Origin of the sequence: Pseudomonas sp. p21, assembly GCF_001642705.1 — a bacterium.
Taxonomy (GTDB): domain Bacteria; phylum Pseudomonadota; class Gammaproteobacteria; order Pseudomonadales; family Pseudomonadaceae; genus Aquipseudomonas.
The window spans coordinates 115344-226745 of the sequence record NZ_LWBV01000005.1 but is presented as its reverse complement, the minus strand read 5'-3'; the positions used below and the strand labels follow the sequence as shown (position 1 = coordinate 226745).

Annotated in this window: 106 protein-coding genes and 1 pseudogene (1 of these 107 cut by a window edge); 62 read left to right on the top strand and 45 right to left on the bottom strand. The window is 63.8% G+C overall.

Annotated elements, in window-relative coordinates; genetic code table 11:
• A protein-coding gene (gene tssM, locus A4C63_RS16605) for a type VI secretion system membrane subunit TssM (protein WP_063913628.1) crosses the window boundary here: on the top strand, nt 1-818 show its end. The gene continues 2809 nt to the left of window position 1, outside the view; only the last 818 of its 3627 coding nucleotides appear in the window; its start codon lies beyond the left edge, outside the window; the stop codon is at nt 816-818.
• A 3-nt stretch (nt 819-821) separates the two neighbouring features.
• Here tssM and A4C63_RS16600 read toward each other — a convergent pair whose 3' ends face one another.
• The 4 genes from A4C63_RS16600 to A4C63_RS16585 are packed head-to-tail and all read right to left on the bottom strand — an operon-like array spanning nt 822 to nt 5387.
• Nucleotides 822-2501: an FAD-dependent oxidoreductase gene (locus tag A4C63_RS16600; protein ID WP_063913627.1), complete on the bottom strand. Its 1680-nt coding sequence runs from the start codon at nt 2499-2501 to the stop codon at nt 822-824.
• Between the two features lie 33 nt (nt 2502-2534).
• Nucleotides 2535-2855 (bottom strand): NIPSNAP family protein, encoded by a 321-nt coding sequence (locus tag A4C63_RS16595; protein WP_063913626.1) that lies wholly within the window; start codon nt 2853-2855, stop codon nt 2535-2537.
• On the bottom strand, nt 2840-4573 hold the full coding sequence (locus A4C63_RS16590) for an FAD-dependent oxidoreductase (protein ID WP_063913625.1): 1734 nt from the start codon (nt 4571-4573) through the stop codon (nt 2840-2842). The genes A4C63_RS16595 and A4C63_RS16590 overlap by 16 nt, the downstream gene beginning before the upstream one ends.
• 4 nt (nt 4574-4577) lie before the next feature.
• On the bottom strand, nt 4578-5387 hold the full coding sequence (locus tag A4C63_RS16585) for a shikimate dehydrogenase (RefSeq protein WP_082888351.1): 810 nt from the start codon (nt 5385-5387) through the stop codon (nt 4578-4580).
• Nucleotides 5388-5541: 154 nt separating this feature from the next.
• Between A4C63_RS16585 and A4C63_RS16580 the strand changes: the two genes are divergently transcribed.
• The gene (locus A4C63_RS16580) at nt 5542-6312 is read left to right on the top strand and encodes an IclR family transcriptional regulator (protein ID WP_063913623.1); all 771 of its coding nucleotides are present in this window, start codon (nt 5542-5544) and stop codon (nt 6310-6312) included.
• A 174-nt stretch (nt 6313-6486) separates the two neighbouring features.
• On the opposite strand, the gene A4C63_RS16575 is transcribed toward A4C63_RS16580, so the two are convergent.
• From A4C63_RS16575 to A4C63_RS16545, 7 genes are read right to left on the bottom strand one after another with little or no spacing between them, the layout of a single operon-like run.
• A complete protein-coding gene (locus tag A4C63_RS16575; RefSeq protein WP_063913622.1) occupies nt 6487-7530 on the bottom strand; it encodes a polyamine ABC transporter substrate-binding protein in 1044 nt (347 codons plus the stop codon).
• Nucleotides 7527-8660: an FAD-binding oxidoreductase gene (locus A4C63_RS16570; RefSeq protein ID WP_063913621.1), complete on the bottom strand. Its 1134-nt coding sequence runs from the start codon at nt 8658-8660 to the stop codon at nt 7527-7529. The genes A4C63_RS16575 and A4C63_RS16570 overlap by 4 nt, the downstream gene beginning before the upstream one ends.
• Nucleotides 8657-10015 (bottom strand): NAD(P)/FAD-dependent oxidoreductase, encoded by a 1359-nt coding sequence (locus tag A4C63_RS16565; RefSeq protein ID WP_063913620.1) that lies wholly within the window; start codon nt 10013-10015, stop codon nt 8657-8659. The genes A4C63_RS16570 and A4C63_RS16565 overlap by 4 nt, the downstream gene beginning before the upstream one ends.
• The gene (locus tag A4C63_RS16560; RefSeq protein ID WP_063913619.1) at nt 10012-10302 is read right to left on the bottom strand and encodes a (2Fe-2S)-binding protein; all 291 of its coding nucleotides are present in this window, start codon (nt 10300-10302) and stop codon (nt 10012-10014) included. The genes A4C63_RS16565 and A4C63_RS16560 overlap by 4 nt, the downstream gene beginning before the upstream one ends.
• Before the next feature lie 14 nt (nt 10303-10316).
• Complete coding sequence (locus A4C63_RS16555; RefSeq protein WP_025339622.1) at nt 10317-11111, bottom strand: ABC transporter permease; 795 nt, start codon at nt 11109-11111, stop codon at nt 10317-10319.
• A gap of 4 nt (nt 11112-11115) precedes the next feature.
• On the bottom strand, nt 11116-11985 hold the full coding sequence (locus A4C63_RS16550; protein WP_063913618.1) for an ABC transporter permease: 870 nt from the start codon (nt 11983-11985) through the stop codon (nt 11116-11118).
• Nucleotides 11982-13001 carry an ABC transporter ATP-binding protein gene (locus tag A4C63_RS16545; protein ID WP_063913617.1) on the bottom strand — a complete coding sequence of 340 codons (1020 nt, stop codon included), beginning with the start codon at nt 12999-13001 and terminating at the stop codon, nt 11982-11984. Before A4C63_RS16545 ends, A4C63_RS16550 begins: the two co-directional genes overlap by 4 nt.
• Before the next feature lie 247 nt (nt 13002-13248).
• Between A4C63_RS16545 and A4C63_RS16540 the strand changes: the two genes are divergently transcribed.
• Nucleotides 13249-14076 (top strand): IclR family transcriptional regulator, encoded by an 828-nt coding sequence (locus A4C63_RS16540; RefSeq protein ID WP_063913616.1) that lies wholly within the window; start codon nt 13249-13251, stop codon nt 14074-14076.
• Between the two features lie 153 nt (nt 14077-14229).
• Here A4C63_RS16540 and A4C63_RS16535 read toward each other — a convergent pair whose 3' ends face one another.
• The gene (locus tag A4C63_RS16535) at nt 14230-16083 is read right to left on the bottom strand and encodes an ABC transporter ATP-binding protein (RefSeq protein ID WP_063913615.1); all 1854 of its coding nucleotides are present in this window, start codon (nt 16081-16083) and stop codon (nt 14230-14232) included.
• A 346-nt stretch (nt 16084-16429) separates the two neighbouring features.
• Between A4C63_RS16535 and A4C63_RS16530 the strand changes: the two genes are divergently transcribed.
• From A4C63_RS16530 to dapA, 10 genes are all read left to right on the top strand, one after another.
• Nucleotides 16430-17920 (top strand): BcsE family c-di-GMP-binding protein, encoded by a 1491-nt coding sequence (locus A4C63_RS16530; RefSeq protein ID WP_063913614.1) that lies wholly within the window; start codon nt 16430-16432, stop codon nt 17918-17920.
• A complete protein-coding gene (gene bcsF / locus A4C63_RS16525) occupies nt 17917-18102 on the top strand; it encodes a cellulose biosynthesis protein BcsF (protein ID WP_063913613.1) in 186 nt (61 codons plus the stop codon). Before A4C63_RS16530 ends, bcsF begins: the two co-directional genes overlap by 4 nt.
• Nucleotides 18095-19714 (top strand): cellulose biosynthesis protein BcsG, encoded by a 1620-nt coding sequence (gene bcsG, locus A4C63_RS16520; RefSeq protein WP_063913612.1) that lies wholly within the window; start codon nt 18095-18097, stop codon nt 19712-19714. Before bcsF ends, bcsG begins: the two co-directional genes overlap by 8 nt.
• A complete protein-coding gene (gene bcsR / locus A4C63_RS16515; RefSeq protein WP_063913611.1) occupies nt 19711-19929 on the top strand; it encodes a cellulose biosynthesis protein BcsR in 219 nt (72 codons plus the stop codon). Before bcsG ends, bcsR begins: the two co-directional genes overlap by 4 nt.
• Nucleotides 19926-20633: a cellulose biosynthesis protein BcsQ gene (bcsQ, locus tag A4C63_RS16510; protein WP_063913610.1), complete on the top strand. Its 708-nt coding sequence runs from the start codon at nt 19926-19928 to the stop codon at nt 20631-20633. Before bcsR ends, bcsQ begins: the two co-directional genes overlap by 4 nt.
• Entirely contained in the window at nt 20630-23239 is a 2610-nt protein-coding gene (gene bcsA, locus A4C63_RS16505; RefSeq protein WP_063913609.1) for a UDP-forming cellulose synthase catalytic subunit, read from the top strand. Before bcsQ ends, bcsA begins: the two co-directional genes overlap by 4 nt.
• On the top strand, nt 23239-25518 hold the full coding sequence (gene bcsB, locus A4C63_RS16500) for a cellulose biosynthesis cyclic di-GMP-binding regulatory protein BcsB (RefSeq protein ID WP_063913608.1): 2280 nt from the start codon (nt 23239-23241) through the stop codon (nt 25516-25518). The genes bcsA and bcsB overlap by 1 nt, the downstream gene beginning before the upstream one ends.
• The gene (gene bcsZ / locus A4C63_RS16495) at nt 25518-26633 is read left to right on the top strand and encodes a cellulose synthase complex periplasmic endoglucanase BcsZ (RefSeq protein WP_063913607.1); all 1116 of its coding nucleotides are present in this window, start codon (nt 25518-25520) and stop codon (nt 26631-26633) included. Before bcsB ends, bcsZ begins: the two co-directional genes overlap by 1 nt.
• Complete coding sequence (gene bcsC, locus A4C63_RS16490; protein ID WP_063913606.1) at nt 26621-30139, top strand: cellulose synthase complex outer membrane protein BcsC; 3519 nt, start codon at nt 26621-26623, stop codon at nt 30137-30139. The genes bcsZ and bcsC overlap by 13 nt, the downstream gene beginning before the upstream one ends.
• 416 nt (nt 30140-30555) lie before the next feature.
• Nucleotides 30556-31422: a 4-hydroxy-tetrahydrodipicolinate synthase gene (gene dapA / locus A4C63_RS16485; RefSeq protein ID WP_063913605.1), complete on the top strand. Its 867-nt coding sequence runs from the start codon at nt 30556-30558 to the stop codon at nt 31420-31422.
• Here the strand turns inward: dapA and A4C63_RS16480 are convergent.
• Together A4C63_RS16480 and A4C63_RS16475 are read right to left on the bottom strand one after the other, a co-directional pair.
• Complete coding sequence (locus tag A4C63_RS16480; protein WP_063913604.1) at nt 31408-31884, bottom strand: GNAT family N-acetyltransferase; 477 nt, start codon at nt 31882-31884, stop codon at nt 31408-31410. The genes dapA and A4C63_RS16480 overlap by 15 nt on opposite strands.
• A gap of 157 nt (nt 31885-32041) precedes the next feature.
• On the bottom strand, nt 32042-33730 hold the full coding sequence (locus A4C63_RS16475) for an NAD(P)H dependent flavin oxidoreductase family protein (RefSeq protein WP_156510888.1): 1689 nt from the start codon (nt 33728-33730) through the stop codon (nt 32042-32044).
• 78 nt (nt 33731-33808) lie between these two features.
• Between A4C63_RS16475 and A4C63_RS16470 the strand changes: the two genes are divergently transcribed.
• The 3 genes from A4C63_RS16470 to A4C63_RS16455 all read left to right on the top strand — a co-directional run bounded on the left by A4C63_RS16470 (nt 33809) and on the right by A4C63_RS16455 (nt 37650).
• Nucleotides 33809-35308 carry a PLP-dependent aminotransferase family protein gene (locus tag A4C63_RS16470; protein WP_063913602.1) on the top strand — a complete coding sequence of 500 codons (1500 nt, stop codon included), beginning with the start codon at nt 33809-33811 and terminating at the stop codon, nt 35306-35308.
• Between the two features lie 642 nt (nt 35309-35950).
• Nucleotides 35951-36856: a LysR substrate-binding domain-containing protein gene (locus A4C63_RS16460; RefSeq protein WP_063913600.1), complete on the top strand. Its 906-nt coding sequence runs from the start codon at nt 35951-35953 to the stop codon at nt 36854-36856.
• A gap of 89 nt (nt 36857-36945) precedes the next feature.
• Entirely contained in the window at nt 36946-37650 is a 705-nt protein-coding gene (locus A4C63_RS16455) for an SDR family oxidoreductase (RefSeq protein ID WP_063913599.1), read from the top strand.
• A gap of 6 nt (nt 37651-37656) precedes the next feature.
• On the opposite strand, the gene A4C63_RS16450 is transcribed toward A4C63_RS16455, so the two are convergent.
• Nucleotides 37657-38055 carry a tetratricopeptide repeat protein gene (locus tag A4C63_RS16450; protein WP_063913598.1) on the bottom strand — a complete coding sequence of 133 codons (399 nt, stop codon included), beginning with the start codon at nt 38053-38055 and terminating at the stop codon, nt 37657-37659.
• A 255-nt stretch (nt 38056-38310) separates the two neighbouring features.
• Between A4C63_RS16450 and A4C63_RS16445 the strand changes: the two genes are divergently transcribed.
• Entirely contained in the window at nt 38311-39936 is a 1626-nt protein-coding gene (locus tag A4C63_RS16445) for a methyl-accepting chemotaxis protein (RefSeq protein ID WP_063913597.1), read from the top strand.
• 218 nt (nt 39937-40154) lie between these two features.
• On the opposite strand, the gene A4C63_RS25805 is transcribed toward A4C63_RS16445, so the two are convergent.
• The 5 genes from A4C63_RS25805 to A4C63_RS16420 all read right to left on the bottom strand — a co-directional run bounded on the left by A4C63_RS25805 (nt 40155) and on the right by A4C63_RS16420 (nt 46260).
• Entirely contained in the window at nt 40155-40517 is a 363-nt protein-coding gene (locus A4C63_RS25805; protein ID WP_082888349.1) for a hypothetical protein, read from the bottom strand.
• Nucleotides 40518-40622: 105 nt separating this feature from the next.
• The gene (locus A4C63_RS16435) at nt 40623-42464 is read right to left on the bottom strand and encodes a potassium transporter Kup (RefSeq protein WP_063913781.1); all 1842 of its coding nucleotides are present in this window, start codon (nt 42462-42464) and stop codon (nt 40623-40625) included.
• Between the two features lie 182 nt (nt 42465-42646).
• The gene (locus A4C63_RS16430; RefSeq protein ID WP_063913595.1) at nt 42647-43873 is read right to left on the bottom strand and encodes an MFS transporter; all 1227 of its coding nucleotides are present in this window, start codon (nt 43871-43873) and stop codon (nt 42647-42649) included.
• 317 nt (nt 43874-44190) lie between these two features.
• Nucleotides 44191-45066 (bottom strand): universal stress protein, encoded by an 876-nt coding sequence (locus tag A4C63_RS16425; RefSeq protein ID WP_063913594.1) that lies wholly within the window; start codon nt 45064-45066, stop codon nt 44191-44193.
• 252 nt (nt 45067-45318) lie between these two features.
• The gene (locus A4C63_RS16420) at nt 45319-46260 is read right to left on the bottom strand and encodes a LysR family transcriptional regulator (RefSeq protein WP_063913593.1); all 942 of its coding nucleotides are present in this window, start codon (nt 46258-46260) and stop codon (nt 45319-45321) included.
• A 143-nt stretch (nt 46261-46403) separates the two neighbouring features.
• Between A4C63_RS16420 and A4C63_RS16415 the strand changes: the two genes are divergently transcribed.
• Together A4C63_RS16415 and A4C63_RS16410 are read left to right on the top strand one after the other, a co-directional pair.
• On the top strand, nt 46404-47546 hold the full coding sequence (locus A4C63_RS16415) for an iron-containing alcohol dehydrogenase (protein ID WP_063913592.1): 1143 nt from the start codon (nt 46404-46406) through the stop codon (nt 47544-47546).
• A gap of 45 nt (nt 47547-47591) precedes the next feature.
• A complete protein-coding gene (locus A4C63_RS16410) occupies nt 47592-48935 on the top strand; it encodes an MFS transporter (protein WP_063913591.1) in 1344 nt (447 codons plus the stop codon).
• 133 nt (nt 48936-49068) lie between these two features.
• Here the strand turns inward: A4C63_RS16410 and A4C63_RS16405 are convergent, their stop codons facing one another.
• The gene (locus A4C63_RS16405) at nt 49069-49896 is read right to left on the bottom strand and encodes a helix-turn-helix domain-containing protein (RefSeq protein ID WP_063913590.1); all 828 of its coding nucleotides are present in this window, start codon (nt 49894-49896) and stop codon (nt 49069-49071) included.
• Between the two features lie 107 nt (nt 49897-50003).
• On the opposite strand from A4C63_RS16405, the gene A4C63_RS26365 reads away from it, so the two are divergent.
• From A4C63_RS26365 to A4C63_RS16395, 3 genes are all read left to right on the top strand, one after another.
• Nucleotides 50004-50141: a hypothetical protein gene (locus tag A4C63_RS26365; RefSeq protein WP_172827533.1), complete on the top strand. Its 138-nt coding sequence runs from the start codon at nt 50004-50006 to the stop codon at nt 50139-50141.
• Nucleotides 50138-50575: an MAPEG family protein gene (locus tag A4C63_RS16400; protein ID WP_063913589.1), complete on the top strand. Its 438-nt coding sequence runs from the start codon at nt 50138-50140 to the stop codon at nt 50573-50575. The genes A4C63_RS26365 and A4C63_RS16400 overlap by 4 nt, the downstream gene beginning before the upstream one ends.
• Nucleotides 50576-50670: 95 nt before the next feature.
• Entirely contained in the window at nt 50671-50904 is a 234-nt protein-coding gene (locus A4C63_RS16395) for a hypothetical protein (RefSeq protein ID WP_063913588.1), read from the top strand.
• 481 nt (nt 50905-51385) lie between these two features.
• Here A4C63_RS16395 and A4C63_RS16390 read toward each other — a convergent pair whose 3' ends face one another.
• Nucleotides 51386-51763: a hypothetical protein gene (locus A4C63_RS16390; protein WP_063913587.1), complete on the bottom strand. Its 378-nt coding sequence runs from the start codon at nt 51761-51763 to the stop codon at nt 51386-51388.
• Between the two features lie 269 nt (nt 51764-52032).
• On the opposite strand from A4C63_RS16390, the gene pstS reads away from it, so the two are divergent.
• From pstS to A4C63_RS16335, 11 genes are all read left to right on the top strand, one after another.
• Entirely contained in the window at nt 52033-53064 is a 1032-nt protein-coding gene (gene pstS / locus A4C63_RS16385) for a phosphate ABC transporter substrate-binding protein PstS (protein ID WP_063913586.1), read from the top strand.
• A gap of 72 nt (nt 53065-53136) precedes the next feature.
• Complete coding sequence (pstC, locus tag A4C63_RS16380; protein ID WP_063913585.1) at nt 53137-54102, top strand: phosphate ABC transporter permease subunit PstC; 966 nt, start codon at nt 53137-53139, stop codon at nt 54100-54102.
• Entirely contained in the window at nt 54102-54995 is an 894-nt protein-coding gene (pstA, locus tag A4C63_RS16375) for a phosphate ABC transporter permease PstA (protein ID WP_024086822.1), read from the top strand. The genes pstC and pstA overlap by 1 nt, the downstream gene beginning before the upstream one ends.
• A 75-nt stretch (nt 54996-55070) precedes the next feature.
• A complete protein-coding gene (gene pstB / locus A4C63_RS16370) occupies nt 55071-55832 on the top strand; it encodes a phosphate ABC transporter ATP-binding protein PstB (protein WP_031324478.1) in 762 nt (253 codons plus the stop codon).
• Between the two features lie 94 nt (nt 55833-55926).
• Nucleotides 55927-56625, top strand: coding sequence for a hypothetical protein (locus A4C63_RS16365; protein WP_063913584.1), 699 nt, complete (start codon nt 55927-55929; stop codon nt 56623-56625).
• Entirely contained in the window at nt 56625-57224 is a 600-nt protein-coding gene (locus A4C63_RS16360) for a hypothetical protein (RefSeq protein ID WP_063913583.1), read from the top strand. The genes A4C63_RS16365 and A4C63_RS16360 overlap by 1 nt, the downstream gene beginning before the upstream one ends.
• Nucleotides 57225-57385: 161 nt before the next feature.
• Nucleotides 57386-57940, top strand: coding sequence for a helix-turn-helix domain-containing protein (locus tag A4C63_RS16355; RefSeq protein WP_063913582.1), 555 nt, complete (start codon nt 57386-57388; stop codon nt 57938-57940).
• 27 nt (nt 57941-57967) lie between these two features.
• A complete protein-coding gene (locus tag A4C63_RS16350) occupies nt 57968-59314 on the top strand; it encodes a glutamine synthetase family protein (protein WP_063913581.1) in 1347 nt (448 codons plus the stop codon).
• A gap of 78 nt (nt 59315-59392) precedes the next feature.
• Nucleotides 59393-60166 (top strand): gamma-glutamyl-gamma-aminobutyrate hydrolase family protein, encoded by a 774-nt coding sequence (locus A4C63_RS16345; protein WP_063913580.1) that lies wholly within the window; start codon nt 59393-59395, stop codon nt 60164-60166.
• A 70-nt stretch (nt 60167-60236) separates the two neighbouring features.
• Nucleotides 60237-61595, top strand: a complete 1359-nt coding sequence (locus A4C63_RS16340; protein ID WP_063913579.1) for an aspartate aminotransferase family protein — start codon at nt 60237-60239, stop codon at nt 61593-61595.
• 247 nt (nt 61596-61842) lie between these two features.
• A complete protein-coding gene (locus tag A4C63_RS16335) occupies nt 61843-62397 on the top strand; it encodes a helix-turn-helix domain-containing protein (protein WP_063913578.1) in 555 nt (184 codons plus the stop codon).
• A gap of 31 nt (nt 62398-62428) precedes the next feature.
• On the opposite strand, the gene A4C63_RS16330 is transcribed toward A4C63_RS16335, so the two are convergent.
• Entirely contained in the window at nt 62429-63199 is a 771-nt protein-coding gene (locus A4C63_RS16330; RefSeq protein ID WP_063913577.1) for an SDR family NAD(P)-dependent oxidoreductase, read from the bottom strand.
• 159 nt (nt 63200-63358) lie between these two features.
• On the opposite strand from A4C63_RS16330, the gene A4C63_RS16325 reads away from it, so the two are divergent.
• The 3 genes from A4C63_RS16325 to A4C63_RS25800 are packed head-to-tail and all read left to right on the top strand — an operon-like array spanning nt 63359 to nt 65614.
• Nucleotides 63359-63880 carry a chalcone isomerase family protein gene (locus A4C63_RS16325; protein ID WP_063913780.1) on the top strand — a complete coding sequence of 174 codons (522 nt, stop codon included), beginning with the start codon at nt 63359-63361 and terminating at the stop codon, nt 63878-63880.
• A gap of 28 nt (nt 63881-63908) precedes the next feature.
• Entirely contained in the window at nt 63909-65435 is a 1527-nt protein-coding gene (locus A4C63_RS16320) for a cryptochrome/photolyase family protein (protein ID WP_063913576.1), read from the top strand.
• Entirely contained in the window at nt 65432-65614 is a 183-nt protein-coding gene (locus A4C63_RS25800) for a DUF2256 domain-containing protein (RefSeq protein WP_082888348.1), read from the top strand. Before A4C63_RS16320 ends, A4C63_RS25800 begins: the two co-directional genes overlap by 4 nt.
• Here the strand turns inward: A4C63_RS25800 and A4C63_RS16315 are convergent.
• The 7 genes from A4C63_RS16315 to A4C63_RS16285 all read right to left on the bottom strand — a co-directional run bounded on the left by A4C63_RS16315 (nt 65552) and on the right by A4C63_RS16285 (nt 71057).
• A complete protein-coding gene (locus A4C63_RS16315) occupies nt 65552-66040 on the bottom strand; it encodes a DUF2878 domain-containing protein (protein ID WP_063913575.1) in 489 nt (162 codons plus the stop codon). The genes A4C63_RS25800 and A4C63_RS16315 overlap by 63 nt on opposite strands.
• Nucleotides 66040-67302, bottom strand: a complete 1263-nt coding sequence (locus tag A4C63_RS16310; RefSeq protein WP_063913574.1) for a cyclopropane-fatty-acyl-phospholipid synthase family protein — start codon at nt 67300-67302, stop codon at nt 66040-66042. Before A4C63_RS16310 ends, A4C63_RS16315 begins: the two co-directional genes overlap by 1 nt.
• On the bottom strand, nt 67277-68086 hold the full coding sequence (locus A4C63_RS16305; RefSeq protein WP_063913573.1) for a DUF1365 domain-containing protein: 810 nt from the start codon (nt 68084-68086) through the stop codon (nt 67277-67279). Before A4C63_RS16305 ends, A4C63_RS16310 begins: the two co-directional genes overlap by 26 nt.
• Nucleotides 68083-69330 carry an NAD(P)/FAD-dependent oxidoreductase gene (locus A4C63_RS16300; RefSeq protein WP_063913572.1) on the bottom strand — a complete coding sequence of 416 codons (1248 nt, stop codon included), beginning with the start codon at nt 69328-69330 and terminating at the stop codon, nt 68083-68085. Before A4C63_RS16300 ends, A4C63_RS16305 begins: the two co-directional genes overlap by 4 nt.
• Before the next feature lie 6 nt (nt 69331-69336).
• Complete coding sequence (locus tag A4C63_RS16295) at nt 69337-70089, bottom strand: SDR family oxidoreductase (RefSeq protein ID WP_063913571.1); 753 nt, start codon at nt 70087-70089, stop codon at nt 69337-69339.
• A complete protein-coding gene (locus tag A4C63_RS16290; RefSeq protein WP_063913570.1) occupies nt 70086-70508 on the bottom strand; it encodes a nuclear transport factor 2 family protein in 423 nt (140 codons plus the stop codon). The genes A4C63_RS16295 and A4C63_RS16290 overlap by 4 nt, the downstream gene beginning before the upstream one ends.
• Nucleotides 70509-70610: 102 nt before the next feature.
• Nucleotides 70611-71057, bottom strand: a complete 447-nt coding sequence (locus A4C63_RS16285) for a PAS domain S-box protein (RefSeq protein WP_063913569.1) — start codon at nt 71055-71057, stop codon at nt 70611-70613.
• 154 nt (nt 71058-71211) lie between these two features.
• Between A4C63_RS16285 and A4C63_RS16280 the strand changes: the two genes are divergently transcribed.
• From A4C63_RS16280 to A4C63_RS16265, 4 genes are all read left to right on the top strand, one after another.
• On the top strand, nt 71212-72099 hold the full coding sequence (locus A4C63_RS16280; RefSeq protein WP_063913568.1) for a MerR family transcriptional regulator: 888 nt from the start codon (nt 71212-71214) through the stop codon (nt 72097-72099).
• Nucleotides 72100-72395: 296 nt separating this feature from the next.
• On the top strand, nt 72396-73580 hold the full coding sequence (locus tag A4C63_RS16275) for a porin (RefSeq protein ID WP_063913567.1): 1185 nt from the start codon (nt 72396-72398) through the stop codon (nt 73578-73580).
• A gap of 258 nt (nt 73581-73838) precedes the next feature.
• A complete protein-coding gene (nosP, locus tag A4C63_RS16270; RefSeq protein ID WP_063913566.1) occupies nt 73839-75002 on the top strand; it encodes a nitric oxide-sensing protein NosP in 1164 nt (387 codons plus the stop codon).
• Nucleotides 74971-76869 (top strand): NahK/ErcS family hybrid sensor histidine kinase/response regulator, encoded by a 1899-nt coding sequence (locus A4C63_RS16265; RefSeq protein ID WP_063913565.1) that lies wholly within the window; start codon nt 74971-74973, stop codon nt 76867-76869. Before nosP ends, A4C63_RS16265 begins: the two co-directional genes overlap by 32 nt.
• Before the next feature lie 106 nt (nt 76870-76975).
• On the opposite strand, the gene A4C63_RS16260 is transcribed toward A4C63_RS16265, so the two are convergent.
• The 6 genes from A4C63_RS16260 to A4C63_RS16235 form a co-directional block, all read right to left on the bottom strand.
• Nucleotides 76976-77641: a response regulator transcription factor gene (locus A4C63_RS16260; protein WP_063913564.1), complete on the bottom strand. Its 666-nt coding sequence runs from the start codon at nt 77639-77641 to the stop codon at nt 76976-76978.
• 58 nt (nt 77642-77699) lie between these two features.
• The gene (locus tag A4C63_RS16255; protein ID WP_063913563.1) at nt 77700-78260 is read right to left on the bottom strand and encodes a PQQ-dependent catabolism-associated CXXCW motif protein; all 561 of its coding nucleotides are present in this window, start codon (nt 78258-78260) and stop codon (nt 77700-77702) included.
• Nucleotides 78261-78407: 147 nt separating this feature from the next.
• Entirely contained in the window at nt 78408-79199 is a 792-nt protein-coding gene (locus A4C63_RS16250; RefSeq protein ID WP_013972167.1) for an ABC transporter permease, read from the bottom strand.
• The gene (locus A4C63_RS16245) at nt 79196-79936 is read right to left on the bottom strand and encodes an ABC transporter ATP-binding protein (protein ID WP_063913562.1); all 741 of its coding nucleotides are present in this window, start codon (nt 79934-79936) and stop codon (nt 79196-79198) included. Before A4C63_RS16245 ends, A4C63_RS16250 begins: the two co-directional genes overlap by 4 nt.
• Entirely contained in the window at nt 79933-80922 is a 990-nt protein-coding gene (locus A4C63_RS16240; protein ID WP_063913561.1) for a YVTN family beta-propeller repeat protein, read from the bottom strand. Before A4C63_RS16240 ends, A4C63_RS16245 begins: the two co-directional genes overlap by 4 nt.
• Nucleotides 80923-80953: 31 nt before the next feature.
• The gene (locus A4C63_RS16235) at nt 80954-82147 is read right to left on the bottom strand and encodes an ABC transporter substrate-binding protein (RefSeq protein WP_063913560.1); all 1194 of its coding nucleotides are present in this window, start codon (nt 82145-82147) and stop codon (nt 80954-80956) included.
• 153 nt (nt 82148-82300) lie between these two features.
• Between A4C63_RS16235 and A4C63_RS16230 the strand changes: the two genes are divergently transcribed.
• Nucleotides 82301-83575 (top strand): histidine kinase, encoded by a 1275-nt coding sequence (locus A4C63_RS16230; protein ID WP_063913559.1) that lies wholly within the window; start codon nt 82301-82303, stop codon nt 83573-83575.
• A complete protein-coding gene (locus A4C63_RS16225) occupies nt 83575-84213 on the top strand; it encodes a response regulator transcription factor (RefSeq protein WP_063913558.1) in 639 nt (212 codons plus the stop codon). Before A4C63_RS16230 ends, A4C63_RS16225 begins: the two co-directional genes overlap by 1 nt.
• 144 nt (nt 84214-84357) lie before the next feature.
• Here A4C63_RS16225 and A4C63_RS16220 read toward each other — a convergent pair whose 3' ends face one another.
• On the bottom strand, nt 84358-85017 hold the full coding sequence (locus A4C63_RS16220; protein WP_063913557.1) for a pentapeptide repeat-containing protein: 660 nt from the start codon (nt 85015-85017) through the stop codon (nt 84358-84360).
• Nucleotides 85018-85084: 67 nt separating this feature from the next.
• Entirely contained in the window at nt 85085-86980 is a 1896-nt protein-coding gene (gene exaA / locus A4C63_RS16215; protein WP_063913556.1) for a quinoprotein ethanol dehydrogenase, read from the bottom strand.
• Between the two features lie 254 nt (nt 86981-87234).
• On the opposite strand from exaA, the gene pedF reads away from it, so the two are divergent.
• From pedF to A4C63_RS16170, 10 genes are all read left to right on the top strand, one after another.
• A complete protein-coding gene (pedF, locus tag A4C63_RS16210; protein WP_063913555.1) occupies nt 87235-87696 on the top strand; it encodes a cytochrome c-550 PedF in 462 nt (153 codons plus the stop codon).
• A gap of 5 nt (nt 87697-87701) precedes the next feature.
• Nucleotides 87702-88577 carry an ABC transporter substrate-binding protein gene (locus A4C63_RS16205; RefSeq protein WP_063913554.1) on the top strand — a complete coding sequence of 292 codons (876 nt, stop codon included), beginning with the start codon at nt 87702-87704 and terminating at the stop codon, nt 88575-88577.
• Between the two features lie 162 nt (nt 88578-88739).
• The gene (locus tag A4C63_RS16200; RefSeq protein WP_063913553.1) at nt 88740-89507 is read left to right on the top strand and encodes a quinoprotein dehydrogenase-associated SoxYZ-like carrier; all 768 of its coding nucleotides are present in this window, start codon (nt 88740-88742) and stop codon (nt 89505-89507) included.
• Between the two features lie 40 nt (nt 89508-89547).
• Nucleotides 89548-90471, top strand: coding sequence for a quinoprotein relay system zinc metallohydrolase 1 (locus A4C63_RS16195; protein ID WP_063913552.1), 924 nt, complete (start codon nt 89548-89550; stop codon nt 90469-90471).
• Nucleotides 90472-90855: 384 nt separating this feature from the next.
• Entirely contained in the window at nt 90856-92640 is a 1785-nt protein-coding gene (gene pedH, locus A4C63_RS16190; protein WP_063913551.1) for a PQQ-dependent alcohol dehydrogenase PedH, read from the top strand.
• A gap of 162 nt (nt 92641-92802) precedes the next feature.
• Nucleotides 92803-94323 (top strand): aldehyde dehydrogenase family protein, encoded by a 1521-nt coding sequence (locus tag A4C63_RS16185; RefSeq protein WP_063913550.1) that lies wholly within the window; start codon nt 92803-92805, stop codon nt 94321-94323.
• A 251-nt stretch (nt 94324-94574) separates the two neighbouring features.
• Nucleotides 94575-94646, top strand: coding sequence for a pyrroloquinoline quinone precursor peptide PqqA (pqqA, locus tag A4C63_RS25790; RefSeq protein ID WP_003253598.1), 72 nt, complete (start codon nt 94575-94577; stop codon nt 94644-94646).
• 52 nt (nt 94647-94698) lie between these two features.
• Nucleotides 94699-94971 (top strand): pyrroloquinoline quinone biosynthesis peptide chaperone PqqD, encoded by a 273-nt coding sequence (gene pqqD, locus A4C63_RS16180; protein ID WP_063913549.1) that lies wholly within the window; start codon nt 94699-94701, stop codon nt 94969-94971.
• A gap of 89 nt (nt 94972-95060) precedes the next feature.
• Nucleotides 95061-96224 (top strand): alcohol dehydrogenase-like regulatory protein ErcA, encoded by a 1164-nt coding sequence (gene ercA, locus A4C63_RS16175; RefSeq protein ID WP_063913548.1) that lies wholly within the window; start codon nt 95061-95063, stop codon nt 96222-96224.
• On the top strand, nt 96208-97941 hold the full coding sequence (locus A4C63_RS16170) for a NahK/ErcS family hybrid sensor histidine kinase/response regulator (RefSeq protein ID WP_063913547.1): 1734 nt from the start codon (nt 96208-96210) through the stop codon (nt 97939-97941). The genes ercA and A4C63_RS16170 overlap by 17 nt, the downstream gene beginning before the upstream one ends.
• 173 nt (nt 97942-98114) lie before the next feature.
• On the opposite strand, the gene A4C63_RS16165 is transcribed toward A4C63_RS16170, so the two are convergent.
• Nucleotides 98115-99767, bottom strand: coding sequence for a SulP family inorganic anion transporter (locus A4C63_RS16165; protein WP_063913546.1), 1653 nt, complete (start codon nt 99765-99767; stop codon nt 98115-98117).
• A gap of 277 nt (nt 99768-100044) precedes the next feature.
• On the opposite strand from A4C63_RS16165, the gene A4C63_RS16160 reads away from it, so the two are divergent.
• From A4C63_RS16160 to A4C63_RS16145, 4 genes are all read left to right on the top strand, one after another.
• The gene (locus A4C63_RS16160) at nt 100045-102198 is read left to right on the top strand and encodes an FUSC family protein (RefSeq protein WP_063913545.1); all 2154 of its coding nucleotides are present in this window, start codon (nt 100045-100047) and stop codon (nt 102196-102198) included.
• Nucleotides 102188-102394: a DUF1656 domain-containing protein gene (locus A4C63_RS16155; RefSeq protein ID WP_063913544.1), complete on the top strand. Its 207-nt coding sequence runs from the start codon at nt 102188-102190 to the stop codon at nt 102392-102394. Before A4C63_RS16160 ends, A4C63_RS16155 begins: the two co-directional genes overlap by 11 nt.
• A gap of 11 nt (nt 102395-102405) precedes the next feature.
• On the top strand, nt 102406-103344 hold the full coding sequence (locus tag A4C63_RS16150; protein WP_063913779.1) for an HlyD family secretion protein: 939 nt from the start codon (nt 102406-102408) through the stop codon (nt 103342-103344).
• 220 nt (nt 103345-103564) lie between these two features.
• Nucleotides 103565-103972, top strand: a complete 408-nt coding sequence (locus A4C63_RS16145; protein WP_063913543.1) for an OsmC family protein — start codon at nt 103565-103567, stop codon at nt 103970-103972.
• 55 nt (nt 103973-104027) lie between these two features.
• Here the strand turns inward: A4C63_RS16145 and A4C63_RS16140 are convergent, their stop codons facing one another.
• The gene (locus A4C63_RS16140; RefSeq protein ID WP_063913542.1) at nt 104028-104816 is read right to left on the bottom strand and encodes a formate/nitrite transporter family protein; all 789 of its coding nucleotides are present in this window, start codon (nt 104814-104816) and stop codon (nt 104028-104030) included.
• Nucleotides 104817-105707: 891 nt separating this feature from the next.
• Between A4C63_RS16140 and A4C63_RS16135 the strand changes: the two genes are divergently transcribed.
• From A4C63_RS16135 to A4C63_RS26935, 4 genes are all read left to right on the top strand, one after another.
• On the top strand, nt 105708-106322 hold the full coding sequence (locus A4C63_RS16135) for a hypothetical protein (protein WP_063913541.1): 615 nt from the start codon (nt 105708-105710) through the stop codon (nt 106320-106322).
• Between the two features lie 409 nt (nt 106323-106731).
• The gene (locus A4C63_RS16130) at nt 106732-106974 is read left to right on the top strand and encodes a hypothetical protein (protein ID WP_003257678.1); all 243 of its coding nucleotides are present in this window, start codon (nt 106732-106734) and stop codon (nt 106972-106974) included.
• Nucleotides 106971-107765 (top strand): exodeoxyribonuclease III, encoded by a 795-nt coding sequence (xth, locus tag A4C63_RS16125; RefSeq protein WP_063913540.1) that lies wholly within the window; start codon nt 106971-106973, stop codon nt 107763-107765. The genes A4C63_RS16130 and xth overlap by 4 nt, the downstream gene beginning before the upstream one ends.
• A gap of 80 nt (nt 107766-107845) precedes the next feature.
• Nucleotides 107846-107977, top strand: a complete 132-nt coding sequence (locus A4C63_RS26935; protein WP_305825985.1) for a PSPA7_2676 family Cys-rich small protein — start codon at nt 107846-107848, stop codon at nt 107975-107977.
• Between the two features lie 121 nt (nt 107978-108098).
• Here A4C63_RS26935 and A4C63_RS26360 read toward each other — a convergent pair whose 3' ends face one another.
• From A4C63_RS26360 to A4C63_RS16105, 5 genes and pseudogenes are all read right to left on the bottom strand, one after another.
• The gene (locus A4C63_RS26360; protein WP_156510885.1) at nt 108099-108242 is read right to left on the bottom strand and encodes a hypothetical protein; all 144 of its coding nucleotides are present in this window, start codon (nt 108240-108242) and stop codon (nt 108099-108101) included.
• A 45-nt stretch (nt 108243-108287) separates the two neighbouring features.
• Nucleotides 108288-108533 carry a hypothetical protein gene (locus A4C63_RS16120; RefSeq protein WP_063913539.1) on the bottom strand — a complete coding sequence of 82 codons (246 nt, stop codon included), beginning with the start codon at nt 108531-108533 and terminating at the stop codon, nt 108288-108290.
• The gene (locus tag A4C63_RS16115) at nt 108533-108997 is read right to left on the bottom strand and encodes a hemerythrin domain-containing protein (protein WP_063913538.1); all 465 of its coding nucleotides are present in this window, start codon (nt 108995-108997) and stop codon (nt 108533-108535) included. Before A4C63_RS16115 ends, A4C63_RS16120 begins: the two co-directional genes overlap by 1 nt.
• Nucleotides 108998-109145: 148 nt before the next feature.
• Nucleotides 109146-109343: pseudogene (locus A4C63_RS26810) on the bottom strand (YetF domain-containing protein); the annotation flags it as partial.
• An 80-nt stretch (nt 109344-109423) separates the two neighbouring features.
• The gene (locus A4C63_RS16105) at nt 109424-109927 is read right to left on the bottom strand and encodes a CinA family protein (RefSeq protein WP_063913536.1); all 504 of its coding nucleotides are present in this window, start codon (nt 109925-109927) and stop codon (nt 109424-109426) included.
• A 318-nt stretch (nt 109928-110245) separates the two neighbouring features.
• Here A4C63_RS16105 and A4C63_RS16100 point away from each other — a divergent pair, with 318 nt between their 5' ends.
• Nucleotides 110246-110707, top strand: a complete 462-nt coding sequence (locus tag A4C63_RS16100) for a DUF2238 domain-containing protein (protein WP_371106087.1) — start codon at nt 110246-110248, stop codon at nt 110705-110707.
• A 147-nt stretch (nt 110708-110854) separates the two neighbouring features.
• A complete protein-coding gene (locus A4C63_RS16095; protein WP_063913535.1) occupies nt 110855-111340 on the top strand; it encodes a glycine zipper domain-containing protein in 486 nt (161 codons plus the stop codon).
• Nucleotides 111341-111402 lie beyond the last annotated feature (62 nt).

Sequence of the window (111402 nt, the reverse complement as noted above, 5' to 3'; positions counted from 1 at the left end):
TGCCGGAACCCGTCAACCACCAAGTCCGAAAGGTGGCGGATCAGACTGTGCGAGTGCTGAACGTTGAAGCACTGCGCGAGTTGGAGCGCCGCTGGGATGCCGAAATTTACAGTTTCTTCCAGCAGCGCCTGGCAGGGCGCTACCCCTTTGTGGTGAGGGCGCCCGATGCCTCGCTGGATGACTTTGAGGCATTCTTCGGACCAAAGGGGCGTCTGCAACAGTTCAATGATCAGTACCTGAAGATATTCCTGAAGGAAAACCTCGAAGCCCTGCAGTCCGGTCAGCACGGGCAGTCGCTGATTCGCGACGATGTGATCGAGCAGTTGGAGCTGGCTGAACGCATCCGCGAAACCTTCTTCGACCAGCGCGGCAACCTGAGCGTGCAGTTCAGTATTGAGCCGTTGGGGCTGAGTGCGAATCAACGCACCAGCTTGCTGGATCTGGATGGCCAGTTGATTTCCTACACTCATGGCCCAAGCCAGATCGCCGGTATCGTCTGGCCCAATACCCAAGGGCAGCAAGTGCGCAGCAACCTTACCTTGCTCAGGCAGAACGGCAATAGCAGCAGCCTGGAGTACCGCGGCCCTTGGTCGATGTTCCGCCTGCTCAGCCGTGGCTCGCTCAATGGGAGGACGGCAACCAGTGTGGATTTGAGCTTCAGAGCGGGTGACGGGGTGATGCGCTACCGGTTGAATGCCGAGAAAGCTTTTAACCCGATTACCCAGGAGCCTTTCAAGGGCTTCCGATTACCACGAGGTTTGTTGCAACAGCCACCCAAGGTGGCGCAGGGGAGGCAGTCGGATGAGCCGCTGTTATGAAGATCAGGGCCGGTACAAACTCAACGCTCTACCAGCCAGGTAACCGAACGTCATCCCCGGCCCCAAGGTAATACCGCCACTCGGGTAATACCCGCCCATCACGCTATGCATGTCGTTGCCCACCGCATACAGCCCAGGAATCGGCTGCATTGCATGGTCCAGCACGCGGGCGGCACTGTCTGTTGCCAGGCCGGCAAAGGTACCCAGGCTGCCCGGCAACAGTTTCACTGCGTGATACGGCCCGTTCAGCAGTGGCCGCAGTGACGGATTGGGTACCTGCAACGGCTCACCCTGGGCCCGGTTGTAGGCCGATACGCCACGCTGGAAAAGCGGGTCTTCACCCCGGGCTGCATGGCGGTTGAAGCCGTCCACCGTGCGCTGCAACTGCTCGGCATCGATCCCGCAGTGCTGCGCCAGTTGCGCGAGCGTGCGACCGCTGTGCAGGTAACCGCAGCGTTGATAGTGGCGGGTGGGGAAAGGAAAGGGCTTGGCCCAGCCGATACCATAGCGACGTTGCGCGGTGTGGTCGCAGATCAGCCAGGCTTCCGGCGCTTCCCCCTGCGGCGTGGCGGCGAACAGCGCGTTCATGAAGTCGTGGTAGCAATCGGCCTCGTTGACGAAGCGCCGGCCATCGCGGCGCACGGCGATGAAGCCGGGCTTGGCGCGGTCGATCAAGTGCGGGAAATGGCCGAAACTGCCATCGCTGCGCGGTACCCGTGACACAGGCGCCCAGGCACCCGCATGGGCCGTAGTCGCCTGGACCAGGCCACCAACCTGTTCGCCCAGGCGCAAGCCGTCACCGCTGTTTTCCCTGGGTGCTGCGGAGTAATGCTGGGTACCGTCCGGCGCATGGGGCATCACTTGCGCGATGCGCTGGCGATCATGCGCAAAGCCACCGCAGGCCAGCACCACACCGCGGCGGGCGTGGATCACCTGGCCGTCGGCAAACTGCGCGCCAGTGACCCGGCCTTCGCCCAGCAGGCGGCTGGCCGGCTTGTCGGTCAACAGCGTCACGCCAAGGTCCAGGGCGCTGCGCAGCAGGCGTGCCACCAGCGCGTTGCCATTGACCAGTTGCAGCCCGCGCCGGTGCAGCAGCAGGTCGCGGGCATGACGCAGCAGGCGCTTGCCCACATGCAGCGCCGCCTTGGGCGAGCGCGTGGCGTTGAAGAAGGCGGCCATGTCGGCGCCGCCAGCAATGCCCATGCCGGCCAGGCTGACGATGTCCAGCGGTGGGCGCAGCTTGTGCAGCCAGGGCCCGAGCAGGCGCCCGTCATATGGCAGTGCGCACAGCGAACGGCCACCGCGTGCGCTGCCGTCGCCTTCGCGCATGTCGGGCATGCGGCTGCCGGACTGGAACTGGACGACAGTGTGCTGCTGAAAGAACGCTACCATCTCCGGGCCGTGACGCAGGAAGGCGAGCTGGCGCGGGTCCAGATCGGTGACCTGGGTTTGCGCGCGCAGGTAGCGCTCCGGGGCATCGTCGCGCTCGACGATGCCTTCGGCGATGGCCAACGGGTTGCGCGGTATCCACAGCCAGCCCCCCGACCAGGCGCTGGTGCCGCCCAGCTGGCTGGCTTTTTCCGCGACGATCACCTGCAGGCCGTGATGTGCGGCAGTAACGGCGGCAGCCAGGCCAGAGGCGCCGGCGCCGATGACGAGTACGTCACATTCGAGGGGTTGCATGGTGGGGTTCCGCTCAGGTGTTGGAGTAAGGTTTTACTGCAGCGGTGAAAAACCGGTGGGCCGCAGCAGTCGCGACTGCAAGCGCAGCACCGCGCCCAGCTCGCGGTTACGCCGTGAGAACTCTGCCCAACGCGGGTCCGCTGCCATGGCTGTGCGGCGTGCCATACGCTCGTCGAGGCTGGCATAGCCCCAGATATGCACCACTTGGTTGACCTCGCCGAACTCGCTGGTGAAAAAGCCGACCAGGTTACCCAGGTGCTCGCTTTGCACCTCCAGCGCGTGGCTTTGATACAGGCTCAGCCAGTCGGCCATTTTCAGTGGGTCGAGGGTGTAGGTTCTCAGTTCGTAGTACATGCTGGGGTCTCCATGTGGGTGGTCGGCGCCTGCAGGCGCGCGGCGATGTGGTTGGCAGCGAGCCAGCCGAAGGTGAGGGCAGGGCCCAGGGTGATACCAGGGCCGGGGTAGGTGCCTTTCATCAGTGAGTTCATGTCGTTGCCGACTGCATACAGCCCGGTAATGGGGTGACCGTTGCGGTTCAGCACATTGGCATCGGCATTGGTTACCAGCCCGCAAGCCGAGCCGAGGTCGCCGGTGTGGAGGCGGATGGCGTAGAACGGTCCGCGGGTCAGCGGCGCCAGGCAGGGGTTGGGCATGTGTTGCGGGTCGCCCATGTAGCGGTTGTAGCTGTTGCCGCCTTTGCTGAACGCGCGGTCGATGCCGTTACGGGCGTCGGTGTTGAACTGTTCCAGGGTCTGCATGAACACCTGTGGGTCCACGCCGATGGCCTGGGCCAGGGCCTGCGCGGTTGCGGCGCGGTGCAGGTAGCCAGCGTCGATCAATGCCTGGTTGTTCACCGGCTTTGGCCGCGCCAGGCCCAGGCCGTAGCGGTTCATTGCCTCGGCATCGCAGACCAGCCAGCAGCTGGCAATGCCGTTGGCGAACATGGTCTGCACGAAGTGGTGATAGGAGTCGGACTCGTTGACGAAGCGTCGCCCGTCCGGGTTCACCGCGATCACGCCCGGTTTGGCACGGTCGGTGACCAGGTGCGGGAAGCGCTCACGCTCGCCACTGGCATGGCGCAGTTCGGAAACCGGCGCCCAGAAAAAGTTGGCCGCCAGGCCCTCACCCTGGGCTGCGGCCACGGCTTGGCCAAGGCGCAGGGCAGCACCGTCATTGGTGGGCGGTGACATGCTCAGGTGCGGCGCTGGCTGGGCGGGCCGGTAGCTGTCGGCGAGTGCGCCTGCAGCGAACCCGCCCATGGCACACACCACACCGCCACGAGCCAGCACCCGTTCACGGCGCCCTTCGCGTTGCACCACCACGCCGGCGACCACGCCGCGTTCGACGATCAGCTCCACGGCTTCGCTGCGCAACCACAGCTGCGTGCCATGGGCGAAGGCGCTGCTGGCCAGGCGGGCGATCAAGGCGTTGCCGGTGGTAAGCCGCGTACCGCGCGGGTGGTGCAAGCGGTCCCGCGCGTAACGCGCCATCAGCTTGAGGCAATGCCACAGCGACCTGGGCGAGCGGCGAATACTGAGAAAATGCTGGATATCCACGCGGTTGACCATCATGCCGCCGAACAGCAACATGCCGGGCGGCGGCATCTTCAGGTTCTTGAAGTGCGTGCCGAGTTGCTTGCCGTCGTACTCGACCATCTCCAGCGCCCGGCCAAACTGAGTGGCGCCAGGTGCGTCCGGGTAGTAGTCCGGCGAGTGTGGGCGCAGGGCGTAGCGCAGTTCGGTGTTCTGCTCCAGCCAGCGCAGCGCCTGGTGACCATGCTCGATGAAGGCGTCGACCAGGGCGGGGTCGTAGCCGTCGCCAATGACCTGCTTGAGGTAGGTGCGGATGGCCTCGGGGGAGTCCACCGCACCTGCAGCGCGGGCTTGATCGGTACCATAGAGCCACACCGCCCCGCCGGAAATCGCCGAGGTGCCGCCAAAGTGCTCGGCCTTTTCCACCACCAGCACTTTCAACCCACGGCGGGCGGCCGTGGCGGCCGCGGCAAAGCCTCCGGCGCCGCTACCCAGCACGACCAGGTCAAAACTGTGTTGCGCGTGTTCAAGCGTCGGCATGGCTTCAGATCTCCAGCGGCGTGACGCCCATGAAGGCGCCCAGGTGGCCGAGTTGGGCGAAGGCCATTTCCGGGCCGGTCTGGACCGCGCAGCCAACCTGGCGTGCCCGGTTAAGCAGCGGAGTGATCTCGGGCGAGGTGACCACGTCGGCGACCAGGGTTTCGGCTTGCAAGGTGGCGAGCAGTGCGGCAGGCAGCGGCAGCTCCGCGCTGCCGCCCATGCCGACCGGGGAGGCGTTGACCAGCAGATCGAAGCCTTCCAGCCCGTCGACCCGGGTGGCGATTTCGACCGTGGGGAAGGCATTGCCGAGCAGTTCGCACACAGCGCCCATGCGCGCTGTGCTGGGGTCGCTGAGGGTGATGCTGGCGATGCCGGCCTCGCCCAGCGCATAGGCGATGGCACTGCCGACCCCGCCGCAACCGATCACCAATGCATGCTTGCCTGCCGGCTCGAAGCCATGTTTGCGCGCAGCACCGAGGAAGCCGGCGCCGTCCACGTTGTCGCCCAGCAGGCGGCCGTCATGCTCACGGCGAATGACATTGACCGAGCCGAGGGCGGCTGCGCGCTCGCTCAGGCCGTCCAGGCGGCTGGCCAGGGCCTGCTTGTACGGCACGGTGACCACGCAACCGCGCAGGTTCTGCCAGCCGCGCAGGGTGCCGGCAAAGGTCTCCAGCGCGGCCTCCTGCAGGTCGATGGGCAGCATGGCGAGGTTGCAGTTGTTGTTGGCGAACCAGGTGTTGAAGTTTTCGGGGGACTTCACCTGGGCAATGGGCGAACCGACGATGGCGACCAGTTCAGTAGAACCACGAATCATGCTGACCTCCTTTTTGGCGTTGTTATGGAGGGCAAGGGTGAGGCAAGGGGGCATGGGCAACAATGCGCTGATCGGGTATTTAGTGCGATAATCGCATTGTTGATCCGGTTATCGCGTTAATCGGCTGAAATACCCCTGCTTGCGAGTCGAATAGATGAACACCCCCACTATCCACCCCCGTGACCTGATCGCCGGCTTGCAGAAAGGCCTGGCGCTGATGCAGCTGTTCAGCGTCGAGCAGCCGCGCCTGAGCGTGCCGCAGGCGGCCAGGTTGTCCGGCCTTACCCCCAGTGCCGCGCGGCGGTTTCTATTGACCTTGGTGCATGAGGGCTTTGCCGAAACCGATAGCCGTGAGTACTGGCTGACGCCCAAGGCGCTGCGCCTCGGCCAGGCGTATGTAGACTCGGCGCAGCTGCCGCGCATGCTGCGCCCGATCGTCGAGCAGGTGGCGCGGCAGACCCAGGAGCATGTGTCGGTGGGTACCCGTGATGGTGACGAGATCATCCACCTGGTGCGCAGCCGTTACAGCCATGTGGCCTCGTTGTCGATCAGGCCGGGTTCGCGGGTGCCGATGTATTGCACCGCCGGCGGGCGCGTCTGGCTGGCCTGGCTGGATGAGGGGGAGCGGGATGGGTACTTTGCGCGTAACCCGCTGCGGGGGCTGACGCCTTATACGCAGACGGACCGGGTGCAGCTGGAGGCGGAGTTGCTGCGGGTGAAGGGGCAGGGGTTCTGTATCGTGGACCAGGAGTATGAAATCGGCATGCGCGTGCTGGGTGTGCCACTGCTGGACCGGGCTGGGCGGCTGAAAGCGACGTTGACCATCACCACCCATGCTTCGCGGTTGAGTGTGGATGAAATACGCTTGCGGTATCTGCCGACCCTGTACGAGGCGCAGGCGCTGTTGCGGCCGGTGCTGGATTGAGGCGTCAGGGGTTGGGTGCGTGTTGCCTTCTTCGCGGGTAAGCCCGCTCATGGAACTGCACATGACTCATTGAATCAGCAGGGAACCTGTGGAAAAGGGCTGGGCATCTCCCACAGGGAGCGCGCTTTGGTGCGGATATGCGCGGTACCTGTGGGAGCGGGCCAGGCCCTCGGCTTATCTCTCGATCTGGCGATTCCAGCGGGCGTTCCATTCCGGGCGCTGGGTGTTGACCTGGTCCCAGTCAATGGTCACTGCAGTCTGCAGGTAGGTCTGCATGGCTTCGACCTGGCCACGGGTCTTGTCGCTGGTTGGGGTGTTGGGGTTGGACGGGATCTGGTCACCCAGCTCCAGGGCCGGCGACTGCGCCTCGGGGCTGAGCAGAAACTCGGCGAGCTTCTGCGCAAGCTCCGGCTGGTCGTTGTTGGCCGTGACGCATTCGGCCTGGTTGAGCACCACGGCGCCTTCCTTGGGCGCGGCGTACTCCACCGGGATGCCTTTGAGCTTCAGCGCCGTCACCTGGGTGGGGGTAAGCGGGAATAGCGCGGCTTCGTCGGTTTGCACCATTTCCGAGAGCTTGGCCGAGTTGGGGATGTACTCCAGCACGTTCGGGCCCACGTTCTTCTGCCAGGCCGTGAAGCCCGGGTTGACGTCGGTATCGCTGCCGCCGTGCAGGCGGTTGTACATCAGGAAACCATGCAGGCCGAAGGTGGACGATGCCATCGACTGGAACACCACCTTGTCCTTGAAGCGCGGGTCGGCCAGGTCGTTCCACGAGGTGGGCGCAGCCCAGCCTTTGGCCTTGAACAGGCGGCTGTTGTAGGCAAGCCCGGTCACGCCCAGGCTGACGGCCGCGGCCTTGTCCTTGATCAGGGCCTTTTCCGGCAACTGGGCCAAGGTCGGGTTGGGTTTGAGCGTGCTGCACAGGCCCATGCCGATGGCGCGGTACATGATGCCGTCATCCAGCACCATCACATGGATCGACGGCTTGTTCGGGGTGGCCTGGACCTTGGCCAGAATGTCGGCCGAGGTGCCGGGGACGATCACCACCTTCACCCCGTTGGCCTGCTCGAACCTTGGCAGGATGTCGTCGCTGAACAGCCGCTCCATGGTGCCGCCGTTCATGCCCAGGTACAGCGTGGGTTGGGCCATGGCGGGCAGGCAGGCGAACAGGCCGGGCACGGTGCAGAACAGGGCGAGCAAACGTTGCTTGTGCGTCATGACAGGTTTTCCTTGTGGTGGTTGGGCTGGAAACGCTTGATGGAAAAGGCCGCCAGGCTGAGTGCCGGCGCGCCGTGCAGGATGCATTGCGCCAATGCTTCACCGGCGGCCGGGCCTATCTGGAAGCCGGCACCGGCAAAGCCGAAGCCATGCAGCAGCCCGGGTTGGGACAGGCTGGGGCCGAGCACCGGTTCGTCATCGGGCAGGTAGCCCTCGGTGCCGCTCCAGGTGCGAATGGCCTGGGCGCCGGCCAATGCCGGGTACAGCTCGGTGGCATTGCGCAGGATGTCGAGTACTGCGGCCTGGCCTGGGCGTGCGGTGGTCGGGGTCAGGGCAAAACCGCGCCCGCCGCCCAGCACGCAGTTGCCACGCGCCACCTGGCGGGCGTAGATGCCGCCGCCCTCGACCCCGGTGCTGGCGGTCATGAACAGCGGCAGCGGCTCGGTGACCAGCATGGCCGGGTGGGCGGCGGTCAGCGGCACTGGCTCGCCGAACTGCTCGGCCAGTTGCGCCGACCAGGCACCGGCGCAATTCAACAGCCAAGGTGCCTTGAAGCACTGGCCGTTGCTGGTGTGTACGCTGAAGCGATGGCCGTCGTGGCCCACCTCCAGTACCTTGCTCTGCTCATGCACCTGGGCGCCGTTGCGCCTGGCCGCCTGGGCGAAGGCCGGTGACACCAGCCGTGGGTTGGCATGGCCATCTTCGGGGCAGTACGAGGCGCCGACGGCGATATCGCCTACCCAGGGGAAGCGCTGGCGCAGTTCGTGTCGTTCAAGCAGTTGCAAGCGTAGGTCAAAAGCCTGAGTACGCCGCGCATAGGCCTTCAAGGCATCGAAGTCGGTTTCGCTGCGTGCCAGCTTCAGGTGGCCACTGCGGGCATATTCGCCGTCGATGCCGATCCACGCGCGCAGCTGCCCCCAGATGGCATGGGCGCGCATCGACAATGGCAGCTGGGCCAGCGAGCGGCCCTGGCGGCGCACGCCGCCGTAGTTCACCCCGCTGGAATGCGAGCCGCAGAAGTCGCGCTCCAGCAATGCCACTTGCTGGCCAGCGCGGGCCAGGGTCAAGGCCGCGCTGCTGCCGACGATGCCGCCGCCGACGATGATGGCGTCCACTTCGATCAGCTTCATGGTTTTATCTCCAGGCCGAAGGGCAGGGGTTTGACCGGTGCCTGGCCGCGCAGGCGCCCGACCTGGTCAATGGCTCGACCGCTTTCGCAAGCGATTAGCTCAGCGGCAGCGGCACCGCACACCCGCCCCTGGCAGCGGCCCATGCCGACCCGGCACATGGCCTTGACCCGGTTGATTTCCCAGTGCCCGGCACGTACGGTGGCGCGGATTTCCCCGGCACTGATCTGCTCGCAGCGGCACACGGTGAGCTGGTCGGGGGCCTGCCGGGCCCACTGCTCGGGAAATGGAAAGGCCTGCTCCAGCCCCTGGCGGAAGCGCAGCAGGGTGGCCAGGCGCTTTTCCAGTTGCTGCTGGCGTTGCGGATTGCCGGGCTTGCCGAGGTCGGCCAGCAGTGTCAGGGCCGCCAGTTCACCGGCCATCTCGGCACCGTCGGCACCGAGGATGCCAGCACTGTCGCCCGCCAGGTACACCCCGGGGCTGCTGGCCCGGCCCTGGGCATCACGTACTGGCAGCCAGGCGCGGTTGAGCGCGCTCCAGGCGAACTGGCAACCCAGCAGGTCGGCCAGTTGGGTTTCACTGCGCAGGGCGTGGGCGAATGCCACGGCGTCGCACGCCAGTTCATGTTGCTGGCCATTGTGCGACCAGCGTATACCGCTGGCCCGTTGTTCGCCGTCGATACCCAGCAGGGCCACGCCCTGGTGCACCGGTACACCCTGGCGGGCCAGCCAGGCGCGGTAGTAAAGGCCCTTTGCAAAGGTGCCCGGTTGCAGAAGCAGGCGTGGCAGGGCACGTACCTGGGCGCTGAACGGCGAGGTGTCGAGCACCGCGCTGACCCTAGCGCCGGCCTTGGCGTACTGGTACGCCACCAGGTACAGCAGCGGGCCGCTGCCGGCCAGCACCACCCGTTCACCGATCGCGCAGCCCTGGAACTTCAGGGCGATTTGCGCAGCGCCCAAGGTATAGACCCCGGGCAGGGTCCAGCCGGGTATCGGCAACACCCGGTCGGTGGCACCGGTGGCGACGATCACCCGGTCGAACGCCAGGCGGTCGGCCAACTGCCCCTGCTGCAGGGTATCCAGTACCTGCTCCTCGGCGTTCCACACCAGGGTTTCGGGGCGGTAGTCGATCTGCTCGCGTAACTGTTCGAGGGTGCTGTGCAGGGCCTGGGCCTTGCTGGCCTCGAAGCCATACAAGGCTTTGGCCGGGCGGTTAAAGTTGGCTGGCTGCTGGCGGTAGATCTGCCCGCCGCCACGGCTGGCCTCGTCCAGCAATACCGGGCGTACGCCGTGGGCCACCAGGGTTTGCGCGGCGCGGATGCCGGCCGGGCCGGCGCCGATGATCACGATCGCACTCATGGCTGGCGCCCCGGGTCGCGGGTCACGCAATGGCCCGGTTCCAGGAAGGTCGAGCAGGCGCGTACCCGACGGCCATCCTGCAGGCGTACCCAGCAGTCCTGGCAGGCGCCCATCAGGCAAAAGCCGGCGCGTGGTTCGGCGCTGAAGTCGCTGCCGCGCAGATGCCCGTCATTGGTCAGGATCGCCGTCAGCAGGGTGTCGCCGTTCATGCCGTTGGCCGGTTGGCCGTCGAGCAGGAAGGGCAGTGGCTCGCGGTCGTGTTCGGCCACGCGCTTGAACAGGGGCATAGGGGCATTCCTTGTCATTGCTTGCCCACCAGCACGCGGTCCAGGCCATATACCCGGTCCAGGGCGACCATGGTCAGGGCGGTGACGGCGATCACCAGCGCAGAGACGGCGGCCATCATCGGGTCGATGGATTCGGTGGCATATACGTACATGCGCACTGGCAGTGTCTGGGTGGCGGGCGAGGTGACGAAGATCGACAGGGTCACTTCGTCGAAGCTGTTGATGAACGCCAGCAGCCAGCCGCCAGCCACGCCGGGCAGGATCATCGGCAGGGTGACCTTGCAGAACAGCGTCACCCGGCCAGCCCCCAGGCTTTGCGCGGCCTGTTCGGCGCTGCGGTCGATGCCGATGGCTGCGGCCAGTACCAGGCGCAGCACGTAGGGGGTGATCACCACCACATGGGCGAACACCAGCCAGGCGAAGCTGCCATTGACCCCTAGCAGGGCGAACAGCCGCAGCAGGGCCACACCCAGCACCAGGTGCGGGATGATGATCGGCGACAGCAGCAGGCCGTTGAGGAAACCTTGGCCGGGGAAGCTGTAGCGGGTGATCGCCAGACCCGCCGGTACGGCGATCAGGGTGGCCAGCGAGGCAGCCAGGGCCGCTAGCTTCAGGCTGTTGTAGAACGCATCGAGGAAATCGGCACGCTCGAACACGGCGCTGAACCAGCGCAGCGAGAAGCCGGCGGTGGGCAGGCTCAGGGTGTTTTCCGGGGTGAATGCCACCAGGCACACCACCACCAGCGGGGCGAGCATGAACAGCATCACCAGGGCGTGAAAGGACAGGGCCAGCGGGCCGTTACGGGTCATGGGTTCAGACTCCAAGTGCGCGTTTGTAGCGGCGTTCGACCAGCCGGTTCCAGCTGAGCATCACCAGCAGGTTGATTAGCAGCAGAGCGACGGCGATGGTGGCGCCCATCGGCCAGTTCAGTTCGGCCAGGTACTGGTCGTAGATCATGGTGGCGACCATCTTCAGCCGGCGCCCGCCCAGCAGGCCGGGGATGGCGAACGAACTGGCGGCCAGGCCGAACACGATCAGCGTGCCCGACAGCACGCCGGGCATGATCTGTGGCAGCACGATACGGTGGAACACCGTCCACTGGCTGGCGCCCAGTGACAGCGCGGCCTGCTCGGCGGCCGGGTCGAGCTTCTGCAGCGAGGTCCACACCGGGATGATCATGAACGGGAGCATCACGTGGACCAGGCCAATGATCACCGCAAAGGGCGTATACAGCAGCTTCACCGGCTGCCCGCCGAGAGCAGTGATGCCCTGGTTGACCAAGCCGTCGGCGCCCAGCAGCAGGCTCCAGCCAAAGGCCCTAACCACCACCGAAATCAGCAGCGGCGTCAGTACCAGGATCAGGAAGATCGAGCGCCACGGCGCACCCATGCGGCTGAGCACCAAGGCCTCGGGAATGCCGATCAGCACGCACAGCAGGGTGACCAGGGCGCTGACCCAGAAGGTGCGGAAGAAGATCTCGTAGTAGTAGGTGTCGGTCACCAGGCTCAGGTAATGGTTGAGGGTGTACTGGCCGGCCTGGATGCCGCTGCTGTAGTCGAAAGCGTTGAACGACAGCAGCACGGTCAGCCCCAGTGGTAGCACCAGCAAGGCCAGGAACAGCAGCAGGGCCGGGCTGCTCAGGCCGTAGCCCCAGGCGCTGCTGTGCAGCTTTGCCGTGCTCATGCCGCCACCTCGCCAGCGTTCAGCACGCGCAGCAGGGCATCGTTCCAGTCCAGGCCGACCTGGACGCCTTCATCCAGCGGTGTGCTGCCGTCGTTGGCACGAACCACGGCCAGGTTGCCCAGGGCGGTGTCGACCCTGTACAGCCATTGGCTGCCGAGGAAGTAGCGGCAGCTGATGCGGCCTGCGAGCTTGCCGCTGCCGGCCGGGCCGAGGCTGATCTTCTCCGGGCGCAGGCTGAGGGTCAGAGGGCCCTGGGCATTCGCCTGTGGTTGCCCGCCGGGTCCGGTTACGCCGCGCAGGCGGTTGGCCTTGCCGACAAAGTCGGAAATGAAGGGTGTGCCTGGGTGTTCGTAGAGGCGGTAGGGGTCATCGACCTGGGTGATGCGCCCGGCCTCCATCACCACCACCCGGTCGCTGATCGACAAGGCCTCGGCTTGGTCGTGGGTGACCATCAAGGTAGTAATGCCGACCTCGTTCTGGATGCGGCAGATCTCGAACTGCATTTCTTCACGCAGGTGCGCGTCCAGGTTGGACAGCGGCTCGTCCAGTAGCAGCACCGGTGGTTCGATCACCAGTGCTCGGGCTAGGGCCACCCGCTGGCGCTGGCCGCCGGAAAGCTCGCGCGGGTAGCGCTCGGCGTGCTTGTCCAGGCGCACCAGCGCCAGGGCCTGGTCGACCCGGCGGGCGATGTCGGCGTTGGCCACCTTGCGCATGCGCAGGCCGAAGGCGACGTTGTCGCGCACGGTCATGTGCGGGAACAGCGCGTAGCTCTGGAACACCACGCCCAGGCCTCGGCTGGCCGGCTTGGCGTGGGTGATGTCGCGGCCGTCGAGGACGATGCGGCCGCTGGTGACCTCGACGAAGCCGGCAATCATTTGCAGGGTGGTGGTTTTGCCGCAGCCGGAAGGGCCTAGCAGGGAGACGAACTCGCCTTTTTCGATGGCAAGTGACGAGCTGGCCACTGCCTCCGTGGCGCCATAGCGCTTGCAAAGCTTGTCGATCAACAGAAAGGTCATGGCTGTGCTCCATCGCAAACGGAACCGGGGTCAACCGGCAGTTTCAGGGTGGGCAGAGCGCCAGCGGCGAAAAGCAAAGCTTTACGGACGTGGCGCTCGCTGCTGTGGCGGCGGCCGATGTTGTGATATCGCCCTATGGACCGGAGAGTAGGGCAATGATTAGGATGTCGACAAAGGGTAATTTCACTCAGTGACAGCTATTTTGAAATTATTCCACTGACTGAAATTTGCAGGGGTTTAACGAAAAATGGATTCCAATAAACGAAACGAGCAGGCCAGGGAAGTGGGTGTCAGTGCGGTGTCCCGTTTGTTCGCCGTGTTGCGAGCGCTGGGCGATTGCGGCGGCGAGGGTGAGAAGGTCAGCCAGCTGGCACAGCGGTTGGGCCTGGCGCAACCCACCACCCACCGCCTGTTGCGCAGCCTGATTGAAGAAGGCATGGTCGACCAGTGCGCGACCAGCAAGCGCTACCGCCTGAGCCTGGACTTCTTTGCCCTGGCGGCCAAGGCCGGGCAAGCGGGCAACCTGCGCGATGTGGTGCGCCCTAGCCTGCTGCGGCTGTCGGCCTCGCTGGGTGATTCGCTATTCCTGCTGGCGCGTTCGGGGTTTGATGCGGTGTGCCTGGACCGTAGCGAAGGGCCATACCCGATCCGTACCTTCACTGGCGATATTGGCGGCCGTGTGGCCTTGGGCGTGGGGCAAGGCAGCCTGGCTATCCTGGCTTTCCTGCCAGAGGAGGAGCGTGACGAGGTGATCCGTTACAACCTCCCGCGGCTGAAGGATTTCCACCATTACGACGAAGTCATGCTGCGCGCCGAAATCGACAATGTGCGCAGCCTCGGCTATGCCGGGCGCAACACCGGTGTGCTTGATGGCATGGCCGGCCTGGCGGTGCCGATCCTCGATCGCAACGGCCATGCGGTGGCGGCCCTGAGCGTGGCGACCATCAGCGACCGCCTGGGGCCCAACCGCATGCCGACCGTGGTGGCGCTGCTCAAGCGCGAGGCGGCGGCGATTGGCGAGCGGATCAACCCGTTCGACCCGGTGCTGCGCCGGCCTTCGCATGTGTTTGGTTGAGGGCCATTTTGGTCTGGGCAGTTGTCTCTGCAGGTACGGAGCAGGCCCAGGGCCGGACGCTATCCCTGTGGGAGCGGGCGTGCCCGCGAAGCAGGCAACGCGGTGCACGGCACCGGCTTTGCCGGTGTTCGCCGGGCCCGCTCCCATACAGGCCTACTCCGTCGCCTCGGCCACGCCCTGATCTTCACCCAGGAACCCGCCGCTCTGGTGCTGCCACAACCGCGCATAAGTGCCATTCTTCGCCAGCAGTTGCGCATGGGTGCCTTGCTCGATGATGCGCCCTTCATCCATCACGATCAGCCGGTCCATGGCAGCAATCGTCGACAACCGGTGGGCGATGGCGATGACGGTCTTGCCTTGCATCATTTCATCCAGGCTCTCCTGGATGGCCACTTCCACTTCCGAGTCCAGCGCACTGGTGGCTTCGTCCAGCAGCAGGATCGGCGCGTTCTTCAGCATCACCCGGGCAATCGCGATGCGCTGGCGCTGGCCACCTGACAACTTGATGCCGCGTTCACCCACCAGGGTGTCGTAACCGATGTTGCCCTGGCGGTCGCTGAGCTGGCTGATGAAGCCATCGGCCTGGGCGTTGGCCGCAGCGGCGCGGATCTGCGCCTCGCTCGCATCGGGGCGGCCATAGGCGATGTTGTCGCGAATCGAGCGGTGCAGCAGCGAGGTGTCCTGGGTGACCATGCCGATGGCGCCGCGCAGACTGTCCTGAGTGACCTTGGCCACGTTCTGCCCGTCGATGCGGATTTCACCACGGTCCACGTCGTAGAAGCGCAGCAGCAGGTTGATCAAGGTGGACTTGCCGGCGCCGGAGCGGCCGACCAGGCCGACTTTTTCGCCCGGGCGGATGTGCAGGCTCAGGTCGTTGAGCACCTGGCGCTCGCCGTTGTAGTTGAAGCTGACCTTGTCGAAACTCACCGCGCCCCCCGTGGTTACCAGCTCCACAGCATCCGGCGCATCCTTTACCTTGGGGCCGCGGGTGAGGGTGGCCATGCCGTCCTGCACGGTGCCGATGTTTTCGAACAGTGAGGTGATCTCCCACATGATCCAGTGCGACATGCCGTTGATACGCAAGGCCATGGCGGTGATCGCCGCCACCGCCCCGGTGCCGACCTGGCCTTGGTGCCACAACCACAACGCATAGCCGCCAGCCGCAATGATCAAGCCCACCACCAGCGCCTGGTTGACGATTTCGAACTGGCTGACCAGACGCATCTGGCGAAAACCGGTCTGCTTGAAGTCCTCCATGGCGGCGCGCGCGAAGTGCGCTTCGCGATTGGCGTGCGAGAACAATTTCACCGTGGTGATATTGGTGTAGGCGTCAGAAACCCGCCCGGTCATCGACGATCGGGCATTGGCCTGCTCCTGGCCGACCTTGCCCAGGCGTGGTACGAAATACAGCATGGCCAGGCCGAACAGCACGACCCAGGCAATGAATGGCAGCATCAGTTTCAGGGCAAAGCCACCGGCCAGGGCAATGATCGCGATGAAGTACACGCCGATCCCGGGCAGGATTTCGATGAGGGTGAACAACACATCGCGTACTGCCAGCGCTGTCTGCATCACCTTGGTGGTGACCCGGCCGGAAAACTCGTCAGAGAAGAATGACAAGCTCTGTCGCAGCATCAGCCGGTGAAAGTCCCAGCGCAGCCGCAGCGGCAAGTTGATCGCCAGTACCTGATGTTGAACCATGGTACGCAGCGCTACCAGTCCTATGCTGACCAGCAGGACGATGCCGATGCCCCACAGCACTCGCTTTTCTTCAGGGCCAACGGCGCCGCCGGCTTGCCATGCCGCGAGCAGGTCGACCACCTGACCGAGGAAGGCAAACAGCCAGGCTTCGTAAATCGATACCCCGGCACTGAGCAATGCCAGTGCCAGGATGTAGCCACGGGCGCCGCGGGTACAGGCCCACATGAAGCGCAACAGGCCCACTGGCGGCGGCGGTACCTCGTCGGGTGGGAAGGGGTCGAGCCAGCGCTCAAAGATACGAAGCATGCTTGTCTCCGGAAAATCCGTTTTCGCTTAGCCGGTAACCATAACGCACAGCGAGGCATTCGCCTCTCGACAAGCCGGGCGGGGCCGCAAAGCAGCCCTGGTCAAACCGGCAAACCTTAACTGACTGACACTGGCCCTACGGCTGTCGTTAACAAAACTTTGCAATTTATTACATTTCTACTCGATCTCATTTTGCCTTAGTGCTTTAGAATTGACGTTTTTGGTGGTCATCGATATTTTTGTCGTTTTTTTGACGTATATCATGAGGCGTCAGCGGCAGATGAGCTATCATCGCCTTTCAAACCGTTCAATCTAATTTTGCAGAGCCAGTGTTTTGACGAATGGAATGCCGTTGTTGGCTATTTCTGGCTTAGGCGCCGAAAGCAGTCAGCTTCATGTACAAGGATTGTATTGGTTGGCCTGTGACAGCACAGAAGACGCCACCTTGCTATGCCGCCAAGTGGTCGGGGGGCTGCCCGAGCCCGTTCGGGCAGCTTTGGTCGCCGATGCGCAAGCCATGGGTGACGTGCTGGGTGCGCTCGATGCCGCGCAGGGCCCTGCCGAACTGGCGCTGTACGAAGCCGACCCGCAAGCCGTCCAGCACCTGGTTGATGACCTGCCGCGTATCGACGCCGCCGGGCGTGTGCTGGTGCTGCTGGCACCCGCCGACGTCTGGGGTACCGGCAACGTTGAACGCTGGTGCAATACGCTGCGCCCGGTGTTGTTGGCCGAGGCCGCGCTATTGCTGGTCATCAGTAGCGGCCAGAACGCCGGGCTGGTAGAGCGCCTGCGCGCGTTCAACCAGAGTGTGGATGGGCTGGCCCAGGTGTACCGCGGCAAAGGCGGGGTACGCTACCTGCAGCATTTCTGGAGCAACCCACTCGGCAAAACCGGTACGCGTGACGTGGAGCTGGCGCGGCTTGAAGTGGGCTTTGCCGCTGCCGGGGCGCCGCAGGCACCCACCGACACCGGTGGCGACGAGCTGTTGTGCCTGGCCCAGCGCCCGGTGCTGGAAGGAGCGCCAGCCTTCTCCGAGCACTGGCAGGTCTGCGAGAGCCTCGAGGAACTGGGCGCCAAAGCCAGCCGGGCGGTTTCCGCCACGGTCATCTTTGCCATGGACGGCGGGCAGCGGCTGGATAGCCTGGCGCGCCAGCTGCACCGCTTGCGCCAGTTGCGTGGCAGTGCCCTGAAGCTGGTGGTGCGCGAAATGGCGCCGACCCTGCGCTACCAGGATGAACAGCTGTTGCTGGCCTGCGGGGCCAGCCAGATCGTGCCGTTCGGCGCCAGCCTGTCTCGCTTCCTGACCATGGTCGAGAGCATCCAGGGATACCTCTGGCGCCGGCACCTGCCAAACGATTTCGATGCCTTGCTCGCACGCTTGCGGCCGCTGGCCATCTGCGGGCTGGTGGCGCCGAGCGCGTTCGCCGAAGCCGTGCAGATCATGTGGCACGGGGTACGCAACGGCGAAATCGTCCACCAGTTGCTGGTGTTGCGCCCGGCCCCTGGCCTGACCCCGCTGCAAGCTTGCTCGCGCACCGTGTTTCGCCGCGACGGTGACATCGCCTGCGTGGTGGGCGAAGTGCTGCTCCTGTTCCTGTTCGCCTGCCGCTCCGAAGGCGTCGAACAAGCGCTTGACCACATCTTCCAGTTGTCGTGGAAAGAGCTGTTCATCAGCCAGGAGGTGCTTGCCGGTGTCGATAGCCTGGCCAGCCCGGCCTTCCTCGATGACAGTGTGCCCCGGCCACCCCGGCTCGACGCGGCAGCGCACCTGTCTGCCCAGGCACGGCCGGCCCTGGCGCCGCGCCGGGTTGCCCTGGGCAAGCGGGGTACAGCATGAACTTCGTGCAACTGCTGCAAGTGATCGGCATTACGGCGCTGGTCACCTTGGCGCTGGCCCTGCTGCTGTTGCGCCTTAGCGCCACGCTGCGTGGCTGGTTGCGTCGCCGCCTTCCGCCCCGTTACCTGAAACCGCGGGGTGTACGCCACCGCGCTGCACGCCAGGAACTCCGTAATGACTAATACATCCGCCACGTTCCCGGTACTGGCCCGCTGGCCTGGGCTGGGAGGGTGGAACCTCTATTTCCTGGCCAAGTTCCTGCTGGTCGCCCTTGGCATGCTCGACTTCCAGGCGCTGCCGAACCTGCTGTTCGCCGCGTTTCTGCTGGTGCCGTTGCCGGGCAAGTGGCTGCGTATTGCGCGGCAACTGGCGGCAGTACCGATTGGCATCGCGTTGTTCTACCAGGACACCTGGCTGCCGCCTTTCAGCCGCCTGCTGGCGCAGCCGGGGGTGTTCGATTTTTCGTGGGACTACCTGCTCGAACTGCTCGGCCGTTTCATCAACTGGAACCTGCTGGGTGCGCTGGCGCTGTTGCTGGTGTGCTACTTGTACCTGCGTCATTGGCTGCGGTTGAGTACCCTGAGCCTGCTGGGGCTGGCGTGGCTGGCCGTTGGCGGCCTGCCATCGCTGGGGTTCAACGCGGGCCAGGCACCTGGCGTCGCAGCTGCCAGCCCCGCCGAGCAGGCGCAGGCCACCGCGGTTGCCGACAATGCCACGCTCGACAGCTGGCTTGAGCGGTTCTTCGCCAGTGAGCGTGAACGGGTGACAGCATTCCCGGCCATGAAGGCCGATGAGCAGCCGTTCGACCTGCTGGTAATCAACATCTGTTCGCTGGCCTGGGATGACCTGTCCGCCGTCGGGCTGCGGGACAACCCGCTGTTCTCGCGCCTGGATGTGATCTTCGACCAGTTCAACTCGGCCACATCCTACAGCGGGCCGGCCGCCATCCGCGTGCTGCGTGCCAGCTGCGGGCAGTCATCCCACGCCGGCCTGTACCAGCCCGCCCCCGAGCAGTGCCTGTTGTTCCAGAACCTGGCCAGGCTGGGCTTCCAGAGCAACACCTTGCTCAACCACAGCGGCCGCTTCGACAACTTCATCGGTGATATCACCCAGCAGCACATGCCACAACCTGGCCTGCGCAACACCGACTTCCCGCGGGCACTGGTCGGCTTCGACGGCTCGCCGATCGCCAGCGACCTGGAGGTGTTGCGCCGCTGGTGGGGGCAGCGCCAAGGCGCGTCGGCCGAGCATGTGTCGCTGTTCTACAACAGCATCAGCCTGCATGACGGCAACCGTATCGTCACCGCCGACGGCGGTACCCGTGTGGCCGATTACACCACCCGCGCCACCCGCCTGTTCGGCGAGCTGGGCAGCTTCCTCGATGAATTGGAGCGCAGCGGCCGTCGCGTGGTCGTGGCCTTTGTCCCGGAACATGGCGCCGCGCTGCATGGCGACCGCATGCAGCTGTCGGGCATGCGTGAAATCCCCACACCGTCGATTACCCATGTGCCAGTGGGCCTGAAGTTCATCGGCATGGGCCAGCCTGCCCGCAGCGAGCCGCTGCATGTCTCGGCACCCACCAGCTACCTGGCGCTGTCCGAGCTGATCTCGCGCGTGTATGCGGGCCTGGGCCAGCAGCAGGTGCTGGATGTGCCCAGCCTGTTGAGCGACCTGCCGACCACCGAACCGGTCGCGGAAACCGCAGGTGCGCAGGTACTGAACTACCAGGGGCGCGCCTACATGCGCCTGCAAGGCCAGCCCGACTGGCAGCCTATCCCGAAGGAGCGCCCATGATCACTGGCAAGGCAGACCCTGCCGACCGCAGCGACGATATCGCCCAGTTGCGCCAGCACCTGGACATGCCGGACCTGAACTATCAGGACATCTCTTTGCTGGTGGGTGTCCAGCAGGCCCTGCAGCGCTGGCCGCTGCTGGGTGAAAGCTGCCGGGCCAGCGCCCAGGGCACGTTGTACACGACGGCGCCGCGGCGTGAGGTGCTGTCGCCATGACCAGCCTGGCGTTGCACGGGGTGCGCGGTGGCCTGGGGCGCAGTGCCTTGCTGGCCGCTCTGGGCTATGCGTTGCAGGGGGCAGGGGAGCGGGTCCTGCTGGTCGACCTGTGCCCAAGCAATCTGCTCGGGCTGCACTTCAACCTGCCCCTCGACACGCGCGAAGGATGGGCGCTTGCCGAGTGGGAAGGGCGGCCGTTCAGCGATGCCCTGTACGAGGTGCTCGATGGCCTGAGCCTGATGCCGTTCGGCAATCTGCCTGCCGGCACGCGGCAGCCGTTGCCCGACGCTGAAGCCTGGCGCGCTCGCCAGGCCGAGTTGGCCGAACACTTCGACTGGTTGCTGTTCGACCTGCCGCAACTGCCGGCTGATGTTGCTGGCCAGAGTATCGAGACCGACGTGCGGGTGTTGGTGGCTGAGGCCGAGATGGCCAGCCATCTACTGCTCGGGCGCCGGCCGGTCGAGCAGTACGATCTGCTGCTGGTCAACCGCTACGACCCGGCCAGCCGCTTGCAGAGCGACCTGCTGATGGTGTGGCGCGACCTGTTCCGTGATCGCTTGCCAATCCAGGTGGTGCACCGTGACGAGGCCTTTCTCGAGGCCCTGGCGTGCAAGGCACCGCTTGGCCACTACGCGCCGCAGAGCCTGGCTTGCCGGGACGTGCAGAGCCTGGCGGTGCGCTGCCTGACGAGGCGCCGGTCGTGACCCTGAACCCCTTGTCTGCCTATAGCTGGTTCAGCGCGCGTGGCGCGCGGCAGCCGGTCGCCTGGCTGTTTACCCTTGGCGTGTGGCTGGCCTTCCTGTTCCTGCGCCTGGAGTCGCCCGCCTGGCAGGCTCTGTTGGCCGAGCGTCAGCGCCTGTACCCGCAACTGGCGGGCAAGCGGCCAAGCCTGGGCGACCCGCTACGCCTGCTGATCCAGAGCCTGTGGCTGCTGGTCCGGCGCCAACCGCTGCCACGCGAGCCGGGGGTTGCCCGCCGAGCCTGGGGCGCGGTGCGTACGCAGCTGCGCGGCGTGCTGCAGGTGCTGCGCCACTACCGTGGCCTGCTGATCGCCCGCCTGCAGCAGCTGCCTGCGCGCTACAACGCCAGTGCTTTCAAGCAGGAGGCCTCGGCACGCTTGCGCGGCTTGAGCGTGTTCGCCCGGTGGGCGTTCTACAGCGTACTGACCCTGGGCGCCATCGGCCTGGCCGTGCTGTGCGTGACCGAACCGTTCGGCTACCTGGCGCAGCTGGTGTTCATCTTCCTGCTTCTGGGCATCGCCATGCTGGTGCGGCACATTCCGGGCCGCTTCCCGACCCTGATGCTGATCGTGCTATCGACCCTCATCTCCTGCCGCTACCTGTGGTGGCGCTACACCTCGACCCTGAACTGGAACGACACCACCGGCCTGGTGTGCGGGGTGATCCTGCTGGCGGCAGAAACCTATTCATGGTTCGTGCTCATCCTGGGCTACATCCAGACCAGCTGGCCGTTGCAGCGCAAGCCGGCGAACCTGCCGGCAAATCCGGCGCACTGGCCGACCGTCGACCTGATGATCCCCACCTACAACGAAGACTTGTCGGTGGTGCGCACCACAGTGCTGGCGGCCCTTGGCCTGGACTGGCCGCGCGAGTGCCTGCGCATCTATATCCTCGACGACGGCCGGCGCGACGGGTTCCGTGCGTTCGCCGACGAAGTGGGGGTGGGCTACATCGTGCGGCCGGACAACAAGCACGCCAAGGCCGGCAACCTCAACCATGCGCTGGGCGTGACTGACAGCGAGCTGATCGCCATTTTCGACTGCGACCACGTGCCGGTGCGTTCCTTCCTGCAAATGACCGTGGGCTGGTTCCTCAAGGACCCGAAGCTGGCGCTGGTGCAGACGCCGCACCATTTCTTCTCGCCCGACCCGTTCGAGCGCAACCTGGGCTCCTTCCGCCGTCGCCCCAATGAAGGCGAGCTGTTCTACGGACTGATCCAGGACGGCAACGACATGTGGAACGCGGCGTTCTTCTGCGGCTCGTGTGCCGTGCTGCGACGCACCGCGCTGGAGAGCATCGGCGGCTTTGCCGTCGAAACCGTGACCGAAGATGCCCATACCGCCTTGCGCATGCACCGCCAGGGTTGGTCATCGGCCTACCTGAGCATTCCGCAGGCGGCCGGCCTGGCCACCGAGAGCCTGTCGGCGCACATCGGCCAGCGCATTCGCTGGGCCCGTGGCATGGTGCAGATCTTCCGCACCGACAACCCGCTGTTCGGCCGTGGGCTGAGCCTGTTCCAGCGGGTGTGCTATGCCAACGCGATGCTGCACTTCCTGGCCGGCCTGCCAAGGCTGGTGTTCCTGACCGCGCCCCTGGCGTTCCTGTTGCTGCATGCCTACATCATCTATGCACCGGCGTTGATGATCCTGCTGTACGTGCTGCCGCACATGATCCACGCCAGCCTGACCAACTCGCGCATGCAGGGCAAGTACCGGCAGACCTTCTGGGGGGAGGTGTACGAGACCGTGCTGGCCTGGTATATCGCCCGCCCGACCACGGTCGCGCTGTTCGCGCCGAAGAAGGGCAAGTTCAACGTCACCGCCAAGGGCGGCCTGATGGAGCAGGAACAGTTCGACTGGCGTATCGCCCAACCCTACCTGTGGCTGGCGGCGCTCAACGTCGCCGGCCTGGGCTTTGCCGTGTGGCGCCTGTTCACCGGCCCGGCGGCGGAAATCGGCACGGTGATCGTCAGCTCGCTGTGGGTGATCTACAACCTGCTGATCATCGGCGCCGCCGTTGCCGTTGCCGCCGAAGTGCGCCAGGTGCGCCGTGCCCACCGGGTGCAGATGCGCTTGCCGGCGGGGCTGGTGCTGGCCAGCGGTCACGCCTACCCCTGCACCCTGGTCGACTACTCCGACGGCGGTGTCGGCCTGCAATTGCACCAGGGCCTTGAGTTGAAAGCGGGGGAGCAGGTGCGCCTGCTGCTCAACCGTGGCCAGCGCGAGTTCGCCTTCCAGGCCTGTGTCACCCGTACCGTCGGGCAACACGTGGGCCTGGTGTTCCACGACCTCAGCCAGCAACAGCGTATCGACCTGGTTCATTGCACCTTTGCCCGCGCCGATGCCTGGCTTGGCTGGAACGAGCAGCACGAGGTCGATCGCCCGCTGCGCAGCCTGGTCGACGTGCTGAAGCTGGGCGGTGTCGGTTACCTGCGCCTGGTCGAGCACCTGCCGCCATGGCTGCGGGCGTGGCTGCGCCCACTGCGCACGCTGGCGCACTGGCTGGCCAGCTACAGGCCCCGCACACCGCGGCCTGTCCTTTCCATGAACCCTGTTGATCGAGACGCATGATGACTGGTTATCCCGCGCGTACCTGGGGCCTGGCGATGGCGCTGCTTGCTGCCTTGTCGCAGAGCGCCGCTGCCGCCTCCGTAGCCCCGCTTGCCGAGCCGGCCGTACCCACGGTACCGAACTGGCCGGTTGCGAAAACCTTCGAGCAGCTCGGGCATGCGTCCGACAGCCTGCTGCTGGGGGTACGCAACAGCGAGCATATCGAATTCGGCCTGCGGCGCGATCGCCTGGCCACCGACGCCAGCCTGCAGCTGGACTACACGCCTTCGCCCGCGCTGTTGCCGAACCTGTCGCACCTGCGCGTGTACCTCAATGACGAGTTGATGGGTGTGGTGCCAGTGGAGAAAGACCAGCTTGGCCAGCGTGTGCGCCGCCAGCTGCCACTGGACCCTAAGCTGCTCAGCGACTTCAACCGGGTTCGCCTGGAGTTCGTCGGGCATTACACCGACATCTGCGAAGACCCGGCGCACAGCGGCCTGTGGCTAAACCTGAACCGCAAGAGCCAGGTGCAGCTGCACGAACAGGCCCTGGCCCTGGACAACGACCTGGCGTACTTCCCGCTGCCGTTCTTTGACGTGCGCGACACCGGCAAGGTAACGCTGCCGGTGGTGTTCAGCGGCGTGCCGAGCCTGGGTGAGCAGCGTGCGGCGGCGATCCTGGCGTCCTACTTCGGCAGCCAGGCCGGCTGGCGCAAGGCGAGTTTCCCGGTGCTGTACAACAGCCTGCCGGCCCGTGGCGATAAACCCACGCCGAGCATCGTGTTTGCCAGCAACGACCGTCGCCCGGCCTTCCTCGCCGACCTGCAGCAGTTCCCGCCGGTCGACGGCCCGGTACTGCAAATGATCGACCACCCGGACGACCGCTTCAGCAAAGTGCTGCTGGTGCTGGGACGCAACGACGATGACCTGGTCAAGGCCGCCTCGGCGCTGGCGGTTGGCAATAACCTGTTCCGCGGTGCCCGGGTGAAGGTCGAGCAGATGACGGCACTGCAACCGCGCCAGCCCTACGATGCGCCGAACTGGACACGCACCGATCGCCCGGTACGTTTCGCCGAGCTGCTCGATTACCCCGAGCAGCTGCAGGTCAGCGGCCTGCAACCGCGGCCGGTGACACTGGAATTGAACCTGCCGCCCGACCTGTTCGTCTGGCGCAACCAGGGCATTCCGCTGCGTACGCTGTACCGCTACACGGCCCCGGCAGTGACCGACGAATCGCGCCTGAGCATCAGCGTCAACGACCAGTACATCACCAGCATGCCGCTGGTGGGCAATGACCGGCGCGGCGGCACACTGGAGGAAATGCGCCTGGCGGTGCTGTCCGGTGACAACACCGCATTGACCGAGAAGTCGCTGGTACCGGCGTTGAAGATCGGCGACCGCAACCGCCTGCGCTTCGATTTCAGCTTTGCCAGCACCCTGGGCAGCGCCCAGCGCGACCGCTGCCAGACCTCGTTGCCGGTGGATGTGCGTGCGGCGATCGACGACAACTCGACCATCGACCTGTCCGGTTACCACCACTACATCGCCATGCCCGACCTGCGCGCATTCGCCCGCAGCGGCTTCCCGTTCAGCCGCATGGCCGACCTTTCCGAAACGCTGGTCATCATGCCGGCCAAGCCCACGGCGATGCAGGTGGGCACCTTGCTCGATGCGGTCGGTGGGCTGGCCGGGCAGATCGGCTACCCGTCGCTTGGCCTGCAGCTGGTCGATGACTGGAAGCAGGCTGCAGCGGCCGATGCCGACTTGCTGCTGCTTGGTAGCCTGCCCGAGGCCCTGGGCGATGCGCCCAACCTTGGCCTGCTGCTCAGCGCGCAGCGGGACTGGCTGCTGCAAGGCCGAAGCGCGGGGCTGCCGGGCAGCCAGCGCTTCGATACTGCGCCGGTGGCCGCGAGCAGCCGTGTGGCCGTCAGCGCGCAGGCGCCGATTGCGGCCATCACCGGGCTGAAGTCGCCGTTCCACGAGCAGCGCAGCGTTGTCGCCCTGTTGGCCAACAGCGATAGCGACTACGCGTTGCTGCGCGATGTGCTCGGCGATGTGGGCAAGCTTGATGCGGTGGCCGGTTCGGTGACACTGGTGCGCAGCAGCGGCGTCACCAGCCAGTTCGTTGGCGAGCACTACTTTGTTGGCGCGCTGCCGTGGTGGCTGCTGCTGTGGTTCCACCTGTCCGAGCACCCGGTGCTGCTGGCGGCGATCGCGGCCATTTGCGTGGTGCTGTTCGCCTTCCTGTTGTGGCGGGCACTGCGCTGGGCAGGCAAGCGCCGCCTGGGTGAGGCGGGGTGATGATGCGTCGGTTGCTGGTAGGGCTGGTCACCTTGGGCCTGCCCGTTTTCGTCAACGCCGCGCCGGCCTGCCCATGGCCCGCCTGGGACCGCTTCAAGGCTGAGCTGGTGAGCGTCGACGGTCGGGTCATCGACCCGAGCGACGAGCGCCTGATCACCACCTCGGAAGGGCAGAGCTATGCGCTGTTCTTCGCCTTGGTGGGCAATGACCGGCAAGCCTTCGCGCAGGTGTTGCGCTGGACCAGCAACAACCTGGCGGAGGGCGACCTGGCCCGGCATCTGCCCGCCTGGCTGTGGGGCCGTAATAGTCAGCAGCAGTGGCAGGTGCTGGATGCCAACAACGCCAGCGATGCCGACCTGTGGATTGCCTACAGCCTGCTGGAAGCAGGGCGGCTGTGGGACGAGCCGGCCTACACGCAGCTGGGCCAGCGTTTGCTGTGGCGTATCGCCGCGCAGACCGTGCGCAAGCTGCCGGGCCTCGGGCTGATGCTGCTGCCGGGGGACTACGGCTTCGAGGACGCCCGCGGCGCCCGCTTGAACCCCAGCTATTTGCCGCTGCAATTGTTCGATCGCTTCAACCTGGTTGACCCGTTGTGGGGCGAACTGGCGGCCAACACGCGGCGTTTGTGGCTGGCTTCGTCACCAAAGGGCTTTGCCCCGGACTGGCTGCTGTGGACGCCAGCCGGTGAATTGGCAGCGGACCCGCAACATGGCAGTGAAGGTGACTACGACGCCATTCGCGTCTACCTGTGGGTGGGCATGCTGGCCAAGGACGCGGCGCAGCGTGCCGAGCTGGTGGCCCATTATGCTCCGATGGCGGCATTGACCGCGCGCCAGGGTCTGCCGCCAGAGCATGTGGATGCGCACAGCGGTGTTGCCAGTGGCCATGGCCCGACAGGTTTCTCTGCGGCGTTGCTGCCGTTGCTGGCGGCATCGCCGGAGCACGTCGCAGGCCTGGCGGCCCAGCGTCAGCGCTTGCGCGAGCAGCCAGTCGAAGCCAAGGCCTATTACAGCCAGGTGCTGGCGCTGTTTGGCCAGGGCTGGGACCAAGGCCGTTACCGCTTTGACCCGCATGGCCGCCTGTTGCCTGCCTGGAGCACGCCATGCAGCGAATGATTGGTGTGCTGATGCTAGCAGCGGTGACCTGCCAGGCCACCGCGCAACCCAAAGATGCCGGCGAACAGCGCCAATGGCTGTTGGACCAGGTGCGTCGCGGTGAGGCGCTGCATCGTGACGACCTGGTGCGCGACGCACTGGGGCGGCTGCAATTGCTCGAGCCGCGCAACCCGGACGTGTTGCTGGCAGCCTTGAACCTGGCATTGCGCGAAAAGAACAGCATCGAGGCCGAGCAGTTGAGTGCCCGGATCAGTGCCATTGCGCCCGGCAGCTTGCAGGCACGACAGGCCAGGCGCCTGCTTGAGCTGCAGCAACCGGAGCGCGCGCGGCAATTGCAACAGGCCCGCCTGCTGGCTGTTACCGGGCGCAATGAAGAGGCGCTGGCGGCCTATGAACAGCTGTTCGCTGGCGAGCCGCCAAGCCTTGAATTGGCCCTGGACTACTGGCGCGTGCGCGGCAACCTGCCAGGCCAGCGCCCTGAAGCAATCAGCCAGTTGCAGCAACTGGACCGGCAGTACCCGGGCAGTGCCGGGTTGCGCCAGACCCTGGCCGGCTGGCTGTTCGCCGAAAATCGCGACCGCGAAGCCTTGGCCTTGCTCGATCAGCTGGCGCGCGACCCTGGCGCACGGGATGCCGCAGCCCAGCGTGAGTTCGACTACCTGTCCGGGCAAGCGGTGAGTGCCGCCAGCGCGGCGGCCTGGCAAGCGTTTCTCCAGCGCTACCCGGCCTCACCGTTGCTGGCGCAAGCCAGCGAGACCCTGCAGCAGCAACGCAAGCTGCTGGCCGACCCATCCTGGCAGGCTGGCCAGCGGGGAATGGCATTGCTCGACAAGGGCCGTAACGCTGAAGCCGAGGCGCAGTTGCGCCGGGCGCTGCGCCAGTACCCGGACGATGCCCGCTTGCACGGCTCCTTGGGTTATGCGCTGATGCGGCAAAGCCGCTATGAGGAGGCCAATGCGGCGTTCCGGGCGGCAAGTGCCAAGGAGCAGGACACCTACTGGATCAGCCAGTGGAAGGACCTGGAGTCGTCCAGCCATTATTGGGCCCTGCTCAACAAAGGTGAGCGGGCCCTGCAGGCGAAAGACATGCGCGGTGCGCGCGCCTTCTACCAGCAGGCACGCCAGCAGCGCCCGAAAGAGGAGTATGCCTTGCTGGGCCTGGCGGATGTCTCGCTGGCTGAGGGCGATACAGCGGCCGCCGAGCGGCAATTCCTGCAGGTTCGGCGCATGGCACCGGACAACGAAAGTGCCGTGCGCGGCCTGGTGCGCGTGTACCAGGCGCAATCGCCCGACAAGGCGCGGGCGTACCTGGAGAGCCTGCCGCCTCGGCAGCAAGCGCAGTTCGCCAGCCTGCGCCGCAGCCTGGAACTCGCCCGCCTGCGCCAGCAAGGTGACCAAGCTTTGCAGCGCCAAGACTGGGCGGCGGCCAGCCAGGCGCTGGGCCAGGCCACGGCCTTGGCGCCCGACGAGCCATGGCTGGTCTACCAGCTGGCCAACAGCCTGCGCCATCTGGGGCGTACCGCCGAGGCCGACGCGGCATTCGCCAGGATCGTGCAGCGCCAGCCGGGCGATGCCTCTACCCGCTATGCCCATGGCCTGTTCCTGGAGTCCAGCGACCGCGATGCGCTGGCCCTGGACAGCCTGGGCGCGGTGCCGCAGACGGCCTGGAGCGCTGACATGCATGCACTGGAGCAGCGTCTCCGCCGTCGCATGACCCTGGCCTCGGCGCAGCAACTGCAAGCGCAAGGCCGCACGGCTGAAGCGACCGGCCTGCTCGAGGCCAGCCTGGCGCGTGGTGAAGGCAGCACCGACGACCTGATGCTGTTGGCTGACTGGGCGGCGGCGAACGGTGAGCCTGGCAAAGCGCGCGGCTATTATCAGCGCGTGCTTGCCGTGCAGCCTGGGCAACCCCAGGCGCGCCTTGGCGTGATAGAAAGCGCGGTGGCCGAAGGCAACCTGGCACAGGCCCGGCACATGCTGGCTGTACAGGTGCCACAACTGGCTGCTGATGACAGCAGCGCCCAGCGGCGCCTGGCAGCTGTCTGGGTCGCCTTGGGCGAACACGACCAGGCGGCCAGAATGCTCGACCAGATCGCGGCGCAGCAGCCTCGCCCCGACCCCTTGTTGCGGCGTGACGCTGCCCGCCTGGTGGCGCAGGATGATCCGCAACGGGCGCTGGACCTTTATGCCGCAGCAATGGCAGATGCGCAGTTGCTCGAGCGTGCCGCCGTGTCGCCACGGGATGACCGTGCACTGACGCTGGCCAGCCGTGAGCAGGATGACGACGACTGGCTGGCACGCAGCCTGCGCAGCGACGTCGATGCACTGTATCGCCAGCGCAATACCCATGTGACGTTGATGCACGACTACGGTTGGCGCGAGGACGACGGTACGCCAGGCACGTCCGAACTGAGTACCCAGTCGACCTTGCTGCATGTCGATACACCCTGGCAGGACGGCACCGCCTTTGCGCGGGTGGAGCGCATCGGCATGGATGCGGGGTCATTCGAGCAGAACGATCAAAGGCGCTATACCCCGGACTTCGGTAGTTGCCAGTTTGTGGGCCGCACCGCTGACGGGAAGTCGCTCCCCGCATGCGAGGGCGGTTCGCAAACGGCGGACGGTAGCGTGCTGGCGCTGGGTTGGCAGGGCAGCCGCTGGGCCTTCGACCTGGGTACCACCCAGGGTTACGCCATCAACAACTGGTTGGGTGGCGCCACGGTCAACGGTGACCTCGGTCAGGTCGGCTGGTCGCTGACCGCTTCGCGGCGGCCTATGAGCAACTCGCTGTTATCCTTTGCGGGGGCACGTGACCGCCCGACGGGCGTGCGCTGGGGCGGGGTCACGGCCAATGGCGCCACGCTCGGCCTGAGCTGGGACCAGGGCGGTGATAACGGGGTCTGGGCCAGCCTGGGGCATCACTGGCTGTACGGTGAGAATGTGGCCGACAACCAGCGCACCCGGGCCATGGCCGGCTATTACCACCGCGTGGTGGAAAGAGCCGACGAGCGTGTGCGCGTGGGCCTGACGCTGATGCACTGGCGTCACGACAAGGACCTGGGTGGCTACAGCCTGGGGCAGGGCGGCTACTACAGCCCGCAGCGCTACACATCGATTGGCGTGCCGGTCAGTTATGCCTGGCGCAACTACGACTGGTCGGTGCTGCTGGAAGGCTCCGTCAGCTGGTCCCAGGCCCACAGCGGTCGCAGCCGCCTGTACCCGGACGCGCACGTCAACCGCAAGGTGCTGGCGCAGTATGACGTTGACTCCAACATCGACGCCATGAACGACGCCAGCGACAGCAGCGGGCTTGGCTACCGCCTGCGCGGGCTGTTCGAGCGGCGCCTGAGCGACCATTGGGTGTTGGGCGCCGGCTTCGACTGGCAGCACAGTGATGACTATGCGCCTAGCCATGGCATGCTCTACCTGCGCTACCTGTTCGAGCCGTGGCGGGGCAACCTGGCGCTGCCGGTGACACCGCTGGAACCCTACAGCGAGTGGCGTTGACGAAGATGTGTCACCTGTAGGAGCGGGGGCCCTGTGGGAGCGGTTAAAGCCGCTCCCGCAGGGTACGCGTATCGCTTGCGAATTCAGTTCTCTACGCGACAGCGCAGCCCCAACGGGTTTGCTATCCCGGTGTTGACACCGGGTACGCCGCCGCCCCATTATCCAGCCATATCCACGCAACGGGCTTCCCTGCATGTCCATCTCCAACCACGCCACTTCCGCTTCGGGCTTCATCGCCCAGGTAGGCGCGTGCGTTGCCGTTGCCAAGAAATCCAAGAAACAGCCGCTCATCTGACCGAGGCGCGCTGTCTCGTCAGGTGGGCTGACGAGACAGAAGGCGCCAGGTATCCCTGCCAGACCACTTCGACTCTTCGCCCCGCTGACGCTGACTTTCGGTCAACATCAGGAGTTTTTGCATGTCGAATTTCCGTGGTATCTGGATCGCCCTCGTCACGCCATTGCGCGCCAATGAAATCGACTTTACTGGCCTGGAAAAACTGGTGAAGAAGCTGCTCGAAGACGGGGTCGCCGGTTTTGTGGTCTGTGGTACCACGGGCGAAGCGGCGGCGCTGTCCAAGGCCGAGCAACTGGCCGTGCTGGACGCTGTGCTGGCCTGGGTGGAGCCGGGCAGGGTGGTGATGGGCCTGTCGGGTTACAACCTGCGCGAACTGTTGGCCTTCCAGGCCGAAATCCAGCAGCGTGACATTGGCGGGCTTCTGGTCCCTGCACCGTGCTACATCCGGCCTTCGCAGGCCGGCATCGAGGCGTTCTTCAGCACCGTGGCGGAGGCCGCCAGCGTGCCGGTGATCGTCTACGACATTCCCTACCGTACCGGGGTACGCATCGAGCGTGAAACCCTGCGCCGCATCGTGCGCCACCCGCGCATTGCAGCGGTGAAGGACTGCAGCGGTGATAGCGAGACCACCATGGCCCTGATCCAGGACGGCCACGCCCAGGTGCTGGCCGGTGAGGACGTTCAGATCTTCAACAACCTGTGCCTGGGCGGTGCGGGGGCCATTTCGGCTTCGGCGCATGTGCGGGCTGACCTGTACGTGCGCATGTTGCAGCAGGTCGACCATGGCGACTGGCTAGCCGCGCGAGGGACGTTCTACCAGTTGCTGCCGTGGATGAAAATGGCCTTTGCCGAGCCTAACCCGGCCGTGATAAAGGCGGCATTGCAGATGCAAGAGCTGATTGTTGACGAGCTGCGCGAGCCCATGCAGGCCTGCACGGAAACCACCCGGGGCAAGCTGCAAGGCGTGCTGGACTCACTCGGCGCCTGAGGCGGCTGCAGCACGTGGCCGCAAGGGCATTTCCATCGGCTGGTAGGTCAGTCCGGCGAACTCGCCCACTTCACCTGCCAGGTTGAAACCGTAGCGCTGGTAGGCCGGCACCGAAGACAACGATGCCCTGACGGTGACGACTTCAGCCCTGGCATGCTCAAGCGCGGCGCTCATGAGGCGCGCGCCGATGCCTTGACGTTGGCACCTTGGTGCAATGAACAGCATCGCCACGTGGCGGCCTTCCTTGAGTTCGATCAACCCCGTGATGACACCGTCCACGACGCACACCAGTATCAGGTTGTCGCCCTGCATGCGCTCGGCAAACGCCAGGGGCGCGGCCACCTTGGTGAAGGTTTCGATGCCTTGTGCCGACAGCGAGGGCGCGACCGCTTGCATGAAGGCATCCAGGCACACGGTGCTGGCATGGGTGAGGTCGTCAGGGGTGAGCTTGCGTATGTGCATGGCAGTCGTCCGTGTCTGGTATTGTCCTGTTGCCAACTTTAACCTGTTGCTGGATCAAGGAGCGAGCCAGGATGACTTCACCGCGCGCTGGAGCGTCCAAGGTTGACTACGCGCCTGGTTCTGAGCCTGACGCGCACCTTGCTTCCTGACGGTTGTTTCAAGCTGCCGTCGCCACGACCGGCCTGGCTTCGCCGATCAGGATATCCTCGAAAAACGCCCCGACCGGCTCGGTAGGGTGGCACAACTGAATCTCCAGCACCCACACCACCTCACTCGGGACGATTTCCACCTCGGCCAGTTTGTCCTGCCCATACAGCACATGCGGGAAGTCGGCGATGCGATGCCCAGCCAGGTTGCGTTCCAGCTGCCAGCCTTTCGCCTGGGCACTGCGCTCGGCGAAGTCATACAGCTCGCGCCCGGTCAGGCCACGCCCCCAGGCCTGGCGGGTTTCGTCGAACACTTCATGCAGTGCCTTGACGCAGGCGTGGTGCAGGTCGTGCTGGCCAAACACGAAGGTGTCGCCATAGTCGCCTTCATAGCCATCCCATACCGGGCCAACATCGACCACGACGATATCCGTGGTACGTAATACACGTTGCAGATCAATGCCTTGGCGCGGCGTGCGCACGGTGTCGTCGCCAAAACGGATGTAGGTCGGGTGCCAGGTGTGCGATGCGCCCATCGCCTGCAAGGTCTGCGCGGCCATCTCCAGCGCCTGGGCGGTGGTCATGCCGACTTGTAGCTGGCTGGCGATCGCCGCCACGGCCCGTACTGACTGCTCTCGGGCCGCGAGCATGCCGTCCAGCGAGTAGCGCGGGCCGACTTTTTCCAGCACCGGGTGCAATGGGTTGGCCGTTGAAGCCTCGGGCACCAGTGCGCCGCTGGCAACGAAAGCCTCGGCGACAAAGCGATGGGGCTGCAGGCCTGCCGCGAGGCACTGCTCGCGAGCCTGGCTGATCATCGCAGCATTGCCGCAGGCATAGACCTGGGTGTCGGCCCAGCGATGGGCCTGGGCCAGCGCCACCTGCTGCACCCGCGCCTGGTCCGACAGCACCGGGTGCCAGCGAAAGTGAGCGTGTGCACGGCAGGCCTGGTCGAGAAATTCACGGTCATAGAAGTCTGCGTTCGATCTGCCGCCCCAGTACAACGTGACCTCGGCATCACCTGCCAGGGCGGTCAGCAGCAATGGCTTGATGCCGGCGTAACCTGTACCGGTGGCGAACAGCACCAGGGGGCGCTGGTCCTCGTGCTGCCAGGTGCAGGCACCCACCGGCCCTTCAAGCTTCAAGGTGTCACCTGCTTGCAGGGTTGGCAGCAGGCGTTCGGTAAACAGGCCCCCACTGACCTTGCGGATGTGAAAAACCAGTTGCCCCTGGTCCTGGGCGGGCAGGTTGGCGATGGAAAAACAGCGGCTGTCGCCGTTGTCGAGCCGGAAGCGTACGTACTGGCCAGCCCGTACCACCAAGGGCTGAGCAGGCTGCAGCACCAGTTCGACGATATCGGCGCTCAGTTCGCGTTTGCCATGAACCTGTGCGTGAACTTCCAGTGCCGGGGTTTCCAGGGACCAGCCAGGAATTTCCAGGCACATGTCACTGCAGGCGTGGCTCTGGCACAGCAACATTTCGTCGGCGGCCAGGGGGTAGCAGGGCGCGGGCGTGTCTGCCGCCCGCTGCTTGTCCCGATACTGCCCCGACACCACCTTGACCTTGCACGAGCCGCAGGCGCCGCGGCGGCAGGAGAAGGGTACCGGCAGGCCGCTGGCGAGCATGGCATCGAGCAGCAACTCCTGGCTGGCGTCGAAGGTTTTGCCCGAGGGCGACAATTCAATGACATGGCGGTTTTGCATGAGCACCTCGGGGCAAATGGAGGTTCGATTGTTGCTATAGTCCAGGACCAGTAGAACCTCCAGTTTTGGTTAATTCACATGGTCCAGCTTCGCAAATGGCAGCCGCTGCTCAAGCTCGACGGGGCGCAGCCGCAGGCTTCGTACAGGCAGATTGTCGAGGGTCTGGTCGCCGCGATCACCGAGGGCCGCTTGCGCCCCGGCACGCCGTTACCCGGCACTCGGGAAATGGCGCAACTGCTGAACGTCAATCGCAAGACGGTGATCCTCGCCTACGAGGAAGCCGAGACCAAAGGCTGGCTGGAAAGCGTGCAACGCCGCGGCACCTTCGTCAGTCGGCAACTGGCGGTTGGCACCCTGCCCGAGCCCGATGCAGCGCGGCCCTTTGCCCTGGTGCTGCCAGAGGAGCCTGCCGTTGCCTACTTCACGGCCAACGAACAGGCTGCCGCGCAGCAGGATCGGCCGGGTGCGCTGTTTTTCGACAACGGCGCCTGTGACCACCGCCTGCTGCCGCAGGCCGTTCTGCACCGCTATTACCGTAATGCCTTGCGCAACAGCTTCGCCGCCAACACCGTGCGCCATGGCAGCGCGTGCAGCAGCCATTACCTGCGCAGCGCCTTGGCCGACATGCTGCGGCACAATCGCAGCCTGAACGTTGGCGCCGAGCATATCTGCCTGACCCAGGGCGTGCAGATGTCGCTGTACCTGGTGGCCAGCGTGCTGCTCAAGCCTGGTGACGTTGTGCTGGTCGAGCGCCTGAGTTATCCGCCCGCGTGGGAGATCTTCCGCCAGCTGGGTGCCCGGCTGGTCACCGTGGACCTTGATGACGAGGGCTGCCGGGTAGACCAGATCGATGCACTGTGCCGGCTGCACAAGGTGCGCATGCTGTACATCACACCTCATCACCAGTTCCCGACCACGGTCAGCCTGCCTGCCGGGCGCCGGCAGCAGTTGCTGGAGCTGGCGCGGCAGCACGACTTTTGCGTGGTCGAGGAAGACTACGACCATGAGTATCACTTTGCCGGGCGGCCTTACCTGCCGCTGGCCAGCGACCGTCAGCAGCGGCATGTGATCTACATTGGTTCATTGTCCAAGTCCTTGGGCAGTACCTTCCGTTGCAGTTTCATCGTGGCGCCGGCGGAGGTGGCCGTGGTGCTCGAGCGCAGGGCGACGCTGACCCTGGGGCAGGGCGATGCGGTGATGCAGCAGATGCTGGCAGACTTGATCAATGATGGCGAGCTGAAGAAGCACTTGCGTCGGGTTGCGCGGGAGTATCGCCAGCGTCGGGAGACTCTGTTGGCTTGCTTGCGCGATGCCTTTGGCGAGCAGGTAGCTGTAAAGGCACCGGAAGGCGGGCTGGCGCTGTGGGTGAGGTTTGCTGACGGGATCGATGTGGATCAGTTGGTTGGCAAGGCGTTGGAGTTGGACCTGGTGGTACGCAGTGGCCGGCAGTTTTCGCCGTTCGGTCATGCGGAAAATGCCTTGCGCCTGGGGTTTGCCTCGCTGGACATGGATGAAATCCGGCTGGCTACGCAACGTTTGGCGCAAGCGGCGAAGGCGATTGCAACATCGGCCCTGTAGGCGCAACGGTCTTGCTCAAGCTCTAAAAGCTAGCGCAATCCCTGTGGGAACTGGCCCAACCCTTTGGGCTGCGCTGTCGCGTAGATAACTGAAACCGCAAGCAGTCCGCGTACCCTGTGGGAGCGGCTTTAGCCGCGAAGAATCCAACGCGGTGCCATAGATCGTGTCGCCTGCTTCGCGGGTGAACCCGCTCCCACAGGTATGGTGCAGGTTTCGGGTACCCTCGGTTCCTGTGGGAGCGGGCATGTCGAGGCGTCGAACCGCCGCGAACACCGGCAACGCCGGTGCCATCCACCGCGTTACCTGATCAGGCTTGAGCGGGCTATTTGCGCTGCCACACCTAGCCTTGTTCGCTGACCACCCAGGGCCTGTCCGCGGCATCGATAAGCACTTCACCCAGCGCTGCGCAGGGTTGTGGTCAAGCCAGTGCGCCTGCCCAGCGAGCACCTGCTCGGCAAGCGCGGTCAGCCGCAACGGCCGTTGTGTCCAAGACAGGTCGAGCAGGCCGTAGTGGCGGAATGCATTGATGGCGGGCATGCCAACTCCTTTGGGCTCTGTCCGCCGACAAAGCATCGACTTCCTCGGCCGATGAGGATAGCCTCGGCGCAATGCTGCCGAGCAGCCAATAGAAAAATCATCGCCATGCCTGCAGGTTTTCCCGGGTTGCCCTCACTCAATGCGTTACGGGTGTTCGAAGTGGTGGCGCGTCACTTGAACTTCCGCCTGGCCGCCGAGGAGCTCGGCGTCACCCAGGCCGCTGTTGCCCAGCAGATTCGTGGGCTGGAGGCCGGTCTGGAGGTTCGCCTGTTCGAGCGTTTGCCGCGCGGCCTTGGCCTGACCGATGCCGGGCATGCCTACAGCACCAGCGTGCGCAGTGCCTTGGCGATGATCGACGAAGCCACGCGGCTGTTGCGTCCGGCGCCCTCCCATCTCACGGTCAGCGTAACGCCAACCTTTGCTTCGAAATGGCTGATCCCCAAGCTGGGGCACTTTGCCGAGCATAACCCCGAGATTGACTTGCGGGTGCTGGCCACCGACCGGCTTTCGCATTTTCATACCGATGGTGTGGACCTGGCCGTGCGTTATGGCCAGCCGCCGTTCGGTGCTGGGCTGAACGCCGAGTTGCTGATGGAGCCGCCGGTGATCGCGGTGGCGAGCCCGGCGTTGTTGGCAGACGTGGGCTGGCCTGAGGGTTTTGCCGCCTTGCAGCGCTATGTGGCATTGCACGATGCGCACAACTTCTGGCCGCAGTTCTGCGCTGCGGTGTTCCCTGGCCACCCGACGCCCACGGCGAAGACCGTGCGCTTCAACCAGACCTCGCTGGCCATCGAAGCTGCCATAGGCGGGCAGGGCATTACATTGGCCAGCCATGCCTTCGTCAGCGACGATATCGCCGCCGGCCGGCTGGTGCAGGTGTTCCCCCAGCAACTGCGGCTGGACAAGGCGTTCTACCTGGTATGGCCGCGCAAGGGGCAGCCGTCAGCGGCCCTGCAAATCGTCAGGGCGTGGCTCAAGGCTCAGGCTGACGAAAGAAAAACTACTGGCTAGACGAAGTCCGGCTGCCTCCCTGCGCACCTGTGTGGCTGCTAGTGTGAATGCACTTGCAAACACAGGGTTACATCGTCGAAGGAGGCAACATGTCTGTGCAAAAGGTAGCAATCATCACCGCCGGTGGCAGCGGCATGGGCGCAGCAGCGGCACGTCGCCTGGCTGCCGACGGCTTCAAGGTCGGCATCCTGTCGTCCTCGGGCAAGGGCGAAGCACTGGCCAAGGAGCTGGGCGGTATCGGTGTTACCGGCAGCAACCAGTCGGTCGAGGACTTGCAGCGCCTGGTGGATGCCGTGGTCGGGAAGTGGGGGCGCGTCGATGTGCTGGTCAACAGCGCCGGTCACGGCCCACGCGCGCCGATCCTGGAGATCAGCGACGAAGACTGGCACAAGGGCATGGACACCTACCTGCTCAATGTCATCCGCCCGGCACGCCTGGTGACGCCAGTCATGCAACGGCAGAAGGGGGGAGTGATCATCAACATCTCTACCGCCTGGGCATTCGAACCCAACGAAATGTTCCCCACATCGGCGGTGTTCCGCTCGGGCCTGGCGGCGTTCAGCAAGATCTTCGCCGACACCTATGCCGTGGACAACGTGCGCATCAACAACGTATTGCCTGGCTGGATCGACAGCCTGCCGGCCACTGAGCAGCGGCGCGACAGCGTACCGCTCAGGCGCTATGGCTCCAGCGAGGAAATTGCCGCCACCATTGCATTCCTGGCCAGCGACGGGGCTGCCTATATCACCGGGCAGAACATCAAGGTCGATGGTGGCCTGACGCGCAGCGTCTGACCGCCCTCAGTACGCAGCCGTCGGCAGCACGCCGTCGCCCTGGGCCTTGTGCGCGGCTTCTATCAGCTGCAGGTTGCGGCTGCGCAGTGCGTGATTGTTGCCAACACGCAGGTTGGAGCGCTGCGCCAGGGTTTCGGCCTGTTCGTACAACCCTTGCTGAAGGCGCAGGACGCCAAGGTAGTGCAGGGTTGCCGGGTTGTTCGGCTGAATGTGCAGCGCGCGCTCCAGGGTGGCTGCCGCCTGGTCCAGTTGGCCGTCGGCATACTGTTGCGAGGCGGTTTCGATCAGCACGGTCGAGGCATGGTTGCTGCGTGCCGGCGCGGAGCGCTCGCCGGCCAGTGCGCCTGGTGCCGTGATTGCGCTGAACAACAGGAGCAAGGCGGACAGAACAGGTGTGCTGGGCATCGGCGGTAGACTCGGCAGGGTTTGGGCAAGCCCCTGGCTGGAGGGCGAGGGGATGCTATCGACCGAAGTGGAGCGTTGAAGTTCCCGCTTGGGCAATTTGTTGCCTGTTCCCCGCCCTTTGCCCTGGCAACATCTGTTCGGTTACCGCCCAAAACCGCATTCCGGCGCCTCAAGCCTGCGTCAGTACCTCCGATAGCAGCACACCCACCATCGAATCATCGACCAGAAGTGGTGCCAACAAGGAGTACTGCCCGCATGCTTGCCAACCTGAAGATTCGCACCGGAATGTTCTGGGTGCTGTCGCTGTTCAGCCTGACCCTGCTGTTTTCCACCGTCAGTGCCTGGCGGGCAGCGGTGGGTAGCGACCAGCAGATCACCGAACTGGACCAGACCGCGCACCAGTCGGACCGGTTGAACAATGCGTTGCTGATGGCGATTCGCGCCAGCGCCAATGTGTCCTCGGGCTTCATCGAGCAACAGGGTGGCCATGAGGAAAGTGCCAACAAGCGCATGGCGCTGTCGGTCGAGCTGAACGACAAGAGCCAGAAGCTGGTGGACGAGTTTGTCGAAAACGCCCGCGAGCCTGCACTGCACGCACTGGCAACCGCGCTGCAGGCCACCTATGGCGAGTACGCCAAGGCAGTCGCCGGGCAGCGTGAGGCAACCCGTCAACGTTCGCTCGAGCAGTATTTCAAGGTCAACACCGAAGCCGGCAACGCCATGGGCCGGTTGCAGGCGCTGCGCCAGCAACTGGTCGGCGCGTTGAGTGAGCGCGGCCAGCAGATCATGCTGGAATCCGACCGGCGCCTGGCGCGCGCGCAGCTGCTGAGCCTGGCGCTACTGGGCGTGACGCTGTTACTGGCGGCGCTGTGCTGGGCCTTTATTGCCCAGCGCGTGCTGCACCCGCTGCGCGAAGCCGGTCGGCACTTCCAGCGCATTGCCGGCGGCGACCTGAGCGTGCCGGTGCAGGGGCAGGGCAGTAACGAGATCGGCCAGCTGTTCCATGAGCTTGAGCGCATGCAGCAGAGCCAGCGCGACACCCTGGTGCAGATCAGCAGCTGTGCCGGGCAACTGGATGCAGCCGCCACGGCGCTGAATACGGTCACCGAGGAAAGCGCCAACAACCTGCGCCAGCAGGGCCAGGAACTGGAGCAGGCCGCCACCGCTGTCACCGAGATGACCACAGCCGTGGAGGAGGTTGCGCGCAACGCCATCACCACCTCGCAGACCACCAGCGAATCCAACCAGCTGGCAGCGCAAAGCCGCCGGCAAGTCAGCGACAACATCGACGGCACCGAGGCCATGACGCGTGAGATCCAGGCCAGCAGCGCGCATCTGGAGCAACTGGTCGGGCAGGTGCGGGATATCGGCAAGGTGCTGGAGGTGATTCGCTCGGTGTCCGAGCAAACCAACCTGCTGGCGCTCAATGCCGCCATCGAGGCAGCCCGCGCGGGCGAGGCCGGGCGCGGTTTTGCGGTGGTGGCGGATGAGGTGCGTACGCTGGCCTACCGCACGCAACAGTCGACCCAGGAAATCGAGCAGATGATCGGGCGTGTGCAGGCGGGCACCGAAGCGGCCGTGGCCTCGATGCAGACCAGTACCAGCCGCGCCCAGTCGACGCTGGACGTGACCCTGGCCTCGGGGCAGGTGCTGGAGGGTATCTACAGTGCGATCGGCGAGATCAACGAGCGTAACCTGGTGATTGCCAGTGCAGCCGAAGAGCAGGCCCAGGTGGCGCGAGAGGTGGACCGCAACCTGCTGAACATTCGCGAGCTGTCGACATCCTCGGCAGCGGGGGCGCAGCAGACCAGTGAGGCGAGCAAGGCGTTGTCGCGGTTGGTGGGAGAGATGACGGCGTTGGTGGGGCGGTTCAGGGTTTGAGGTCAGGTGGGCATCAGGCTGTTGGGGGAGCAGTTGTCTTTACAAGGGCTTCCCCAGCCGAAGGAATGCGCCATACCTGTGGGAGCGGGCGCGCCCGCGAACACCGGCGCAGCCGGTGCCAGGCACCGTGTCGCCTGCTTCGCGGGCATGCCCGCTCCCACAGGTTCAGCGCCGCCCTTGAGGATTGTGCAGTGCCTGCAGGAGTGGCGTGCTTTCAGTTATTGATCATGCTTCGAAGAGGAGCGCCCGGCCTTGTTGTGCTCCTTGGAGTGGGCAATGCCAGACTGGGTAGTACCACGGCCGTTGTCATCGTTGCGCAAGCTGCCATAGTGATTGCCGCTCACACCATGATCGCGCGTAGCCTTGCCGGCATGATCACCCGCGAGGCCTGCGCCATTGCCATTGTGTCCACCCATACCGGCGCCATGCCCACCGCCATTGCCGCCGCCGTGGCCACCACCACCACCACCACCGCCACCTTTGGCGTACGCGGCACCCATCGGCGAGATATCGGCAGGTAACAATGCCGTTGCGCCGAATGCCAGAGCACAAGCAAAGACGGCCACCAGGGTTTTTCTCATGTTTTTTCGCCTCCGACGGCGCAGGTAGAGCTCAGGTGCTTCTAAGACATGTGGCAGCCTTGCAAGTTCTGGCGCCCTGACAGAAGAATTGTGCTCCATGGCCACTCAGATCTCGACCTGAGTGCCAAGCTCGATCACCCGGTTCAGCGGCAGCTGGAAGTATTTGAGGTTGCTGTTGGCATTCTTCAGCAGGAAGGCAAACAGGTGCTCCCGCCAGCGGGCCATGCCCATCTGCTTGCCTGCAATGACCGTCTCCCGGCTGAGAAAATAGGTCGTGCGCATGGGGCCGAACTCCAGGTCCGCACGCTGGCAGCGGCTTAACGCCAACGGCACGTCGGGTTCCTCCATGAAACCGAAATGCAGGTTCACGCGGAAGAAACCGTCACCAAACGCCTCGATCTCAAAGCGCTTGCCAGCGCTGACTCGTGGTTCATCCTCGAACACGACGGTCAACAGCACCACCTGTTCATGCAGTACCTGGTTATGCAGCAGGTTGTGCAGCAAGGCGTGAGGCACCGCCTCGGGCCTGGCGGACAGGAACACGGCAGTACCGCCCACGCGGTGAGGCGGCTGGGCCTTGAGGCTGTTGATGAACAGGTCCAGCGGCAGCGAACTCTCGTCCAGTCGCTCGACGATGATCCTTCGTCCGCGCTTCCAGGTGGTCATCAGGATGAACAGCGCCAGGCCCGCAATCACCGGAAATGCGCCGCCCTGGAAGATCTTCGGCGCATTGGCGGCAAAATACAGGCTGTCGACCAGCAGGAACGCCAGCAGCATCGGCACGGCCAGCCAGCGTGGTGCCTTCCACAACAACAGCACCACTGCCGAGGCCAGCAGCGTGGTGATCAGCATGGTCCCGGTCACGGCTACGCCATAGGCTGCCGCAAGTGCCCCGGACGACTCGAAGCCGACTACCAGCAGCACCACGCCGACCATCAGCGCCCAGTTCACCATGCCGATGTAGATCTGCCCCTGTTCCTCACTGGAGGTGTGCTGGATGAACATGCGTGGTATGTACCCCAGCTGGATGGCCTGGCGCGTCAGCGAGAACGCACCGGAGATCACGGCCTGGGACGCGATGATGGTGGCCAGGGTGGCCAGCCCGACCATGGGCAACAGGGCCCATTCGGGCGCCAGCAGATAAAACGGGTTGCGCACCGCCTGTGGGTTGTCGAGGATCAGCGCGCCCTGGCCGAAGTAGTTCAGCACCAGGCCGGGTAGCACCAGCATGAACCAGGCCCGGGCAATGGGTTTGCGGCCGAAGTGCCCCATATCGGCGTAGAGTGCTTCGGCGCCGGTCAGGGCCAGCACCACCGCGCCCAGAATCGCCACCCCCATGCCCGGGTGCAGCAGGAAGAACTTCACCGCCCAGAGCGGATTGAGCGCCTGCAGCACTTCCGGGCGCTGGACGATGCCGTGCAGGCCCAGTGCACCCAGCACGATGAACCACAGCACCATGATCGGCCCGAAAAGGATGCCGATGCGCGCGGTGCCGTGCTTCTGGATCAGGAACAGTGCCACCAGCACCACCACCGACAGCGGCACCACCCAGTGTTCGATACCGTCGAAGGCCAGTTGCAACCCCTCGACGGCCGATAGCACGGAAATCGCCGGCGTGATCATGCTGTCGCCGTAGAACAGCGCGGCGCCGAACAGGCCGAGCAGCACCAGCACCTTGCCCAGCCGCTGGTAGGGCGCCGCCGCCCGATGCGCCAAGGCGGTCAGGGCCATGATGCCACCCTCGCCCTGGTTGTCGGCACGCAGGATGAACAGTACGTACTTCAGCGACACCACCCACAGCAACGACCAGAACACCAGGGACAGTACGCCCAGTACACCGGCGGTGTTGGCCTGCACGCCGTAGTGCCCGGCGAACACTTCCTTTAGGGTGTACAGCGGGCTGGTGCCGATGTCGCCATACACCACGCCGACAGCGGCGACGAGCATGCCGATGGGGTTGGACTTGCCGGGAAGGGATTGGTTTGCGACGACGGTGGACTGGCTCACGAAAGGTTTCTCTGGACTGGCGGGTAGAAATGCATGCCATCCTTGAGCATCGCGCGCCCAGTATTCCTTCTGGCTGTCGGCTCAGCCGTAAAAAGAGCGTAAAAAATCAGCCTGCGCCCTGCTCAGGCAGGTTGTGCCGCCAGGCTGTTGCTGACGTTGCGCCCCAGCACCAGCACCGTAGCGAAACCGCAGCCCACCAGGGCCGTGGCCAGGCTCAACAGCACCGAGCTGCCCAGCTGGTCGACGATCCGCCCGCCGAAGAACGAGCCCAGCGCAATGATCACCTGGAACATGGCGACAAACAGCGGCATGCCGCGTTCGACATCCTTGGGCGCGACGACGAACATCCAGATACTGGCACAGGCCGGGAACGCGCCGAAGGCGAAGCCCCACAACCCGATCAACATTGCGGCACCGGTCATGCCGGTGGCGAAGTGGGGGAACAGGGCGGTGCTGGTGCCGATCATCAATGCGACCAGCAGCAGAGTGTGACGTACGCTGCGGTTGGCGGCGAAACCGGCGAAGATATTGCCGAATACCCCGGCCACACCATAGAGCAGCAGCAACGAGCCAATCGTCGGCCCATCGAAGCCGGAGCTTTGTTTGAAGAAGGGGGCGACATAGGTGTAGGCGGCAAAGTGCGCCAGGCCGATCAGCAACACGGCGATCAGACCAACCCGCGCTTGTGGGTTGATGAACAGGGCCGGCAGGTCGCTGATGCCAATGGCCTTGTCCGGGTTGAGCCGCGGTAGCAACAGGATCTGCGCCAGCAGTACCGGTACGCCCAGTAGCGCGGTTACCAGGAAGGTCATGCGCCAGCCCATCAGGCCACTCAACCAGGTGCCTACCGGCACGCCCAGCACGGTGGCCAGGGTTACACCGACCATGATGATCGAGGTGGCCTGGGCTACGCCCACACCCTTGGGTGCCAGGCGGCCGCTGAGGGCAATGGCTGTGGCCCAGAAACCGCCGATACTCACGCCCAGCAGTACGCGGCCGAACAGCAGCAGGCTGAAGTCACTGGCGTAGGCCACCACCGCGTTGGCGATGATCATGATCAGCGTCAAGCCGATCAGCAGGTAGCGACGGTCCAGGGCGCCAATGCCCACCGACAGCAATGGGGCGGCGAGGGCGGCCATGATGCCGGGCAGGGTAACCATCAGGCCGGCGTGGCCTGCACTGATGCCGAGGTCGCTGGCGACATCGTTGAGTACGCCCACCGGCAGAAACTCGCTGGTCACCAGGGCGAAGGCACCGACAGCGACGGAGAGAATTGCCAGCCACTGTTGGCTGACACTCTGTTGATCATGTTCGGGAAGGCCGCTAGGGGCCTGACTGGCACTTGGCATGGTATTGGATTCCAAGAGAGGGATGTCGCCTGAGGCAGGCGCAGGAGCGGAGGAAATTTGCTGGCGATTATAGGGGGCGGTTTTGCCAGGCCAACAGACGGGTCGCTCGATAGTAATCATCAGCGCAATCGATGAAACGCCTTGCGCAGAGCACCCGCTGTTTGCCGGGGAGTAATGCTACAGGTTCCGCAAGCAGGTGTTGCGGAGGATGGCACGGGCTTCGCCCGTGTTCGCGGGTGAACCCGCGAAGCAGGCGCCGCGGTGGATAGCGCGGGCTTCGGTGGAGGACACACAAGCGTCCTCCCCATCAATGGACCCTATGGCGACACCAGCACATCGCACTGGGACTCGTTCAGCACATGCTTGGTGACGCTGCCAATCAGCAGCTCTTCAAGCGCACTTTCCCCTTGCTTGCCGACCACGATCAGGTCGCATTCCAGCGCTTGTTCCTGCTCGGCAATCTGCCAGCCAGGGTCACCGTGCACTACGATTTGCCGAGCATCGGCCACTCCGGCGATTTCGCTCAAGGCTGCGAGTTGTTTCACCGCATCTTTGCGGATGACATTGCGATAGTGCGTCAGGGTGTCGTGATCGATGTTGGCAAAGCGCATGCTGCCTTCGAACGGCGCCTCGTACACATGCAGCAGAATGATCTCGGCCTGTGGGGCAATGGCTTTTGCCAGTTTGATGGCGCGCAGTGACGAAGACGAAAAATCAACTGCAACCAGCAAGGTGCGGTACGCATCGCGAGGTGCCTGCTTGACCACCAGCAAAGGGCAGGGCATGCGGTTCAGCATTTTCTGCACAGTGGAGCCCAGCAGCAGGCGCCTCGTCACGCTCTGGCCCTTCGCCCCACACACCAGCAGGTCGCTGCGTTTATCCTGCACCATGCGGGTGATCTCCGTGGTCACCGAGCCGTGCGCGACTTGCACGCCAGCGGCGATGTCACAGCGCTGGAACAGCATTGCAGCCAGTGCGCGAATTTTTTCACCAGCGGTATCCAGTACCCGCTTCAGCAGATCGTCATCAGGTGCCACCAGTTGCTTCAGGCGCTCGAAGGGGGCCGGGTTGGCAACGTATAGCAGGTCCAGTGATGCTTGTTGCGCCTTGCACAAGTGCGCAGCGCGCTCTGCCGCGTTGCGGGCAGAGGTGGACAGGTCGGTGGCTACCAGTACGTGGTTCAGCGGGCTCATGTGGGGTTCCTTATCCAAAGCCGCGCACGGTGATCGATGGCGATGCCTTGAGCACGATGCGCCTGGCGGTTGTCGATTCGTTCCTTGCTGGCAGCCATCCTCTCGCGAACCCGGCCCGGCGACTTGATGTGTGTCAAAGGAGTGAGTGACCTATCTTGAGCTGACCACTTCTGCGCACCAAATCAACGCCAGCGGGCATCGGCAACAAGTCCGCGGCTCATGAGGCTCTAGGTCTTCTGTCTGGCAACACGATCAGCTGTCGTTGTGGTGTGCACCATGCGACAGCAGCAGTTCGGCGAGCTTGTCCATGGCCGGTGTCGCCTGGCTGCCCTTGCGGGTGACCAACTCGTACGGGTCGCTGACCGAACCCATGGTCAGGGGCAGAATGCGGACCTGTTGGTTCATCGCACATTGCCGAGCCACGTCGATCGACACCAGTGCCACGAAGTCGGGACTGTTCTGCAGCAGCGACAAGGTCGCCAGGATCGAGGTGGTCTCCACCAGGTGCAGCGGGAAGCGCAGCCCGGCATCGTGGAATTCGCGCTCAAGCTGTACCCGCATCGGCATGTTGGCCCGGTACACGATCCAGCGGCTCTCGGCCAGGTCTGCAAGGTTCAGGTTTTGCGCTTGCTTGAGCGGGTGGTCGATATTGGCAATGACTGCCAGCGTCTCGTCCTGGACAAACCGGCTGGAGAACAGTTGAGGGGTATTGCTCACGCTGGTACGGCACAAGGCGACGTCCAGGCGACCGCTTTCGATCTGTGCCAGCAGTGACTGGCTGGTGTCTTCAATGATTTCGAACGACATCTGCGGCTGGATGCTGGCCAGCTGCGACACTGCCCTCATCAGCAATGGCACGGCGCCCATGATTGCCCCCACCGCCAGCCGGCCGCCGACCCCGCGCAGGATGGCATCCAGGTCATGCCGCAGGTTTGAAATGTCCGTTTGCACCACGCGCGCGTAGCGGATAGCGCAGTGCCCGGCAGCCGTGGGCTCAAGCCCGCGATTGGTGCGGTTGAACAGCACCGTGCCGAAGGTGGTTTCGATTTCCTGCAAGGCCTTGCTTGCCCCGGGCTGGGTAAGCCCGACACTGCTTGCCGCACCGAGCAGCGAGCGGTGCTCGTCCAGCTCGATGAGCAGGCGCAGGTGGCGAGCGTGGAGCCTGGACATGATCGAGTTGAGTGATGGGGTCATCTGGTATGCGTCCGGGTTATACCGATATGGATTGTTCTCAATACCATGGCCAGGCGCGCATTCCTATACTGGCGCTGCACGGTGTCGCATCCAGTGCGGCTGAACCGCCTATAACAATAACCCCAGGAGGCTGTGGAGGCCCTATGTCCCTGATCAACTACATCACTCAGATCCAGTTCGATGTCGGCGCCATTGTGCATCTGCCTGCCGAGTGCGAGCGCATTGGTATAACCAGGCCTTTGATCGTGACGGACCGTGGCGTGCGTGTCGCCGGTATCGTCGATGTGGCCTTGAGCACGTTCAGCGACAGCAGCGCGCAATGGCCGATCTATGACGGCACGCCGCCCAACCCGAACGAGAACGCCGTGCGTGAAGCGGTGGCCATGTTCCAGGAGTGTGGCTGTGACGGGATCATCGCCATTGGTGGGGGCTCGGCGATCGACCTGGCCAAAGGTGTGGCCGTGTGTGCCAGGCACGACGGCCCATTGAAAAGCTTTGCGGTGATCGAGGGCGGCCTGGCCCGCATCACACCGGCAACCGCACCGGTGATCGCCGTACCGACCACGGCGGGTACCGGCAGCGAGGTAGGGCGGGGTGCCATCCTGATTCTCGACGACGGGCGCAAGGTGGGTGTCATCTCGCCCCATGTGGTGCCCAAGGCCGCCATCTGCGACCCGGCGCTGACCCTTGGCCTGCCGGCGCAACTCACCGCCGCCACCGGCATGGATGCCATTGCCCATTGCCTGGAAACCTTCATGGCACCTGCGTTCAACCCGCCCGCCGATGGCATTGCCCTGGATGGCCTGTGGCGTGCCTGGCGCTTCATCGAAACCGCCACCCGCGAGCCCGGCAACCTGGATGGCCGCGTCAACATGATGAGTGCTTCGCTGCAAGGCGCCCTGGCATTCCAGAAGGGCCTGGGCTGCGTGCACAGCCTCAGCCACGCGCTGGGCGGTATCAACCCACGGCTGCACCACGGCACCCTCAACGCGATCTTCCTGCCCGCCGTCATCACCTTCAACCGCAAGGCCGAGACGGTGTTGAACGAGCACAAGATGCAACGCATCGCCCAGGCGATGGGGCTGGCGGACGAAGGCCGGATCGAAGACGCCATCCGCCAGATGACTCGCGCGCTGGGCCTGCCGACTGGCCTGCGCGAGCTGGGCGTCAGCGAAGAGCTGTTCCCGCGCATCATCCGGGGCGCGCTGGCCGATCACAGCCACCGCACCAACCCACGTGAGGCATCTGCCGAAGACTACCAGTGGCTGCTTGAGGCATCCCTGTAATTCGCTGATCCGCTGTTCAACCAATAACAACAAAAGTGAACACCCATGACTACCAAATATGCGCAAGCCGAGCTTGGCCGCGAGCCTGAAGCGACCGCGAGCTCGAACCCGTTCAGGAAGTACCAGGTCATCACCGTCAGCCTGCTGCTGGTGATCGGCATCATCAACTACGTCGACCGCAGTGCGCTGTCGATCGCCAACACCTCGATCCAGCGAGACATGGCGATCACGCCGTCGCAGATGGGCATTCTGTTGTCGGCGTTTTCCCTGGCCTATGCCTTTTCCCAGTTGCCGCTGGGCATGATCATCGACCGGCTGGGCAGCAAGATCTCGCTGGGGGCGGCGCTGCTGGGCTGGTCGGTGGCGCAGACAGCTACCGGCCTGATCAACAGTTTTTCCGCGTTCATCGGGCTGAGGGTGGTGCTGGGGATCGGCGAGGCACCGATGTTCCCGTCGGCGGCCAAAGCGCTGGCGGAGTGGTTCGAGGCCGAGAAACGCGGTACGCCGACCGGCATCGTGCTGTCATCGACCTGCATCGGGCCGTGCATTGCGCCGCCGCTGCTGACGCTGCTGATGGTCACCTGGGGCTGGCGAGGCATGTTCATCGTCACCGGGGTATTCGGCATTCTGGTCGCCGCATGCTGGTTTGCCTTCTATAAAAGCAAGGAACGTTACCTGGCCGAGTTGCCTGCCGAGGAGCGTGAGCGCCTGCTGGCGGCCCAGGCGCAAAAACAGGCGGTGGCAACGGCCAGGCCGAGCATGAAGGCACAACTGGCGGCATGGGCCGAGCTGTTCCGGCACAAGAGCACCTGGGGCGCTGTGCTGGGCTTCATGGGGGTGATCTACATGCTGTGGCTGCACCTGACCTGGTTGCCGGGCTACTTCGAACGTGAGCACGGGTTGAGCTTGTACAAGACGGCCTGGGTGGTGTCCCTGGCCTACGTTTTTGGCGCCCTTGGCACCATTGTCGCGGGCCGTGTGTGCGACCGCCTGGTGAAGAACGGCGCCAGCGTGCTGGGTAGTCGCAAGCGGGTAGTGGTGAGTGCGCTGTTCGCAGCGGCGGCTTTCACCGTGCCGCTATCGTTCGGCAGCGGCTTCATGCTCAGCGTGGCCCTGCTGTGCTGCGCGTTGTTCAGCGTGAACATGGCCAGTTCCACCGCCTGGATGATTGCCAACACCGTCGTGGATAGCCGGCGTGTGGCCTCGTTTGGCTCCATCCAGAACTTCGGCGGTTACCTTGCGGGTTCGGTGGCACCGATCGTGACGGGGTTCAGCATTCAGCAGACCGGGTCGTTTGCTTCGGCGTTCCTGATCAGTGCGGCGGTCGCGGCAGTGGCGGCGATGGCTTACGTGTTGCTGCTGAAGCAGCCGGTGTCTGCTGACAGGTAACCCCTTTAGGAGATCGACCAGACCTTTGGGCTGCGCTGTCGCACAGGCAACAAGGTTCGCGAGCATCCCATAGTGACCGCATGTGCTTTTAAATTTTGAGCAAGACAGTTGCTCCCCAAAGGTGCCCGCTAAATCAACGAGGAGGCCGACTCGGCGAATAGCCTTGTTCGAACGCCGCCAGCATCCGTTGCCGAGTCAGCGGGTCGGCAGGAATCAGATGCTCGATGCGCAGCGATTCCACGGTGATGTCCAGCGGCATGCCGAAGGTGGTGAAGGTGGACAGAAAACTTAGCTCACCTTCCGGGGTGTTCACACGGGTCAGCAGCACCGGTGTGGTACTCGTCGCCTGCGTGGGGTTGCATGGGGCTGGCAGGTCGCGCATGCGCCTTGCCAGCGCCGGGTTGCCGGCGGCTTCCCTGGACGCGCGTTGCCAGGCAACGGCGCGGATCTCCGCTGCATTGGCCAAATGGTCACCCAGGCCACCGGGTTGAAGCAGTGTTTCCAGCAGATTGAAGCCTGACGCCGCCTTTGCGGCAATGCCCGCCATCGCCAACAGCAAGCCGGTGCTGGCATTTGCGGCGATGACGTTCCAGTTGCTGTCGATGACGATTGCAGGTGCCGGGTTGTTCGCCTGCAGGATGTGCTCGATGGCGGCATGCACCACGGCCAGTTCAGGCGCATCGAGTGGCGAGGCCGCGTAGCGGGGGGCGTACCCGGCTGCGACGAACACTTCGTTGCAGTGCTCCAGTGGCGCGTCAAGGGCCGAAAGCAGGGCATGCAGTGTGCCGGGGCTGGCTTTGGCGCGCCCTGTCTCCACGCAGCTCAGATGACGCTGTGATAGCCCGGCCAGCAGCGAAAGCTCAAGCTGGCTGAGCCTGGCCTGCTGGCGCAGGTGGCGCAGTTGCTGGCCCGCCGATGTGCTCGGTGCGGGGCTTTTGCGATGGAATGGATGATGACTCATGCGTTGACCCTGACCGTCCTTGAGTACAGCGTCCATGACCTCACAGGTCATTGAGCGCAGACAACCCTACCACTACCGTGCCGCAAAACCCTACTCAGGAGAGGACGATGGGCTTGCGTATCTGTGCGCTGGCGTTGCTGGTGCTGTTTTCGCTCAATGCATTGCGGCTGAAGGCCGTGTTCGTTTCGCTGGGGCGGCTGATTCACTTTGTGGTCAGGGGCGTTGCCGGGGAGCGCCAGCCATGAGCAACGCCTTGGCTGTATACGCGCTGTGTGTGGTCGTGCTGTTCTTCAAGATGTTCGTGGTCTCCTGTTACCAGGGTTTTTACCGCTTGCGCTTCGTGGCTTTCACCAACCCGGAGGATGCCGCTGTCTTCAAGCGATCTGCGCAGGTAGCGGAGCGGCCGGAGGTAGCTCGCGCCGCCAGGGTATGGGCCAACGATCTGGAAAATATCCCGGCATTCTTCGCCCTCTGTGGGCTGGCCATTGCCCTCGGTACAGCGGAGGGGCCCAACGCCGTGCTGAGCATCGTGTTCACCCTTGCCAGGGTCCTGCACACGTGGGCCTATCTGGCAGAGGTGCAGCCCTGGCGTACCGTGTTTTATGGCATCGGGGTCGTTTGCCTGTTGGGTTTTTGCGTAATTATCACGGCGAGAGTAATGAACTCGTTCGCCTTCTGATACTGCTCGGCCTTAGACATGTTGCGGTTGTTTTCATGAGTCAACTTGATGCTTTCCTGTAACGGTACTAATACTAAGAAACTGCCGGGAGGGGGATGATCATGCAGACGCGCTTTGTTGTGGTTCCCGCTGTGCCGCTCAAGAAAGAGATTTACCCTCGCAGTCTTGGCTTTTCCGCGACGTTAGGGGAGGGGTATGACCTTTATGACACACAAGAGAAGCTGCGCCTGACCCTCAACTACCCGACACGCGCCGAGGCGGAATTCGTATGTGCGTCCCGCAACAGTTGCCGGGATGCTGGCGCGGCGGATATCGCCGGGAATGGTTGATGCTGATGATGTTCCGCGGGCCTTGAATGCGACGCGGTCCGGGTAGGAACAACTGACCGGCGTAGCCGGTGTCATGCACCACGATGCCTGCTTCGCTGGCGCGCGTCCGGCCGAGGATTGGCGCCATTCCTGTTAAGGCCATAGCCTCGCTCAAAGATCCTGAAGCCTGCACGGTCGGTGTGGGAGCGGCTTTAGCCGCGAACACCGGCGCAGCCGGTGCCATGCACCGTGTTGGATTCTTCGCGGCTGAAGCCGCTCCCACAGGGTACGCGGACTGCTTGCGAATTCAGTTCTCCAAGCGACAGCGCAGCCCGAAGCGATCGGAAGAGCACACGTCTGAAGCCGCTCCCACAGGGTACGCGGACTGCTTGCGAATTCAGTTCTCCAAGCGACAGCGCAGCCCGAAGGGCTGGGCCATCTCCCACGGGGATCGCGCCCGGCCGAGGATTGACGCCATTCCGCGGGTGGCGGAGGGCTTGCGTCATGCCTGCGCGAGCGCTTCCACCAATTGCGCCTTGGTCATGGTGGAGCGCCCCTTGATGTCTTTACTACGCGCTTCTTTCATCAGGCTTTGCTTACTCTGGGTTTCCAGGGAACTGCCTGATTTGCGGGAATGACCATGGCGTGACTTCGCTGCACGTTTGGCAGAGTCCGAACGGGCAGTCTTCTTTTCGCTGGAGGATGTCGTTTGCCCCGAGCCTCCTTTTTTCTCACCACCCCCGGACTGTTTGTTGACGGTGGCCCAGGCCCGCGCCTCGGCCTGGTCTTTCGGCACGCCTTTGTGCTCGTAGCTTTCCTCGATATGTTCGGCCTTGCGCTTTTGCTTGTCGGTGTATTTGTCCTTGTCGCCGCGTGGCATGGCATTCACTCCCGTCTGGTTTGCATGAGCGGTTGAATACCGGGGCAACGCCAGAGTGCCCGCTAATCGACGAGTGGTGCCAGGAAGCCTGTTGCCCACCGGAAACCGTCACTCAACTGACACTTTGAGGCCTTAGGGTTGAGGCAGCCCTTGATGCTGCCGTGATGGCGCACCCGGACGGCTCTACCCTGCGGCCTGCCATTCATTGGTCACAAAGCTGTAACATTGCTGCTGCAAAGTGTGCCGGCCATCACACGGAGCGCTTTTCGATGATACGCCTGATGAAGTCTGCTGCACTCGCCGTTGCCGTTTCTCTTTGCGCCACCTCGGCTTCCTTTGCCGCAGAGAACGTCCGCCTGACCGGTTCCGGCGCCAGTTTCCCTGCACCGATCTACCTGACCTGGTTCAAGGCCTTCAGCAAGGAAACCGACGGTGTCACCGTTGACTACCAGTCCAAGGGGAGCGGGGCGGGTGTTCAGGACTTTCTGAATAAAACCGTCGACTTCGCCGCCAGCGACTCGGCAATGAAAGCTGAAGAAATCGCCAAGGTCGGCGAGGGCGTACAGTTGCTGCCGATGACCGCCGGTGAAATCGTCCTGGCCTACAACCTGCCGGGCAACCCAAAAGGGCTGAAGCTGCCGCGCGATGTGTACTCCAATATCTTCCTCGGCAAGATCACCCAGTGGAACGACCCGCAGATCGTCGCGGCCAACCCTGAGCTGAAACTGCCAGCAACCCCGATCACCGTGGTCGTGCGTGCCGACTCCAGCGGTACCACTGCGGTATTCACCAAGCACCTGTCGGCGATCAACGCTGACTTCAAGCAAGCGCTGGGTGAGGGCAACACCGTCAACTGGCCGGCCAGTGACAAGTTCATCAAGTCGCCGAAGAACGATGGCGTAACCGCCACCGTCCGCCAGACCCCAGGCGCCATCGGCTACATCGAATACGGCTTCGCCAAGCTGGCCAAGGTCGACTTCGCCCAGTTGCAGAACAAGGCCGGCCAATACGTCGTGCCGAACGCCGAGAGCGGTGCCGAGGCGCTGGCGGCGGTGAACATGCCGGAGAACCTGGTGGCCTGGCTGCCTGACCCGGACGGTGCCAAGTCCTACCCGATCACCTCCTACACCTGGATGATCTTCCGCAAGGACAACGGTAACCCGGCCAAGGCCAAGGCCATGCGCGAAATGGTCGAGTACAGCCTGACCGAAGGCCAGAAGATCGCTGACTCGATGGGCTACATCCCGCTGCCACCGTCGGTTGTCGATCAGGTGCGCAAAGCGTCCGCCAACATCCAGTAACACGCCCAGGCGCTCCCGGTGTGGTCTTGCGGCCATGCCGGGTGTGTTTGCCCTCTGTCCCGGAACTTGCCAATGAACACACCTTTTGCCATCCCGGCTAACCCCGACTCCGCGTGCCAGCCACCGTCTGCGAAGGACTTCCTGGTTGATCGCACCTTCCGTGCGCTTGCACGCATCGGCGTGGTGCTGGTGCTGGCGTTGGTCTTCGCGCTGGTTTACGAAGTGGGCCGCAAGGCACTGCCAGGCATCGAGAAGCACGGCTTTGACGTGCTGTTCGGCAGCGTCTGGGACGTCAACCAAGGCAAGTACGGTATTCTGCCAGCGATCTGGGGCACGCTTTACAGCGCCCTGATCGCCCTGTTGATCGCCGGTTTCTTCGGCATCAGCATGGCCATTTTCCTGACCCAGGACTTCCTCCCGGCCAGGCTGGCGTCGGTGTTCCGCACCATCGTCGAGCTGCTCGCTGCCATCCCCAGCGTCGTTTACGGCCTGTGGGGGATCTATGTGGTCATCCCGGCCATTCGCCCGCTGACTACCTGGCTGAACAGCGAGCTGGGCTGGATTCCCTTTTTCGGCACTTCCCTGAGCGGGCCCGGGCTGCTGCCGGCTGCGCTGGTGCTGGCGATCATGATTCTGCCGACCATCGCCGCCGTTTCGCAGGATGCGCTGACCAGCGTGCCGATGAAAACCAAGCAGGCCGCCTATGGCCTGGGCGCCACCCACTGGGAGGCCATCCTCAAGGTGATGGTGCCATCGGCGGCCACCGGCATCTTCGGTTCGCTGGTGCTCGGCCTGGGCCGTGCGCTGGGTGAAACCATGGCGCTGGCCATGCTGGTGGGCAATGCCAACACCATTTCCCTGTCCTTGTTCGCCCCGGCCAACACGCTGGCGGCCTTGCTGGCCCTGAACTTCCCGGAGGCCGGCCCGAACGAGGTCGAGGTGCTGATGTACGCCGCGCTGGTACTGATGTTCATCACCCTGCTGGTGAACGTGCTCGGCTCGATGATCATGCTCTACGCCCAGCGGGGTAACAAATAATGACTAACCTCACCACCCCTGCAAACGCGTTGCCCAGCCTGCAGCGCAAGCTGGAAGGCCGTTCCCTGCGCAGCCTGGTATTGACCACGCTGGCATGGTTCGCGGCACTGGTGGCCAGCGTGCCGCTGATTTCCGTGCTGTACATGCTGATCACCCGCGGCGGTGCACGCCTCAACCTGGAGGTGTTCACCGAGCTGCCACCCACCGGTTTCGAAATGGGCGGGGGCTTCGGCAACGCCATGGCCGGTACCTTCGTCATGGTCGGCATTGCTGCTGCCATCGCCGTACCGGTCGGTATCCTGGCCGCGGTGTTCCTGGCCGAACTCGGCCCGGACAGCAAGCTGGCCAACGCCGCACGCTTCGCCGCCAAGATGCTCACCGGCTTGCCGTCGATCCTGGCCGGCGTATTCGCCTACGCCCTGGTGGTGATGACCACCGGTACCTACTCCGCGCCGGCTGGCGGCGTGGCCTTGGCGGTACTGATGCTGCCCATCGTCGTGCTGACCGCTGAAGAGTCGATGAAGATGGTGCCCAAGATCATGAAGGATGCCGCCTACGGCATGGGCTGCACCCGTGCCCAGGTAATCTGGAAAATCGTCCTGCCCACCGGCCTGCCGGCCATCCTGACCGGCGTCATGCTGGCCGTGGCCCGCGCCGCCGGCGAGACCGCGCCACTGCTGTTCACCGCGCTGTTCAGCAACTACTGGATCCTGCATGACGGCGACCTGGCGGTCATGAACCCGACGGCCTCGCTTGCCGTACTGATCTACAACTTCTCCGGCATGCCATTCGACAACCAGCTCGAGCTCGCCTGGGCGGCCTCGCTGGTACTGGTGATGATCGTGCTGGTAATCAACATTTTGAGCCGAGTATTCGGCAAGCCCAAGTATTGAGAAAGGGAGCATCCGAACTTGAACGTATCCACTGCGCCAAAAGCCGCTCCCGTGGTCAGCGAAGCCCCCATCGTCATGGACTGCAAGCTGGACAAGATCTTCTACGGCAATTTCATGGCCGTTCGCGACAGCCATGTGCCGATCAGGAAAAACGAGATCACCGGTTTCATCGGGCCGTCCGGTTGCGGCAAGAGTACCGTGCTGCGTAGCCTCAACCGCATGAACGACCTGGTGAAGGGCTTCCGCTTCGAAGGCCATGTGCACTTCCTGGGCCAGGACGTCTACGGCAAGGGCGTCGACCCCGTGGTGGTGCGCCGCTACATCGGCATGGTGTTCCAGCAGCCCAACCCGTTCTCGATGAGCATCTTCGACAACGTCGCCTTTGGCCTGCGCCTGAACCGCTACAAAGGCGACATCGGCGACCGCGTCAAGCACGCGCTGCAGGGGGCCGCGCTGTGGGACGAAGTGAAGGACAAGCTCAAGGTCAGCGGCCTGGCCCTGTCCGGGGGCCAACAGCAGCGTCTGTGCATCGCCCGCGCCATCGCCACCGAGCCGGAAGTGCTGCTGCTGGACGAACCCTGCTCGGCACTCGACCCGATTGCCACCCGCCGGGTGGAGGAGCTGATGGTCGAGTTGAAGAAGGACTACACCATCGCCCTGGTGACCCACAACATGCAGCAGGCGATTCGTGTGGCCGACACCACCGCGTTCTTCTCGGTCGACATCTCCAAGGGAACCCGTACCGGTTACCTGGTCGAGATGGGCCCGACCACGCAGATTTTCCAGAACCCGCGTGAACAACTGACCGCTGACTACATCAGCGGCAAGTTCAGCTGAGGCCGCACGTGCCAAGGTGGCCGGGGGTTGCAGTCAGGAAGGCTGCAATGCCCGGCCGCGTTACCTTCCGTTGAAGTGTTACCCGGGATTTCCAATGCGAGCGACGCGTCGTCTTGATCTGTCAGCGGTAGAGCGCGCACTGCGCGAGGTGCAGGGCCGCTTTGCCGAACTCAGCCAGCACTTCACCGAACCGCGTGACCCGTTTACCGACGAGGTGCTGCTGAATGTGGTTGAAGGCTATGCCCTGATTGACGACTATGTCGCCCGGGGTGTCGACCTTTTCGACCTTCAGCAGCTGAACCTGATGCTGGAGATCAATGCCACCGTCCTGTGCGGCAGCGACCCGGCGCGCAGGTTGGAGTTTGCCCCGCACCTGGCGGCGACCGAGGCGCACTTTTTCAATAATGTGGAGGGCGGCATCAAGGACCTCTACAACTGGTATTGCTCGTATGGCAGCGACTCGATCTGGAAGCGCGCGGCGGGTGTCTACGTTCGGATTCTCAGCAAGCCGCAGCTGTTCATCGAAGGCAACAATCGCACGGGGTCGCTCATTGTCAGCTACTTGCTGATGCGCGCGGGGCTACCGCCCTTCGTGCTGTCGCTGGACAACGCCGAGGGTTACTTCAACCCGTCCTCGGTCATACGCAACTCTGCCAAGCATGGTGTCAAGGCCTTGTACGAACTACCCAAGATCAAGAAAAAGTACGCAGCCTTCCTTGAAGCTAAGGCGCCTGAGCCCGGCAAGTTCTTCCTCTGCGGCGCGTCCGTGCCTGCGCGCGAGAGGTGCCGCTGATGCCAAGGCCTTCACTGCTCCAGCGCGGGCGGCAAGCCATCGAGCGCACGTTCAACCGCCCGCAGGTACGCATTTCGTTCGATATCGACGACACGCTCGCCTGCCAGGCCGACCATGCCGCCGCCGAGGATAGCAAGCTGCCGGCGTTCGTCCACCGCTGGTTGGGTGAACCCCTGCGCAGCGGTACGCGCTCGCTGATCCGCGACCTGCGCCGTCAGGGCTGCAGCATCTGGATCTACACCTCGTCCGGGCGCACGCCGTCCTACATCCGCCGTTGGCTGATGCTCTACGGCATCCGTGTCGATGGCGTGGTCAACAGTGATCGGCACCAGCATATCCTGGCCGTGAACGGGCTTGAGAATGCGCCCTCGAAGTTGCCATCGGCCTTCGATATCGACTTGCATGTCGATGATTCCGACGGCGTGCGGCTGGAAGGCGTCGACCACGGTTTTCGCGTGGTGGTGGTGTGCCCGAAGGATGACAACTGGGCACAGAAAGTGATGGATGCGGCAGTCGATGTCCAGGCACAGCTGGCCTGGCAGCAACCGCACCGCTATCAGATGCCGGTACGGCAGCGTTCGCAAGCCCTCGCGTCCTGAGGGCTTCAAGGCACCTTTCTCGTTACGCCTCTTCGTGCCTTGTTACCCCCCCCTATATCTCCCTGCGCAGTTCCCGTTTTCAGATCCGGCTTGACGCGTGAAATTTTTCATGTATTTTTTCATGAAAAATAACTCTAAAAATTTCACGGCAGTCTCAAACGATGAAGATGCACGAAGAGGTTGAAGCCCTCGCGATCCTTATTCACGACCTGCGCAAATTCAAGAACCTGACCCTGGGCGAACTGGCCGAGCGCATCAACCGCTCGGTCGGCTTCCTGTCCCAGGTCGAACGCGGTGTTTCGCGCCCTACCGTGGCGGACCTTACCGCCATCAGTGAAGCGCTCGGCGTATCAACTGCGTACTTCTACAACCTGAGCAAGCCCCGCAGCATCAGCTGGGTCACGCGCCCTCACGAGCGCCGCACGCTGTACCTCGAGTCGGGCATCACCGATGTGCTGGCTTCGCCCAGCATCGCCGGCGCGTTCTCCATGCTCGACAGCCACCTCGAGCCAGGCGCCAGTAGTGGCGAGCTGTACCTGACTGACCGTTCCGAGCAGGGCTGCTTCGTGCTCGAAGGCGAACTCACGGTATGGCTGGACCACGGCGACGCCGTGACCCTGCAGGCCAACGACTGCTTCCAGCTGCACCCCCACGCGCAGTTCCGTTACGCCAACCTGACGGAAAAAACCACCCGCGTGCTCTGGGTTTTCAACTGAATTCGTTCACCTCACAAGGACAAGAAGATGAGTGTCATCTTTCCGGATCTGCTGACTGAAGTGCGTTCGTTCCGAGCGAAACACCCAGAAATACGCTATGTCGACCTGATTGCGCTGGATATCCCCGGGCACTTCTACGGCAAGCGCTACCCCATGGACATGCTGGAAAAAGTCGCAGCCGGCACGCCGCTTAAGTTGCCGCAGAACTGCGTGCTGCTGGGCACCCAGGGTGGCCTCTATCCAATCGGTGACTACTGCTTCGCCGACGGCGACCCGGATGCAGCCCGCCGCCTGGTGCCGGGTACCCTCAAACCAGTGCGCTGGGAAAAGGAAGTGATCGCGCAGATGCTCATTACCTCCGACGGTACCGCCAAGCCTATCGAGTTCGAGCCCCGTGAAGTGCTGGCCAGGGTGCTCCAGCGCCTGGCCAGGCGCGGCATCCGCCCGGTGGTGGCCTTCGAACTGGAGTTCTACCTGTTCGACCGCAAGCTCGATAACGGCCTGCCACAGTACCCGCGCGACACGGCGACCGACGACCAGGACGACCAGCCGAACATGCACATCGAGCGGCTGTCGCGCTTCGCACCGGTGCTGCACGAGATGGTCGATGGCGCCAACGAGCAGGGCGTCCCGGCGAACGTCATCACCGCCGAGCTGGGCCCAGGCCAGTTCGAGATCAACTTCTCCCACAGCGACGATGCCCTGAGCGCGGCGGACTGGTCGGCGCTGTTCTGCCGCAGTACCCGTGGTATCGCGATGAAGCACGGCTACCGTGCCAGCTTCATGAGCAAGCCGTACCTCGACGCGCCGGGCAGCGGCATGCATGTACACGTCAGCCTGTACGACAACGCCGGCAACAACATCCTGGCCGGCGCCGAACAGCGCAAGCTGCGCCATGCGGTGGCAGGGTGTCTGGAGCTGCTGCCCCACTGCATGCCGATCTTCGCCCCCAACCACAATGCCTACCGCCGTTACGGCGCCATGGTCAACGCGGCGAGCAAGGCCAGCTGGGGCTTCGAAGATCGTGATGCGTGTATTCGCATCCCCGAGTCCGACCCGCGCAACCTGCGCATCGAACACCGCCTCGCCGGTGCCGACGCCAACCCGTACCTGGTGCTGGCGGCCATCCTGACCGGGATGGAGCATGGCCTGGATCGTGGTGTCGAGCCCATCGCCCCGCTGAACGACAACCGCCAGAGCGGCATCGACTTCCCCAAGGATGCGCTCAGTGCCCTGGCCGCCATGCGCCACCACCCGGTGGTCAACGAGGGCCTGGGCAGTGAGTTCGTGATGGTCTATTGCGAAAACAAATACCAGGAGCAACTGGACTTCATGCGCCACATCGATGCCCGCGAATACCGCTGGTTCCTGTAGGCGCCGAGGTTCGAACAGCGACGCCTCCCTTTCTACCGTTTCAATACAACGCGCAATATGGATTTGCCGGAGGAAGATATGCCACGTGTGCCCGTTATCGGCATCACCGCATGCACCAGCATGATCGAGCTGCATGCAACCCAGACCATCAGCGAGAAGTACGCGCGCGCGGCGGCCAAGGCAGCGTGTGGGTTACCCATCGTGATTCCCAGCCTCGCAGACCTGATGGACAGCGCCGATATTCTCGACGTGGTGGATGGGCTGATCTTCACCGGTTCGCCGTCCAACATCGAACCGTTCCACTACAACGGCCCGGCCAGTGCAGCGGGTACCCACCACGACCCGCTGCGGGATGCCACCACGTTGCCGCTGATGCGTGCGGCCATCGCCGCCGGTGTGCCGGTGCTCGGCATTTGCCGTGGCTTCCAGGAAATGAACGTGGCGCTGGGCGGCACCCTGCACCAGAAGGTCCACGAGACCGGCATGTTCATGGACCACCGTGAAAGCAAGGGTGAGCCCATCGAAAAGCAATATGGCCCGCGTCACGCCTTGCATATAGAGCCCGGCGGCATGCTCGACCGCATGGGCTTGCCGGCGATCATCAACGTCAATTCCATCCACGGCCAGGGTATCGATGTACTGGCCCCTGGGCTGAGGGTGGAGGCGCTGGCACCCGATGGCCTGGTGGAAGCGATATCGGTCGAGAACAGCAAGGGTTTTGCCCTGGCCGTGCAATGGCACCCCGAGTACCAGGTCATGGATAACCCGCATTACCTGACCATCTTCCAGTCCTTTGGCAAGGCCTGCCGGCATCGCTCGGTGCTGCGCCAGATGCTGTTGAAGTCCGCCTGAACAGCGACCGTTCCCAATTACAAAAAAGTACCCGCGCAGCACGGCTGCGCAACTTGATGGAGTGAAGTCAATGAGTGAACAGCATTCGCAGACCCTTGCCTGGCAAGCGATGAGCCGCGACCATCACCTGGCGCCGTTCAGCGATGTCAGGCAACTGGCCGAGAAAGGCCCGCGCATCATCACCTCGGCCAAGGGCGTGTACCTTTGGGACAGCGAAGGCCACAAGATTCTCGATGGCATGGCAGGCCTTTGGTGTGTGGCGGTGGGCTATGGCCGCGATGAGCTGGCCGACGTCGCCAGCCAGCAGATGAGGCAGTTGCCGTACTACAACCTGTTCTTCCAGACTGCGCACCCGCCGGCGCTGGAACTGGCCAAGGCGATCGCCGATGTGGCCCCGCCAGGCATGAACCATGTGTTCTTCACCGGCTCCGGCTCCGAAGGCAACGATACCGTGCTGCGCATGGTCCGCCATTACTGGGCGCTCAAGGGCCAGAAAAACAAGAAGGTCATAATCGGCCGCATCAACGGCTACCACGGCTCCACCGTGGCCGGCGCGGGCCTGGGCGGCATGAGCGGCATGCACCAGCAGGGCGGGCTGATCCCGGATATCGTGCACATCCCGCAGCCGTACTGGTATGGCGAAGGCGGCGACATGACCGAGGCCGACTTCGGCGTGTGGGCGGCTGAACAGCTGGAGAAGAAGATCCTCGAAGTTGGCGTGGACAATGTCGCCGCCTTCATCGCCGAACCGATTCAGGGCGCTGGTGGGGTGATCATTCCGCCGCAGACCTACTGGCCGAAGGTGAAGGAGATCCTCGCCAGGTACGACATCCTGTTCGTCGCCGACGAAGTGATCTGCGGCTTCGGCCGTACCGGTGAGTGGTTCGGCAGCGACTACTACGACCTCAAGCCCGACCTGATGACCATCGCCAAGGGCCTTACCTCCGGCTACATCCCCATGGGCGGCGTGATCGTGCGTGACGAAGTGGCCAAGGTCATCAGCGAAGGCGGTGACTTCAACCACGGTTTCACCTATTCCGGCCACCCGGTGGCGGCTGCGGTGGGCCTGGAGAACCTGCGGATCTTGCGTGACGAACAGATCATCGAACAGGTACACGACAAAACCGCTCCTTACCTGCAACAACGCCTGCGCGAGCTGGCCGACCACCCACTGGTAGGCGAAGTGCGCGGCTTGGGCATGCTCGGCGCGATCGAGCTGGTGAAAGACAAGGCCACCCGCGCCCGCTACGAAGGCAAAGGTATTGGCATGATCTGTCGCCAGCACTGCTTCGACAACGGCCTGATCATGCGCGCCGTGGGCGACACCATGATCATCGCGCCGCCGCTGGTGATCAGCATCGAGGAGATTGACGAACTGGTGGAAAAAGCCCGCAAGTGCCTGGACCTGACGTACGAGGCTGTTCGGTAAGGGACGAGCCCTGGGACTGGTGCCAGTCAGTTGAATAGTTTGGGGCCGCTTTGCGACCCTTCGCGGGCACGCCCGCTCCCACAGGGTTGGCGCTAGGTTCAGGAGAGGCGCGATCCCTGTGGGAGCGGGCGTGCCCGCGAAGGGCTGCAAAGCAGCCCGAAGATCGCCATGAAGTATCTTGCTTTGTGAGATGAATCATGTACTTTTCAGGGCATCAATTTTCCCGTCCGAAAGTCGCGATTCAACCATGAAAGTGCACGAAGAGATCGAAGGCCTGGCCGTACTGATTCGCGACCTGCGCAAGTTCAAGGGCCTGACCCTGGGCGAACTGGCCCAGCGCATCGGCCGTTCGGTGGGCTTTCTGTCCCAGGTCGAACGGGGCGTGTCGCGCCCGACCGTGGCCGACCTCACGGCGATCAGCGAAGAGCTTGGCGTCTCCACGGCCTATTTCTACAAGCTGGACAAGCCCCGCGAACTCGACTGGGTCACCCGCCCTCACGAGCGTCGTACGCTTCACCTGGCCGGCGGCATCACCGATGTGCTGGCATCCCCCACGATAACGGGGGCGTTCTCCATGCTCGATAGCCACCTGGAACCGGGGGCCAGTAGTGGCGAGGAGTACCTGGACGACAGCTCGGAGCAGGGCTGCTTCGTGCTCGAAGGCGAACTGACCGTCTGGCTGGATGGCGGCGAGCCGGTAACGCTGCGCGCCAGTGACAGTTTTCAGCTGCAACCCCACGCCAGTTTTCGTTACGCCAACCTCACCGACAAGCCCACCCGCGTGCTCTGGGTGTTCAGCTGACGGGAGAACTCAAGCCATGCTGGCTCTGGAGTCACCAGGCAATCGGTGTGCCGTCCCACGCCCAGAATGTACCGCTCTGCTTTGGGCCGTGTCGGCTCACGAGCTCTAGAACGCATGACGCGGCAAATGCCGGCGAGAACAGTTTTCCCGGGGCCACATTGCCCTGAAAGGGCTGGGAAAGGCGGGTGGCGGTGGTCCCGGGATGCAGCAATAGTATCGTGGAGGCGGGGTTCAGTCGCTTGAACTCGATGCTTGCAGTGCGCATAAGCTGGTTGAGCGCGGCCTTGCTGGCGCGATAGCTGTACCACCCGCCAAGATGATTGTCGCTGATCGAGCCGACCCGCGCTGACAGTGCCACATAGGTCATCGGTTGTTGTCGCAACAAGGGCAGCAAATGCCTGAGCAGCAGGACAGGTGCGAAACAGTTGGTCGTGAAACTGCTCAGTAGCCCTGCCATATCCACCTGTGTCAGCGCTTTTTCGGCCCGTGCAGGTGCCTCTTGCAGCACGCCAAGCGTACAAAATACCAGGTTCAGCTGGTTGCAACGGGCGCCTACTTGCGTTGCCAGGGTTTGCAGTGCCGCTTCGGAACACGCGTCGCAGTCGATGCGCAGCAACTTGCGCGGATGCTCGGCGAACAAGGCATCCAGCGCGGGGCTGCTGGTGGCATGTCGCGAGACGGCAAACACCTGCGCGACGTCGTCGCGCGCCAGCAACTGCGTGCACAGTGCAAGGCCAATCCCCTGGCTGGCTCCGCAGACCAGAACATTGGCGGGCGTGTGAAGGTGATTGACAAGGCTCACTGAACTACCTCCTTTGCAAGGCCCCGCCGCCTCTCTGCCACTTCCACCGGCTTCGTCGAAACGTGGCGCCGAGAGCTGCAAGTAAAGTTGTACAAGTTGGCAAAAAGCTATACATGACTGCTAATATTGTACAGGTATTTTCAGGTGCTCGAGGTCAACATGGGGCACACCGCTCGTTGGGCCTGGCTTTGCCTGCTACTGACTGCCCTGTCGGAGGCGGCGGACTGGCGAACGGAGCTGCCAGGCGCGCAACGGCTGGGCGCCGGTGAGTTCACATGGTTTGGCCTGCGTCTTTACACCGCTCAGCTATGGGCAGCCGGTCCGGTTGAGGACTGGAACCGGCCTTTTGCCCTTGAACTGGCCTATCACCGAAGGCTGTCCAGGGATGTGCTGGTACAGGCCAGCCTCGAGGAAATGCACCGCCTGGACCCTGACAACGCGACGCCGCAGCGGCGCGCGGCGTGGGCCCAGGCCATGCAGCAAGCGTTTGTGGATGTGCGCCCTGGCATGCGCATCACTGGCGTCTACATGCCGGGGCAGGGCTGCCGCTTCTATGTCGATGGCAAACTCAGCCGGGCGATCGCCGACCCGCGCTTTGCCCGGGCGTTCTTCGCCATCTGGCTCGATCCGCGGGCCAGGGATCAACAACTGCGTCAGCGTCTGCTGGGAGAGCTGCCATGAATCTGCAAAAGCCAGGGGTAGCCTGACGATGCGCCTGGGCCTGGTACTGGGTGACCAGCTGACGTTCGACCTGGCAAGCCTGAGGGCCCTCGATCCTGCCCGCGATGTTGTGCTGATGGCAGAAGTGGAGGGAGAGGCCCGGTACGTGCCACATCATCCACTGAAGATCGTTCTGATCTTCAGCGCCATGCGGCACTTCGCCCAGGCACTGCGTGAGCGCGGTTGGCAAGTGCATTATGTGCAACTCGACGATGACGGCAACAGCGGTAGCATCGTTGGCGAGTTGCGGCGCTGGCAGCAAGCCCTGGGAGCCACGCACATTCACCTGACCGAGTGCGGTGAATGGCGCCTGGAGCAGGCGTTGCGCGATGCCGCACTGCCGCTTGTGTGGCATCGCGACACGCGATTTCTTTGTTCTCGCGAAGCCTTCGCGCGCTGGGCCCGAGAGCGCGGCCAACTGCGTATGGAGCACTTCTACCGTGGCATGCGCAAGCGTACCGGCCTGCTGCTGGAGCCCGACGGCAGCCCGGCAGGTGGAACCTGGAATCTCGATGGCGACAATCGCAAGGCCTTGCCGCGCCAGCTACGTGGCCCCTTCGCCGCGCATTTCGAGCAGGACGAGATCACGGCAGCGGTCATAGCCCTGGTACGCCAACGCTTCAGCGACCACTACGGAGCCATCGACGGTTTCGATTACCCCGTGACCCATGCCGAGGCGCTGCAGCTCTGGCAACACTTTCTGGAGTTCGGCCTGGCGGCGTTCGGTGACTACCAGGACGCAATGGCCGAGGGCGAGCCGTACCTGTTCCATGCGCGCATCAGTGCGGCGCTGAACATCGGGCTTCTGGACGTACGTTGCCTGTGCGACGAGGTCGACAAGGCCTGGCGCGACGGGCGAGTGCCGCTCAATGCGGCAGAGGGCTTCATCCGCCAGTTGATCGGCTGGCGCGAGTATGTGCGCGGCATCTATTGGCTGCGCATGCCGGAGTATGCGGCGCTCAACTACTTGGGCAACGAGCGGGCGTTGCCGGAATTCTACTGGACCGGGCGTACCCGCATGCGCTGCATGGAGCAGGCCATCGGACAGACCCTTCGCCTGGGCTACGCTCACCATATCCAGCGGCTCATGGTCACCGGCAACTTCGCCTTGCTGGCCGGTATCGAGCCAGCCGCGATCTGTGAGTGGTACCTGGCGGTCTACATGGATGCCTTCGACTGGGTCGAACTGCCCAACACGCTGGGTATGGTGATGTACGCCGACGGCGGCTACCTGGGGTCCAAGCCATACTGCGCCAGTGGTCGCTATATCCAGCGCATGTCCGACCATTGCAAGGCATGCAGTTACAGGGTTGACCAGGTGACCGAGGAGGATGGCTGCCCGTTCAATGCCTTGTATTGGCATTTTCTGATTCGCCATCGCCCCCTGCTTTCGGCTAACCCACGTCTGGCGCTGGTCTATCGAAGCCTCGATGGCATGGCGGCTGACCGTCGCGATGCCGTGTGGCAGCGTGGCCAGTCACTTTTGGCACGACTCGATGCGGGGCAGCCGATATGAAAAAGGGTCTTTTGCCCAGCAAGGTCTGCGTGGTGTGTGGGCGGCCGTTCAACTGGCGCAAGCGCTGGGCGCGTTGTTGGGCGCAGGTGCGCTACTGCTCCGAACGATGCCGCAAATCAGCACCGCACCGCGAGGCGCGCGAGCAGGGGCAGGGTAGCGGCCCATATAGGCACCAGTAAAAGGCCGGTTTGCAGCGGGCCCATGGGCAAGTCGACATTTGCCAGCCTTGCTCCGCTCAGATAGGCCAGAGGGCCGCCAACTGCACCCACCAGCGCACCGAGCCGCCAGTGCCGGTCGGCCCATGCCAGGCTGTGGCGCATGCCGCTGGCCAGCACCAGCCACAGCAGCGCAAGCCACAGCGGCAGTGGCCAGGTGTCGAAACCGAACACGCCCAGCGCGCCCAGCACGCTATCCAGCAAACATCCGACCGGCGTTACGCGCAACAGCGCCTTGACCTCTGCGTGGACGTCCGGGCACAGGCTCAAGTGCACGGCCAGGCCAGGAATCACCAGCATCGACAGGAAGGGTTTTTCGCTCCCCAGTACGCAGAGCCACCAGCCAGCCTGTAGCCACAAGGCATTGGCGACCAGCCAGCGACGGCTCATCAGGCACTGCCGGGCAAGGGCGCGCGCCGTGCCTGGGGCGCTGCCCAGAGTAGATGCGCGACACCTATGGTGCGCTCCTCGAAGCCGCCTTGGCAGTAACACAGGTAGAATTCCCACAGGCGCTGAAACATGTCGTCGTAGCCCAGCTCCGTCAATGCCGTACGTGCCTGGCGCAGGTTTTCTCGCCAATGCCGCAGGGTGCGGGCATAGTCCTGGCCGAAATCTTCCATGTGCAAGAGGTTGAGTGCGGTGTGCCGGCTGGCAGTTTCCAGCAACACGCTCAACGAAGGCAGGGCGCCACCGGGGAAGATGTAGCGCTGGATGAAATCGACCGACCGCCGCGCCTGTGCATAGCGCTGGTCGCGGATGGTGATCGCCTGCAACAGCATCAGGCCGTCGGGCTTGAGTAGCGAGGCACACTGGCGGAAGTACACCGGCAGGTAACGATGGCCCACGGCCTCGATCATCTCGATCGAGACCAGTTTGTCGAAGGTGCCTTGAAGATCGCGGTAGTCTTCGCGAAGCACTTTCACGCGCTGCTCCAGCCCCAGTGCCTGAACGCGCTGCAGGGTATGGCTGTACTGCGCCTCGGAGAGCGTCGTTGTGGTGACCCTGCAGCCATATCGGGTGGCGGCGTGGATCGCCAGGCTGCCCCACCCGCAGCCGATCTCCAGCAGGTGGTCGTCAGGGCACAGTTCCAGCTTCTGGCAGATGCGCTCCAGCTTGTGCAGCTGAGCGTGCTCCAGCGTCTGTTCAGGGTGTTCGAACTGGGCTGCCGAGTACATCATGGTGGGGTCCAGCAGCCGCTCGAACAGGGCATTGCCCAGATCGTAGTGCGCCAGGATATTGCGGCGGGCACCGCGCCTGCTGTTGCGGTTGAGTTTGTGCTGCAACCGCAGGGCAGGGCGGCCGAAGCGGGCCAGGCCACCCTCGAGTGCGTCAAGTACTTCGAGGTTTGCGACGAACAGGCGAGTCACCAGCGCCAGGTCGGGGCTTCGCCAATAGCCGTGGATGTAAGCTTCGCCAGCACCGATCGAGCCATTGCCGGCTATCAGGCTCCAGGTGATGTCATCAAGGATTTCCACCTCGGCCTGCAACGGGCTGTCGACGTCACCGAAACTCCATTGCTGCCCGTGGCTGAGCAGGCGCAGGTGGCCATGGCGCAGCCTGCCCAGCCGGGCGAGCACGGCGTTTCGTGCCAGACCACCGAACAACGGCCCGAGGCCTGCGAACTTGCTAACGCTCAGGGTGGGGTTCGACATCATCAGGGTCCTCGCAGGAATGGCCGAGCGCCAGGTCACTCTGGCTGGGCGTGTGGTCGTGGATGGGCGTGCGTTTGAACAACAGGCGCAGTGCCTGCCAGTAGATGGCCGAGACGGTGCGCAGGCTCATCCATGGGAAGGCCAGTACGTATCGGTGCACGGCGGCCTTATCCAGCGGCTGGCGCTGCAGGGCCAGGTCGGCCTCGAACACCTTGCGATCGGCTTGCCAGTTCTCCATGTGGATGCGTACATGTTCAGCGTCCAGGGCGAAGCGCAAGCGATAGTCCATGTGCAGTGGCATGAATGGCGACACATGGAAGGCCTTGGCGACGGCGAAGGGCCTGGCAAGGTTTCCTTGCACCGGCAGCACGTAATGAAAGCGCTCGCGCCATGGCGTGTTTCGCACCTCCAGCAGGATCGCCGTCAGTCGCCCATCGCGGTCATGGCAGAAATAGAAGCTCACCGGGTTGAACGACAGCCCCCAGCAACGCAATTGCGTGAGCAGGTGCACCGGCCCCTCGGGCATATCTCCCGTCGCGTTCTGCACCAGCAAGCGTGCAGCCTGGGCCAGCGTCTCGCCCTGGCGGGTCCGAGCTGGCAGGTAATCTGCCTGGTGCCAGCTCAGCGGCCCCAGGCGCCAGCGCCACAGCCAGCGAGACAGGCCTGCCAGCCAGGCTTGCTCGTCCAGGTCCAGGTAGAACATGCCGATCCTGTAGCGGAACGCGTGGGGCCGCGGCGCCAGGCGTCGGTGGCTGACCCAGCCCACGCAAAGGCTGCTGTTCACAGGTGCTCTCCGAAATGCGCGGCCACCTTTAGTGCACTGACCACGCCATCCTCGTGAAAGCCATTGCCCCAGTAGGCGCCGCAGAAGTAGCTGTGGCGATGGCCTTGCAGCTGCGCCTGGCGCAGCTGCGCGGTGGATGCCGCAAGGCTGTACTGCGGATGGTCGTACCGGAAGCGGGCGATGACCTGTGCCGGATCCACCAGTGCGGTTTGGTTAAGGCTCACGCAGAAAGTCGTCGGCGCCTGGATACCTTGCAGAATGTTCATGTTGTAGGTCACCGCGGCAGGGGCCTGTTGTGGCCCGCCGAGACGGTAGTTCCAGCTGGCCCAGGCGCGCTTGCGGCGGGGTAGCAGACGAGTATCGGTGTGCAGCACGACATCGTTGCTGGCATAGCCGATGGCGCCGAGCACTTCCCGTTCCTGCACGCTCGGCGCTTCCAGCAGCGCCAAGGCCTGGTCGCTGTGGCAGGCGAACACCACATTATCGAAACGTTCGGTACCGGCACTGCTCATCAGGGTGACGCCACCTTCGTCGCGGCTGACCCGGTAAACCTTGCAGTCGAGGCGGATACGATCGGCAAACGGTCGGCACAGCGGGCCGACATAGCTGCGCGAGCCCCCTTCGATCACGCGCCACTGTGGACGTTGATTTACCGACAACAAGCCGTGGTTGCGACAGAACCGCACAAAGAACGCGAGTGGGAAGCCGAGCATGTCCGCGCGGGACATCGACCAGATCGCCGACCCCATCGGTACGATGTAATGATCGATGAAGCGCTGTCCATAACGCTGCGCCTGGAGGTAGGCGCCGAGGGTAGCGTTGGCATCGATACGCTGGTTATCCAGGTCGGCGAGGGCCTGGCGATTGAAACGCAGAATATCCCGTAGCATCCCCCAGAACCCCGGTGACATCAGGTTGCGGCGTTGGGCAAACAGGGTATTCAGGTCGTGCCCGTTGTATTCCAGGCCGGTGACCGGGTCATGCACGGAGAAGCTCATTTCGGTCGGCCGTGAGGCGACCTTCAGGTGGTCGAGCAAGCGGATGAAGTTCGGATAGGTCCAGTCATTGAAGACGATGAAGCCGGTATCTATTGCATGGCGTTCACCCTGCCAGATCACATCGAGGGTATGCGTGTGGCCCCCGATCCATCGCTCGGCTTCGAAAACCGTGACCTCATGCTTGCGTGACAGCAGATGAGCGCAGGATAGCCCTGCGATGCCGCTGCCGATGATTGCTATACGCATGGGGCATCATTCCTGTTCGTGACGGGCAAGGCGTTGCCCTAGCGCCAGGCGCAGGCGTGCGGGCAGTGCGCCAAGCAGGCGCAATACCAGGGTGAAAAACCGGGGAAAGTTGATTTCCAGCGGGCGTTCAGGCAGGCGTTTGGCAATGTGGCTGGCTGCGCGCTGCGCCGACCATAGCTGGGGCATCGGGAAATCGTTGCGACGAGTCAATGGTGTATCCACAAAGCCGGGGCTGACGAGGGTAACGGCGATGCCTTCGCGGGCCAGGTCGATGCGCTGCGATTCCACCAGATAACGCACGGCTGCCTTGGACGCGCCATAGGCGCCGGCGCGGGGCAGGGCCAGCCAGGTCACCGAACTGCCCATCACCACCAGGTGAGGCTGCTGGCCGACGCGAAGCAAGGGCAAGGCTGCTGCCAGGCAGTAGCTGACAGCCAGGAAATTGGTACGGACCACGCGCTCGACCAGGGCAGGGTCGAAATGGCCCGGTTCCAGGTACTCGCAGGTGCCTGCATTGAGGATTACCTGGTCGAGCCCGCCCCAGGCCTGCTCGATACGGGTTGCGATCCCTGCTACCTGTACAGGGTCGTCAAGGTCGCCAATGGCCAGCAGCACCTGCCCGGGAAAGTGTTCGGCCAACGGTGCCAGACGATCGGCATGGCGTGCGCCCAAGGCAACCTGGTGGCCTTGCTCCAGCAGGCATCGTGCAAGTGCGGCACCAATACCGCTGCTTGCGCCTGTCAGCCAGCAGCGGCTCATGCGATCCGGCCTTTGAGCCATCGAATCGCACTGCCCATGACCGGAACATGTTCGTAGAGCAAGGCTGCAGCGTCGAAATAGTCCTGGTGAAAATGGACCCGGTCATGCCATTGCAGGTAACTGCATCCCTGCAAGGTGATCTGCTGACCACGGGACAGGCGTGGATGGCGGAACTGCAGGGTCCAACGCAGATAACCTTTCCCAGGCATCACCTCGTCGATGCTGGAGAAGTCATAGCGAATATCGTGAGCGTTGGCGTACTGCTGCGCCAGGTATGCCTGCAGAGCCCGAAGCCCTTGGATCTGATGCAAGGGATCGCGAAAGGTGACATCGTCGCTGTACAGCTTTTCAAGGGTGTCGAGGTTGCCCCCGTCGAGTCTGGTGAAGTGCTCGGCGAATTGCTGCAGATACGCTGACATGCTGGGCTCCAGGAAATCCTGTACAAGAGTGGCTTGCTGTACAGGTATATCCGAAGTCTAAGCCTAAATCTATACAAGTCAACGATATTGTACAGGTTTTGCTCAGCGCTCCGACTGGCCCAGTTGCCGACGCAATTCGGCTACCTCGGCCTCCAGCTCGCGTAGCTTTTCCTCGGCGAAAACCTGCGCTGTGACGTCGCGCTGGATGCCGATGTAGTACGTCAACTGGTCTGCCTCGTTGTGCACGGGCGTGATGGACAACTCGTTCCAGAACAGGCTCCCGTCCTTGCGGTAATTGCGCAGCACCTGGCAGCAGGGGAGGCCTCCACGGATTGCCTCGCGGATGTTGGCGAGGCCCGCCTGGTCATGATCTTCGCCCTGGAGAAAACGGCAGTCCTGATAGAGAATTTCCTCGGCGCGATAACCGGTCAGGCGTTCGAAGGCGGGGTTGACGTAGATAAGGATACTGTCGTCGCCTTCTTGTTCGGCGACGACGATGCCATCGTTGGAGTGCTCGACCATCAGTTGCAGGAGTTTCGCGTTGATCATGGGGCCCACCTACAGGCATTTCGTATGCGAAGTGCGCAGCGTGGCCTGCGTGCAGAAGGCCTCGGCGCCGTTTGTTGCATGATGAACCAACGAGGCTCGCCGCAGAAGGTGCATATGGGTTTAGAATGTGCCACCCCCCAGATAAACCCACATCATGACTGACGCCACCCCAGCCGATTTGCTACCCATGCGCGATGTGGTCAGCCTGACCGGCATCAACCCGGTGACCTTGCGGGCCTGGGAGCGGCGCCATGGGTTGATAAGCCCGCAGCGCACCGAGGGCGGCCATCGCCTGTACACGGCCCGGGATGTTCAGCGCATACGCGACATCTTGCACTGGACCGGCAATGGCGTGCCCATCAGCAAGGTAGGCGACATTCTGGCAGGTCAGTCAGATGCGCCGGTGCAGCAGCACTCGGTCTTCGACGACTGGCGCGCCGCCGTGGCGCGCGCAACCAAGGCATTCGATACGCAAGCGCTGGAAAGTATTCATGGGCAGTTATTCACCATCCTGCCCAAGGCCACCATACTGCGTGAGGTACTGATGCCGGTCTGGCATGGCCTGGCTTCAGGCATTGCGCCGGGCCAGCGTAGCCAATGGCTGTTTCTGGACATGTTCCTGCGCGCCCGCCTGCTGATGCGTCTGCAGATGAACCAGGCCGATGCGCCGCGCGTACTGCTGGCGAGCACCGAGGGGCAAGCCGAACTGCAGGTATTGTGCGCCGGGCTGTTGTTGAGCAGCGAGCAGCAACGCATCGAAGTACTCGGTTGCGGGCAGCCGTTGGAAGAAATCCCCATGCTGTGTGCGGCGATGCAGCCTGCGGCACTGGTGATCAAGGTTCAGGTGCCGGTGGACCCTGCCTTGGCCAAGCGCCTGCGTTCGCTGCAAATGCAGATCGCTTGTCCGCTGGCCCTGATTGGCGAAGGGCTGGCCGATTCGCCACCAGCCTGGCAAGGCCTGCCGTTGTGTCTGCTGGACGAGCAACGCGCTGACGCCGCAAGCATGCTCAACGCCTTGCTCAATGGTGCCCTGGATCTCTGACCGCTGCCGCTTGCCGGGATAACCTCGACCAGCTCCTCTGGCCCGCCCCCGATCACGATGTGCATTGTCACGGCCCGAACCGGGGGCCGCAGTAGTCTGCCGTATTGATCCCTGCCTGCTCCTGTGGGTTACGCCAGAAGTCTTGCCCCTGGGCGTAACCCGGTCCAGGGCCGGAATCATCGCGCCCCCCGCGCTGGCCCAAAGCGCCTGCCAGCCCCCTCCAAGGCAGCGTTTCTGGCTGTTTGCCAGCTTCTGATAATCGCCTCCGACATCCCGTCCCCGTTTCGGAGCGCGCCATGTACAACAATAAGAATCTGTCCCCACGTTTGCTGGCGGTTGTTACCGTCAGCCTGTCGACCCTTTGCCTGAGCAGCTTCGCCCAGGCCGAGATCATGCTGTACGACAAGGACCAGACGACGTTTTCCACCGACGGCTATATCAACGCCTTTTACGTCAACAGCGATGTCGATCGGCAGGGCGAGCAATTCGATCGTCGCCAGTCACGGGTGAAGATGGGCTTTTTGCCTAACTACCTGGGCTTCAACATGGGCAAGCAGGTGGATGACCTGAAGCTCGGGGCGCGTGCCTCGTTCTGGGTTACCATCAACGACAGCGAAACCAACGGCACTGACACCGCCATCGACGTGCGCCAGTTCTACGGTACCGTGGCCAACCCGGAGTGGGGTGAGGTGCTGATTGGCAAGGACTTCGGGCTGTTCGCCCGTTCCAATATCCTGCTCGACGAACTGCTGGCCGGTTATGGCCAGGTCAGTGACACGCTGGGGCTGGTGGACGGCGGCGGAGTGTCGTTCGGCAACATCGGCAGTGGCTACCCGTACCCGTTTCCCACGTCGCAGATCACTTACCGCACGCCAGTGATGGACGGCCTGCGGGTGGCGGTGGGCATCATGGACCCGGTAGACACCAACGACAGCAGCCCGACTGGCAAGGCCTACCAGGAAAACCCGCGTACCGAGAGCGAGATCACCTACCAGTTCGACCTGGCTGGGGCGCAGATTTACAGCTGGGTCAACGGCAGCTACCAGACCTCCGACAACACCGACCCGGCGGTGCAGTCGGTCACCTCCAAAGGGGTCGGCTACGGTGTGCAGGCGAAGATGGGAGGACTGTCGCTGACCGGCTCGGGGTTCCAGGCCAAGGGCATCAACCCGTTCTTCACCAACAACGCTGGCGAACCGACCCTGCGCAATGTCGACAGCGATGGCTACCTGCTGCAGGGCTCCTACAAGGTTGGCAAGAACCGCGTGGCGCTGTCCTATGGCAAGACCAAGGACGATGGCAATGGCGCGGTGGGCAGCGGTGCGGATTACCAGACTCGTGGCGTGGCGCTGTTCCATGACGTCAACGACAACCTCAAGCTGGTTGCCGAGTACAACCAGTTCTCGATCGATGGGCATGAAACCAGTGACCAGAACGAAGACACCGATACCTTTGCGGTGGGGGCGGTGTTGACCTGGTAGGCCCTCGGCTTCGACTCAAGATTGCCGGGGCCGCTGCGCGGCCCTTTCGCGACGCAAGGCCGCTCCCACAATTTACGAGGCCTGTGCGGACATTGTGGTAGCGGCCTTGCGTCGCGAAAGGGCTGCACAGCAGCCCCGGCAATCTTCGGTGAAAGCAATTACAACCATGGAACCGCCCACCCGCTACCCAAGTAGCATTCGTCCCCGGTACCCACCTTCGTACACTGAACCCTCAGCCACCCCGCGCCGGAGACCACGATGCAGCAGGCTCACAACGACGGTGTGGTCAGCGCCATGTCCCAGGCAACCGACGCCCGGCTGGCAGCCCAGGAGCTGGCGGCGCAGTTGCTGCACCCGCACCTGGGCTTCGTGCTGTTCTTCTGCTCCGCCGAGTACGACCTGCAAGCCCTGGGCGAGGCCCTGGAGCAGGGTTTTGGTGGTATCCGCCTGGTCGGTTGCACCAGCGCCGGCGAAATCACCCCGCTGGGCTACGGCCGCAATTGCATAACGGCGGTAGGGTTCGACCACCGGCACTTTTCCATTGCCACCGAGCTGATCGATGAAATGGAGCGCTTCAGCCTGATCGACGCTCAGCAGATGGTCGAGCGCCTGGTTGGCACCTGCCGCAGCAATACCCTGGCACCGATCAAGGGCCACAGCTTTGCCCTGACCCTGCTCGATGGCTTGTCCAGCCGTGAGGAGATGGTGCTCGCCGCCCTCAGTGCGGCCCTGGGCGACATCCCGCATTTCGGTGGGTCGGCCGGCGACGACAACTACCTGACCCGCACCCACGTGTATTTCGGTGGCGCGTTCCACCACGGCGCGGCGGTGGTGGTGCTGGTCAACACCTGGCTCGACTTCGAAGTATTCACCACTCACCACATCCTGCCGCGCCAGGAAAAGCTGGTGGTCACCGGTGCCGACAGTGCCCAGCGACGGGTCTTCGAACTGAATGCCGAGCCTGCTGCCGAGGAGTACGCCCGGCACATCGGCGTGCCGGTGGACGAGCTCGACCACCGGGTGTTCGCCGCCCATCCGCTGGCCGTGCGCATCCACGACCAGTATTACGTGCGGGCGATCCAGCAGGTGCACCCGGACCTGAGCCTGAGTTTCTACTGCGCGGTGGAAAACGGCATCGTGCTCACCGCCATGACCCCGGGCCCGTTGTTGCCGAACCTGCACCAGTTGTTCGACGGCTTGCAGCAGCGCCTCGGCCCGCTGCTGCTGACCATCGGTTGCGATTGCTTCCTGCGGCGGCTGGAGTTGCAAGCCCATCACGGCCTGGAGCCGATCGGCGCGTTCCTGCGCGAGCAGCGGGTGATCGGCTTCAACACCTATGGAGAACAGTTCAATGGCATGCACATCAACCAGACCTTCACCGGGGTCGCCATTGCCCGCAACCGGCCTCCTGTCGGTCGCTGAACTGCAGGCCGAGGTCGCCCGGCTGCAGCACCAGAACCACAAGCTGCAGCGCATCAACGGCGCGCTGATAGAACGCATCGAGTCCGGCGTAACGCGTGGCAACGACCCTTACGCCGCGTTCCAGCATTCGGTGGTGCTGGCCGAACAGGTGCGCGAACGCACCGAAGCGCTGAACCAGGCCATGGCCGAGCTCAAGGCCGTCAACCGCCTGCTCAGCGAGGCCCGGCAGCGGGCCGAGACTGCCCACCAGCACCAGATTCGCCTGATCACCGACCATGTGCCGGCGCTGATCGCCTACCTGAATGCCGACCTGGTCTACGAATTCACCAACAAGGTCTACGAAGAATGGTACTGCTGGCCCCGCGGCGTGATGCTGGGCCAGAGCCTGCGCGAGGCCCACAGCGAACAGCATTACCAGCGCCTGGAGGCCTATGTGGCACGGGCGCTGGCGGGGGAGAGCGTAACCTTCGAGTTTGCCGAGACCAACATCAACGGCCAGGAACGCTACATGCTGCGCTCCTATGTGCCGAACCGCCTGGCCAACGGTGAAGTGGTGGGCATCTTCGTGTTGATCCGCGACATCACCGAGCGCCGTAATACCGCACAGGCGCTGCACCAGGCCTATCAGCACCTGGAGCAACGGGTACGCGAGCGCACTGCCGAGCTGACCAGCCTCAACGAGCAGTTGCTGCGTGAAATCGAGGAGCGCAGCCGGGTGGAATCGCGCTTGCGCGAGGCCAAGCGCGAGGCCGAGCAGGCCAACCTGTCGAAAACCAAATTCCTTGCTGCTGTCAGCCATGACCTGCTGCAACCGCTGAATGCGGCGCGGCTGTTCACCAGTGCCTTGCTCGAACACCGCGAGCTGCAAAACAGTGCTCACCTGGTACGTAATGTCAGCAACTCCCTGGAGGATGTGGAGAACCTGCTAGGTACCCTGGTGGACATTTCCAAGCTCGATGCCGGGGTAATCAAGGCCGATGTCGCCCCGTTCGCCCTGCGCGAACTGATGGACAACCTCGCTGCCGAATACGCCCAGGTGGCGCGCAGCGAAGGGCTTGAGCTGCATTTCGTGGGTTGCTCTGCCGTGGTGCGCAGCGACATCCAGCTGCTGGCGCGGATCCTGCGCAACCTGCTCAGCAATGCCATTCGCTACACCCCCAGCGGCCGCGTGGTACTGGGTTGCCGGCGCCAGCGTGGCGGCCTGCGGATCGAAGTGTGGGACAGCGGAATCGGTATTGCCGAGGAGCACCTGGAAGAAATGTTCCAGGAGTTCAGGCGCGGCGATGTGCAGCGCCCGGATCAGGACCGTGGGTTGGGCCTGGGCCTGGCGATCGTGGAAAAGATCGCCGGCATCCTCGGCCACCGGATTCGGGTGCGCTCATGGCTGGGCAAAGGCTCGGTATTCGCGGTCGAAGTGCCGCTGAGCGCCACCGCGCCCAAGGCCCAGCCGAGCCTGGCGATCAGCGAGCCGATGCTCGAACGGCTGCGCGGGGCGCGGGTGTGGGTGCTGGATAACGATGCGGCGATTTGTGCCGGCATGCGCACCCTGCTGGAGGGGTGGGGCTGCCAGGTGGTCACCGCACTGTCGGAGGAGGACCTGGCGCGCCAGGTGGACAACTACCATGCCGAAGCCGACCTGCTGATCGCCGACTATCACCTGGACAACGACTGCAATGGCGTCGATGCCGTGGCGCGGATCAATGCCCGCCGCGCCCAGCCGCTACCGGCGATGATGATCACCGCCAACTACAGCAACGAGCTCAAGCAACAGATCCGCGAGCTGGGCCACACCCTGATGCACAAGCCGGTGCGGCCGATGAAGCTGAAGGCGGCGATGAGCCATTTACTGGGCAGCAGTGTGGCATAGCCGCTGGCCTCTTCGCGGGCTTGCCCGCTCCCACAGGATTCCCGCAGGTTTCAGTGTTGCGCAATACCTGTGGGAGCAGGCAAGCCCGCGAAGAGGCCGGAACAGGTCAGCGGCGCAGGTAATCACCGAAATCGATATCACCGGCACTGAGGATGGCCTGCACCCGGTTGTGCACGTTGAGTTTGCGCAGGATCGCCGAAACGTGGGCCTTGACCGTGGTCTCGGCGATATCCAGGGTGTAGGCGATCTGCTTGTTCGATTCGCCCTTGGTCATGCGCTCGAGCACCAGCAACTGCTTGCGGGTCAAGGCCTGGAGCATCTCCGGCGGGAAGCTCGGGGCATCGCTCAGGCGCCGGCTGGTGCTGCTTTTCTGAGCGCGGATGATATCGGGCGGCAGGTAGACATTGCCGTTGAGGATCTGCTCGATCGCTTCGATCATCTGTGAGCGTGGCGAGGACTTGGTGATGAAACCCACCGCACCGTAGGTGATGGCCTGCAGCACGATCTGCTTTTCCTGCTCGGCCGAAACGATCACCACCGGCGTGGTTGGTGCCTCGTTGCGCAGGGTGATCAGGCCATTGAGGCCATGCATGCCGGGCATGTTCAGGTCGAGCAGGATCAGGTCGAGGTCGTCGTGCTCGTGGGTCAGCGCCAGGGCACTGTCCAGGTCGGCAGTTTCCATGACTTCGCTGCCCTGGAAACCATCGCTGATAACGTTGTGGATGGCTTCGCGAAACAGGGGGTGATCGTCGGCAATCAGAATTTTGTACATGGCCTTTTCACCTCGTTTTTATTGGATGGAGCGGGGCACGCGTTCGCAGGCAATGAACTCAGGGGAAGGGTTCCGGCTGTGCCGGTTGCAGTGGCAGGTTGGCTTGCTGCCAGGCGTCCAGGCCGTCGCGATACCAATACAGATTCTTATAGCCAAGGGCTTTTGCGCGTTTTACCGCGTTCCAGCTTAACCAGCAATCGGAGCGGCAGTAAAAGACCAGCGGTTGCTCCGTGCGCCCGGCGGTGGCTTTTTGCAGGTTGCGCACGAAGTAATCGTGCCACGCTGGGCTCAGCTCGCCGTCGCCGGTGTTGGCCAGCCAGCGGCTGCCGGGGATGTTGGTGTGGGGTTCATCTTCGATGAAGCGGCCTTGCAGCCATTGGCGGCGATAGACGTCGATCAGCACCGGCTTTGGGGTGTGCCCCAGCAGGTTTTGCAGCGTGGCGGTGTCGATGACCTGGCCGCCTTCGACCTGCTGTGGGGTCGGGCTGCGGTAGAGGGTAGTGCGATAGCCCTCGGCGGAAAACAGCGGTGTGCTGTCGGCCTGGGCTATGCCCAGCGTCAGGCTCAGCGAAAGCGCCGCCAGCAATGGGCGTGGCAGCCGGGGCAGGGCACGTGGCATGGGGTTTATCCTTTTTGTTATAGGCCCATTACATGCCAGTGGCGGGGCATTGTGAATGCGACGATCAGACAGCAAAGGCAGTACCAAAGTAGTAGAAAACCCTGCGCGCAACCCTATGGGAGCGCTGAACAATTGGATTGTGGCCACTCAGCGCGGCTTGCGCAGCGCCGCATGCTGGGGGTTGAAGGTGAGGATCGCCAGCAGGGTGAACAACACGGTCAGCCCCAGGCATACCGCCAGCGCCAGCGGGTTGAAGCGTTCATACAAGGCAAAGCGCACCAGTTCCACGGCATGGGTGAACGGGTTCACGGCGCACAGCCAATACAGCCACTGGCTGGCCTCGCGCATCTTCCACAACGGGTACAGCGCCGAGGACAGGAAGAACAGCGGGAATATCACGAAGTTCATCACCCCGGCAAAGTTCTCAAGCTGGCGAATCGCGTTCGACAGCAACAGCCCCAGGGCGCTGAGCATCAGCGCCACCAGCAACAACGCCGGCAGCGCCAGCAACAAACCCGCAGCCGGTGGTTGCACGCCATACAACCAGGCGATGGCGAGGAAGGCGTATACCTGCAGCAGGGAAATCAACGAGGTCGCCAGCAGCTTGCTGCCGAGCAGAAATGGCCGCGGCAATGGGCTGGTCAGCAGCACGCGCATGCTGCCCATCTCCCGGTCATAGACCATCGACAGCGAGCCCTGCATGCCGTTGAACAGCAGGATCATGCAGGCAAGGCCGGGGATGATGTACACCTCGTAGGGAATGTAGGTGTCGTAGGGCTCGATGATCGCAATGCCCAGGGCCGCGCGAAAGCCGGCGGCGAACACCAGCAGCCACAGCAAAGGGCGCACCAGGGCGCTGAGGAAGCGTGTGCGCTGCAAGACGAAACGCAGGCATTCGCGCAGGAGAATGCCGTTGAAGCACTGCCAGTAAGCGTTCATTGGGCATTGACTCCTGTGGGGGCGCTGGTCAGGCGGGCAAAGGCATGGTCGAGGTCACCGCCGTGCTCCAGGCTCAGGGCATCGGCCGTGCCGCTGGCCACCAGGCGCCCCTGATGCAGAATCAGCAGGTCGTCGCTGGGCTGCACTTCGTCCAGCAGATGGGTAGTCCACAGCACACTGAGGCGCTGCTCGCGGCACAGCAGCCGCAGGTGCTGGTTGAGCGCCAGGCGGCTGGCCGGGTCAAGGCCGACGCTAGCCTCGTCGAGCAACAGCAAACGCGGTTCATGCAGCAGCGCGCGGGCAATCTCCACCCGGCGCCGATGGCCGATGTTCAGCGCCCGAACCGGCTCACGCCGCCGCTCATCGAGGCCCTGGCGGGCCAGTTCGGCATCGACCCGAACATTGCCCTGGCGCCGCGACAGGCCATGTAGCGAAGCGTGGTAGCGCAGGTTCTGCTCCACGCTCAGGTCCAGGTCCAGGGTGCTTTGCTGGAACACCACGCCCAGCTGGCGCAAGGCCGGGCGCGCCGCGTTGCGCAGCGAGCAGCCGCACACGCGGATGTCGCCATGCTGCAGGTCGTACAGCCGGGTGAGCAGGGCGATCAAGGTCGACTTGCCGGCACCGTTGGGCCCCAGCAAGGCGGCGAAGCGCCCGGGCGCCAGGCTGAAGCCGACCTGCCTGAGCGCCTCGCGCTGGCCGTAGGCAAAGCTCACGTCACTGACTTCGAGGGTATTCATGGCGTCACCACCACGCCCCAGGGGTAGCGGCCGACCTTCACCGACTTGAGCACCTTGAGGTTTTTTGCATCGATCACCGAAACGTCGCCGCTGACCCCGTTGGTGGCCAGCAACTGGCTCTGGTCCGGGGTGAACGCCAGCTGCCAGACCCGCCGGCCCACCAGCAGGTAGTCGAGTACTTCGTAGGTGTTGGCGTCAACCACTGCTACATGGTTGGCCGGGCCCAGGGCGACGAATGCGTACTTGCCATCGGCGCTGAGCTTGATGCCCACCGGCTGGACCTTGTCCGGGTGCACGCCCTTGATCTGGAAGTTGAGGGTTTTCAGCACCTGGCGGCTGGCCACATCGAGGATGGTCACCGTGCCGCCGATTTCCGCCGAGGCCCACAGTCGCGAGCCGTCCTGGCTGAACTCGACGAAGCGCGGCCGCTGGTCAACCGGGGTGCTTTCCGCCAAGGTCTGGGTGCTGGTATCGATCCAGTGCAGCATGTTGGTGGTTTCGCTGGTGTTGACCGCCCACTTGCCATCCGGGCTCACCGCCATGCCTTCGGGCTCGATGCCGACGTCGATCTGCCCGAGCACCTTGTCGGTCTGGGTATCGATCACCGTCACCAGCGCGTCGTCCTCGTTGGACACGTACAGCCAGCGGTCGTTGGGGTGCAGGGCGAACTGCTCGGGGTCCTTGCCGGAGGGCAACTCCTTGATGATCTTGCGGGTGGCCACGTCCATCACCTGCACCCGGTCCGAATCGCTGGCGCAGATGTACAGCAGCGTTTTGTCGTGGGACAGCAGCAGACCGCGCGGGCGCTGGCCCACCGGCAGGGTCTCGGTGACTTGCAGGGTGTGCATGTCGATCAGGCTGAGGCTGTTGTCCTTCTCGTTCGACACCCAGGCGGTGGCGGCCACGGCGTGCCCGCTGGCAAGCGCCAGGGCGCCCGACAGCAGGCTTGGGTAAAGCAGTGCCCGGTGAAAAGGGGAGCGGCGCATGGCGAAATCCTTTTTTGTTGTGGTTATCGGGTCAGGGGTAGCCGCAGGTCACTTCGGGCTTGTCGTAGCCCAGGCTGTCCATTTCGTTGAACGGGTGCAGGAAGCCCTCCTGCGGCGAGGTGCTGACCAGGGCCCGAGGTTGTACCAGCGGGATCGGTTGGCGCAGCTCGCCGTTCCACGGGCGGTAGCTGAGCTTGCGGCCCTTGAAACCGTCCAGCGGCAACTGCTCGCTGAGCAGCAGTTGCTGCAGGGCACGGGGCTCGGCCTGGCGCAGTTTGCTCACTGCGCTGGCGACGCTGCGCACGGCCATCCAGGCGGCGAAGTCGCGGTCGTTCATCCAGCGCCCGGCCTGGGCTTCGAAGCGCTTTTGCAACTGCGCCGCGCCGAAGGTTTCCACGGTCTTGTGCCAGCCGGTGGGGGTCAGGCCCTGAGTGCCGGCCACCGGGCGTGGGTACCAGGTCTGGTAGGGCAGGTACTCGCCGAAGTCGCCGCGTTCGTCGGCCACCAGCACCACGTCGTACTCGGCGGTTTGCGTGAACAGCGGCATGTCGGCCTGGGCGCTGCGACGCTGGTCGTTGTCGAATGTCCAGGCTTTCTCCGCGACCAGCTGCATGCCAAAGCGTTTCATGGCGCGGCGCAGGGCCGCCGCGTAAGCCCGGTCGTCGTCGGTCTGGCCGACGATCAACAGCGCCCGCTGCCACTTGCGCAGCACCAGGAACTGCGCCAGGGCATCGGCCAGCATGGCGCGGCCGGGCAGGCTGTGCAGCACATTGCCCAGGCACTGGCTGCTGCGCAGGCTGTCGTCCGGGGTGCCGGCGTTGAACAGCAGGCTGTCGGGCAGGGCGGCCGACAGCGCGCGCAGGCTGGCGGCGGGGGCATTTACCACGAACAGTCGCAGGCCCTGGTCATGCTGGGCCTTGGCGGCTTGCAGCAGGGCTTCGGGGCTGTCGACGCTGGCCTTGGCCAGTTGGAATTCCTGCTTGAGAAAGCGCCCGCTGCTGTTGCTGTCGACAATGGCCAGTTCGGCGCCCTGCAGCCCGGCATCGGCGGGCTCGGGGATGATGTTGGACAGCAGCGGGCCGGGATCGGGGCGATAGCCCAGGTAGCCGATGCGCACCTGCAACGGTTCAGCGGCCTGGGCCTTCGCGGCTGGCGCCGGGCTCGCAGAAAGCGTCGCGGCCATGGCCAGCAGGCAGGTCAGGGCAAGGTGGGCAGGCTGGCGCATAAAGCAACTCCACGGCAGATGGCGCCAGCATAGGAAGCCCGCCGGGAGGGGGAAATATGCAGAAAGTAGCGCACGGCCGGTACCAAGGTAGTAATTCGCCACGCGGGCCCGGGTTTTACGATGGGCCGCAGCACCCTCGGAGGAGAACCGCCCATGCGCCTTGTCAACCTGTCGGCCCTGTGGCGGATCAACCTCTGGGTCACGTGTTGCTTCGCGATGGTGACGCTGGCCTGTGCCGGGGTGCTGTTGCATCAGGCGGTGGCTGATGTGGAGCGGGAGTTGCAGTCGGCCGAGGCCGTAGTGGCGTACCTCGGCGACACTGCCGAGCGCGACCCGCAGCGCCTGCAACCACGGCTGACGCAAAGCCTGCGCCATGTGCGAGTGCACTGGCTGGCGGCGGATGAAGCCGCGCGGCTGCCGCAGGAGGCCGGCCTGGATGCCTGGCTGGGCCGCCAACTGCTTGGCCAGCGCCACGCCAGCAGCCGGCTGCTGGAACTGGGTGACGGCCGCCGGGTAGTGATAGCCGTGGATGCCCGGGATGAAATCGACGAAGTCCGCGATTCCCTGCAGCAGCTGTTGGTCCTTTGCGGCCTGGCGTTGTTGCTGAGCTTGTTGACCATTCGCTGGGCAGTGCGGCGGGGCATGGGCTTGCTGGACGATCTGCTGCAGGCCTTGCGCCAGGTCTCGGGCGGCCAATTGACCACTCGCCTGCGCGAGGCCGGTCTGCCGGAGGCGCGCCAGCTGGCGGAGCACTTCAACCGCATGACCGCGTCTCTGGAGCAGGCCCGGGCCGACAATACTCAATTGACCCAGGCCCTGCTGGCGGTGCAGGAGCAGGAGCGCACTCAGCTGGCGCAGACCCTGCACGACGACCTTGGGCAATACCTGGCGGGTATTCGCGCCCAACTCTGCCTGCTGCGCATGGTGGCCGACCAGCCCACCATGGTGGCGCAGACGACACGTGCCCTGGAGCTCGATTGCGAACGCCTGCAGCAGGGTTTTCGCGCCTTGGTACACAACCTGTATCCGCTGGCGTTGCAACACATGCCGCTGGCCGAAGCCTTTGGCCTGCTGGTGAGCCAATGGCAGGCCAGTCAGGGTATCGAATGCCGCCTGCGGGTCGGCGAGCAGCTGCCGGTGCTGCCCGGGGCGAGCCGCACGCATTTGTATCGCTTGCTGCAGGAGGCGTTGACCAATGTCGCCCGGCACGCCGGCGCCAGCCAGGTGCGGGTGCGCCTGCAACGCAGCGCCAAGGGCTTGCGCCTGCTGGTTCGCGACAACGGTTGTGGCGCGAGCCAGCCCCAGCGCCCCGGGGTAGGCCTGCACTCGATGGCCGAGCGCGCCCGCAGCCTGGGCGGTGAACTGCGCATCCTCAGCCGCCCGGGTGCCGGCTGGGCGCTGGCCCTGAACATTCCCATGGAGGTGTGATGAATATCGTATTGGTCGATGACCACGCCGTGGTCCGCCAGGGCTATGCCAGCCTGCTGCGGGCGGTGCTGCCGACAATACAGGTGCGTGAGGCTGCCAGTGGCGAAGAGGCACTGGCCCGGGTTCAGGAGCAAGTGCCCAACCTGGTGATCATGGACTTCGGCCTGCCAGGCATCAGCGGCCTGGAAACCACCCGGCGCCTGCGTCAGCGCCTGCCGCAGTTGCGGGTGCTGTTCTTCAGCATGCATGACGAGCTGCCGCTGGTGCGCCAGGCACTGGACGCGGGGGCCTCGGGTTACCTGACCAAGAACTCGGCACCCGAAGTGCTGATCGAAGCGGTGCAGCGGGTGTTGGCCGGGCATGCCTATATCGAACAGCCTTTGGCCACCCAGCTGGCCTGTACCTCACAGCAGAACGCCAGTGACCCGCGCCTGCAGCGCATGACCCAGCGTGAGCTGGAGATTTTCGTGATGCTGGCCAAGGGTACACCGGTACGGGGGATTGCCGAGCAGCTGTGCATCAGCGCCAAGACCGTGTCCAACCACCTGACTTTGCTCAAGAGCAAGTTGCAGGTCAGCTCCCATGCCGAGCTGGTGCACCTGGGGATTGATCTGGGGGTGGTGCGGGTGGCGGGGTGAGGTCTTTATGGGGTGTACGACCGGACCCTGTGGGAGCGGGCATGCCCGCGAACACCGGCGAAGCCGGTGCCAGACACCGCGTAGGCTGCTTCGCGGGCGAGCCGGCTCCCACAGGTAACCGAGCGGTTGCAAAAATGGCAGCGCTCAATTGTCCCAGGTCTCAGGGCACCCCTTGCACCCTTCCATGTTGGCCTCCTGAAAATTCCCGTAATGCTGCCGCGCCCCGCGCAGATCGGCGCGGGCCAGGTTGCTCTGGCCGAACTTGGCCTCCTGCAGGTTGGCATCGCCAAGGTCGGCCCCTTGCAGATCAGCCTTGCTCAGCCAGGCCATTTCCAGGTCCGCCGCCCGCAAGTTGGCCTGGTGCATCTTCGCCCCTGACAACCTGGCGAACTGCAGGTAGGCCGCGCTGAGGTCGGCCTTGGCAAATTGCGCGCCCTGGGCAAACAGGCCCCAGCCCTGAATCGCCACGAGCCGGCCATGGCTCAGGTCGGCCAGGCGCAGGTTGCTCTGCTGCAGGCTGGCGCGGGTCAGGTTGGCGCCTTGCAGGCGTGCCTTTTCCAGGTTGGCCAGGTCCAGCCGGGCATGGCGCAGGTCGGCATCGCGCAGGTCGGCGCCGGCCAGGTTCATCTTGCGCAGGTCCTGGTTGGCCAGGTTGGCGCCACGCAAGTCGGCCCCCGGGCACTGGCTGGCTTCGGCAATCACGCAACCATTGATGATCAGGGGGGGATCGATGCCAGCGTCGTCGGCATTGTCGGCCATGGCAGGGGATAGCACGATCAGCAAGGCAAGTGGCAGGTAGTTCATGGTGAAAGGCTCCTGGCAGGAGAAAGGCAGAAGCGGGGAGGGGCGCAGGCCCGCTCCCCGCTGCAGGTCAACGCTGTGCAGTCTTGTTGTCCCAGCTGGGGATCTTGAACACCCAGAACGAACCGCCCTGGGCTACCGGCTTGGTCAGCTCGGCCATGTCGCCGCCCCACAGCGGCACCGCACCGCCGTAGCCCACGGTCACGCCGATGTACTGCTCGCCGTCCTGCTCCCAGGTGATCGGCGGCGAGACGATGCCGCTGCCGGTCTGGAACTTCCACAGCTCCTTGCCCGTTTTGGCGTCGAAGGCCTTGAAGAAACCGTCGCCGGTGCCGGTGAACACCAGGTTGCCCTTGGTCGCCAGCACGCCGGCCCACAGCGGCAGGTGCTCCTTGTGCTCCCACACCAGCTTGCCGGTGGTCGGGTCCATGGCGCGGAGGGTGCCGACGTGATCGTCATACATGCGCTTGATGCGGAAGCCCATGCCCAGGTAGGCCGAACCCTTCTTGTAGTTCACTTCCTCGGTCCAGTACTCCTCCTTCCACTGGTTGCCGGGGATGTAGAACAGGCCGGTGTCCTGGCTGTAGGCCATGGGGTTCCAGTTCTTGCCGCCAAGGAACGGTGGCGAGACCTCCACCGGCTTGCCCTTGGTTTCCCCCGGCAGCGGTTTGGCCGGGCGCTGCCCGGGGTTCTCCACCGGGCGCCCGGTCTTGAGGTCGATGTGGCTGGCCCAGGTGATGTTGTCGACGAAGGGGAAGGCGTTCTGCAGTTTGCCGTTGCTACGGTCCACCACATAGAAGAAGCCGTTGCGGTCGGCGTGGGCGGTGGCCTTGACCAGCTTGCCGTCCTTGTCCTTGTAGTCGAACAGCACCAGCTCGTTGTTGCCGGAGAAATCCCAGGCATCGTTGGGCGTGTGCTGGTAGAACCACTTCACCTCGCCGGTGCTCGGGTCGACGCCGACCTGCCCTGAGGTATACAGGCTGTCGAAGTCGTGCGGGTTGCCGTCCTTCGACGTGCGCGCCCAGGTGTTCCAGGGGCCGGGGTTGCCCGCGCCGACGATGATGGTATTGGTCTCGGGGTCGAAACTGGCGCTTTGCCAAGGGGCGCCACCGCCATGGCTCCAGGCTTCGACCTTACCGGTTTCGGTGGTGGGGTCGTCCGGCCAGGACGGTGCTTTGACGTCACCGGTCGGGGTGCTGTCCTTGCCGTTCAGGCGGCCCATGTGGCCTTCGACGAAGGGCCGCATCCACACTTCTTCGCCGGTTTCCGGGTCGCGGGCGAACAGTTGGCCGACCACGCCGAATTCATCGCCGGAGCTGCCGTGGATCAGCAGCACCTTGCCGCTGGTCTTGTCCTTGATCAGCACCGGGGCGCCGGTCATGGTGTAGCCGGCACTGTGGTCGCCGAACTTCTTGTTCCACACCACTTTGCCGGTGCGCTTGTCGAGGGCGATGACCCGCGCGTCCAGGGTGCCGAAGTAGATCTTGTCGCCGTAGATCGCCGCGCCGCGGTTGACCACGTCGCAGCAGGGGCGAATGTTGTCCGGCAGGCGGTGGTTGTAGGTCCACAGGCGCTTACCGGTTTTGGCATCGAGGGCGAACACCCGCGAATAGGAGCCAGTGACGTAGACCACGCCGTCGCTGACGATGGCCTGGGATTCCTGGCCGCGCTGCTTCTCGTCGCCGAAGGAATAGGACCAGGCCGGGGTCAGCTTGAACACGTTCTGGTCATTGACCTGGGCCAGCGGGCTCCAGCGCTGGGCGTTGGTGCCCATGCCGTACTGCAGCACGTCCTGGGTGGTCAGGTGGTCGTTGGCGATGTCTTCCCAGGTCACGTTCTTGCTGGCAGGTGCTGCTGGGGCGGTGGCCGCCGTGGCCGCGTTGCTCAGGGCCAGGCTACCGACCAGCAGCAAGGCCCGCACGCTCAGGGCCAGAGGGGAAAGGGCGGGTAGCGTTCTTGTTGTCATGGTTGCAGTTCCCAGTGGAGGTTTTGGCCTGCACAGGGTGGGACGGGGCGGGCGTTGCGGGATACGGAAAAAGTCCCGCCCTTGCCGGGAATAGTTCCCGCAGGGCACCTCATTTGGCCCTTCGCCACAAGCCCTACTACCAAGGGAGTAAGGCGCGGCCACCAAAGCAGCATACGGCCGCCTGCGGGCTGTTTCTAAGATGGCGGCACGGCCTCTGTGGTTGAGGCCTTGCGTGCAATCGTGAGGGCATAAAAATGACAACAAAACGCAACGTCTTGCTGGCTGCCGGGCTGCTTGCCAGTGCAGTGCTGACCGGCACGACCTGGGCTCATGGCAATGTGGTGCCCCAGGCCGTAGAAACCCAGGGCCTGACCCCGATCAAGGACGCCGGCGTAACCCTGGACGGCGATGGCTGGGCGGCGGTCAACCCTTACCGCGCCTCGCCCGAGCACGACAAGGCCGTGGAAATCGGCGCCTCGGCCTACAACCAGAACTGCGCCGCCTGCCATGGCCTGGAGGCCAAGTCTGGCGGTATCGCCCCGGATTTGCGCATGCTCGATGCCGGTGAGGCCGGGGATGAATGGTTCGTCGAGCGGGTACGCCACGGCGCCGTCCGCGACGGCCGGGTGTACATGCCGAAGATGGCCGACTACCTCAGCCAGGAAGCCTTGTGGGCGGTGCGTACTTACCTGGACAGCGTGCACGTCGAGGAGTGACGGCCATGCGCCTGTTGGCGATGCTGTTCAGTGGCCTGCTGCTGTGGTGCACGGCAGTGCAGGCGCAGGTGCGCAGCTACGACGCGATCATCGCCGCCGGTGAATTGAAGGTGGCGGTGTACAAGGACTTCGCGCCCTACAGCTTCCAGGACCACGGCCAGCCGCGCGGTGTCGACGTAGAACTGGCGCAGGCCCTGGCCACGGCTTTGGGGGTGCGCTTGCAGCTGGTCTGGGCGCCGCCTGGGGAAAAGCTCGACGACGATCTGCGCGACTACATCTGGCGCGGCAGCCCACTGCGCCACCAGCAACTGGCGGACCTGATGATGCGCGTGCCGTACGACCACGCCTACGCGCAGAGGCGCAACGAGGTGGGTGAGCTGGAAAACGCCCAGGTGGTGATGTTTGGCCCGTATCAGGAGGAGCGTTGGCAGGTCGCCTACGATCGTCGCCGCCTGCCCTCGGTGGCCAGTGTCGCGGTGTTCCAACAGCACCCGATCGGGGTCGAGGTGGACAGCGTGCCATCGTTCTACCTGACCTCGGTGTTCAACGGCATGCTGAGTGCCAAGACCCATCATTACCCCAATGTGCAGCAGGCCTTTGGTGCCATGCAGGCGGGCCAGGTGGACGCGGTGATGGCGATGCGCGGCGAGGTTGACTGGCAACTGCACCAGGCCGCCGACCCGCAACTGGCACTGGCGGAGAACGCCTACCCGAACCTTGGCAAGCAGGCCTGGGAGATCGGCATGGCGGTGCATGAAAGCAACCGACAGCTGGCCTATGCGGTGGAGGAGGCGCTTGAGGCGCTGATTCGTGATGGGCGGATGAAGGCGATTTATGCCAGTTACGGCCTGCGTTACCAGGTGCCGGAGATGTATCAGTAGCGGTGGCACGATCCCAGTGGGAGCAGGCTTGTCGAGGCGTCGAACCGCCGCGAACACGGGCGAAGCCCGTGCCATCCACCGCGCCGCCTGCTTCGCGGGCATGCCCGCTCCCACAGGGATCATGCTGGCTCAACGGATAATTGTTTCATCAAGGAGTGGGCGATGAACTGGCGAGCGACTTTCCTGCTGGCCTGCTGGATGCCCTGGGCCGCACAGGCCCTGGCCAGCGAGCCGAGTAACCACAAGGACCCGGTACCGTCGGTAATGTGGGACTTCTACCACAAGCAGCTGCTGGGCCAGGCCGCGTTCGTCTTCGATGACCGGGTCAAGCTGCTGGCGCCACCCTTTGCCGAGGACGCACGCCAGGTGCCGCTGGAGATCGACGCTAGGGCGTTTAGTGGCGAGGTAGTGCGGATTCTCGCCTGGGCCGAACTCAACCCGCTGCCGCGCATTGTCGACTTCCAGCCCGGCGAGCGTGTGCTGCCCTGGTTGTCGATCCGCATCCGCGTCGAACAGGCCACGCCACTGCGTGCTGCGGTGCTGACGCGCGACGGCCTGTGGCATGTCGGCTCGACCCTGATCGATGCCGCCGGTGGCGGTTGTACCGCGCCCAGCGTGGTACGCACTCAACCCGGCTGGGAGGAGCACCTTGGCGAAGTCCTGGGCGGGCGCTACCCGCGCGGCGACAGCAGCCGCCTGCGCCTGCAGGTGGCCCACCCGATGGACAACGGCCTGGTCAGTGGTATCCCCGAATTCTTCCTCAACCATGCCGAGCTGCAGGACGCTGACGGCCAGCGCCTGGCCAGCCTGGAACTGTACCCGGCGGTCAGCGAAAACCCCAACCTGGGCTTCGACATCCAGGGCCCCGGGCCGACCCGGTTGGTGTTGCAGGACAACAGCGGCAACCAGTTCGAGGCGGCGGTGCCCTGAGCGCGTTGCCCCACTTCATCCCTGACCAGAGGCGCCCGTCATGCGTTGCATCCTGCTGTTGCTGCTGTGCCTGGGCCTGCCGGCCTGGGCAGACCTGGACTATCGGCTCAAGCCCCGGCAGATCGCCGAGGGCACCTGGCTGCTGGAGGGCAGCACCGACAATTTCGCCAAGGATAACGGCGGCAATATCGTCAACACCGCGTTCATCGTCACCGACAGCGGTGTGGTGGTGATCGACAGTGGGCCGTCGAAACGCTACGGCGAAGCCATGCGCCAGGCCATTGCCGCCACCACCGACAAGCCGGTGGTCGAAGTGCTGCTGACCCATCATCACCCTGACCATGTGCTGGGCAACCAGGCCTTTGCCGATGTACCCATCGGCGCCCTGGCCGGTACCCGCGAGCTGTTGCACCAGCAGGGCGAGGCCATGGCCGAGAACATGTACCGCCTGGTCGGCGACTGGATGCGCGGGACCGAGGTGGTGCTGCCGACCCGGGTGCTGGAGCCGGGTATTCATGAGGTGGGCGGGCACCGCCTGCGGCTGCTGGCGCTGGGCGGGCACACCGGTGCCGACCTGGCGATTCTGGATGAAAACACCGGCGTGCTGTTCGCCGGTGACCTGGTGTTTTACGAGCGCGCGCTGACCACGCCCAACAGCCCGGGGCTGGAGGTTTGGCTGAAGGACCTGGACACCTTGCAAGCGCTGCCCTGGAAGCAGCTGGTACCCGGGCACGGCCCGCTGGCCAGCGATGCCCGGCCGTTTGCCCAGATGCGTGACTACCTGGGCTGGCTGGATGGGCTGATGCGTGACGGCGCGGCGCGTGGCGACGACATGGCCGAGATGATCCGCAGCCCGATACCCGAACGGTTTGCCGGTATCAGCCTGACCCGTTACGAGCTGATTCGCAGTGTCAGCCATCTGTATCCCCGTTACGAACGCCAGCAGCTGCGGCGCTTGCCGTGAGATTTTCTGCGCCTTCGAGATCGAGCGCCGCCCGCGCGGCGCATCGCGAGCAAGCTCGCTCCTACATCTGTTTCGGGCCAGTAACGCCTGCGCCGACGCGCGCGACCTCCTTGCTTGTCCCTCTCGATATCGAGGTGAACGCCAAGAGACCGCGCGCCTCTGCCTCAGGATCAATTGGCCCGAAACAAATGTAGGAGCGAGCTTGCTCGCGATGCGCCGCGCGGGCGGCGCTCGATATGCGCACCAACCCAAATCCCAAGCCCCATACCAAGGAACTAGAAAACTCCGCACTGCGGGCAATTGTTGGCAAGCAGGTCGGGACCAAGAATTCCCGACACACCGGGAAGTTTTCCCGGATACAACAAAAAACCAAAGGTAGCCGTCATGACCCGATCCCCACGTCGTCCCGTGTTCGCCTTGAGCCTGGTGCTCAGCGCCATGCTGCTTGCCGGCGCGGCCCACGCCGCTGTCAGCAATGAAGAAATTCTCCAGGACCCGAAGAACCCGCAGCAGATCGTGACCAATGGCCTGGGCGTGCAGGGCCAACGCTACAGCCCGCTGAACCTGCTCAATACCGACAACGTCAAGGACCTGCGGCCGGTCTGGGCGTTTTCCTTCGGTGGTGAGAAGCAGCGCGGCCAGCAGGCCCAGCCGCTGGTCAAGGATGGGGTGATGTACCTGACCGGCTCCTACTCGCGGGTGTTCGCCGTGGACGCCCGGACCGGCAAGAAGCTGTGGCAATACGATGCGCGCCTGCCCGATGACATTCGCCCGTGCTGTGATGTGATCAACCGCGGCGTGGCACTGTACGGCGACCTGGTGTTCTTCGGCACCCTCGACGCCAAGCTGGTGGCGCTGAACAAGGACACCGGCAAGGTGGTATGGAGCAAGAAGGTGGCCGACCACAAGGAAGGCTACTCCATCAGTGCTGCGCCGATGATCGTTAACGGCAAGCTGATCACTGGCGTCGCCGGTGGCGAGTTTGGCGTGGTGGGCAAGATCCAGGCCTACAACCCGGAAAACGGCGAACTGCTGTGGATGCGCCCGACCGTGGAAGGGCACATGGGTTACGTGTACAAGGACGGCAAGGCGATCGAGAATGGCATTTCCGGCGGCGAGGCGGGCAAAACCTGGCCCGGCGACCTGTGGAAGACCGGCGGTGCGGCGCCATGGCTTGGCGGTTACTACGACCCGGAAACCAACCTGATCCTGTTCGGCACCGGCAACCCGGCGCCGTGGAACTCGCACCTGCGCCCGGGCGACAACCTGTATTCCTCGTCGCGCCTGGCCCTGAACCCGGACGATGGCACCATCAAGTGGCACTTCCAGAGCACGCCGCATGACGGCTGGGACTTCGACGGCGTCAACGAGCTGATTTCGTTCAACTACAAGGACGGCGGCAAAGAGGTCAAGGCCGCCGCCACTGCCGACCGCAACGGCTTCTTCTACGTGCTGGACCGCACCAACGGCAAGTTCATCCGCGGCTTCCCCTTCGTCGACAAGATCACCTGGGCCACCGGCCTGGACAAGGATGGCCGGCCGATCTACAACGAGGCCAGCCGGCCGGGCGCGCCGGGTAGCGAGGCCAAGGGCAGTTCGGTGTTCGTCGCCCCGGCGTTCCTCGGTGCCAAGAACTGGATGCCGATGGCCTACAACAAGGATACCGGGCTGTTCTACGTGCCTTCCAACGAGTGGGGCATGGACATCTGGAACGAAGGCATCGCCTACAAGAAGGGCGCGGCGTTCCTCGGCGCCGGCTTCACCATCAAGCCGCTCAACGAAGACTACATCGGCGTGCTGCGCGCCATCGACCCGGTCAGCGGCAAGGAAGTGTGGCGCCACAAGAACTATGCGCCGCTGTGGGGCGGAGTGCTGACCACCAAGGGCAACCTGGTGTTCACCGGTACGCCGGAAGGCTTCCTGCAGGCGTTCAACGCCAAGACCGGCGACAAGGTCTGGGAGTTCCAGACCGGCTCCGGCGTGCTCGGCTCGCCAGTCACCTGGGAAATGGACGGCGAACAGTACGTTTCGGTGGTTTCCGGCTGGGGCGGTGCGGTGCCGCTGTGGGGCGGCGAAGTGGCCAAGCGGGTCAAGGATTTCAACCAGGGCGGCATGCTCTGGACCTTCAAGCTGCCCAAGCAACTGCAAACGGCAAGCGCCAGTCGCTAAGCCGACAGCCTGCCGCTTGCTGCCAGGGACCCTGCGGCAAGCGGCCCTACTACCAAATGACGAGAGCCCCGCTGCCAACGATGCATTCGCCCGGCAGGCGGGGCTTTTTACCATCGGCTCATCGCCTGTCGCTGGACAGGCATCGACCCACAGAGGCTCAGCATGATCTACGCACAACCCGGAACCCCAGGCGCCATCGTGTCCTTCAAGCCACGCTACGGCAATTTCATCAACGGTGAGTTCGTGCAGCCGCTGGGCGGCCAGTACTTCACCAACAGCTCGCCGGTCAACGGCCAGCCGATTGCCGAGTTCCCGCGCTCTGGCGCCCAGGACATCGAGCAGGCCCTGGACGCCGCCCATGCCGCTGCCGAGGCCTGGGGTAAGACCTCGGTGCAGGACCGTGCCCTGGTGCTGCTGAAGATCGCCGACCGTATCGAACAGAACCTGGAAGTACTGGCCGTTACCGAAAGCTGGGACAACGGCAAGGCCGTGCGCGAAACCCTCAATGCCGACGTGCCGCTGGCGGCGGACCACTTCCGCTACTTCGCCGGCTGCATCCGCGCCCAGGAAGGCGGCGCCGCCGAGATCAACGAAGGCACCGTGGCCTACCACATGCACGAACCGCTGGGCGTGGTCGGGCAGATCATCCCGTGGAACTTCCCGCTGCTGATGGCCGCCTGGAAACTCGCCCCGGCCCTGGCCGCAGGCAACTGCGTGGTGCTCAAGCCGGCGGAGCAGACGCCACTGTCGATCACCATTTTCGCCGAGCTGATCGCCGACCTGCTGCCGGCAGGGGTGCTGAACATCGTCCAGGGCTTTGGCCGGGAAGCTGGCGAGGCCCTGGCCACCAGCAAGCGCATCGCCAAGATCGCCTTCACCGGCTCCACCCCGGTGGGCTCGCACATCATGAAGTGCGCGGCCGAGAACATCATCCCGTCCACTGTCGAACTGGGCGGCAAGTCGCCGAACATCTTCTTCGAAGACATCATGCAGGCCGAGCCTGCGTTCATCGAAAAGGCAGCCGAAGGGTTGGTGCTGGCGTTCTTCAACCAGGGCGAAGTGTGCACCTGCCCGTCGCGGGCGTTGATCCAGGAGTCGATCTACGAGCCGTTCATGGCCGAGGTGATGAAGAAGATCGCCAAGATTACCCGTGGCAACCCGCTGGACACCGCGACCATGGTCGGTGCCCAGGCCTCGGAGCAGCAATACGACAAGATCCTTTCCTACTTGCAGATTGCCCGGGAGGAGGGCGCGCAGCTGCTCACCGGTGGCGGTGCCGAGCGGCTCGACGGCGACCTGGCCAGCGGTTACTACATCCAGCCGACCCTGCTCAAGGGCAACAACAAGATGCGCGTGTTCCAGGAGGAAATCTTCGGCCCGGTGGTGGGCGTGACCACCTTCAGGGACGAAGCCGAAGCGCTGGCGATCGCCAACGACAGTGAGTTTGGCCTGGGTGCGGGGTTGTGGACGCGTGACATCAACCGTGCTTATCGCATGGGCCGCGGGATCAAGGCCGGGCGTGTGTGGACCAACTGCTACCACCTGTACCCGGCGCATGCGGCGTTCGGTGGTTACAAGAAATCCGGGGTGGGCCGTGAGACGCACAAGATGATGCTCGATCACTACCAGCAGACCAAGAACCTGCTGGTGAGCTACGACATCAACCCGCTGGGCTTCTTCTAAACCGCGTCGCGGCCTTCGCGGGCTCGCCCGCTCCCACAGGTATTGCACTGGTCTTGAAACTTGTGCAGTCCCTGTGGGAGCGGGCGAGCCCGCGAAGAGGCCGGCACTGCCATGCACAAATCCACAGCAGCTCCGTATTACCCCTACCAACGCACCCCGCAAACCTGTCCCAAAGTAGCATTCGGCCCCGTCGCCCCTCGTGCATTAATGCCTCTACCGGAATCGCCCGGCACCAAGAAGAGGAATGCCCCATGTGGACTAAACCCGCCTTTACCGACCTGCGCATCGGCTTCGAAGTGACGATGTACTTCGCCAATCGTTGATGCCTGTCCGGCCATCGTAGCGATGGCCGGGTCTTTATTGCGCAAACCCCTTGTGAACCTGATCGATCGCAACCAAGCCCTGGCCTTGCGCAAAGGCTTCCGCCTGCGCTGGGAGCCGCACCAGGTGTGCCATGTGCTGCTGTACCCCGAGGGCATCATCGAGCTCAACGCCAGTGCCGGCTGGGTGCTCGAGTTGCTGGACGGCCAGCGCAGCGTGGCAGCGGTCATCGACTGCCTTGCACAGCGCTTCCCCGGTGTACCGGGGCTCGACGAGGACATCCTGGCGTTTCTGGAGGTGGCCCGTGCCAAGTACTGGATCGAATGAGCGCTGGCCACGCTTTGGTCTGGTTGCTTTCGCTGCGGGATGCTTTACGCTGGCGGTTACCTTCCAGAACAATAAGAACAGGCTTTCCGATGAGCCAGAGTTTCAGCCCGCTTCGCAAGTTCGTTTCGCCTGAGATCATCTTTGGTGCCGGCTGCCGGCATAATGTCGCCAATTACGCCAAGACCTTCGGTGCGCGCAAGGTGCTGGTGGTCAGCGACCCCGGTGTGATTGCCGCCGGTTGGGTGGCGGACGTGGAGGCCAGCCTGCAGGCCCAGGGCATCGACTACTGCCTGTACAGCGCCGTATCGCCCAACCCACGGGTCGAAGAGGTGATGCTCGGCGCCGAGATCTACCGGCAAAACCACTGTGACGTGATTGTCGCGGTCGGCGGCGGCAGCCCGATGGATTGCGGCAAGGCCATCGGTATCGTGGTCGCCCACGGGCGCAGCATCCTCGAATTCGAAGGCGTGGACATGATCCGCGTGCCCAGCCCGCCGCTGATCCTGATTCCGACCACGGCCGGCACCTCGGCGGACGTGTCGCAGTTCGTGATCATTTCCAACCAGCAGGAACGCATGAAGTTCTCCATCGTCAGCAAGGCGGTGGTGCCGGACGTGTCGCTGATCGACCCGCAAACCACCCTGAGCATGGACCCGTTCCTGTCGGCCTGCACCGGCATCGATGCACTGGTGCATGCCATCGAAGCCTTCGTCTCCACCGGACACGGCCCGCTGACCGACCCCCATGCGCTGGAAGCCATGCGCCTGATCAACGGCAACCTGGTGGAAATGATCGCCAACCCCACCGATATCGCCCTGCGCGAGAAAATCATGCTGGGCAGCATGCAGGCGGGGCTGGCGTTTTCCAATGCGATCCTGGGGGCGGTCCACGCCATGTCGCACAGCCTGGGCGGGTTCCTCGACCTGCCGCATGGCTTGTGCAACGCGGTGCTGGTGGAGCACGTGGTGGCGTTCAACTACAGCTCGGCGCCGGAGCGTTTCAAGGTGATTGCCGAAGTGCTGGGCATCGACTGCCGCGGCCTCAACCACCGGCAGATCTGCGGGCGCCTGGTGGAGCACCTGATCGCGCTGAAGCATGCCATTGGTTTCCATGAAACCCTGGGCCTGCACGGGGTGCGCACGGCCGATATCCCGTTCCTGTCGCAACATGCCATGGATGACCCGTGCATCCTCACCAACCCGCGTGCGTCGAGCCAGCGTGATGTCGAGGTCGTCTATGGCGAGGCCCTCTGACGAGCAGCAGCGGGCGCTGGCCGGGCTGCTGGGGCTGGGCGACCACTCGGCGCGCAAGAGCCATTACCCGGAGCTGGCGGCGCGCCTGGACGAGCTGGAGGCCGAACGCAACCGCTACAAATGGCTGTTCGAAAATGCCGTGCACGGGATTTTCCAGGCCAGCCTGCAAGACGGCATGCGCGCCGCCAACCCGGCGTTGGCACGCATGCTCGGTTACGACAACCCGCAAGCGTTGCTGTTTCCGCTGACGGACCTTGCCACCGACCTGTTTGCCGGCGGGGCTGAAGAGCTGCACGCCATCACCGCGACCCTCGCCCGTGAACGCAGCCTGCATGGCTATGAAACCCGCTTGCGGCGCAAGGACGGCAGCCACCTCGATGTGCTGATGAACCTGTTGCTCAAGCCCGGTCAGGAAGGGCTGGTGGAAGGGTTTGTCGCCGACATCACCGAACGCAAGCAGGCCCAGCAGCGGCTGCAGCAACTGAATGACGAACTCGAGCAACGGGTGGCCGCCCGTACCGATGAACTGCTGGAGGCCAACCGTAACCTGCAACAGCAGATCGCCGAGCGCAAACAGATCGCCCGCGCCCTGCGTGATGCCCGCGACGCCGCGGAAACAGCCAACCGCAGCAAGGACAAGTACCTCGCTGCCGCCAGCCATGACCTGCTGCAACCGCTGAATGCCGCGCGGCTGCTGATCTCGACCTTGCGCGAAAGGCCATTGCCGGACGCGGAAAAAGTGCTGGTGGAGCGTACCCATCAGGCCCTGGAGGGCGCCGAAGACCTGCTGACCGACCTGCTGGACATTTCCCGGCTCGACCAGGCGGCGGTCAAGCCGGACGTGGCGCTTTACCGCCTCGACGAACTGTTCGGGCCACTGGTCTCGGAATTCCGCTCGGTGGCCGACGCGGCAGGCCTGAAGCTGCGCGCGCGCATTGCCGACTATGCCATCAGCACCGATCTGCGGCTGATGACACGTATCCTGCGCAACTTTCTCAGCAACGCCTGCCGTTATACCGATGAGGGCAAAATTCTGCTGGGGGCCAGGCGCCGCGGCAGCCATTTGCGCCTGGAGGTGTGGGATACCGGGCGAGGCATTGCGGCAGATCGGCTGCAGGCCATTTTCCTCGAGTTCAATCAACTGGACGTTGGCCGCGCCGCCGATCGCAAGGGCGTGGGCCTGGGGCTGGCCATCGTGGAACGGATCGCCAAGATTCTCGGCTATCGGGTCGAGGTGCGCTCGTGGCCGGGGCGTGGCTCGATGTTCAGCATCGACGTGCCGATCGGCGAAGCGATGCCGCTGCCTGTTCACCAGGCTTCGCCGCAGCCGGGCACCGGCAACCCGCTGCCAGGCCGCCGCCTGCTGGTACTGGACAATGAGGTGAGCATCCTCGAGAGCATGGGCGCACTGCTCGGGCAGTGGGGCTGCGAAGTGGTTACCGCGACCGACCAGGCCGGGGCCTTGCTGGCCTTGCAGGGGCAGGCACCGGAGTTGATCCTGGCGGATTTTCACCTGGACCACGGCGTGATCGGCTGCGAGGTGGTCAAGCACTTGCGCGAACATTTCGGCGCCGCCATTCCCGCGGTGATCATCACCGCCGACCGCAGCGATCAGTGCCGACGCGCCTTGAACAAGCTCGGTGCGCCGTTGCTGAACAAACCGGTCAAACCGGGGAAGTTGCGTGCGGTGTTGAGCCAGTTGCTGGGCCAGGCCTGAGGCCCATCGCCGGCAAGCCAGGCTCCCATGGAACTGCACATGACTCATTGAATTAGCAGGGACTCTGTGGGAGCGGCTTTAGCCGCGAACACCGGCGCAGCCGGTGCCATGCACCGCGTTGGATGCTTCGCGGCTAAAGCCGCTCCCACAGGGTACGCGTACCGCTTGCGAATTCAGTTCTCTGCTGCTGTTGCCTGTGCTTCCAGCAGGGCTGTACCGAGCGTGTGGTGATAGTGCTCAGGGCCAAGCAGCCGCAAGATACCGGTCCTTTCCAGCTTGCCGAACACCTTGCTGTTGGCTTCGCACAGTTTCACCACGATCTGGCGTTTGTGCAGTTGCTGGATCACTTCCTCCAGGGTTTGCAGCCCGGTGATATCCATGAACGGAACGCGCTTCAGGCAGATCACCAGCAGTTCAGGGTCGGTATGCGTTTGTGACAGTGCGCGCTCGAAGGTTTCAGCGGCGCCAAAGAACAGCGGGCCTTCGATGGTGTACACCATCACGCCGGGGGGAAGCGATGTCTGGCCGTTGCTGTGCAGTTCATTGGCCAGTTCCTCTTCGACCACCTGTTGGACTTCGACGGACGATGCCATGCGGCGCATGAACTGAAGCATGGCGAGGATGACGCCGATATTCACGGCAATCACCAGGTCGCTGAACACCGTCAAGGTGAAGGTGACGAGCAGGATGGCGATGTCGGCTCTCGGTGCGCGTTGCAGCATGCGCTTGAAATGCTTCAACTCGCTCATGTTGTAGGCGACGACGAACAGAATCGCCGCCAGTGCGCAGAGTGGAATGTTCGACGCCAGCGGCGCGAGGAACAGAATGATCAGTACCAGCGTCACGGCATGGACGATGCCGGCCAGTGGCCCGGTAGCTCCATTGCGGATGTTGGTCGCTGTCCGGGCAATGGCCCCGGTGGCGGCAAAACCCCCGAATAGCGGCACGACCAGGTTGGCGACCCCTTGGCCGATCAGTTCCTGATTCGAGTCGTGCCTGGTCCCTGCCATGCCGTCGGCGACGACAGCAGAAAGCAACGATTCGATGGCCCCCAGCATGGCGATCGCGAAGGCCGGCCCGATCAGTTCGATCACCCGCGCCAGGGAAACCTCGGGCCAGGTGAGCGATGGCAAACCCTGTGGAATCGCCCCGAAGGTTGTGCCGATGGTAGCCACGCCGTCAAAATGGAACAGGGATTGAATGAGCGTTGCGAACACCATGGCTACCAGTGGCCCGGGCAGACGTTTCAGCACGGGCAACCTAGGCGTGAGGATCAGCAGGGCAAGGCTGCAGGTTGCGAGCAGCGTCGTGGCAAGGTGGAGGTCCGGCAGGGCTTGCAACAGATGCCATAGTTTTTCGTGGAAGTGCCCGCCTTCGATTTCGGGCAGGCCGAAGAAATCACGCCATTGCCCCACCCAGATGATGATGCCGATACCGGCGGTGAAACCCACGATCACCGGGTCGGGAATGAACTTGATGACTGCGCCCAGGCGGGTAATGCCAAGCACCAGCAGTATGGCGCCAGCCATCATCGTGGCCAGTTGCAAGCCTTCGACTCCGTACTTCGCCGTCACCCCTGCAAGGATCACGATGAATGCTCCGGTAGGCCCGGCGATTTGCAATCGACTGCCGCCCAGCAGGGAAACCAGCAACCCGCCTATGATTGCCGTGTAGATACCTTGCTCTGGTTTGACCCCGGACGCGATGGCGAAGGCCATGGCGAGGGGAAGCGCAACAACGCCAACGATAAGGCCGGATACAAGGTTGCGCATCCAGTGTTCACGCTTGAACAAGCCGGCTTTCCAGGCTTCGCGTACCGCGATCATCGCAGGCTCCTTGATAAGGTGCATGCACATAGTATTTAGCATGTCATGCGCAGGAGGAGCACCCAGCCGCTGTTCGTGAGATGGGACACCGCGTCCCGGAATCCAGCCTGTCGTCAGTAAACCTGCTTATATATCTTACGGTTGCTCAACTCGCGCACTGGAACGGTAATGTGAGTGTGCTCGCGGACGCGCAGATACGCCTCCAGCCAATGTACTAACCCGGCCTGGCGAACCATACGCCCCTGCGCGGTTCCCTGGTCGTGTCCCGAGGTGCCGGATGGCTCCACTGATTTCGTATTTCAAGCTGGCCTTGAACCCTGGCCGCGGGGTGCTGTTCTTCGCACTGCGCACCATCGTTGCAGGCTTGCTGTGCCTCTACCTGGCGTTCATCTTCGACCTGGAGCAGCCGAAGTGGGCGCTGATGACCGTGATCATCATCAGCCTGCCGTTGGCCGGCATGGCCCTAAAACGCAGTTTTGCCCAGGTACTGGGCACCGCCGCGGGGGCAGCCATGGCGGTGGTCATCATGGCCTTGTTCCCCCAGGCGCCAATGCCTTTCATCGTCTGCCTGGCCCTGTGGCTGGCGTTCTGCACGGCGGGCGGCACGCTGTTGCGCTATACCGACTCGCATGCCTTCGTCCTCAGCGGGTTTACCGCCGTGGTGGTCGCGATGCTGGCGGTGCCGGAACCGGACGGCATCCTCCTGCTGGCCATCACCCGGCTGACCGAAACCCTGTTGGCGGTTGCCTGCGTGGCCGTGGTCAGTTTGTTGAGCGCGCGCCCACAGGCAGTGGCGCAGGGCTACTTCAGCAAGGTCGACAGCCTGGTCAAGCTGATCGCCCGACACGCCGCCGAGGTGGTGCGCAGCGAAGAGGACGAAGCTGCGCAGCACCAGCGGCAGGCGTTATTGATCAGCGAGATCAGTGCGCTGGAAGGCCTGCGCCGCCATCTCTATTTTGATGCGCCGCACCTGCGCAATGCCGATGGGCTGGTGCAGCTGCTGGCCAACCAACTGGTGCTGCTGGTGTCGCGCCTGCTGGTATTGCGCCAACAGCGCGAGTTGATCAAGCAGCACTGGCAAGGGCCATTGCCAGAAGAAATCCAGCTGTTGCGCCAGGACGAGCTGGACAACCTGGAGGCACTGGCCCGTGACGGTGTGAAGTTGTCGGCGCAGCGCCGCGAAGCGATCCACCAGCTGTACCAGCGCTTCGACGCCGCCGCTGACCGGGTCGAGTTTCTTGACGAACCCTTGCCCCCGCGCATGCGCTCGCTGGCCTGGGCCCTGCGCTGGGAGCAGGCGCGCCTGCTGCAGCAACTGAACGAGCTGATCGAGCTCAACGAGGCGATCCAGCAGGGCAGGGGCGCCAGTTGCCCCCATGCCCAAGGGCAGGCCAACGCCTTGCATCTGGACTTCCGCCTGGCCGGCATGAACGCCGTGCGGGCCTTCCTGGCGCTGTTTCTCGCCGGTTGGTTGTGGATTGAAACGGCCTGGGACGGCGCGCGTTCCGGGGTGATCCTGATCGGTGTCATGTGCTCGCTGATGGCGACGCTGCCGCGGCCGTTGCTGGCCAGCCAGAACTACAACCGTGGCCTGCTGGTCGCGCTGCTGCTATCCGCCATCTACCAGTTTGCCCTGCTGCCGATGTTCACCGATTTCGAAATGCTTGCCGTGTGCCTGGTGCCATTGCTGTACCTGGCCGCCGTTGGCCTGGCCAGCCCCATGACCGCTGGCATCGGCATGGGTATCGGGTTGATCAGCCTGTTGATGATCGGGCCGCAGAATGTCGGCGCCTACCACAACAGTGCCATGCAGTGGTTCGAGTTCGCCGGCGGCTATGTGGCCGCTGGCGGGCTGGCGATGGTGGTGTTCGCCCTGGTGTTCCCGTTCAACCCGCAAAAGCGCATGGCCCGGTTGTTCCGCCAGACCCGCGAGGATGTGCATGAGTACGTGACGGCACCTGCCAGCGTGGCGCGTCAGTTCGATTTCGAGAGCCGCATGCTGGACCGCCTGTCGGCGATGATCGGCCTGTTGCCCGCCGCCACTGATCCGCGCTCCCGGGAACTGTTCGATTGCAGCCTGGTGTGCCCGGCGCTGGCTATCGCGCTGGGCCAGGCGCATGCCCAGTGCGTCAGCCTCACGGTGCTGCCTGGCGGCATCAGGGCGCGTTTGCGCCTAAGGTTGCAGGAGATGGCAGATACAGTGGGTGCGCGCCGTCGGGTGGATGTCGATTTGCTGCTGCGCGAGCTGGCCGAGCTTGCCGAAGCGCTGGACGCGCTGCACCAGGCTCACGCCGAGGCGGGTCGCGAGACGCTGCGGCAGTTGTTCATCCTGCGGGTCGCGCTGTCGGTTGCCGGTCAGCTGCTGCAGCGCTATCGGGCGGTGCTGGCAGCGCAGACCTTGCCTGAGGAGGAGGGCGCCTATGCCCGTTGATTTCGAGTTTGGCGGGGTCTACCTGCCGCCGATTGCCCAGGCGCTGTTGTTGGGGTTGCCGCTGTTCCTGGTGCTGGACGCCCTGTTGCGGCGCAGTGGCGTGCTGGCGCGGGTGTGGCACCCGGCGCTGTTGCAGGGCGCCTCGTATGCCGCGATCTGCGCGGCGCTGGTGTTGTTGATGGGAGTGAGTGCCTGAAAATGCCTGTGTTGAAACCTGTTCTGGCCAAGGGCCTGACCTTGGCGGTGCTGGCGCTAGCCGTGGTGCTGGGTTGGTTCGCCTGGGACTACTACACACGTGCGCCCTGGACCCGTGACGCCCGTGTGCGGGCCGATGTGGTGACCCTGTCGGCCGAGGTGGCAGGGCGCATCATCGAGCTGCCGGTGCAAGATAACCAGTTCGTCAGGCAAGGCGACCTGCTGCTGCAAATCGACCCGGCGCGCTACGAGCTGGCTGTGCTGCATGCCGTGCGAGCCGTCGAAGTGGCGCGTGCGGCGCTGGGCCAGTCGCAGGCCGCCATCGTCGCCAACGAGGCGCAGCTCAAGCAGCGGCGCAGCGAAGAGCAACGTCGACGCAAGCTGCAATCGCTGTCGGCAATCTCTGCCGAAGAATGGGAAAAGGCCGGTACCGACGTGGCCGTGGCCCAGGCCGACCTGCTGCGCGAACAGTCCAACCTCGGCCTGGCGCAGGCCAACGTGCAACTCGCCGAAGCCACGCTGCAGCAGGCCCGGCTCGACCTTGAGCGCACCCGGGTCAGCGCCCCGGTCAGTGGTTTTGTAACCAACCTGCTGACCCGTCAGGGCGACTATGCCCAGCCGGGCATGCCGTTGCTGGCGCTGGTCGACAGTTCGTCGTTCCACGTCAGCGGCTATTTCGAGGAAACCAAGTTGCCGAAAATCAAGGTGGGTAGCCGTGCGCGCATCGCCTTGATGAGTGGCGAGGTGCTGGATGGCACGGTAGAGAGCATCGCCTACGCCATTACCGACCGCGAGAACCAGCCAGGCAACCGCCTGCTGGCCAACGTCAACCCGAGTTACACCTGGGTCAAGCTTGCCCAGCGCATCCCGGTGCGGCTGCGCCTGGAGCGCAGTGCCGACGCGCCCCCTTTGCGCGCGGGGACCACAGCCACCGTCACCATTCTCGAGTAACAGGGGGGCGAGGTGATTACCCTGCTTCTTTCAGTTGATCGACTTCTTGTGGCAGCGTTCGAGCACCCGGTGTAGCGCCTTTGGCTGGGGACAGCGTTCATCAGGCAGAACGCTGCGGTGCATTTCATCGCCTATCGTCAGTGAAGTCGTGCATCTATCATTCAGGCTTTGCGGCCTGCGTAGCCGGGTGGCCACAGGCAATCGTCAATCAGGAGTTTCAATGGCAGAGCGAGCTATTCGCGCCTCTTTTGCAGGCGTGGCGTACCAGGTGAACGTGACAGACGGCCTGCACCAGTGGGCCAGCGATGTTGACGCGGCGGCAGGAGGCGGGGATGTCGGGCCGTCACCCCATGGGCTGTTGCTGTCTTCCCTCGGCGCTTGCACCTCCATCACGGTTGCCATGTACGCACAGCGCAAGGAAATGCCGTTGCAAGCCATCGATGTGGCTATCCGTATCGAGCAGGAACAACTAGGGCGCGAACCCCGGATCCAGATTGCCCGTGACATTCGTTTGAGCGGCCCGCTGAGCGAAGAGCAACGCACGCGCTTGCTGGAAGTTGCCAATGCCTGCCCCATTCACAAGGTGTTGAGCGGCGAAATCATCATCGCCAGCAAGCTGGTTGGATGAATTTAGCCGCGAACACCGGCGAAGCCGGTGCCAGACACTGCGGTGCCGTGGTGCTTCACTGCACCTCGCACGTTTCCTGCGAAGGCACACCGTAGGACACGTAATATGCCAGCCCCACGAAGATCGCCCCTCCCACCGCATTCCCCAGGAACACGGCCACCAGGTTCTCCACCAACTGCACCCAGCTCAAGTACCCGGCAAAGATCGCTGCCGGAATCAGGAACATGTTGGCTACCACGTGCTGGAAACCGATGGCGACGAAAGCCATGATCGGGAACCAGATACCGAGAATCTTGCCGCTCATCTCACGGCTGGCATACGACAGCCACACCGCCAGGCACACCAGCCAGTTGCAGCCGATGCCGGACACGAAGGCGTGGAGGAAGTCGGCGTTGGTCTTGCTGGTCGCGGCCGCCAACGTCTTGTTCAGGTAGGCCCCTTCGGTCAGGCCCAGCAGGTGACCGAAGCACCCGGCGACGAACGTTGCACCCAACAGGTTGGCCACGGTCACCAGCAGCCAGTTGCGTGCCACGGCGCCTGGACCGATACGCCGGGCGAACATCGCCAACGGCAAGCTCATCATGTTGCCGGTGAGCAGCTCGCCACCGGCCAGGATCACCAGGATCAGGCCGATGGGGAATACTGCCGCGCCCAACAGCGTGCCGAACGAGGCCCACTGCACCGGGATCATGGTGCTGACGTGGATAGCCAGGAGAAACCCCAGCGAAATGAATGCACCTGCGAGAAACCCCAGGACCAGTGTCGCGTGGGTGGATAGATGGGCTTTTTTGACTCCGCTCTCAATGACGAGCTCGGTGATACGGGAGGGGCTATTGACGGACATTTCGCAAACTCGAACACAGTGACGGCGACGCAATGGGTAGGCACGCCGTGGTGGGGCTTGATCAGTACGGGGACAGGCTGCGCAGCAGGCCCAAAGGTGTAACGCACGGCTTTGGGCCAGCTTCGAAGAGGGCGGCAAGCTACATGAGGCAATTTGACGCGGTCAAATCGATGGAATGGATGAGTTGATAGACCGCGTCGATGACCTCCGCAGGTCAGCGCGCGTAGATCTGCTTCCCGGCGAACCAGGTCTGCAGCATCACCCAGGGCAAGTTGAGGGCGCTGGCAGGCTGAAGGCGACAGACGGGTTGCTCACCGTGCCTGGCGATCAGAATGGGGCTGGCCTAGGCCTGACTGATGGCACTTCAGACACGGCCACCTGCAAAACGAAAACTGCAAAACAGCGGAATAGAGCATTCAAAGTTGCATGCGAAGTTTGGATCCATTTGCCTGGAAAACTTTCCATTCGGTCAAATTGCAATAACTTAGCAAACTAACTAACTTGACTAAGTGTACCGCTTGTCGGTCGTTTTGCTCGAGAAATGAACGATTTGGGCGACGCTGACTCCTATTTGCCAGCAGGTGCTTTTGCACCTCGCGCCTTTCCCCCAGAACTTATGGACGTTCAACCTCATCGGCATCGCAGGGATGTTCATGGGGCTTTTTTCCGGACCAGTGGAGCAATGCCATGCCCAACCGAGGCTCTTTGGGTGAGCCACCGTGTGTATTAAATAACGATCTGCTATTTCAACCAACGATTTGAATTTGGTCTTGCCGCTGCGATTAAAGCGTTCGCACACCTATTGCAAGGTCATCTAGCGCTAACGCATTACGTGGAGAAAACGTCGTGGAGATTAATACAATTATTAGCCTGTTCGGGCAGAAAGAATCCATGGAGCTGGTGCGGTTGTCGGTGATTTACGTTCATTTACTGGCCTGTTGCATTGCCATCGGCCTGGTATTCGCCAGTGACGCCGAGATGGTCAGGAACTTGTTGAAAGGTCATAAAGAGACCGGGCATGACAGTCAGCATATGACCAGATTGCAGAAGTCCGTGGCCAATGCCCTGATATTCTTGTGGCTGACAGGCGCCGCTGTGATTGGAATTGACTACCTTGATAAAGGTATGAATTATTTTGCCAATCCAAAACTTCAAGCGAAAGTCATTATTGTCATGTTGTTGACCTTTAACGGCATGTTGTTGCACCGCTATGTCTTGCCTGCCCTGCTCAAGGCGGGCAACTTGCTCGACCTGAATTTTGGCGTGCGGATGTTCGCGCTGTTCTCCGGTGCACTGTCGGGTGTTTCGTGGCTGTATGCAGCAATGCTGGGCGTCGGCCGGCCACTGGCCTGGAAATACTCGCTGAGCGAGTTGCTGCTGGCCTATCCAGTACTGATCCTGCTCGGCTTTGCCATGATGGCTGCCCTGACCCAGTGGGCACGCAACCGCAGCCAGGTCGAACCGGTTCCAGCGCCTGTCTGGCGATTGGCAGGCATCCCTACCTGATTGCCTGAGTAACGCTTCAATTACGCCGCGAACCGGGAAATCTGGTTCGCGGCGAGCTCGTTTCATGCGCAGCGTCTGGGTGGTTCGCCTGGCGGTTGGTAAAGGCCCGAAGTGATGCGTCGCCTGATCTGGCCTCTTCGCGGGCTCTTCACCGTACTCAAGGCTTGCACAGTACCGGTGGGAGATTACTCAGCTCTTTGGGCTGGGTCGCACTGCAGGCGTTCCGCATACCCTGTGGGAGCGGGCGCGAAAGGGCCGGAACAGGCGGTCGAGAATTTCAGGATTTTCACTTATACCAAGGTGCAAACCAGACCTATCCGCTGTTCCGCATAGAAGCCCAAATCCCTTTGATTGGAACGTCGCTGCGTGGTGGGCCTCTTAATGCAAAGGACACCGCGAGGGCTCCCCTATGAGCATTGAACGCAGCATCCCTGAGCTCGAAGCCTGGTATGCCCAGTACGATGACATCAGTTACCGGCGTGAGTCGCCGGATGCCTACCACCATGAACTGCTTCGCACCGCCGAGGCCCTGCGTGACGATGGCGCCATCGATTGGGACGATTGGCTGGCACTCAAGGCATTGGCCGATGACGCCCATGTGCGCGCTCTGGAAGATGCCGTGCAGGCCCATGTGAGCGACCCCGACGCATGAAGGCGCTGAAAATTGCCACGTTCAACATCAATGGTATTCGCAGCCGACTGCCAGCATTGTTGGCCTGGCTGGAGCGGGAAAGGCCCGACATCGCCTGCCTGCAAGAGCTCAAGGCGGCGGATCAGCAGTTCCCTCACCAGGCGCTCGAAGCGGCGGGCTATGGCAGCCTCTACCAAGGGCAGCCTTCATGGAACGGCGTGGCCATTCTGGCGCGAGGCAGCGAACCACTGGAGGTACGCCGTGGCCTGCCTGGCATGGAGGACGACAACCAGAGCCGCTACCTCGAAGCAGCGGTGCAGGGATTGCTGGTGGCATGCCTGTATCTGCCGAACGGCAACCCGCAACCTGGGCCGAAATTCGATTACAAGCTGCGCTGGTTCGAGAGCCTGATCGAGCACGTGAAAGGGCTGCATGACAGCGGCCATCCCGCAGTGCTGGCGGGTGATTTCAATGTGGTGCCTACCGATATGGATATCTACGACACACGCTCCTGGATGAAGGACGCGCTGCTGCAGCCCGAGTCACGGGCGTGCTACCGGAAACTGCTGCAGCAGGGCTGGATCGATGCCATTCGCCATCTGTATCCGGACGAACGCATTTACACCTTCTGGGACTATTTCCGCAACCACTGGGCACGCAACGCCGGATTACGCATCGACCACCTGTTGCTCAACCCTGATCTTGCGCCTTACCTGAAGCGGGCGGGCGTCGATGCCTGGGTGCGTAATGAAGTCAAAGCCAGCGACCATGCGCCAGTCTGGATCGAGTTGGGCAAGCGTCGTCGGCCTTAGGGCAGTTCGAGCAAACCTTCACCTTGGTGCGCAGTCAATTCAGGTAGGCGCCCGGCTTTTTCGGGCCTGGGAGGTGACAGATGAACCATCTTTGCCTGCTGCGCGGCTGTCGGTGGCGCGCCAGGCCCGACGGTGAGGTCAGCGGCTTGCAGTGCCAGTGCTGCGAACGCTGTGGAGCCTGGCGATACAGCCAGTGTGAACAGCCCTGGTGACGCTGCGGGCAAGCATCTTTTGCGTGAGCCCGCATATTGCTGCACGGGCTCTCATCGAATGGTCATGATCGTAGGAGCGGGCTTGCCCGCGAAGCAGGCAACGCCGCTCGCCAGTTGAGCCTCAGCCGTCGGACTGTTCCTCCGGCGGCACCTGGCCTTCGGGCCAGTCGGGGGCTTCCTGCTGCTGTTCTTGTTCAGGCACAGGTTCGCCTGGGTTGTGCGGTACTTCGTCCACGTAAGGGTCAGGGTCGTTGGGTTCGATCATGGTTTGGTTCCTCGCCGTTGGGATCTCAGGCATGTGAGCGGACGTTCAGCCCGACTCCACAGCAGTATTTTTCTTCCAGCCCCGCAGGTTCATAACGCACAGGCAACCCTGCAGGAGGATCAGCGCCCAGGCTTGCGCCTGCCACCCCCAGATGGCCCACAGCACATTGCTGGCAATGAAGCAGCAGAAACCCAGCTTGCGCCGGCCAGGGCGCCGCGAACCGATGCACCAGGCGGCAAGTACCGTCCGGGCCATGGCAGGCCATTCAAGAAAGTCGATCCAGTATTCCATCACGCGGCACGTTGTTCGCCCTTGAGCAGTTTTTTCTGCGCTTCCATGGCCTGGCCGAGCTTGTCCAGTTCCTGCTTGCCGAGCAGCTTGCGGGCGGTCGGGAACAGTTCGCTTTCTTCTTCCTCGATATGGTGTTCCAGTAGCTCCTTCATGACCTTGACCCGCCCGGCGAACTCGACGGTGCCGGTCTCGGTCTGCAGCAGGTCCGGCAGCACCAGCGAGTCGACGGTGCGATGCTCCTCCTTGGCTTCGTAATACATCTTCGCTTCTTCCTTGCCGCCGGCCTGCTTGATGGCCGGGTAGAGGATTTCTTCTTCCAGAGCGGTGTGGATGGTCACCTCCTGCTTGATGCGCTCGAGTAACTCGGCGCGTTTCTTCACCGCGCGCTCAGTGGTGGAGGAGAGTTCCTCCAGCAGCTTCTTCACCAGCTCATGATCCTGGATCAGCAGTTCGATAGCGTTCATGAAACACCTCTTCAGGGTTGGGAAAATCACGATTGCCTTCGATGGAGTAAGACCCGTGCGCCAAGGTTCAAAGCGGATGACCAATGTACTTGTGTCGCCAAAGGCCGCACCCAAGGATCCGCGCAGGCTGCACCGGCCAGAAAGGTCCTTCCTGAGGGAGGGTCGAGATCTTGCCGTTGCGCTCGACGATGGCGAACTTGATCTGACCGACGCTTTCGATACCTTGGCTGTCCCGAGCCTATTCGAGATTGTCGTCTTCGTTCAGCCGTGCCCGCCGCATTCGTTGGTGGAGAAAGCGCCCCTGATCCACGACCAGTGTCGCGTGGCCGTCGACCAGCCGCGCCAGACCCGCTGCTGCATCCGCATGTCTTCCTCGACAGGGTAGCGTCTTGAAGGCAGCTCCTCTTCGCCCATGCTCCTGGCCCCTCAGGCGCGCTCACCGCGCAGCCAGCGTTGGTGGTAATGGGCAAGGTGCGACAACCCGTAGAGCGCGCCCTGGCGGATCACATCCGCACGCTCGCCAAAAAAACGCTGGCTGCGAGTAAACACGGCCAAGGGCTCGCCGGCAAATGCCCAGGCAAAGCACACGGTGCCTGGAGCGATGGCATCCTGCGGCTCCGGCCCGGCGACACCCGTGCTGGCGATGGCGACGGTGGCGTCGCTGTCTCTCAATGCGCCAAGCGCCATCTCCCAGGCTACCGCCTCGCTGGTCAGGCCGTAGCGTTCGATAGTCTGTGGGTTGACGCCGAGCAGGCGTTTCTTGGCACTTGGCGAATACACCACGTAGCCGCTTTCCAGCACCTCGCCGGTACCGGGTACTGCCGCCAACAGCGCGACCATGGCCCCGGCCGTACAGGATTCTGCGGTTGTCAGCACCAGCTTGTGGGCCTTGAGGTAATCAAGGGCCTCGAGTACGGGGTCGATTGCCATGGCCGGTCACTCATGTGTTGTTTCGTGGTGGACGTGTTTCTTGCGGGATTGGTTCATTGCTTGTGGGCCACCCATCAATGGCGGGGAAAGCATCCTGAACTTAGTTCCGTCTTGGGGCCGCTTTGCGGCCCATCGCCGGCAAGCCAGCTCTCCAACAACACAAAAATAATTGTTTTAGCGGGGCTCTGTGGGGGCGGGCGTGTCGAGGCGTCGAACCGCCGCGAACACCGGCGGAGCCGGTGCCATACACCGCGTCGTCTGCTTCGCGGGCTCGCCCGCTCCCACAAGGGAAGGTGACACGCATTCGAATATTGTTCCCTGTGCGACAGCGCACACCTGAAACCGGCTAACGAAGGAAACTTTAGCGCCGCTGCCAGGCTCAACCGTGTTCAAGCCGATACCGATAACTCTCTGAATGCGTGGATGGGCTGGCAACGTAATCAGTTCGATCGTCTGGTGCATCTGAGTTACGGCCTGCTGTTCGTCTTGCCGATCAGGGAGTTGCTCCAGCGCCAGGCCATGTTGCGCGGCGCCTGGTTGGCGTTGTGCAGTGTTTCTTTCGTGCTGGCGACATCGGCGCTGTATGAATTACTGGAGTGGATGGGCGGCCAGTACCTGGGCGATGACCTGGCGCAAGCCTTTCTCGCCACCCAGCAAGACCCTTGGGATGCGCAGAAGGATATGGCCTTGGCTTTGCTCGGCGCACTTGTCACTTTGATCAATGCAAGGCAGTGCAAAAAGAAGGGCCTCTCCATCGCTGCAAGGGCCTTTCGCAACTAGCCTACGACCGCCGAAAATTCGTAAAGTTTCACCGGAAAAACAGCAACTTGGAGAATTTTTCCAAGTCGTGTTATTCGTCGGATTTTTATTGTAAGCCCCCGTCCAGAGCCTCAGGATCGCCGCAGTATCCCTTTGAGGCTTTCACAAATGAAGTACTCCTCGATTCTCTTGTTGTCACTTGGCCTGCTGAGCGGCGTTGCGTCGGCTGGCGGCAATACCGAAGCAGGTATAGGTGGCGCATTGGGTGGAGTATTGGGCTCGGTAGTCGGCCAGTCGATCGGCGGCAGCACCGGCTCGGCCATCGGCGCAGGCCTGGGTGGCGCAGCGGGTAGTGCGGTAGGCGCCAACAAACACAGCCGTGGCGAGGCGGCCATTGGCGGCGCACTGGGCGCAGCTGGCGGTAACGTGGTAGGTCGCAAGATGGGCGGCACCACTGGCAGCCTGATCGGCGCAGCAGCCGGTGGCGGTGTGGGCGGTGCCTTGGGCAACCACATGGGCCGGGATTACGATGATGAGAGTGGGCATCGCTACCGTGATTATGACGATGATGACGACGATCGCGGCTGGCGTCGTCACCGCCATGACCGTGGCCATCACTATGGCTGGCGCAAACACCACCGTTACGACGACTGATCCCCCCGCGTTTCAGGCCTGACGGAAGGGCTGGCCGCAGCAGTTTCGGCCAGCCAGACCAA

Excerpts from the sequence above, each read along its gene's own strand:
- A4C63_RS16345 (WP_063913580.1), top strand. The coding sequence starts at position 59,393 with ATGCCACGTGTGCCCGTTATCGGCATCACCGCATGCACCAGCATGATC.
- pedF (WP_063913555.1), top strand. The coding sequence starts at position 87,235 with ATGACAACAAAACGCAACGTCTTGCTGGCTGCCGGGCTGCTTGCCAGT.
- A4C63_RS16360 (WP_063913583.1), top strand. The coding sequence starts at position 56,625 with ATGCCAAGGCCTTCACTGCTCCAGCGCGGGCGGCAAGCCATCGAGCGC.
- A4C63_RS16290 (WP_063913570.1), bottom strand. The coding sequence starts at position 70,508 with ATGTCAGCGTATCTGCAGCAATTCGCCGAGCACTTCACCAGACTCGAC.
- A4C63_RS25800 (WP_082888348.1), top strand. The coding sequence starts at position 65,432 with ATGAAAAAGGGTCTTTTGCCCAGCAAGGTCTGCGTGGTGTGTGGGCGG.
- A4C63_RS16315 (WP_063913575.1), bottom strand. The coding sequence starts at position 66,040 with ATGAGCCGTCGCTGGCTGGTCGCCAATGCCTTGTGGCTACAGGCTGGC.
- A4C63_RS16390 (WP_063913587.1), bottom strand. The coding sequence starts at position 51,763 with ATGCCACGCGGCGACAAGGACAAATACACCGACAAGCAAAAGCGCAAG.
- bcsG (WP_063913612.1), top strand. The coding sequence starts at position 18,095 with ATGACTAATACATCCGCCACGTTCCCGGTACTGGCCCGCTGGCCTGGG.
- pstS (WP_063913586.1), top strand. The coding sequence starts at position 52,033 with ATGATACGCCTGATGAAGTCTGCTGCACTCGCCGTTGCCGTTTCTCTT.
- A4C63_RS16405 (WP_063913590.1), bottom strand. The coding sequence starts at position 49,896 with ATGAGTCATCATCCATTCCATCGCAAAAGCCCCGCACCGAGCACATCG.
- bcsC (WP_063913606.1), top strand. The coding sequence starts at position 26,621 with ATGCAGCGAATGATTGGTGTGCTGATGCTAGCAGCGGTGACCTGCCAG.
- A4C63_RS16235 (WP_063913560.1), bottom strand. The coding sequence starts at position 82,147 with ATGCGCCAGCCTGCCCACCTTGCCCTGACCTGCCTGCTGGCCATGGCC.
- A4C63_RS26935 (WP_305825985.1), top strand. The coding sequence starts at position 107,846 with ATGAACCATCTTTGCCTGCTGCGCGGCTGTCGGTGGCGCGCCAGGCCC.
- A4C63_RS26365 (WP_172827533.1), top strand. The coding sequence starts at position 50,004 with ATGGGCTTGCGTATCTGTGCGCTGGCGTTGCTGGTGCTGTTTTCGCTC.
- A4C63_RS16220 (WP_063913557.1), bottom strand. The coding sequence starts at position 85,017 with ATGAACTACCTGCCACTTGCCTTGCTGATCGTGCTATCCCCTGCCATG.
- A4C63_RS16435 (WP_063913781.1), bottom strand. The coding sequence starts at position 42,464 with ATGCTCGTCGCCGCTGTCGGCGTGGTGTATGGCGACATCGGCACCAGC.
- bcsB (WP_063913608.1), top strand. The coding sequence starts at position 23,239 with ATGACTGGTTATCCCGCGCGTACCTGGGGCCTGGCGATGGCGCTGCTT.
- A4C63_RS16475 (WP_156510888.1), bottom strand. The coding sequence starts at position 33,730 with ATGCAAAACCGCCATGTCATTGAATTGTCGCCCTCGGGCAAAACCTTC.
- A4C63_RS16560 (WP_063913619.1), bottom strand. The coding sequence starts at position 10,302 with ATGCCCCTGTTCAAGCGCGTGGCCGAACACGACCGCGAGCCACTGCCC.
- ercA (WP_063913548.1), top strand. The coding sequence starts at position 95,061 with ATGAGCCAGAGTTTCAGCCCGCTTCGCAAGTTCGTTTCGCCTGAGATC.
- A4C63_RS26360 (WP_156510885.1), bottom strand. The coding sequence starts at position 108,242 with ATGATCGAACCCAACGACCCTGACCCTTACGTGGACGAAGTACCGCAC.
- xth (WP_063913540.1), top strand. The coding sequence starts at position 106,971 with ATGAAGGCGCTGAAAATTGCCACGTTCAACATCAATGGTATTCGCAGC.
- A4C63_RS16590 (WP_063913625.1), bottom strand. The coding sequence starts at position 4,573 with ATGCCGACGCTTGAACACGCGCAACACAGTTTTGACCTGGTCGTGCTG.
- A4C63_RS16420 (WP_063913593.1), bottom strand. The coding sequence starts at position 46,260 with ATGACCCCATCACTCAACTCGATCATGTCCAGGCTCCACGCTCGCCAC.
- A4C63_RS16460 (WP_063913600.1), top strand. The coding sequence starts at position 35,951 with ATGCCTGCAGGTTTTCCCGGGTTGCCCTCACTCAATGCGTTACGGGTG.
- A4C63_RS16275 (WP_063913567.1), top strand. The coding sequence starts at position 72,396 with ATGTACAACAATAAGAATCTGTCCCCACGTTTGCTGGCGGTTGTTACC.
- bcsR (WP_063913611.1), top strand. The coding sequence starts at position 19,711 with ATGATCACTGGCAAGGCAGACCCTGCCGACCGCAGCGACGATATCGCC.
- pedH (WP_063913551.1), top strand. The coding sequence starts at position 90,856 with ATGACCCGATCCCCACGTCGTCCCGTGTTCGCCTTGAGCCTGGTGCTC.
- A4C63_RS16580 (WP_063913623.1), top strand. The coding sequence starts at position 5,542 with ATGAACACCCCCACTATCCACCCCCGTGACCTGATCGCCGGCTTGCAG.
- A4C63_RS16400 (WP_063913589.1), top strand. The coding sequence starts at position 50,138 with ATGAGCAACGCCTTGGCTGTATACGCGCTGTGTGTGGTCGTGCTGTTC.
- A4C63_RS16365 (WP_063913584.1), top strand. The coding sequence starts at position 55,927 with ATGCGAGCGACGCGTCGTCTTGATCTGTCAGCGGTAGAGCGCGCACTG.
- A4C63_RS16555 (WP_025339622.1), bottom strand. The coding sequence starts at position 11,111 with ATGACCCGTAACGGCCCGCTGGCCCTGTCCTTTCACGCCCTGGTGATG.
- A4C63_RS16545 (WP_063913617.1), bottom strand. The coding sequence starts at position 13,001 with ATGACCTTTCTGTTGATCGACAAGCTTTGCAAGCGCTATGGCGCCACG.
- A4C63_RS16565 (WP_063913620.1), bottom strand. The coding sequence starts at position 10,015 with ATGAGTGCGATCGTGATCATCGGCGCCGGCCCGGCCGGCATCCGCGCC.
- exaA (WP_063913556.1), bottom strand. The coding sequence starts at position 86,980 with ATGACAACAAGAACGCTACCCGCCCTTTCCCCTCTGGCCCTGAGCGTG.
- pstA (WP_024086822.1), top strand. The coding sequence starts at position 54,102 with ATGACTAACCTCACCACCCCTGCAAACGCGTTGCCCAGCCTGCAGCGC.
- A4C63_RS16350 (WP_063913581.1), top strand. The coding sequence starts at position 57,968 with ATGAGTGTCATCTTTCCGGATCTGCTGACTGAAGTGCGTTCGTTCCGA.
- A4C63_RS16430 (WP_063913595.1), bottom strand. The coding sequence starts at position 43,873 with ATGCCAAGTGCCAGTCAGGCCCCTAGCGGCCTTCCCGAACATGATCAA.
- A4C63_RS16145 (WP_063913543.1), top strand. The coding sequence starts at position 103,565 with ATGGCAGAGCGAGCTATTCGCGCCTCTTTTGCAGGCGTGGCGTACCAG.
- A4C63_RS16130 (WP_003257678.1), top strand. The coding sequence starts at position 106,732 with ATGAGCATTGAACGCAGCATCCCTGAGCTCGAAGCCTGGTATGCCCAG.
- A4C63_RS16310 (WP_063913574.1), bottom strand. The coding sequence starts at position 67,302 with ATGTCGAACCCCACCCTGAGCGTTAGCAAGTTCGCAGGCCTCGGGCCG.
- A4C63_RS16395 (WP_063913588.1), top strand. The coding sequence starts at position 50,671 with ATGATCATGCAGACGCGCTTTGTTGTGGTTCCCGCTGTGCCGCTCAAG.
- A4C63_RS16335 (WP_063913578.1), top strand. The coding sequence starts at position 61,843 with ATGAAAGTGCACGAAGAGATCGAAGGCCTGGCCGTACTGATTCGCGAC.
- A4C63_RS16255 (WP_063913563.1), bottom strand. The coding sequence starts at position 78,260 with ATGCCACGTGCCCTGCCCCGGCTGCCACGCCCATTGCTGGCGGCGCTT.
- A4C63_RS16195 (WP_063913552.1), top strand. The coding sequence starts at position 89,548 with ATGCGTTGCATCCTGCTGTTGCTGCTGTGCCTGGGCCTGCCGGCCTGG.
- A4C63_RS16325 (WP_063913780.1), top strand. The coding sequence starts at position 63,359 with ATGGGGCACACCGCTCGTTGGGCCTGGCTTTGCCTGCTACTGACTGCC.
- A4C63_RS16240 (WP_063913561.1), bottom strand. The coding sequence starts at position 80,922 with ATGCGCCGCTCCCCTTTTCACCGGGCACTGCTTTACCCAAGCCTGCTG.
- A4C63_RS16530 (WP_063913614.1), top strand. The coding sequence starts at position 16,430 with ATGCCGTTGTTGGCTATTTCTGGCTTAGGCGCCGAAAGCAGTCAGCTT.
- A4C63_RS16535 (WP_063913615.1), bottom strand. The coding sequence starts at position 16,083 with ATGCTTCGTATCTTTGAGCGCTGGCTCGACCCCTTCCCACCCGACGAG.
- A4C63_RS16600 (WP_063913627.1), bottom strand. The coding sequence starts at position 2,501 with ATGCAACCCCTCGAATGTGACGTACTCGTCATCGGCGCCGGCGCCTCT.
- A4C63_RS25805 (WP_082888349.1), bottom strand. The coding sequence starts at position 40,517 with ATGAGAAAAACCCTGGTGGCCGTCTTTGCTTGTGCTCTGGCATTCGGC.
- A4C63_RS16135 (WP_063913541.1), top strand. The coding sequence starts at position 105,708 with ATGGAGCTGGTGCGGTTGTCGGTGATTTACGTTCATTTACTGGCCTGT.
- pstB (WP_031324478.1), top strand. The coding sequence starts at position 55,071 with ATGGACTGCAAGCTGGACAAGATCTTCTACGGCAATTTCATGGCCGTT.
- A4C63_RS16470 (WP_063913602.1), top strand. The coding sequence starts at position 33,809 with ATGGTCCAGCTTCGCAAATGGCAGCCGCTGCTCAAGCTCGACGGGGCG.
- nosP (WP_063913566.1), top strand. The coding sequence starts at position 73,839 with ATGCAGCAGGCTCACAACGACGGTGTGGTCAGCGCCATGTCCCAGGCA.
- A4C63_RS16185 (WP_063913550.1), top strand. The coding sequence starts at position 92,803 with ATGATCTACGCACAACCCGGAACCCCAGGCGCCATCGTGTCCTTCAAG.
- A4C63_RS16230 (WP_063913559.1), top strand. The coding sequence starts at position 82,301 with ATGCGCCTTGTCAACCTGTCGGCCCTGTGGCGGATCAACCTCTGGGTC.
- A4C63_RS16480 (WP_063913604.1), bottom strand. The coding sequence starts at position 31,884 with ATGCACATACGCAAGCTCACCCCTGACGACCTCACCCATGCCAGCACC.
- A4C63_RS16445 (WP_063913597.1), top strand. The coding sequence starts at position 38,311 with ATGCTTGCCAACCTGAAGATTCGCACCGGAATGTTCTGGGTGCTGTCG.
- A4C63_RS16165 (WP_063913546.1), bottom strand. The coding sequence starts at position 99,767 with ATGATCGCGGTACGCGAAGCCTGGAAAGCCGGCTTGTTCAAGCGTGAA.
- A4C63_RS16115 (WP_063913538.1), bottom strand. The coding sequence starts at position 108,997 with ATGAACGCTATCGAACTGCTGATCCAGGATCATGAGCTGGTGAAGAAG.
- A4C63_RS16410 (WP_063913591.1), top strand. The coding sequence starts at position 47,592 with ATGACTACCAAATATGCGCAAGCCGAGCTTGGCCGCGAGCCTGAAGCG.
- dapA (WP_063913605.1), top strand. The coding sequence starts at position 30,556 with ATGTCGAATTTCCGTGGTATCTGGATCGCCCTCGTCACGCCATTGCGC.
- A4C63_RS16455 (WP_063913599.1), top strand. The coding sequence starts at position 36,946 with ATGTCTGTGCAAAAGGTAGCAATCATCACCGCCGGTGGCAGCGGCATG.
- A4C63_RS16415 (WP_063913592.1), top strand. The coding sequence starts at position 46,404 with ATGTCCCTGATCAACTACATCACTCAGATCCAGTTCGATGTCGGCGCC.
- A4C63_RS16595 (WP_063913626.1), bottom strand. The coding sequence starts at position 2,855 with ATGTACTACGAACTGAGAACCTACACCCTCGACCCACTGAAAATGGCC.
- bcsF (WP_063913613.1), top strand. The coding sequence starts at position 17,917 with ATGAACTTCGTGCAACTGCTGCAAGTGATCGGCATTACGGCGCTGGTC.
- A4C63_RS16425 (WP_063913594.1), bottom strand. The coding sequence starts at position 45,066 with ATGAGCCCGCTGAACCACGTACTGGTAGCCACCGACCTGTCCACCTCT.
- A4C63_RS16225 (WP_063913558.1), top strand. The coding sequence starts at position 83,575 with ATGAATATCGTATTGGTCGATGACCACGCCGTGGTCCGCCAGGGCTAT.
- A4C63_RS16155 (WP_063913544.1), top strand. The coding sequence starts at position 102,188 with ATGCCCGTTGATTTCGAGTTTGGCGGGGTCTACCTGCCGCCGATTGCC.
- A4C63_RS16340 (WP_063913579.1), top strand. The coding sequence starts at position 60,237 with ATGAGTGAACAGCATTCGCAGACCCTTGCCTGGCAAGCGATGAGCCGC.
- A4C63_RS16585 (WP_082888351.1), bottom strand. The coding sequence starts at position 5,387 with ATGATTCGTGGTTCTACTGAACTGGTCGCCATCGTCGGTTCGCCCATT.
- A4C63_RS16320 (WP_063913576.1), top strand. The coding sequence starts at position 63,909 with ATGCGCCTGGGCCTGGTACTGGGTGACCAGCTGACGTTCGACCTGGCA.
- pstC (WP_063913585.1), top strand. The coding sequence starts at position 53,137 with ATGAACACACCTTTTGCCATCCCGGCTAACCCCGACTCCGCGTGCCAG.
- A4C63_RS16160 (WP_063913545.1), top strand. The coding sequence starts at position 100,045 with ATGGCTCCACTGATTTCGTATTTCAAGCTGGCCTTGAACCCTGGCCGC.
- A4C63_RS16120 (WP_063913539.1), bottom strand. The coding sequence starts at position 108,533 with ATGGAATACTGGATCGACTTTCTTGAATGGCCTGCCATGGCCCGGACG.
- A4C63_RS16140 (WP_063913542.1), bottom strand. The coding sequence starts at position 104,816 with ATGTCCGTCAATAGCCCCTCCCGTATCACCGAGCTCGTCATTGAGAGC.
- A4C63_RS16280 (WP_063913568.1), top strand. The coding sequence starts at position 71,212 with ATGACTGACGCCACCCCAGCCGATTTGCTACCCATGCGCGATGTGGTC.
- A4C63_RS16245 (WP_063913562.1), bottom strand. The coding sequence starts at position 79,936 with ATGAATACCCTCGAAGTCAGTGACGTGAGCTTTGCCTACGGCCAGCGC.
- A4C63_RS16200 (WP_063913553.1), top strand. The coding sequence starts at position 88,740 with ATGAACTGGCGAGCGACTTTCCTGCTGGCCTGCTGGATGCCCTGGGCC.
- A4C63_RS16450 (WP_063913598.1), bottom strand. The coding sequence starts at position 38,055 with ATGCCCAGCACACCTGTTCTGTCCGCCTTGCTCCTGTTGTTCAGCGCA.
- A4C63_RS16170 (WP_063913547.1), top strand. The coding sequence starts at position 96,208 with ATGGCGAGGCCCTCTGACGAGCAGCAGCGGGCGCTGGCCGGGCTGCTG.
- A4C63_RS16300 (WP_063913572.1), bottom strand. The coding sequence starts at position 69,330 with ATGCGTATAGCAATCATCGGCAGCGGCATCGCAGGGCTATCCTGCGCT.
- A4C63_RS16095 (WP_063913535.1), top strand. The coding sequence starts at position 110,855 with ATGAAGTACTCCTCGATTCTCTTGTTGTCACTTGGCCTGCTGAGCGGC.
- A4C63_RS16105 (WP_063913536.1), bottom strand. The coding sequence starts at position 109,927 with ATGGCAATCGACCCCGTACTCGAGGCCCTTGATTACCTCAAGGCCCAC.
- A4C63_RS16355 (WP_063913582.1), top strand. The coding sequence starts at position 57,386 with ATGAAGATGCACGAAGAGGTTGAAGCCCTCGCGATCCTTATTCACGAC.
- A4C63_RS16250 (WP_013972167.1), bottom strand. The coding sequence starts at position 79,199 with ATGAACGCTTACTGGCAGTGCTTCAACGGCATTCTCCTGCGCGAATGC.
- bcsZ (WP_063913607.1), top strand. The coding sequence starts at position 25,518 with ATGATGCGTCGGTTGCTGGTAGGGCTGGTCACCTTGGGCCTGCCCGTT.
- A4C63_RS16295 (WP_063913571.1), bottom strand. The coding sequence starts at position 70,089 with ATGAGCCGCTGCTGGCTGACAGGCGCAAGCAGCGGTATTGGTGCCGCA.
- A4C63_RS16205 (WP_063913554.1), top strand. The coding sequence starts at position 87,702 with ATGCGCCTGTTGGCGATGCTGTTCAGTGGCCTGCTGCTGTGGTGCACG.
- A4C63_RS16540 (WP_063913616.1), top strand. The coding sequence starts at position 13,249 with ATGGATTCCAATAAACGAAACGAGCAGGCCAGGGAAGTGGGTGTCAGT.
- A4C63_RS16285 (WP_063913569.1), bottom strand. The coding sequence starts at position 71,057 with ATGATCAACGCGAAACTCCTGCAACTGATGGTCGAGCACTCCAACGAT.
- A4C63_RS16550 (WP_063913618.1), bottom strand. The coding sequence starts at position 11,985 with ATGAGCACGGCAAAGCTGCACAGCAGCGCCTGGGGCTACGGCCTGAGC.
- A4C63_RS16260 (WP_063913564.1), bottom strand. The coding sequence starts at position 77,641 with ATGTACAAAATTCTGATTGCCGACGATCACCCCCTGTTTCGCGAAGCC.
- bcsQ (WP_063913610.1), top strand. The coding sequence starts at position 19,926 with ATGACCAGCCTGGCGTTGCACGGGGTGCGCGGTGGCCTGGGGCGCAGT.
- A4C63_RS16575 (WP_063913622.1), bottom strand. The coding sequence starts at position 7,530 with ATGACGCACAAGCAACGTTTGCTCGCCCTGTTCTGCACCGTGCCCGGC.
- A4C63_RS16570 (WP_063913621.1), bottom strand. The coding sequence starts at position 8,660 with ATGAAGCTGATCGAAGTGGACGCCATCATCGTCGGCGGCGGCATCGTC.